The following is a 112,385-nucleotide window of genomic DNA, read 5'->3' as shown; positions in this document are numbered from 1 at the left end:
CTTTTGTGTTGCGGGTGGCAAGGCTTGCGCCATGGCCTAGGCAAATGGCGGCGATCATGGCATCCTGCACGCCCATCGGCCGGCCGATGGCATCGCGGCGGGCGTGGATCTGGCCGGTTCTCTCTGCATCGGCAATCGTCCACTCCAGGATCCGGTTGTCGAATCTCTCTTCGATCAGCCGTTCGAGAACCCGATGATAGCGATCCGATCCGGACTGCCGCAAAATGCGATCCGCCCCGTAGATCTGCTCCATGATTACCACGCTGCAGAGGTAAAGGGACCCGAAATCACTCGCCTCAAACCAGCGAAGGACATTGGCATTCATCCTGGGCCGGGAGAACTCCGAGACGATATTGGTGTCGAGCACGATCACTCGAGGTCTTCGGGTGGCCTGCCGAACTCCCGCTTTCGCTCCGCTTCCACCTCATCCATGATTCTGGAAAATTCCTCATCGAGGGCGCCTTCCTCGACAAGATCGAGCGGATCGCATCGAAGGCCGTCTGTGCAGGAGGGTCGGCGTCAGGCTCCGTCAGTTGCAGACTTTTCCGCAGCAGGTCTTCTGCCTCTTCGCACGAGGTGCGCCCAGCTCGGCTCGCCCGTGCCGCGATCTGGTGTGCGAGTTTTTCATCCAGATTTCTGATCAACAGGTCACCCAAGGGCCACCCTCCCTGATGTCAATCTCATCATAGGAAGACGGCGGCTGGGCTTCAAGCAGTCAGATGGCCTTGGGTTTTGACTTGGCGGCCTTGGTGAAGCGCTTGATCACCATCTCGCGCTTCAGGCGGGAAATATGGTCGATGAACAGCACGCCGTTCAGATGGTCGATCTCGTGCTGCAGGCAGGTGGCCAGAAGCCCGTCGGCCTCCAGCAGGTGCTCCTTGCCGTCGCGGCCGACGTGGCGCACGGTGACGGCCGCCGGGCGCTCCACCTCGGCATAATATTCCGGAATCGACAGGCAGCCTTCCTCGTAGACCGAACGCTCGTCGGAGGACGCAACGATCTCCGGGTTGATGATCACCAGCGGCTGCTTCTCCTCGCCCTCGCGCGAGACATCCACCACCAGGATGCGACGCGGCACACCGATCTGGATGCCGGCAAGGCCGATGCCCGGGGCGTCATACATGGTTTCCAGCATGTCGTCGGCCAGTTGCAGCACGTCGGCATTGACCTGCTCGATCGGCTGGGACACCTGACGCAGAAGGGGATCGGGAAGAATGATAAGAGGCTTGATCGTCATGCGCCTCCCATACTCCATCTTTTCCGAGGAGGAAACTGGCCGAAAGGCGGGTTTTGCGTGGCAAAACGCATTTGTTCCCGTTTTGATCTTTCGTCCTCACCCAAACTCCGCTACCGTTTGACGATGCAGAACGACAGCCTTCGCCTCTTCGACCAGATCCTCGCCCTCCTTGCCGGCCCGGGCGGCCTGTTTCTCCTTGGCGGCCTTGCCATCGGGCTTGTGCTGTCGCTGCTTTTGCGGCGCGGCGGACAGGCAGACAAGGCCGGGCTGGACCTTCGTCTGGCGGAACTGATGCAGGCCCAGGTGGAAATGCAGGGCCGCGTCGCGGCGATGACGGATGCGCTCGGCAGCCGGCAGGCGGAACTCAACCGCGCCATCAACCAGCGCCTCGACGGCATGTCGCATCGGCTGGGCTCCACGATTGCCGAACAGACGCGCACCACACACGACAACCTGCGCCGGCTGCAGGAGCGGCTTGCCGTCATCGACGCAGCCCAGAGCAATATCCAGACGCTCGCCCGCGACGTCGTCGGGCTGCAGGCGATCCTCTCCAACAAGCAGACGCGCGGCGCCTTCGGCCAGGGCCGCATGGAGGCGATCATAGCGGATGCCCTTCCACAAGGAGCCTACAGTTTCCAGGCGACACTTTCCAACGGCTTGCGGCCGGATTGCCTCGTGCCCATGCCGAACGGGGCGCCGCCGCTCGTCATCGATGCCAAGTTTCCGCTGGAAGCCTGGCATGCCTTTCGCGAGGCCACCCAGCCGGAGGCGCGCAAGGCCGCCGGCCAGCAATTCCGCCGGGATCTCGAAACCCATATCCGCGACGTTTCGGAAAAATACCTGATCGCCGGCGAAACGCAGGAGACGGCCTTCCTCTTCGTGCCATCCGAATCCATCTTCGCGGAGATCCACGAGCATTTCGAGGGCGTGGTGCAGAAGGCGCAGCGTGCCCGCATCGTCATCGTCTCCCCCTCGCTGCTGATGCTGTCGATCCAGGTCATCCAGGCTGTGCTGAAGGATCAGCGCATGCGCGAACAGGCGCATCTGATCCAGGGCGAAGTGGCGTTGCTGATGGAAGATCTGCTGCGGCTGGACGAGCGCACCCGCAAGCTGCAGGCGCATTTCCAGGCCGCGACGCGCGATGTGGAGCAGATCCTCACCTCATCCGACAAGCTGACCCGCCGCGGCGCCCGTATCGGCGCGCTCGAACTGGAACAGCCGGTGGCAAAACCGTCCGCACCGTCCGAGCCCCCGGTGGAGCGTGCCGTCGAAAGCCGGACGGGACTTCTGAAGCTGAGGGTGGTTGACGAGGATTGACCCGCTCGGGCAGTGTCCGCCGCACAGGAAACACCAGCACGCAGGGCTTCACACCTCATGATCACTGTCTTCGGTTCTGTCAACATGGACCTCATCGCCACCACGGCGCGCCTGCCGCAGCCGGGAGAAACGGTGGCAGGCGACAGCTTCTCCACCGCCGCCGGCGGCAAGGGCGCCAACCAGGCGCTGGCGGCCCAGCGCGCCGGAAGCCCCGTGCGCATGGTGGCCGCCGTCGGCAATGACGGCTTCGCCACACCGGCACTCGCCCTGCTGGACGCCGCCGGCGCCGATCTGTCCGCCGTGCGCCGCGTCGGCGAACCCACCGGCACGGCGCTGATTCTGGTCGGCGGCGATGGCGAGAACATGATCGCCGTCGTGCCCGGCGCCAACGGCATCTTCCTGCCGGAAGACGGCACGGCCGCCGTCTCAGGCATGGCCGATGGCGATACGCTGATGCTGCAGATGGAAGTGCCGGCCGCGGCCGTCGAAGCAGCCATGCAGGCGGCGAAGGCGCGCGGCATCCGCACCCTGTTCAACACCGCGCCGCTGACGACGGATGCCATCCGGCTGGCCGGTCTTGCCTCCATCGTGGTCGCCAACGAAACCGAATTCGAGCTGCTGATCGGCAAGCATGATCTCGACGATGCGGCGCGGCTTGCCGAAATGCAGCAGTTGCATGCGAAGACGGGCCAGACGCTGGTGGTGACGCTTGGCGGCGACGGAGTCGTGGCGCTGCATGCCGGCGAGGTACTGAGGGCCAAGGGCCTTGTCATCGAACCGGTCGATACCGTCGGCGCCGGCGACACCTTCTGCGGCTATCTCGCGGCAAGCCTCGACCAGGGGCTGGATTTTGCCACAGCGCTACGTCGGGCGGCGGTGGCAGGCTCGCTCGCCTGCCTGAAGCCCGGCGCCCAGCCGGCCATTCCCACAGCTGGCGAGGTGGCGGCGCGGCTCTGAACGCTGCGGCGCCGACAGGACAAACCTGCGGAACGGTCGCTTGCGAAAACTTGCACTGGCCGTTCCGGCACACCATATTGCTCGTCATCCGGCGCATGCCACACGGGTGCGCCAGCCCATAAAGTCGCTTGCTATCAAGGACTGCGCGATGAGCCGCATCACCCCCTTCACCAGCCCTCTGCTGCTGGGTTTCGACACCATGGAAAAGACCCTCGAGCGCCTGGCCAAGGCGAATGACGGCTATCCGCCCTACAACATCGAGAGGATGCGGCCGGATGCCGCGGGCGAGCCGGAAAGGCTGCGCATCACGCTCGCGGTCGCCGGTTTTTCCGAGGACGATCTCGATGTCAGCGTCGAGGAAAACCAGCTGACGATCCGCGGCCGGCAGGTGGAAACGGGAGAGCGCGACTATCTCTACCGCGGCATTGCGGCGCGCCAGTTCCAGCGGGTTTTCGTGCTGGCGGATGGCATGCAGGTGTCCGGGGCGAAACTCTCCAACGGGCTTCTCTCGGTCGATCTCATTCGTCCCGAGCCTGAACGCATGGTGCGAAAAATTAACATTTCGGTTTCAAAGTAAGAGGCCTGGCAGAAATGCCCGTACCCCTCATACGGAGGCTGGAATGCTCCTCAAGAACGCCACCGCGCGACTGACGCAATCGGAACTTGCCCATCTCGGCTCCGGCGAGGTCGGCTACATCCGCAAGATGCGCTCCGAAGATGTCACCCGCTGCTTTCCCGAAGCGCCGCAGATCGATCCGGCACTGGATCTCTGGGCCCTGTTCGGTGCCGATGGCACGCCGATTCTGTTGACCGACAACCGCTCCAGCACCTTCTTCAAGGCCGCCGAAGACGACCTCAAGACCGTCAGCCTCCACTGACGGTCCCGCACCTGCGGCATCGGGCTTTTCGCCTGCCGCCTCAATCCCTCACAAATGTCAGATAGGCAGAGGAACGGCCTTCACGCCGGGCCTTGGCCTCATAGCGCGTGCCGGGCCAGGTCGGGAACGGCGTCAGCCAGTCCGCCGGCTCCTCGGCCGTCCAGCGGAAGCCGCCATGGGCCGCGCAATGCTGCAGCGTCCAGTTCACATAGGTGTCGATGTCGGAGGCGAAGCAGAACAGGCCGCCAGGCTTCAGCACGCGATGGAAGCGGGCGAGATTGACCTGCGAGACGAACCGCCGCTTCCAGTGCTTCTTCTTCGGCCACGGATCGGGATAGAGCAGGTCGATACGGTCGATCGAGCCCTCCGGCAGCCAGTCCAGCAGCACGGTGGCATCGTCGTCATAGACGCGGATGTTCTGGAGGGCGAGGTCTTCGACCCGGGCAAGCAGCTTCGCCATGGAATTGACGAAGGGTTCGACGCCGATGAAGCCGGTCTGCGGCTGTTCACCGGCGCGGTGCACCAGATGTTCGCCGCCGCCGAAGCCGATTTCCAGCCGGATCGCGGTAACGGGGACAGGAAATAGCGTGGCAAGGTCATCCGGCCGGGGTCCGGCCGGATCGATGCGCAGGGACGGAAGGACGGCCGACATCAGGTCCGACTGGCGGTCCCTCAACGGTTTTCCCTTGCGCCGGCCAAAGAATGCCTCGGTGGCTCGCGACCGGCGCTCGGTATCCATTTCGGTTCGTCCTTCAGTTCTTCAGGGCTTCCTTCAGCGGCTTCACGAGATCAAGCTTCTCCCAGGAGAAGGACCCGTCGCGGCCTGCCTTGCGGCCGAAATGACCGTAGGAAGACGTCTTGGCATAGATCGGCTTGTTGAGATCGAGGTGACGACGGATGCCGCTCGGAGAGAGGTCCATCACCTTGCGGATCGCGGCCTCGACCTGGTCTTCGGTTACCTTGCCAGTGCCATGCAGGTCAACATAGATCGACAGCGGCTGGGCAATACCGATCGCATAGGAAATCTGGATCGTGCACTTGTCGGCAAGGCCGGCGGCGACGACGTTCTTGGCGAGATAGCGCGCGGCATAGGCGGCGGAGCGGTCGACCTTGGTGGTGTCCTTGCCGGAGAAGGCACCGCCGCCGTGCGGCGCGGCCCCGCCATAGGTGTCCACGATGATCTTGCGGCCGGTGAGGCCGGCATCGCCATCCGGGCCGCCGATCACGAATTTGCCGGTCGGGTTGATGTACCAGGCGCAGTCGTCGGCAATCTTCAGATCGGACAGTGCCTCGCGGATATAGGGCTCGACGACCTCACGCACCTTCTTCGAATCCCAGCTCTCGTCCAGGTGCTGGGTCGAGAGAACGATAGAGGCCACTTCCGATGGCTTGCCGTCGACATAGCGCACCGTCACCTGACTCTTGGCATCAGGACCGAGCTTGCCGACATCGCCCTCGCCCTTCTTGCGGGCGGCAGACAGCAGCTGAAGAATGCGGTGCGAGTAATAGATCGGCGCCGGCATCAGTTCCGGCGTCTCGTTGCAGGCGTAACCGAACATGATGCCCTGGTCGCCGGCGCCCTCATTACCCTGCTGGTCAGCGGCATTGTCCACGCCCTGGGCGATGTGGGCCGACTGGGAATGCAGGAGCACGTCGATCTTGGCGGTCTTCCAGTGGAAGCCGTCCTGTTCGTAGCCGATGTCCTTGATGGCGCGACGGGCTGCCGTCTTGAACTTCGCGGGGTTGATCACCTCGTTGCCGTTCTTGTCGGTCTTCATCAGGCTCGGCGGCAGGCGCACTTCGCCGGCAATCACCACGCGATTGGTCGTGGCGAGCGTCTCGCAGGCAATGCGAACCGTCCACGGGTCAACGCCGGTCTTCGCCGCCTCCCGGTAAACCAGATCGACGATTTCATCGGAAATGCGATCGCACACCTTGTCAGGATGACCTTCGGCGACGGATTCGCTGGTAAACAGGTAGTTGGCGCGCATGCTGGGATTCCCCTCAAGAACAAACCGCTGTCTGTGGTAGTGAGTTCGTCGCTCAAAAACAAGGACAGAACCACATAAATATATCTTTATACGACAACGGAAGGTTTACGCCGCGCCCGAAGGTGACATTTTTGCCAAAAAAAAGCGGCCACTGGGGCCGCTTTCTCGGGGATGCCTGTCGAACGGGCTCAGTCGACGTCGGCTTCGGCGGCCAGTGCCTTGACGAGATCGACCAGCTTGCGACGAACCTTGGGGTCGGTGATCTTCACGAAGGCGCGGTTGAGCTGCAGACCTTCGGACGAGGACAGGAAATCGACGACGTAGTTCGAGCTGGACGCTTCGGCGAGGCCCGGGCCGCCGGCGGACTGTTCGCCAGGCGCATCTTCGAAGAAGAAGGAGACGGGTACGTTGAGAATGCTGGAAATGTTCTGCAGGCGGCTGGCGCCAACGCGGTTGGTGCCCTTTTCATACTTCTGGATCTGCTGGAAGGTGATCCCAAGGCTTTCGCCCAGTTTTTCCTGGCTCATGCCAAGCATGGTGCGGCGAAGCCGGATACGGCTCCCGACATGAATATCGATCGGGTTCGGCTTCTTCTTGTTCTCAGTCATCGTAAACGTCCTAGGTTGATCTTCAATCCCCATAACTCGCAATACGTGTACCCATATACTTCCGCATACTTGCGTGCTGCCCAGGCACCGCATGAAAGCACAGGTTCCAACGAACGCGGTTGCACTATGCAATTTTAGGGTTTTCCGGTCAATTGAGGCGGATTTTTAAACCCATGCGCGAAACGCCTGCAATCAAGAACATAGTAATGATCAACAACCAGAAGTGCGTTTCACGCGCGTATATGTCCCACGACGGGACGACGTCACCACCCAAAGTCGAGTCGATCACGCCTTTTTGATCGAAGTCAAGGCCTTCTTTGATTTGGCCATGCCCGTCGATGACCGCCGAAACCCCGCTGTTTGCGCCGCGAATCAGTGTCAAGCCCGTCTCGACAGCCCGGAGACGGGCCTGCAGGAAGTGCTGGTATGGCCCGGGCGTCCTGCCGAACCAGGCATCATTGGTGATGTTGAGGAGAGCCGCCGCGCGACCCGCATCCGCCGTCAACTCATTGGGAAAGATCGCTTCATAGCAGATGAGCGGATAAAATGACGCACCCGACGGCAGCGTGATCAGCGCAGGGCGCGTGCCGGCAGTGAAACCGCCCGGCATGTCAACGATGTTGGAAATGCCCAGCCGGTTCCAGAAGCGTTCGAATGGTAAATATTCCCCAAACGGGGTCAGATGCACCTTGTCGGTTGCAGCAATGATCTGGCCCTGGCTGTCGATCGCATAGATTGAATTGTAGTAAAGCGGCTCCTGACCCGCCCCGCGCGCTTCCATGCGCACCACACCGGCAATCAGGATCTGGCCATCCTCCAGCACATCCGCGATGCGGGCGAGCGCGCCCGGAGTTTCCGTAAGGATGAAGGGAACCGAGGTTTCCGGCCAGATGACGATGTCCGGACGCCGGGTGCCCGGCTTCGGCGGCAGCGCGGTAAGCGCCAGATGTTCCTCGAACACGGCCCGCCGGTCGTCGCCCGTATCCATCTTGCGGGCCTGATCGATAACCGGCTGCACCACGCGCACCGTGACGGGCGGATCCAAACGGTGAGCCGTCGGCCTTTCGCTGAGCCGATAGGCACCATAGCCGAAATGGGCAGCAATCATCAGCCCCGCCAGCGCCAGGCCGATCGGCGCCCCCTTGCGCGTGCCGATGAGGGCGGGAGCGGAAAGAACAAAGACGGCAAGCGTCGAAACGCCGAAGATGCCGATCGCAGCGGTCGACTGCATCATGATCGGCACCGGCATCACGCCGTAGCCGATGGCATTCCATGGAAAGCCCGTGAACAACAGGCCCCGCAGCCATTCGATCAGGCCGAAGCTGGCGGCAAGCGCGGCGATCCGTCCAAATCCGTCCGACCACAAGAGACCGGCCAGCCAGGTGGCAAGGCCATAATAGAGCGCCAGGAAGGCCGGCAGGCCGAGGATGGCCAGCGGCAACGCCCAGGCGAACTCATCCGCCTCCACCAGAAGTGCATTGCCGAGCCACCAGAGACCGGCCACGAAATAGCCGAAACCGAACAGCCAACCGAGAAGGAAGGTGGAGCGCCAGCGCGCCATTCTCCCGCTTCCCGGCGCTTCCGCGCAGCCATCCATCAGCCACACGAGCAGCGTGAAGGACACGAACAGGGCGGCCAGAAAGGAAAAGGGCGGCAGCGCCAGCGCACCGATGGCTCCGGCCAGAATGGCAAGCCCTGCGCGGCGTATGCCCCACAGAAGCATCACCCGGTTCGCCAGTCTTTCCATCACCACCCCTTCACCTCGGCCCGATTCGTGTTGCCCTGGCGGCATAGCGCCCGAGCCTTTCCCGTTCCTGCCCAAACTAAGACCCGAAAATCTGTCCGATTTTCGGGTCCTGGTGAATGTCGTGCAATCCGGCCATCAAAGGGGCCGAGTGTCGTGCGTGCGCAGCGATCACTCCGGACGGGCTGCGGTCGACGCGCTGTCGGCTCCCTGCCCTTCCGCAGATGCCGGCAGGAGATCGGCCGGGTGTCCCTCGCCCTCCCCCTTGATCTGGCGACGACGGGCAGCGGCGGCGCGCTTGCGCATGATGCGAACGCGCTTGATGCGGCGCGGGTCTGCGTCGAGAATCTGGAACTCGAAGCCGGGAACGGCCTGCACGAGTTCACCCCGCACCGGAATGCGGCCAAGCGCCGAGAAGATCAGGCCGCCCAGCGTGTCGACATCCTCCAGACGGTCGCGAATGTCGAAATCCGGGCCGATCGCCTCGGCGATCTCCTCCAGTTCGATGCGCGCATCGGCGATGAACACATCCTCGCTGGTGCGGGAGAACATGACCTCGTCATCGTCATGCTCGTCCTCAACGTCGCCGATCACCATTTCCACGATGTCCTCGTGGCTGACAAGGCCGTCGGTGCCGCCATATTCATCGATCACAAGCGCCATCTGTGTGCGCGCCGCCTGCATGCTCTGCAACAGGTCGGACGCCAGCATCGAGGGTGGCACGAACAGGATCTTGCGGATCAGGCCGGCATCGGCCACCGTCTTCGTCAGATCGACGCGACCGAGATCGAAGGCCGGGCGCGGCGTCCGCACCACCTTTTCCTTCAGCACGGCCTCACCGTCTGCCACGGTTGCAGGCTTCGCTGCCGCCGTACCGCGACGCTTGTTGCGGGCCTGCTTGGCGAGATAGGACAGGAGATCGCGGATGTGCACGAAGCCGCGCGGATCATCCAGCGTGTCGCAATAGACGGGCATGCGCGAGCGACCGGTTTCCTCGAAATGGATCAGCAGGTCGCCGAGCGTCATCGTCATGTCGACCGCTTCGATATCGGCGCGCGGAACCATGATGTCCTCGACACGCACCTCGCGGAAGCGGAGGATATTGTGCAGCATGGCCCGTTCTTCAGGCGAAAAGGCATTGCTGACGGCCGTATCGGTGAGAAGGGCATCGGCGAGATCCTCGCGGAGGCGTTCTCCCTGTGAGGGCCTCAGCAGGCGGATCGCCCGTGCCCAGAAGGAATTGGACGAGCGCGCATGCGCATCCCGCCTTAACGGACTGCCACCCTCGTCAGAGGATGACTGTTCCGATGCATTGCCGTCGCGAACGGCGTTTGTCGAAATCTCGTTCATCGTTCCAGTGTCAAACCAGCGGGTCTTGTCCCGCATAGGGATCAGATAGGCCAAGCCTGGCCAAAATACGAGTCTCCAGGGCTTCCATTTTCTCGGCCTCGTCGGTTTCGATGTGATCATAACCGAAAAGATGCAGGAAGCCGTGCACCATCAGATGGGTCAGATGGTCATCGAAGGACTTCTCAAGGTCAAGCGCCTCGCGCTCCACCGTCTCGCGGGCAATCACGATATCGCCCAGCATCGGCCCCGGCGTCTTGCCGGGCGTGACCGGGAAAGCCGGGAAGGACAGGACATTGGTCGGCTTGTCCTTGCCGCGCCATTCGGCATTGATCTCGCGGATCGCCGCATCGTCGGTGAAGACCAGCGACACCTCGCACGGGTGCGGCGGGAAGGGCTGCTTCTCCTCGGTGGCGATGAAGCCGGCTGCAGCGCCGAGCACACGTTCACTGAGGGCAGAAAGCTGCTCCTCGTCTGGCCAGCGCTCGTCTTCGACGCTGATCTGTATGTCCAGTTCAGGCATGGGATCTCGAACCGCTCAGCGGTCCGCTTCCTCGCTTTCCTCATGTACGGCATATTGCGCGTCATAGGCCTGCACGATGCGGCCGACCAGCGGGTGACGCACCACGTCGGTGTCCTTGAAGCGCACGACCGAGATGCCCTCGACGCCTTTCAGCACCTGCAAAGCCTCGACCAGCCCGGACTTGACGCCGCGCGGCAGGTCCACCTGGCTTGGGTCGCCGGTGATGATCATCCGGGCATTTTCGCCAAGGCGGGTGAGAAACATCTTCATCTGCATGGATGTCGTGTTCTGCGCCTCGTCCAGAATGACGGCGGCATTGGCAAGCGTGCGACCGCGCATGAAGGCAAGCGGCGCGATCTCGATGACGCCGGCGGTGATGGCCCGCTCCACCTTGTCGCCGGGAATCATGTCGTAGAGCGCGTCGTAGAGCGGCCTGAGATAGGGATCGACCTTTTCCTTCATGTCGCCCGGCAGGAAGCCGAGCCGCTCGCCCGCCTCGACGGCCGGACGCGACAGGATGATGCGATCGACCGCGCCGCGCTCCAGAAGCTGGGCGGCGTGGGCGACGGCCAGATAGGTCTTGCCGGTGCCGGCGGGGCCGACGCCGAACACCAGTTCCGACCGTTCCAGCGCCCGCATATAGGCATCCTGGGTCGGCGTGCGGGCCTGAATGGTCTTCTTGCGGGTGGAAATCTGCGCCATGGAGAGCTTTGCCTTCCGCTCCAGTGTCGGCAGCGTCAGCTGGTCGTCGGCGGCAACCGCCATGCGGATCGCTCCTTCCACATCGGATGTTTCCACCGAGCCGCCCTTCTGCAGGCGCTCGTAGAGAAAATCGAGGGCGCGGCGCGCCTGATTGGTGGCGAGCACGTCGCCGGAAATGCTGACGGAATTGCCCCGTGCGCGCGCATCGATATGCAGGCGTTCTTCCAGGAGCTTCAGGTTCTGGTCGAACTGTCCGAAGAGTTCGCTGGCCAGCCGGTTGTTCTCGAACGTCAAGACGAAGTGATTGGCGTCAATCGCGGCGGATCTGGGGTGGCGCGAGGGGGAAGAGACCAATTCACGACCGTTCAAGCAGGCACGCTCCTATAAGGTTGCTCGGGCCATTTAACGCTCGATCCTCTCGGCAAACAAGCTGTTCGGTCCCGTGCCAATGATTCGTACAGAGATAATGTCACCGATTTGCGATGATTTTGCATCAACATTCACAGACTGAAGCCACGGCGACCGGCCGATAAGCTGGCCGGCATTGCGGCCGAGCTTTTCGAGCAGGATATCGATGACCTTGCCGACGCATCCTTCGGCAAACTCCTGCTGCTGCTTCAGAAGCAGGGCCTGCAGCCGCTCCAGGCGCTCGGCCTTCACCTCTTCGGCGACCTGTGAACCAAGCTCCGCACCCGGCGTTCCGGGGCGCGTCGAATATTTGAAGGAGAAGGCCTGCGCGTAACGCACCCTCTCCACCAGCCGCAGCGTGTCCTCGAACTCGGCCTCGGTCTCGCCGGGGAAGCCGACGATGAAATCGCCCGACAGCGCAATATCCGGACGCACAGAACGGATACGCTCGATGAGGCGGACATATTCCTCTGCCGTGTGGCGGCGGTTCATCGCCTTCAGCACCCGGTCGGACCCGGCCTGCACCGGCAGATGCAGATAGGGCATCAGCGTGCGCAGATCGCGATGCGCCTCGATCAGGCGGTCATCCATGTCGCGCGGGTGGCTGGTCGTATAGCGCAGGCGGGCAAGACCCGGGATCTCCGAGAGGCGATAGAGCAGATCGCCAAGCCCCCAGGCGTCGCCCTTCGGCCCCTCGCCGTGCCAGGCATTGACGTTCTGGCCGAGCAGGGTGATTTCGCGCACGCCGGCATCGACCAGGCGCTGCGCCTCCTCGAGGATCTGCGCGAGCGGGCGCGACACTTCCGAGCCGCGCGTATAGGGCACCACGCAGAAGGTGCAGAACTTGTCGCAGCCCTCCTGCACCGTCAGGAAGGACGTGACGCCGCGGGAGCGGATGACCGCCTTTTCCGTCTTCGGCAGATGCTCGAACTTGTCCTCGACCGCGTAGTCCGTCTCGATGACGCGCTCGCCCCGGCGCGCCCGCTGCAGCGCCTGCGGCAGGCGATGATAGGTCTGCGGGCCGATCACCACATCGACCGCCGGCGCACGGCGAAGAATTTCCTCGCCCTCCGCCTGGGCCACGCAGCCGGCCACGCCGATCATCATCTCGCGGCCGTTGGCGGCACGCTCCTTCTTCATCTCGCGCAGCCGGCCGAGCGCCGAATAGACCTTTTCGGCAGCCTTTTCGCGGATGTGACAGGTGTTGAGGAGAACGAGATCCGCCTCTTCCATCGCCTCGGTCGTAACATAACCCTCGCTCGCCAGCGCATCCCCCATGCGCACCGAGTCATAGACGTTCATCTGGCACCCATAGGTCTTGATGAACACTTTTCGCGTGTTGGGGTTTGTGACGGGCACAGGCGCTGCCGCCTCTGCGGTCGCCGGAAGGGGGATGATCTGGTCGCTCATGGCGGGTTCTTTACTGCAAGACGCCCGCAAATAGAAGGGATCTTTCAGCCGGCACGCGGATAGAGCCGCTGTCGCAACTGGGTGCGCAGGCGCTCCACCACGGTCGCCCCCGCCAGCTTGCGATTGGTCTCGGCGCGGAATTCCACGGCCTCGCCGAAATCGACATCCACTTCCAGCGCACCGGTTTTCAGAATGCCCATCAGATGCGGCACCAGTTCCACATCGCCCGGCCAGGCGGCGATCGGCCGGTGATAGCGCCCCATCGGCATGCCGTAGATGCCGGTATAGGCAATCGAGACCGGCTGCACATAGACGACGCCCTCCGGCGAGGCAGGAACTGCGGCGGAAGCCGCGCCGAACAGCGAGGTCTTGACCTCCAGCAGCCGGTTGCCGTCCGATGTCGTGCCCTCGGGAAACAGCACGATGATCTCGCGCGCCGCCAACCGCTCGGCCACCTCGTTCACCTGTTCGCCGGTGCGGCGTTTCTGTTCGCGCACCACGAAGACAGATTTCTGCCACTTGGCGAGCAGGCCGAAGATCGGCCAGTCCGCCACCTCGGCCTTGGCGATGAAGGCGACATCGGCGATGGCACCGAGCACCAGAATATCCTTCCAGGAGGCATGGTTGGCGGCCAGCATCAGCGGGCGACGGCTTTCCAGGCGGCCATGGATGCGGATGCGGATCCCGAGCACGGAACAGGCGATGCGGTGCCACCAGCGCGGCAGGCGACGCCTGAGCGGCCAGTCATAGCGCAGCGCCAGAAGCTGAAACGGCAGGAGAACGAGCGTCACCACCGTCAGGATGGCAAAGATGAGCCCGATCCGGATCCAGGTGATCACGCGTCGTCCTTGTCCAGCGGAATGCCGTAAAGTTCCAGCCGATGGCCGACGAGGCGGAAGCCGTGCTCGCGGGCGATCCGCTCCTGCAGCGCCTCGATCTCGGCGGAGTGGAACTCGATCACCTCACCCGTCTTCACATCGATCATGTGGTCGTGGTGCTCTTCCGGCACGGTTTCGTAGCGGGAGCGGCCGTCGCGGAAATCATGCTTCTCGATGATGCCGGCATCCTCGAACAGCTTGACGGTGCGGTAAACGGTGGAGATCGAGATGCGGCCATCCACCTTGGTGGAGCGGCGGTACAGCTCCTCCACATCCGGATGATCGTCGGACTCCTGCAGAATCCGGGCAATGACGCGGCGCTGCTCGGTCATGCGCATGCCCCGCTCGGCGCACAGCTCCTCCAGGGATTTGGAAAGGTCTGTCATGTCGTCCCGGCCTTGCATTGCAGTCTATAAAGAGAACGGACTAGCGAAGATCGCGCCGCATGACAAGCGCCGCGGTTCGCGTTCCATCTGCTGCCGCATAATAGGCCGGACGCCTTGCCACCTGCTCAAAGCCCAGCCGGCGGTAGAGGCCGACCGCCGGCTGGTTGACCTCGTCCACCTCGAGAAACATCGATTCGGCGCCGCGATCCTGCGCCTCGCGCAGGGCTGCCTGCATCAGCCGCCAGCCGAGGCCGGAGCGCGCCACCTTTTCAGATACCGCGATGGTGAGGATTTCCGCCTCGCCGGCCGCCTCGCGCGACAGCACGAAGCCGCCGAGCGGCCGGCTGAAGAAGGCATTGGACTGCAGGGCGGAAAAGCCGAACACGCCGTTCTGGTGCAGCAGGCTCGCCACCTCTTCGGCGCTCCACTGGCGCGAAAAACGCTGGCCGTGCAGTTCGGAGGCCGGCGGGCAGTCTCCATCCTGCATGGGCACGATATCGAAGAAGGGCTTCCAGGTCAGGTAATCGTCGAACATTCCGAATCGTCAGGCACGTGCAAGGGCAAAACCGTCCTGCGGTTTAGCATCCGGACCGCGCAGGTAAAGCGGTTTCGGGCGCGACATTTCAGCTTTTGCTTTTGCACCGATCCGCGCCACCGTGATGATATCGAAACGATCCGGTTCGCCGGAGGCTGGCAGCCCGCTGACCAAGGCGGCCGCAGTGCCGATTACGGCAGCGCAATGACGGGCGGCGAGTTCGCTCAGTCTCTCAAGCGTCAGGATTGCGGGTTCGCCAAGCGGCTCCCCCTGCCCGTCAAAGGCCTGCGCATAGATCTCGTCGCGCTTGGCATCCATGGCGGCGATCACCGGCTCTCCCGGATGCGCGGCAAGATGCGATTGCGCCAGAGCCTCCAGCGTTGTGACCCCCACCGAGGGAATGCCAAGCGCAAGCGCCAGGCCGCGGGCAGCGGCGACACCGACGCGGATGCCGGTAAACGAGCCGGGGCCGATCGTCACGGCCACGCGGTCGAGATCATGAAGCGAGAGGCCGGCTGTCGCCAGCACCTCCTCGATCATCGCCATCAGCCGCTCCGCATGGCCCTTGCCGATGCGTTCAGTCACGCTCGCCAGCAGCACATCTGTCGAAGCGTCGAGGACCGCGGCGGAACAATCCACCCCGGCCGTATCGATGGCGAGGATCTTCATCGTGAAATCAGAGCGCCTCGACTGCCAGCACTTCCGGCACGAAATGCTTGAGCAGGTTCTGCACGCCATGCTTCAGCGTGGCCGTCGACGACGGGCAGCCCGAGCAGGCGCCCTTCATGTTGAGATAGACAGTGCCGTCACGGAAACCCTTGAAGGTGATATCGCCGCCATCCTGGGCAACGGCCGGGCGCACGCGGGTTTCCAGCAGTTCCTTGATGGTCGCGACGATCGTCTCGTCCTGATCCTCGAAGAACTCACCTTCCTCGTCGGTCATCTCGGCAAGGCTTGCGCTGCCGCCCATGACCGGCTGGCCGGACATGAAATGCTCCATGATCGAACCGAGGATCGCCGGCTTCAGGTGCTGCCACTCCTGCGCTTCCTTGGTGACCGTCACGAAATCATAGCCGAAATAGACGGCCGTGACGCCCGGAATGGAAAACAGGCGGGCGGCGAGCGGCGAAGCCTGCGCTTCGTCGGCATTGCGGAAATCGGCCGTTCCCTTGTCCATCACCACCTTGCCGGGCAGGAACTTCAGGGTTGCCGGGTTCGGCGTGGCTTCTGTCTGAATGAACATCGTCGGGCTCCTGGGCGCCGTGATGGCACCACTTTAGAATTCTTCCAAAGAAGATAGTCCGGATCAGGTTTGCATTCAAGTGCGCTCTTGGCAGCGCAAGGTCAAGGGCACTCAGCAGAGTGCGTCGATTTCGTCATTGGTCAACGTATCCGGCAACACGGTGACGGGTATCGGAAAGGCGCTGCCGCGGCCGGCAATCGAGGTGACGAGCGGCCCGGGGCCATCCTTGGTGGAGCCGGCGGCCAGAACGAGAATGGCGATATCGCGGTCTTCCTCGATGGCGGCATTGATCTCGTCGCTCGCGGTACCCTCGCGGATCACCACTTCCGGATCGATGCCGATCGTCTCGCGCACCTTCTGCGCGGCCTTGGCCATCACGGCCTCCGCCTCCTCGCGCGCTTCGGCCCGCATGATCTGCTCGACACCCAGCCATTGCTGGAAATCGCCTTCAGGAATGACGAAGAGCAGGACGAGGCCGCCATTGGAGTTTTGCGCGCGGCGGCCGGCATAATGCACGGCCTTCTCGCATTCCGGCGTGCCATCGATAACGGCCATGAACTTGCGCCGGTGCCCCTCCAGCCGTGAAAGCCGTCTTGAAACCATGATCGCTCCCCTGTCTCGAAACGCCTTGGCGCGAACTTATACGAAAGCCGCAAAATGAAAACCCGCCGATCCCTGCGGGGATCGACGGGCAGAGATTTGGGTGGCGTTGCAATCAGCGCAGAAAGCCGACGATGTCGAACACGTCCTTCATCACGGCTTCGGCGCGGGCACCGGCCCGCTCGCCACCATCGCGCAGGATGGCGTCGATATGGCTGGTGTCGCCCAAGAGGCGCTGCATTTCCGCGCTGATCGGGGAGAGCACATGCACGGCCAGATCGGCAAGCGCCGGCTTGAAGACCGAGAACTGCTGGCCTCCGAATTCGCCAAGCACTTCGGCCTTCGTCTTGTCGGCAAGGGCTGCATAGATGCCGACCAGGTTGTCCGCCTCGGGACGTCCCTGCAGGCCATCCACCTCCGACGGCAGGCCGTCCGGATCGGTCTTTGCCTTGCGGATCTTCTTCAGGATCTCGTCGGCATCGTCCGTCAGGTTGATGCGCGACAGATCCGACGGATCGGACTTCGACATCTTCTTGGTGCCGTCGCGGAGCGACATCACGCGCGGCGCCGGACCATCGATCAGCGGCTCGACCAGCGGGAAGTAACCGTGGATCGGCTCCTCGCCAACGACCATGTCCACACCCTTGCCGGTAGCGCGGATCTTGTCCTGGAAGTCGATGTTGAACTTCTGGGCGATGTCGCGCGCCAGTTCCAGATGCTGCTTCTGGTCGTCACCAACAGGCACATGGGTCGCGCGGTAGACCAGAATGTCGGCGGCCATCAGGCTTGGATAGGCGAGCAGGCCGAGCGAGGCATTCTCGCGGTCCTTGCCGGCCTTGTCCTTGAATTGCGTCATGCGGTTCATCCAGCCGATGCGGGCGACGCAATTGAACACCCAGGCGAGTTCCGCATGCTGCGGCACGGCCGCCTGATTGAAGACGATATGCTTCACCGGATCGATGCCGGACGCTATGAAGGCGGCGGCAATCGATCGGATCTGGCCGCGCAGGTCCTCATGGACCAGTTGCGCCGTGATGGCGTGCAGATCGACGACGCAATAGATGCAGTCGTTGTTTTCCTGCAGCGCCACGAACTTGCGGATCGCGCCGAGATAATTGCCGAGATGGAGATTGCCGGTGGGCTGGACGCCCGAAAAGACGAGCGGGGAGAAGGTGTTCATCGCATCCTCGATAGGCTGGTGGAGGGCCACAGGCGTTCGGAAACGAGGCATCGGAAAGGGTGACGATCTTCCCGCGTCCCGCCCCTTAAGGCCAGGGTTTTTACGCGGCGCATCAAGCATGGCAGAGCGCGTTCGATCAAGTGACTTGCGGACAACAGGACAGGATTAAATCCAGTACAAGACTTCCGCCGGTCTCCGCGGTGCTCAGGCGGCAGCGTGCTGGATCAGATCCCACAGATTGCCATAGAGATCGGCGAAGACGGCAACCGTGCCATAGGGCTCATGACGCGGCGCTTCGAGAAAGCGCACGCCTTTGGCGAGATAGGCGGCGTGGTCGCGGGAAAAATCATCCGTCTTCAGAAAGAAGCTGACGCGACCGGCCGTCTGGTTGCCGATCGCCGCCCGTTCCATGTCGCCATCGGCACGGGCGAGCAGAAGGCTGGCCCCCTCCGCCCCCTTCGGCTTCACCACCACCCAGCGCTTGCCTTCTTCCGGCAGGGGACTGTCGAACACGCAGTCGAAGCCCAGGATGCCGCAATAGAAATCCTTGGCGCGATCATAGTCGTCAACGACCAGGGTGACGAGAAACAGCGATTGGGCAGACATGGCAGGTCTCCGGGTTGACGGTCAAAGAGTGCATGGCGAACCGGATCATGCAACATCCTCCACGAAAAACGCCCGGCTCCGTATGCCGGAACCGGGCGCTTACATGCCTCAAGGGAGACCTGCGGTCAGTGCGTGAAGGCAGCCGCGATCAAAGCCTTGGTATAATCCTGCGCCGGGCTTTCGAAGATGTCCTCCGTCGGCCCCTCCTCCACGATCCTGCCGCTCTTCATGACGATCACATGGTCCGAGATCGCCCGGATGACCGACAGGTCGTGGCTGATGAAGACATAGGAGAGATCGTGCTTCTGCTGCAGGTCGCGCAGAAGTTCGATCACCTGCCGCTGCACGGAGCGGTCGAGCGCGGAGGTCGGCTCGTCGAGGATCACCACCTTCGGCTTGAGGATCATCGAACGGGCAATCGCGATGCGCTGCCGCTGGCCGCCGGAAAACTCGTGCGGATAGCGGTTGCGGGCCGCCGGATCGAGGCCGACTTCCTTCAGCGCCTCGATCGCCCGCTTGTCGCGGTCGGCCTTGGTCAGGTTCGGCTCGTGCACGTAGAGCCCTTCGGTGATGATCTCGCCCACCGTCTGGCGCGGCGACAGCGATCCGTAGGGGTCCTGGAACACCAGCTGCATCTGGCGGCGGAAGGGACGCATGGCCTTGCGGTCGAGCAGCGAGATATCGCTGGTGTCGAAGCGGTAGCGGCCATCCGATTCGAGAAGCCGGAGCAGCGCACGCCCGAGCGTCGACTTGCCTGACCCCGATTCACCGACGATGCCGATGGTCTGGCCCTGGCGCAGCGTAACATTGACGCTGTCGACGGCGCGGAACTTGCGGCTCGTCTTGAACAGGATGCCGGAGCCGATCTCGAAATCGACGGTCACGTTGCGGCCTTCAAGAATGACCGGCGCATTGGCGGGCGGTGTCACCTTCCACCCGCTCGGCTCCGAGGCGAGCAGCATCTTCGTATAGTCATGCTGCGCATGCTCGAAGATCGCGTCGCGCGTACCCTGCTCGACAATCTCGCCGCGCCGCATCACCACCACGCGGTCCGCGACGTGCTTGACCACGCCGAGATCGTGGGTGATCAGCACGATCGCCATGCCGAAGCGCTTCTGCAGATCGGCGAGCAGATCGAGGATCTGCGCCTGGATCGTCACGTCGAGCGCCGTGGTCGGCTCGTCGGCGATCAGCAGGTCCGGTTCGTTGGCGAGCGCCATGGCGATCATCACGCGCTGGCGCTGGCCGCCCGACATTTCATGCGGATAGCTGTCGATACGGCGCTCCGGCTCGGGAATGCCGACCAGCTTCAGAAGCTCCAGCACGCGGACACGGGCCTGGCGCTTGCCCATGCCGCGATGGTGCACCAGCGGCTCGGCGATCTGCTTGCCGATCGTGTACAGCGGATCGAGCGAGGTCATCGGCTCCTGGAAGATCATGGTGATCTTCGAGCCGCGTACGGCGTTCAGCCGCGAGAGATCGGCACCGATCATTTCCGTATTGCCGTAGCGGGCGGAGCCGGACACCTTACCGTTGGCGGCGAGCAGACCCATGATCGCCATCATGGTCTGGCTCTTGCCGGAACCGGATTCGCCGACGATGGCCAGTGTCTCGCCCTTCTTGACGGAAAAGCTGGTGCCCTTGACGGCCTGAACCTCGCCATCCGGCGTCGAAAAATTGACCTTGAGGTCCTTGACCGTCAGTACGGTGCTGTTTGCGTCGTTCATGTCAGCCATTGTCAGCGATCCTTCGGGTCGAGCGCATCGCGCAGGCCGTCGCCGACGAAATTCAGCGAAAACAGCGTGATGACGAAGAAGGTCGCGGGGAAGATGAGAAGCCAGGGCGCGTTCTGCATGTTGGCGGCACCCTCGGAAATCAGCGTGCCCCAGCTGGCCAGCGGCGCCTGGACGCCGAGGCCGAGGAAGGACAGGAAGCTTTCCGTCAGGATCACATGCGGCACCACGACGGTGACGAACACGATGACCGGGCCGATGGTGTTCGGGATGATGTGGCGGCGGATGATCTGCCAGTCGGTCAGCCCCAGTGCCTGGGCGGCGCCCACGAATTCGCGCCGCTTCAGGGACAGCGTCTGGCCGCGCACGATGCGGGCCATTTCCAGCCATTGCACCGCCCCGATGACGACGAAGATCAGCACCACGGAACGGCCGAAGAACACCACCATCACCACGACGAGGAAGACGAAGGGCAGCGAATAGAGGATCTCGACCACGCGCATCATGACGTTGTCGATGCGCCCGCCGAGATAGCCGGAGGTCGCGCCATAGACGACGCCGATGCCGAGCGAGACGAGCGAAGCCGCAAGGCCGACGGCAATCGAGATCTGGCCGCCGAGCATCACGCGCACGAGGAGGTCGCGGCCATTGCTGTCGGTGCCGAAGGGGAAATATTCCTGCGCGACGCGGCCGGTCAGAACCATGGACAGCTGGTCCGGCGCGGTTTCCTTGACCTGCGTGTCCTTGAACTCGTTGACGCGGTCGAAATAGCGGACGGTACGCGGATCGATCGGGCTTGCCGAGGACACCTTGACCATGAAGGTGCCGTTGCTCACCTCGAAACTGTCCAGCGTCAGGCGCGCGCGCTTGGCCGTTGCATCCGCCACGTCCTTCAGCGTCGCGGTTTCCGGAAGAGGCTTCAGGCTGGGCGGCACCGAAACATAGGACGGGAAGACCTCGTCATACTGGTGCGACACCACGAAGGGACCGCCGAAGGAAAAGAGCGCGATCAAGAACAGCATGAACAGGCCGCCCATCGCCGCCTTGTTGCGACGGAAGCGGAGCCAGGCGAGCTGGCCGAGGCTGCGGCCCTCGACCGCCTTTGCGGTTGTCTTGGAGGTATCAGTCATGGCGGACCCTCGGGTCGAGGAGGCCATAGGCGATGTCGACCAGCAGGTTGAAGACGATCACGAACACCGCGACGATGACGACGGTGGCCATGACCAGGGGATAGTCGCGGTTCAGCGCGCCGAGCACGAAGAAACGACCAATGCCCGGAATGGTGAAGATGCTTTCCACCACGGCCGAGCCGGTCAGCAGCGCGGCGGCCGCCGGCGCCAGATAGGAGACGACCGGCAGCATCGCACCGCGCAGCGCGTGCGTGATGACGACGACGCGCGACGGCAGGCCATAGGCCTTGGCGGTGCGGATATGGTCGGTGTGCAGCGCCTCGATCATCGAGCCGCGCGTCAGGCGCGCGATGATGGCGATCTGCGGCAGCGCCAGAACCGTGATTGGCAGCGCCAGCTGGCGGAACGAGCCATCCCCCCAGCCCCCGGCCGGCAGCCAGCCCAGAATGAGCGCGAAGATCAAGGTGAGAACCGGGCCCATCACGAAGGTCGGTACCGTGATCCCGACGGTCGAGACAGACATCAGGGCGATGTCGATGATGCCGTTCTGGCGAAGGGCAGCGGTGGTGCCAAGAATAACGCCGCCGACAAGCGCGATCAGAAGTGCCGTCGAGCCGATCTGCACGGAATAGGGCAGCGCCTGCGCGATCAACTGCGCAACGGTATTGTCCTTGTAGATGAAGCTCGGACCGAAATCGCCGCGGACGGCATTGCCGAGATAGTGGATGTACTGGATCCACAGCGGCTGGTCGAGCTGGTAGGTCTTCATGATGTTCGCCATGGTTTCCGGCGGCAGCGGGCGTTCGAGATCGAACGGGCCGCCCGGTGCAAAGCGCATCAGGAAGAAGGAAATCGTGATGACGAGGAACACCGTGGGCACGGCGCTCGCCAGTCGTCGCAGAACGAAGTTGATCATGGTCAAATAACAGACGCGCGCCGAACATTTCCGTTCGACGCGCGCCATTCTCCAGAGAACGTTACTTGGAAACGCTGAGGAACTTGGACAGGTGGTTGTTGGTGGCGTTGTCGACCCAGCCCTGAACCTTGTCCGAGACGAGCCACAGATCGGCAGTGCCCATCAGCGGCGCCAGCGGCTGGTCGTTGACGAGCAGGGTTTCGGCCTGGCGCAGCAGTTCCATGCGCTTGGCCACATCACGCTCCTCGTACGACTGCTTGATCAGCGCATCGTATTGCGGGTTGTTGTAGTGCGGATAGTTAAACGTCTTGTTGGTGCTGACGTTCAGCGCCAGGAAGTTTTCCGGATCCGCATAGTCGGCAGCCCAGCCGGCACGCGCCACGTTGAACTTGCCGCCTTCCTTCAGGTAGGAATAGTGCGAGGCCACATCGAGGTTGACCAGCGACACATTGGCGCCGAGCGCCGTCTTCCACATGTTGGCAACCGCGGTTGCGACGCGCTCGTGGTTGGTGTTGGTGTTGTAGCGGATCTCGATGTTGAGCGGCTTGCCGCCCTTGCCGTAACCGGCTTCCTTCAGAAGCTCGACGGCCTTGTCCTCGCGGTCGATCTGCGACATCGCGGCGAAGTCGGGCTGCGGCGGCTTGCCATAGCCTTCCATGCCATCGGGAACGAGCGAATAGGCCGGCAGCTGCGCGCCCTTGTAGATTTCGCTCGACAGGAAGTCGCGATCGATCGCCATGGAGAGCGCGCGACGGACGCGGATGTCGTCATAGGGCGGCTGGCGCATGTCGAAGGCATAGTAATAGGTCGACAGCGACGGCGTGACATGAACCTGGGCGCCGTAGGATGCGCGCAGGCGCTTGATCTGGTCGGCGGAGAAGTTGTAGGTGACGTCGAGTTCCTTGGCTTCGAAACGACGGACGGCAGCAGCCGCGTCTTCGATCGGGTAGAAGATTACCTTGTCGATCTTGACGTTGGCCGCATCCCAGTAGCTCTCGTTCTTGACGACGGTCAGCGAGTCATTCGGTACATGGGCCTGCAGCTTGAACGCGCCGTTCGAGACCATGTTGCCAGGCTTGACGAACTGGTCGCCGAACTTCTCGTAATTGGCCTTGCTGATCGGCAGCGCGGTATAGTGCGACAGAAGCTGCAGGAAGTAGGGCGTCGGGCGCTCCAGCGTGATTTCCAGCGTCTTGGCGTCGATGACCTTCACGCCCAGATCTTCAACCGGGGCCTTGCCCTTGTTGACGGCTTCGGCATTCTTGATCGGGTAAAGCAGGTTCGCGTACTCGGCGGCCGTCTTCGGGTTCTCGATGCGGCGCATGGCGAACTGGAAGTCTTCCGCCGTTACCGGCGAGCCATCCGACCACTTGGCATTGTCGCGGATCTTGAAGGTGTAGACGGTCCCGTCATCGGAAACCTTCCAGCTTTCGGCGGCGCCCGGTGCGATCGCGCCCTTGGCGTCATGAATGACCAGACCCTCGAACAGGTCGTAGATCACAAAGCCCTCGATGTTGATCGAGATGTGCGCATAGTCGAGCGACTTCGGTTCGCCCGAATTGCCGCGATGCAGCACCACTTCGGCGAGCGCCTGGCTGGAGCCAAGGAGCAGTGAGCCAAGCAAGATTGTCGTTGCCAGTTTCGTCTTCATGAGAACCATTTTTCTTTTATCCTTCCCCCAGTGGATGGGTACGGAGACCGCACAAACGCCAAAAGCGCCCGCAAGACAATAGGAGCGTAAACGGTTTCGACAATATGCTGGCATTTTTGCGGCATCAAACTGGCGCATTTGGACATGTTGTCGCAACCATCCTGGATTTTCCACATCTCCCACAATCAGGAGCAGCAGCGATATCGAGGGCGGGACGGAAAGACGTATTGGTTAACAGATCTTAGGATTCAAGGCGCATTAATCATATTTTTGAGCAAATTTGCCCCTACTGAGGTCACTTTCAGAAACGAAATGCTCCCTTCATCAGAAGTCGCCCGCACCGTCGGGTGAGAAGGAAGGAGCATTGCATGCGCTTGGTGTTCTGCGTCGCGCTGGCTGGCGTCTTGAGTGTCTCGTCCGTCCTGGCGGACGACGCGACAAATGTGAAAAAACGTCGCGCCAACCTGTTCAAGCATGATTACAGCGCCGCCTACACGGTGCAGCGGGTCAGCGTGAAGACGGAGTGCTTTCCCGAGAAGCTGGAGGCGATCCTCGCCCATATCGGCGAGAAGACCGGCCACAAGCCTGTCGTCACCTCCGGGCACCGGCCGCGCGCCGGGGGCTCCCAGCACAGCGATTGCCTGGCGGCCGACATCCGCGTGCCCGGCGTTTCCGACCGGGCGATCATCGCAGCCGCCGAGACAGCCCCCGGCATCGGCGGGATCGGCCGCTACTGCAACGGCATCATCCATGTCGATGTCGGCCCGAAACGCCGCTGGGCCTATTGCGGACGCGCTGGACGGGAAGGCTGATCAGCCTTTCGGCTTGCGCTTCAGGTTGCGACGGATCATGCCGAGATCGGCACCGCCGATCGCAAAGGCCGCGACGAAATAGACGATCATGGCAATGCCGATCAGCACAAACAGGGCCGTGACCTTGTACAGCAGCGGCGTACCCGGCACCAGCCAGGGGCTGGCATGGCCAAGCGCATAGGTAAGCGCCGCGCACATCACCCCGGTTGCCACGAGCAGCAGGGCGGCGCGTTTCGCCAGCGCCCATTCCCATACGAGATCGCCACGACGCAGCAGCGTGGTGAACAGCAGCACGGTGTTGATCAGCCCGGCCGCGGCCTCCGCAGTGGCAATGCCCCGCTCGGCAATCAGCGGAAAGAGCGTGATTGCCAGCCCTGAATTGATGACGACGGAGATCATCGTGAAGCGCATCGGGGTCCTGGTGTCCTCGCGCGCATAAAAGCCGGGCTGCAGCGCCTTGATCATCACGAAGCCCGGCAGGCCGAGGCCGTAGATGGCGAGGATCGAAGCCACCACCGTGGTGTTGTCCGCCGTGAAGGCGCCGCGCTCGTAGAGCACGCGAATGATGGCATCCGACAGGATCCACAATCCGCCGGCCGCCGGCAGCGTCAGGAACAGCACGAATTCCAGCGAGCGGTTCTGGATGCTTGCCGCCTCCTTCATGTGGCCGGATTTCAGCGCGCGCGCCAGTTCCGGCAGAAGCACCACGCCGACCGCCACGCCGACGACGCCGAGCGGCAACTGGTAGATGCGGTCGGCATATTGCAGGGCGGCAATCGCGCCCTCCTTCGAGGAGGCAATCGCCTGGCCGATGATCTGGTTGATCTGTGTAACGCCGCCGGTCATGGCGGCCGGAATGGCCAGCACCAGCAGGCGCTTCACGTTGGGCGTCATGCGCGGCATGCGGAAACGGATGCTGATACCGGCCCTCAGGACACCGACATAGACCACGGCAAGCTGCAGGATGCCCGCAACAAGAACGCTCCAGGCGAGATACCAGGCCGTCGTCAGCGGATCGGTCCCGGTCCACAGCGCATAGAACAGCGCGCTGATCATCACCAGATTGAGGAAGACCGGGGCGATGGCGGCGGCGAAGAAATGATGCAGCGAATTCAGCATGCCGCTCATCATCGCCGTCAGCGACATGCACATGAGATAGGGAAACATCACCGCCGCAAGGCGGATGGTGAGCGATGTCTTGTCCGCATCGTCGGCGAAGCCGGGCGCGATGATGAAGCGCACCAGGAGCGGCATGGAAAGTTCCATGACGATGGTGATCACCAGCAGCGCGGAGAAGAGAACGCCAAACACCTCTTCCGAGAACCGCTTGGCGCCTTCCACCCCGTTTGCCTCGATCTCCTTCGAAAAGAGCGGCACGAAGGCGGCATTGAAGGCGCCTTCGGCAAACAGGCGGCGAAACAGGTTGGGAAAGCGGAAGGCGGCGTAGAACACGTCTGCCATCGGCCCCGTGCCAAGGGCCGCCGCCATCAGCGTTTCACGGGCGAAGCCGAACACACGGCTGCCCAGCGTGGCACCGCCAACGGTGGCGAATTTCTTGACGAGGCTCATGCTTCGGCTCGCGACTTCTTCGGCTGCGACCGGGAGACGGCCACGGGATCGGGCGCGATGATGCCGGAGGGCATGCCGCGGCGCAATTCATCTTCCTGTTCCGTGATCACCGTCTTCAATCGCTGCACGATGGTGCCCTGACGGTTCTCGTTGGTGACCTTCTGGCCGACCAGATCCGTCACATAGAAGGTATCGATCACCTTCTCGCCGAAGGTGGTGATGCGGGCCGAATGGATGTCGAGCGACAGATCGGCCAGCACCACGGTCATGTCGGCGAGCAGACCGGTGCGGTCCAGCCCCTCCACCTCGATGACGGTGAACTTGTTGGAGAGCGTGTTGGAGATGGTGACCGAGGGGTGGACGGTAAACGTCTTGTTCTTCTTCTTAGAACGCGCCCGGGTGGCGATCACCTCCGGCAGGCGCTTCTTGCCGGCCAGCACGTCCTCGATCATGCGGCAAACGGTGCCGGCGCGCCGCAACTCGTCCTCGTCGTCCTGGAATTCGCGGCTGATCAGGATCGTGTCCAGAGCGCGCCCATCGGTCGTCGTATAGATCTGTGCATCGGCAATGTTGGCGCCGGCTGCGGCACAGGCGCCCGCGATGATCGACAGGAGGCGCGGATGGTCCGGCGCCAGCACGGTGATCTCGGTGATGGCGCGGAAGCTGTCGGTGCGCACCATGGTGGCGAGCGCGTGGCCTGCCTTGTCCGCCTCGCGGATGAAGCCCGCATGCCGCACCTGATCCTCCAGGGCGACCGAAAGCAGATAGGGCTGGTAATGCAGCCGCGAATAGGTCTTGCGGTCCTTCTGGCTCCAGTCGGAAAGCGCCAGCGAAAGCGCCTCCTCCGCCGCCTTGGCCCGCTCCTTGCGGGAGACTTCCGAAAAACCGCCGGAGAGCAGCAGTTCGGTCTCGTAGTAAAGCGTGCGCAGCAGCTGACCCTTCCAGCCGTTCCACACGCCAGGACCGACGGCGCGGATATCGCAGATCGTCAGAATCAGCAGGGCCTTCAGCCGGTCGAGCGACTGCACCTTCTCGGCAAAGTCGGTGATGGTCTTGCGGTCGTGCAGATCGCGGGTCTGGGCGACCATGGACATCAGCAGATGCTGGTCGATCAGCCAGGCCACAAGTTCCGTCTGCTTCGGCTTCAGGCCGAAGCGCGGGCACAGCTTGCGGGCCACGCGCGCGCCGGCGATCGAGTGATCCTCCTGCCGGCCCTTGGCGATGTCGTGCAGCAGCACCGCGACATAGAGCGCCTCGCGCTCCTCGACATGGGGCATCAGCTTGTTGGCGAGCGGATGTTCCTCGGCGCAACGCCCCTTGTCGACTTCCGACAGAGCCTCGACGGCACGGATCAGATGCTCGTCCACTGTATAGTGGTGGTACATGCTGAACTGCATCATCGCGACGATCTTGCCGAATTCGGGAATGAAGCGGCCGAGCACGCCCGCCTCGTTCATGCGTCGCAGCGTCAGCGCCGGTTCGAGCCGCGACGTCAGGATCGACAAGAACAGCCGGTTCGCTTCCGCATTCTCGCGCAGCTCGTCATTGATGAGGGTTAGGCTGCGGGTGACGGCTTTCAGCGCATCAGGGTGATATTCCAGCCCGTGCAGATCCGCGACGTGGAAGAGGCGGATGATACTGACGGGATCGCGGCGAAAAACCTCGGGATCGGAGAGCGCGATGCGGCCCTGGTCCTCGACGAATTCGGCGCTGCCGGGGATCTTGCGCACGCGCTTGCGGAACCGGGTGATGACGCCTGTCAGTCCCGGTGCTGGCTTTGCCTGTTCCTCTTCCAGTGCGGCACAGAGAATCCGGGTCAGGTCGCCCACATCCTTGGTGACCAGGAAATAGTGCTTCATGAAGCGCTCGACAGCCGAGAGGTTCGGCCGGTTGTGATAGCCGAGGCTTTCGGAGATCTCGCGCTGAATATCGAAGGACAGGCGCTCCTCGGCCTTGCCGGTCAGGAAATGCATCTGGCAGCGCACCGCCCAGAGAAAATCCTCGGCCTTCTGGAACAGCCGCCACTCCTGGCGCGACAGCACGCCAAGCTTCACCAGCTGGGCAGCATCGCGCACGTGGTAATGATACTTGGCAATCCAGAACAGGGTCTGGATGTCGCGCAAGCCGCCCTTGCCTTCCTTGACATTGGGTTCGACCAGATAGCGCGTATCGCCCGCCTTCTGGTGGCGCAGGTCACGCTCGGCTAGCTTGGCGGCAATGAAATCGGGGCCGCTGTTGCGCACCACCTCCGCCTCGAAGCGGGACTGCAGCTCGTTCGCCAGGGCCGCCTCGCCGCAGATGAGGCGCATTTCGAGGATCGCCGTGCGGATCGTCATGTCCTGCTTGGAGAGCGTGATGCATTCATCGACGGAACGGGTGGCATGTCCCACCTTGAAGCCGAGATCCCAGAGCACATAGAGCAGGAATTCCACGGCCTTGCGCACGTCCTCGGCATTGCGCGGCGGCATCAGAAACAGAAGATCGATGTCGGAGCCCGGCGCCAGCGTGCCGCGCCCATAGCCGCCGACTGCCGTGACCGCCATGCGCGGGCCGGCCTTCGGATAGATGTGGCGCACCACGACGGCATGGATGATCTTGATCAGATGATCCTGCACCCAGGAAATCCGCTCGGCGCAATTCAGGCCGCTGCCCTCCTCGGCCAGAAGTGCACGCGCCTTGTCGCGTGCCTCGGCATTGGCGCGCTTCAGGACCGGCAGGAGGGCTGCCCGCACCTCCAGAAGGCGGGCAGCGCCGCCGGCGGCAATCGCATCGCATTCGCGGCCGAGCGCCTCCACGTCCAGAAGTTCGGAAAAATCGATCTCGTGTCTTGCCATGTCGTCCTGCCGCTCACCCGCCGAGGGCGGCTATAGCCTGTTCTCAACGATCTTGCCCAGTCAAATCCGCTGGAGGATCGTGGAGTGAAAGACTGCCGCCAATCCCTTTACAGGCCCTTTCGATCCGGCTGCCAAGTCCTTTTGCGGCAAACCAGCCTCCCTTTTTCGCAAGGTGCCGCTGACCATCGTGAAAAGGGTCACACCTTGCGGCGCGCGGCGCGCCACTGCGACGGGCTGGTGCCGGTGACACGCCGAAACTCGCGATTGAAATTGGACTTGGTGGCAAAGCCGCAATCGAACATCACGGCAGTCAACGGGCGCTCCGTCTCCTCCAGCAGACGACAAGCCTCGGCAATGCGGCGGTTGTTGACATACTGCGAAACGTTGAGGCCACTGACCCGGTTGATGATGGCAGAGACATCGCGCGCCGGCATGCCGGCCTTTCGCGCCAGCCTAGCCAGGCTGAGATTCTCCTGCGCATAGAGAGCCTCCGCCTCCAGCGCCTCGCCAATCCGCCGCAGGGCCGCCTCGTCCTCAGGCGTGGTGACGCTGCCCTGCTCCACCGGGGCGTCGGCAGGCGCGTCCTCCCGCTCCGGCCAGAGATAATAGGCCCCGACGATGAGGATCGCGCCGATATTCATGCCCGTCACCGCCATCGGCACATAGGCATTGCCGTAGACAAGCGTGAAGGCCGAGAGAAGCGCATCCGTGAGCGCGAAAAAGGCGAGCAGCAGTGCGGTCACCCGCGCAGCGCGCAGCGTTGCCGTCGTCTTCTGCAGCGCCGCTTCCGTGATATCCTCCCGCCGGGTCAGCTGCCAGATCGCAAGGCCATAGCCGAGAAAGATCACCAGCAGCAGAGGATCCACGAACCAGGGCGCGAAGGCCACACCGAGCGCCAGCAGAAGCGGCGGCAGCGCATGCAGAAAGGGCCGTGCCACCGGTGCCGACGACAGCGCCCGGAATGTGAGATAGGCAAGCGGCGGCATGATCGCCGCCGTCACCGGCTGCACCAGCATCAGCGGTCTGACGTCATAGCCGAAGCGCAGGCCGATGATCATGCCCTGCAGGGCATACAGGCAGAGGAAGGCGTTGAGATAGCGCCGCGACCCCGGCGCCTCCACACCCTTCAGATTCCGGTAGAGGATCAGCGCAACGACGAGACCGGCAATGAATGGCAGGGGAACGGAAAGCAAATGCGCCGCCTTGAGATCTCAACCATGGTCGCAGAAGCAATTATCATGTTCCGGGCGCCTGCACAGGGGTGAAAAGCATCTCCGATTTTGTCGCCGCTCGGACGGAGCCCGCTGCAGGCAAACGCTGATCGGACGGTCGCTTCTGCTCGAAAGCAGCCAGAGGGGGGACTTACGCCTTGTCCAACTGCTTCTTCAACGCATAGAGCGCATCAAGCGCCTCGCGCGGCGTCATGTCATCGGGGTTGATCGCCTTCAGCGCCTCCTCCACCTTCGACGGACCACGCTTTTCCTGCTCCTTGCGCACCGCGACCTGGAACAGCGGCAGGTCGTCGATCAGCTGGCTTGCCGGGTTCTTGCGGTCGGCGTCCTCCAGCTTGTTCAGAACGTCGCGTGCGCGCGACACGACCGCTTCCGGCAGGCCGGCGAGCTTTGCCACCTGGATACCGTAGGAGCGATCCGCCGCTCCGGGACCGACTTCGTGCAGGAAGATGACGTCGCCATCCCATTCCTTGACGCGCATGGTGGCGTTGGAGAGCCGCTTCAGCTTTTCCGACAGCGCGGTCAGTTCGTGAAAATGGGTGGCGAACAGGCCGCGGCAGCGATTGGCCTCGTGCAGGTGCTCCACGGCCGCCCAGGCGATCGACAGGCCGTCAAAAGTCGCCGTGCCACGGCCGATCTCGTCGAGGATCACCAGCGAGCGGTCGGTCGCCTGATTGAGGATTGCTGCCGTCTCGACCATTTCCACCATGAAGGTGGAGCGGCCCCGCGCCAGATCGTCGGAGGCGCCGACGCGGGAGAACAGGCGATCCACCACGCCGATCTGCGCGAGGCTTGCCGGCACGAAGGAGCCCATCTGCGCGAGAATGGCAATCAACGCATTCTGTCTCAGGAAGGTGGATTTACCGCCCATGTTCGGGCCGGTCAGCAGCCAGAGGGCGCCGAAACCGCCATCGGTGTTGGGCGAGAGGTCACAGTCATTGGCGATGAAGGTGCCGGAGGACTGGCGCCGCAGTGCCTGCTCCACCACCGGGTGCCGCCCGCCCTCGATGCGGAACTGACGCGAGGCATCCACCGCCGGACGGCAGTAGTTCCATTCGTCGGCAAGCAGGGCGAGACCGGCGGCGACATCGATGACGGCGAGCGCTTTGGCACCGGCCTTGATCGCGTCACCCGCCGCCAGCACGGCAGACGTCATCCTGTCGAAGGCATCGAGTTCGATGGTGAGCGCCTGGTCGGCGGCGTTGGCGATGCGGCTTTCGAGATCGGCCAGTTCGGTCGTCGTGAAGCGCATGGCATTCGCCATGGTCTGGCGGTGGATGAAGCGCGCCTTGGCGTCCGCCGTGTCGGTCATCGGCCCGGCATTGCCGGCGGTCACCTCGATGAAATAGCCAAGCACATTGTTATGCTTGATCTTCAGCGAACGGATACCGGTTTCCTCGGCATATTGCAGCTGCAGCCCGGCAATCACCCGGCGCGACTGGTCGCGCAGCGCCCGCACCTCGTCCAGCTCGGCAAAGGCGCCGTCCCGCACGAAGCCGCCGTCCCGCTTCAGAAGCGGCATCTCGTCGGAAAGGGTCTCCGCCAGCAGTTGCTCCACCGCAAACGGCAGCGCCTGAAGATCGTTCGCCGCCTCCGCCAGTTCCTGGGGCAGCAGCGCGGACGACAAAAGTGCGGCCACCTGCCGGGCGGCGGCAAGCCCCTGACGGATGCAATCGAGGTCGCGCGGGCCGCCACGATCGAGCGCAAGCCGCGACAACGCGCGCGGCATGTCCGGCACATGTTTCAGCGCGGCCCTCAGATCGCCGGAGAGCGACGGCTCATCGAGCAGGAAGGCGACGCTGTCGAGACGGCGATTGATCGTCTCCGGATCGGTGAGCGGCGACATCAGCCGCTCGGAGAGCAGGCGCGCCCCGCCGCCGGTGACGGTGCGGTCGATCGCCTTCAGGAGCGAGCCGTCGCGATCGCCGGAAAGCGTGCGGGTCAGTTCCAGGTTGGCGCGCGTGGCGGGATCGATGAAGAGGGTGGAGGCACCGCTTTCACGCTCCGGGGCACTCAGCGGCGGGCGCTCGGCAATCTGCGTCTTTTCCACATAGGCAACGGCTGCGGCGGCAGCCGCCAGTTCGGCGCGGGAAAAGGTGCCGAAGCCATCCAGCGTGCCGACACCGAAATAGCGGGTGATGCGGCTTTCGGCCGTCGCGCTGTCGAACAGCACGCCGGGCTGCGGCACGGCGATGCGGCCCAGCACATCGAAGGTGGCCTTCAGGTCCGGATCATGGAACACCGTATCCGGCACGATCAGTTCGCGCGGCTCGATGCGCAGGATATCGGCCAGCAGCCGAAGCGGCGTGGTTTCCGCCAGCCGGAACACGCCGGTGGAAATGTCGATCCAGGCCAGCGCCATCTGGGCCTCTGCCCCGCCACGGATGCGGGCCAGCGCCATCAGGTAATTGGATTCCGACGGCGACAGCAGCTTCTCTTCGGTCAGTGTGCCGGGGGTGACGAGGCGCACCACATCGCGCTTGACGACGGATTTGGAGCCGCGCTTCTTGGCTTCCGCCGGATCTTCCACCTGCTCGCAGACGGCAACCCGGTAACCCAGCGAAATCAGCTTCTGCAGATAATCGTCCGCCGCATGGATCGGCACGCCGCACATGGGAATGTCGAAACCCATGTGCTGGCCACGCTTGGTGAGCGTGATGCCAAGCGCCCGGGCGGCCTCCACGGCATCCTCGAAGAACAGCTCGTAGAAATCGCCCATGCGATAGAAGAGCAGCGAATCGGGATTGTTCGCCTTGATCTCGATATACTGTTCCATCATCGGCGTGGCCGAGGCGCGGCTTTCGGCCGAGATCAGTTCGGCAGTATTCAAGGCATCTGATGTAAGGCGTTCCAAGTGCGTTCCGGCCATTTTCTGTTGCACGGTCTGGCCGGCGACTCTATCGATTATTCCCCCGATAACACAACAGAGCGTGTCCGTGCCTGGCCGGATGCCCACAACATGCTGGAGGAGACATGGTGAAGGACAGCCGCACCCCCGAGGGAGCACCGCGCAAGCGCGCGTCGGTGACGGAACAGGAAGCACTCGATTTTCACAGCACCGGACGCCCGGGCAAGCTGGAAATCATGCCGACCAAGCCGATGGCCACCCAGCGCGACCTGTCGCTTGCCTATTCCCCGGGCGTTGCCGTGCCGGTCAAGGCGATCGCGGCCGATCCGGCCACCGCCTATGACTATACCACGCGCGGCAACATGGTGGCGGTTATCTCGAATGGCACGGCCATTCTCGGCCTTGGCAATCTCGGGGCGCTGGCCTCAAAGCCGGTGATGGAGGGCAAGTCCGTCCTCTTCAAGCGCTTCGCCGACGTCGATTCCATCGACCTCGAGGTCGATACGGAAAATGTCGACGAGTTCATCAACTGCGTGCGCTATCTCGGCCCCTCCTTCGGCGGCATCAACCTGGAAGACATCAAGGCGCCGGAATGCTTCATCATCGAAAGCCGGCTGCGCGAACTGATGGACATCCCGGTCTTTCATGACGACCAGCACGGCACCGCAATCATCGCCGCCGCCGGCCTGATCAACGCGCTGGAACTGACCGGCCGCGACCTGAAGACGACGAAGCTCGTATGCAATGGCGCAGGCGCTGCCGCCATCGCCTGCATCGAGCTGATCAAGGCCATGGGCTTCAACCCGGAGAACATCATTCTCTGCGACACCAAGGGCGTGATCTACCAGGGTCGCACCGAGGGCATGAACCAGTGGAAGAGCGCGCATGCGGTCAAGACCGACCGCCGCACGCTGGAAGAAGCGATGAAGGGTGCCGACGTGGTGTTCGGCCTGTCGCAGAAGGGCGCCTTCACCGAAGAGATGATCCGCTCGATGGCGGAACGGCCGATCATCTTCGCCATGGCCAATCCCGACCCGGAAATCACGCCGGAGGAAGTGGCGCGCATCCGTGACGACGCGATCATGGCGACCGGCCGCTCGGACTATCCGAACCAGGTCAACAACGTGCTCGGCTTCCCCTATATCTTCCGCGGCGCACTCGACGTGCGGGCCCGCCAGATCAACGACGCGATGAAGATCGCCGCCGCCGAGGCGCTGGCGAATCTCGCGCGCGAGGACGTGCCGGATGACGTGGCGGCCGCCTATCAGGGCGTTCGCCCGCGCTTCGGGCCGCAATACATCATTCCGGTGCCCTTCGATCCGCGCCTCATCTCGGCCATTCCGGTGGCCGTGGCACGGGCGGCAATCGAAAGCGGCGCGGCACGCCGGGTGATCGCCGATCTCGATGCTTATGGCCGCGAGCTTTCCGCCCGCCGCGACCCGATTGCCGCGACGACGCAAGGGATCTACGAGCAGGTGCGCCGCCGGCCGAAGCGCGTGGTGTTCGCCGAAGCGGAAGAAGAGCAGGTGATGCGCGCCGCCGTGTCCTTCATCGGCCAGGGCCTCGGCACCGCCATCCTGCTTGGCCGCGACGACGTGATCCGCTCCACGGCCGAACGGGCCGGCATCGAACTCGACCGTCCGGGCATCGAGATCGTCAATGCGCGCCTGTCCACCCGCGTCGAAGCCTATGTGGATTATCTCTATGCAAGGCTGCAGCGGGAGGGCTATCTGCAGCGTGACGTACAGCGCCTGATCCACAACGACCGCAACCATTTTGCCGCCTGCATGGTGGCGCTTGGCGATGCCGATGCCATGGTGACGGGCACGACCCGAAACTATGCGACCGCGCTGTCGGATGTGCGCCGCTGTATCGATGCCAAGCCCGGCCACAAGGTGATCGGCGTGTCGATCATCGTCTCGCGTGCCCGCACCGTCTTCGTGGCGGATACGGCCGTGCACGACATGCCGAGCGCCGAGGAACTGGCCGACATCGCCGGCGAGGCCGCGCGTCTGGCGCGCCGCATGGGCTATGAGCCGCGCGTGGCCATGCTCGCCTATTCCACCTTCGGCCAGCCGCGCGGCGAACGGTCGGAGCGGGTACGCGAGGCGGTCAAGATCCTCGACCAGCGCCGCGTGGACTTCGAATATGACGGCGAAATGGGAGCCGACATCGCGCTGAACGCCGCGCGGATGGAGCAGTATCCCTTCTGCCGCCTGTCCGGCACCGCCAATGTGCTGGTGATGCCGGCCACCCATTCGGCGGCAATCTCCACCCGCATGCTGGAGGAACTCGGCGGCACGACGCTGATCGGCCCGCTGCTGGTCGGCCTCGACAAGTCGGTGCAGATCACCTCGATGGGCGCCAAGGATACCGACATCGTCAACATGGCGGCCATCGCCGCCTACAATGCCGGCATGTGATCATCCTCGCTGACTTTCTACGGGTGGGCTAAACTTCGCGTGACAGCCCACCCGGGGAGAGCCCATGAAGAGGGTCAGCCTGCAGGAAGCCCATGCGCAACTGTCCCGCCTCGTCGACGAGGCGGCAAACGGCGATGGCTTTGTCATTGCGAAGGACGGCAAGCCGCTGAAGGTGGTTGCCGTCGAAGACGCCCAGAAGCCGAAGCGACGCGTTGGCTTTCTGGACGGCAAATTCCCTCGTCCGGATGATTTTGACAGCCTTCACGCCCTCACACGGACCTCGCCCCCCAATCTCAAGGATCCGTTCGACCGGATCCTGATTGCCCGGGGCATCCGGGAGGAGATGATCTGCGCACGGCAGATCGCACGGTCGCGCCGCATGGCGCACCGGGTCTGACGTCTCTTCGAATCAGCTGGCGAAGCGGCCGGCGTCTGCGCCGTAGTAATTGATGTAGCGACCGGAGATCGATTCGGTCGGCAGCACCACAAGCACGTCGGTGGTATTGAAGGCCTGATCTACCACAGCGCCGTTGCCGATCATGGCGCCGAGACGCAGATACCCCTTGATCAGCGGCGGCATCGCCATCAGCGCCCGCTTCGGGTTGACGGCCTCCAGCGGCATCAGGTCCATTTCGCGGTAAAGATCGGGACGGGCGCTCGCCGCCCATTCGTCCTTGGCCAGAACCGTGTGATGCAGAAAGGACAGCGCCAGCGCATGCTGTTCGGGGCTGACGCCGGGGAAGGAGGCACAGCCGATCATCGCGTGAATGCCGTGGCGTAGCGCATAGGCCCAGTTGCCCTGCCACAGCAGTTCAACAGTGCGCTTGGTGCGATAGTGCGGCAGCACGCAGGACCGGCCAAGCTCCATGAAACGCTTGCCGGCATGGCGTGCGAGAAGCGGCTCGATATCGAATTCGCAGGCCGTGTAGAAGCCGCCATGCGCCATGGCCACGTCCTGGCGCAGCAGGCGGTAGGTCCCGACGATCTGGTCTTCCGGATCACCGTCGAGCGCCGTATCGACCACAAGAAGATGGTCGCAGATGTCATCGAAGGCATCCACATCGCGCTTGCGGCGCATGGCATCCGGCGGCAGCTGGGCGTGCATTTCCTCAACGAAAACGCGATAGCGCAGCGCCTGGGCGGCATCCACTTCGCGGCCGTTGCGGGCCAATCTGGTCTCTAGCGTGCCGATCCGGCCGAACACATCGCTGCGTACCGGAGCCTGCACGGCAGGTTGTTCGACGCTCAGCGACACATCGCGTTCCAGCAGTTCAAGGGTCATCACATCTCATCCGTCCCAGGAAGTTGATCCCATAGATCACCAAACTGCAACAGGAAAGTGACAAAACATCTACATCACCCCGAAAGCCTTGCCCAGAGGGGATTTGATGCGTGCCAATCACCCCGCCCGGCAGCGGGAGATGACAGCGTCCAGCTCGGCCAGCAGGACCTGCGGATCGACAGGCTTCTGCAACACGCAGCAGGCCCCGCGCGCCAGCATGTCCTGCTGCAGCGCTTCGTTCATATCGCCGCTGAGCACAAGCACTGGGGCTGAGCGTCCCTTGCCGGCGGTGCCGCGTCCGCGCAGGGCTGACAGAACCTCGCCCAGATCCCCGCCCGGCATGTGAATGTCCGAGATGATCACGTCGGGATGGCGCTCGGCCTCGGTTGCACGCTGCAGCGCCGCAAGATCGCTGACATGCTCGACCAGATGGCCTGCCTTGCGCAGAGCGGCACTGACCATCATGGCGCTGACCGGGTCGTCTTCCGCCAGAAGAACCGAGAGGCGCTTCGCCTCCGGCACGACGGGCTGCGGGCGCATCTCGATGCGCATGTCCTGCGGCAACCGGCCGGCAAGACCGCCCAGCCGTCCGCGCAGCACGTCCACCAGAGACTGTTCGCGCAAGGGCCGGATCAGCCAGGCATCGAAACTGTCCCAGGGCTGGGCCGCGCGCTCCTCGGGACTGACCAGAAGGATGCGGCGCATGGACTGCATGGCGACCGACGAGGCCAACATGCCGCCGACGCGGTGATCGATGATCACATCGGTAAAGGCCATGCCCTGCCGGGCCAGTTGCGCGATCGTGAATTCGGCCTCCTCCAGCGAGCGGACATGCCGGCACCGGCCGCCAAGCGTCTCGATGGTGGCGCTGGTGGCCGCAGCGGCGGGTCCGGCCGGCGCAATGAGCAGCACCCGCGAGGAGCGCAGCAGCAGCATACGGTCATTGCCCTCCTTGCCGGAATCCACGAAGCTGGCCGGAAAGCGGATGGTGAAGGTGGTGCCGCGGCCCTTTTCGCTGGCAACAGACAGCGAACCGCCGAATTCGCGCAGGATACGGGTCGCAATCGACAGGCCAAGGCCGGTGCCGCCACTGCGCTCGCTGGCAGATCCCGCCTGCTCGAACTCGGCAAACACGCGCTGCTGCTCCTCACGCGTCATGCCGGGGCCGGTATCGGCAACGGTAATCACCACGTCACGGCCATCCATGGCCACGCGGGTCAACACCCCGCCCATGCGGGTGAACTTGACGGCATTGCCGATGACATTGAAAAGAACCTGACGCAGCCGCGCCGGATCGAAGTCCATGAGGGTCGGCACATCGAAGGCAACCGTCGCGCCGATCTCGATCGATTTCTCGTGGGCGCGCGGCGCCAGCATCTCCACCACGCTTTCCAGCAGCTGGCGCAGGTTTTCCGCGCGGCTGTTTAGACGGAAGCGACCCGCCTGCAGCGTGGCATAATCCAGGAGGTCATCGACCAGCTGGGCCATGGCAAGGCCCGCCTGATGGACACCGTTGATGTAGTTCTTCTGCTCAAGCGTCAGGCTGGTCTGCTCCAGCAGGTGGCTCATGCCGAGAATGCCGGTCAGCGGCGTGCGCAGTTCGTGCACGACCGTTGCCATGTGCCGGGTCTTGGCAAGGCTCTCCTCTTCGGCATGCAGCCGGGCTTCCTCGCGCTGCTGGCCCGCGGCGCGTTCGACGGTCACGTCGCGCGCCACGCTGAACACCCAGACATCGCGGGAAGTCTCGCTCTCCACGACCCGGTCCTGCCACCAGAGAACGAGCATGCCCTGCGGTGTCAGCACCTCGATATCCTTGGGCTGCACCAGCGGTTCGTGTGGCAGGCCGATCCCAACTTCCTCGGGCATGCAGCCCTCGGCAATGGCGGGGGCAATCATGCGGGCCAGCGTTCGGTTTGCCAGGAGAATGCGGCCATTGAGCGCGCGCACCAGCGCCGGTGCGGAAAACAGATCCTGGCTCTCAAGGAAGCTGCGGGCAAGCGCCTCCATCGCCACGGCACGCTGACCGGAGGAGGGCAAGTCCGCCTTCGGGATCGCTTCGCCGGCTGTCACCAGATGTTCCATGGCCCCCCAAGGCTCCGCAATGCATGCCCAGACAATGACTCGCCACCTCAGCCGCGCCACGGCCTCGCCGGTCTGACCTCCACCGCGCCCGCCCAGGCCCGGCTCCATTCAACGGCAGGATGAAGAAGGTCCGCCTTGCAGATCGGCATTGGCACAGTCGCACGGCTCTCCTTAGCACGTGTTTCCTTCCCAATGCTTTACGCCTCAAGGGTAGAATTTACGCCTGCCTGCGTCCAGACCCTAGAATTTCGTCCAGTATCACGCAACCCGCGCCAATCGTAATGAAAGAATCGGCAAGGTTGAAGACAGCGAAAGACCAAGTCTGTGTATAGAAAAGCAGATAATCAATGACGTGACCGTAGATGAAACGGTCCAGAATGTTCCCAAGCGCGCCAGCAATGATGAGAGCAAAGCCCGTATGCGCGAAGGTCCGGTCCTTGGGCGTGCGCTGCCACAGCCACAGCACGAAGGCGACGATGACGAGGCGCATCGTCACGATGAACCAGCCCTCCATGTCGGACAGCATCGAGAAGGCAACGCCGAGATTGTAGGTGCGGTAGAGCGCGAAAAAGGGCAGCACATGCACCGCCTCCTGCAGCGGTAGCAACGCCTCCACCGCGATCTTGATGACCTGGTCGAGCAGGACGGCGGCACACACGAAGGCAAGGATCGGCACCGGACGTGACAGAAGCGTCGGCTTGGTCTCAACGGTCTCGGGCATCAGGCCTCCAGGCTCAGGAGATGGCGGCGCGCCTCGAACAGCATGACCGCTGTTGCGACCGCGAGATTGAGCGAATCCGCCAGGCCCTGCTGCGGAATGCGGGCGAGACGGTCGGCGGCATTGGCCAGTTGCTCCGGCAGGCCCGATTGCTCGTTGCCCATCAGCAGGATGGTGGGCTTCGCCCTGTAATCGATGGTGCGATAGTCCACGGCACCCGCCAGATGCGTTGCCACCACCTGCGCGCCGGACTGGCGGCTGAAGGCAAGGAAATCCGTCACCGGCACCCGGTAGAGCGGCATGGCAAAGATGGAGCCCATGGTGGCCCGCACCGTTTCCAGCGAAAACGGATCGGTGCACTCGCCGACCAGGATCACGCCGGACGCTCCCGCCGCATCGGCGGTGCGGATGATGGTGCCGAGATTGCCGGGATCGCGCACCCGGTCGAGCGCCACGAAAGTCTGGTTCTTCTCCGGCACAAGATGATCGAGGCGCTGCCATTGCTGCTCGAAGATGCCGACCACCATCTGCGGATTGTCGCGCCGGGTGACGGAGGAAAGCACTTTCTCGCTGACTTCCAGCACCAGCCCGCCGCGCGCCACGGTCTTTGCCGCCACCTGCTCCACCAGCGGCTTGCCTTTGGCGGCCTTGGCATAAACCAGCGTGCGGATGCTCCAGCCAAGTTCCAGTGCATCGATGACGAGCTTCAGTCCCTCGGCCATGAAGGTACCGCTTTCCTCGCGGTCCTTCTTGTTGGTCAGCGCCTTGATATCCTTGATGATCGGGTTGGACAGGCTGGTGACTTCCTTCACCTGCCCGACGCGGCCCGATCCGAAGCGGGCGCCCGTCTTGAAATCGTCGTCTCTCATGCGCGCACCCATCGGCTGAACAGGGAAGTGGAAAGCGCCCGGCCATGGCTCTTGCCATCGAGCCCCGCCTCGCGAATGACCAGCTCGCCGGATTCGACCACGCCACCGGCACCACGCATCGTCTCGCGCATCAGCTCATGGATCGAATAGAAGCTGGCCCGGATGGAATAGGCGGTCAGAACCAGGCCGATCGCATCAGGCGACAGGATTTCGCGGCAGACATCCAGCATCAGCGGCAGCTGCTCGAACAGGTGGAAGACCTCGCCATTCGGACCACGCCCGAATTTCGGCGGGTCGGCCAGAATGATGTCGTAGCGGTTGCCACGGCGCTCCTCGCGCAGGATGAACTTCATCGCGTCCTCACAGATCCAGCGGATCGGCGCACGCTCCAGCCGCGACAGCGCCTGGTTTTCCCTGGCCCAGCCGATCGCCTTCTTGGAGGCATCGACATGCGTCACTTCTGCGCCGGCAGCGGCGGCCACCAGCGAGGCAACCCCGGTATAGCCGAACAGGTTCAGCACCCGGATCGGGCGGCCGGCGCGTTCAGCTTGGGCTTTGACCCAGGACCAGTGGACAATCTGCTCCGGAAACACACCGACATGGCGAAAGGCGGTGAAGCGACCGAGAAAATCGATGTCGAGCAGCGACAGCGGCCAGGTTTCGCCAAGGGCGACCTTCGGAAACCGCCAGCGGCCCATGCCATCCTCGTCCGTATCGCCGGTGAAGACGGCATCCGCCCCCTCCCAGACATGCGGGGCAAGTGACGGCTGCCACAGCGCCTGCGCTTCCGGCCGCACGATTCTGTAGGGACCGTATTGTTCGAGTTTCAGCCCCTGGCCGCTGTCGATCAGGTGAAAGTCGCCCGCGCCCGTCGATTCGAGAATCACCGGAACGCGCTCAGCGGGCCGTTCGCCGCTGCGGCGGATCAGCGGACGCGTTTCGGCAGCGGGCGCGGCTGCGGCATCCTGGCGCGCAGCCTTGGCCGGCGTCTCGCTCCTCGCCGGCTTCTCGGCTCTCACCGGCTTTCCACGCGGGCGCTCGTCGTGGCGCTCGCGGCGCGGCCCCTCGCCCTTGGTCTTCTGGGAGCGCGGCTCGCGCCGCTCAAATGTCTTCTTCAAAGCGTCTTGTCCGCTGCTGGCAGGTCTTGCCGAGCAAATAGCACTGGTCTGCCCCTTGGCAAAGCGCTTTCCCCTCTGCGATACAGGGAGTTGAAGGGTCTTGATGGGAGCAGACCCCGGGAGGACAAGATGGATATCAATGGAGAAGAGCGCATCGCCGCGCCAAGGTCGGTCGTCTGGGCAGCCCTGAACGATCCGGAGATCCTGCGCCAGTGCATTCCGGGCTGTCAGTCGCTGGAACAGCGATCGCCCACAGAACTGGCCGCGACGGTGAAGGTGAAGATCGGCCCGGTATCGGCCAGCTTCAGCGGCGAGGTCACCCTCTCGGATATGATACCTCCGGAAAGCTATCGCATCGCCGGCGAGGGGAAGGGCGGCATTGCCGGCTTCGCCAAGGGCTTTGCCGATGTCGCCCTGACAGAGGATGGCAACGAGACGATCCTGCGCTACAACGTGGATGCACAGGTCGGCGGCAAGCTCGCACAGCTCGGATCACGGCTGATCGGTTCGACCTCGCAGAAGCTCGCCCAGCAGTTTTTCGCCAGTTTCAATGCGGTCGTCGGTGCCGGCAACGCCACGAAAGATGCCTGAGCATCATCCCTTGGCGGGCGGCAGCATGGATGCGCCCGTCAACGGCGGCTGCGGCTTTGCAGAAGCCGGAGCATCCCGAAGTTTCATCGCCGCGCGGGCTTCCTGACGCGCCAGACGGCGATGTTTGCCCTGGGCAATCCAGGTCACCAGCGAGCCGAGGAGCATTCCGAACAGAACAGCGAGGAACAGGAACAGAAAGAAGGGGGCGCTCACCGACAGGACCGAATCATCCGGCTGAAAGGGATTCAGCGCCAACGTTACCGTCTGACGGTTGGTTACGCACAGCACGATCAGAATGATCGCGATCGGCACGAAAACCACCAGACTGACGATCTTCTTCACCCGGTTCATCGGCGGCTCCCGGCTCTTGTCTCATCCAATGCGCCGCGTAGGCAGCGCGCGTTGTCAGGCGATGATAGGGCCTGTCGCGGCGCTTTCAAGGCAGGCGCGACAGAGGCAAAGAAGGACGAGCCGCTCAGTCGGCGTCTTCGTCACTATCGTCATCGGCAAGGTCAGGGTTCAGCCGCTCGCGCAGTTCCTTGCCCGTCTTGAAGAAGGGCACCCACTTTTCCTCCACGAACACGGTTTCCCCGGTGCGGGGGTTGCGGCCCGAGCGTGAGGGACGGTTCTTCACGGAAAAAGCGCCAAAGCCGCGCAGCTCGACCCGGTTGCCGGCGGCCAGTGCATCGGTGATTTCGTCCAGAACGGCGTTGACGATGTTTTCCACGTCGCGATGATAAAGGTGCGGGTTACGCGCCGCGACGATCTGCACCAGTTCCGACTTGATCACGACTTCCCCCTGAAAGGATTAGGTTTTCACTCGCCGCCAACCTGCCAAACCGAGACCAGACCGTCAAGGAACAACTTGGAAACACCGGTCGCGCCGAGCGTTTCCTGCGCCGCACCGACATCGAGACCCATCAGGCGGGCCACATGCAGCGCCGAGGCGAGCGACAGAAGGCCGCGATCATCCTTGCGCTTCCAGTCGACGATGGGAAGGTTCTCTGCAACGCCGCGTCCGGCGAGATAATGGCGGATCTGCGGAAGGCCGCCCAGTTCGTCGACGAGCTTGAGCTTCACAGCCTGCCGCCCGGTATAGATGCGTCCGTCAGCCAGCTTCAGCGCCTCTTCGCGCGAAAGCTTGCGGCGATCGGCAACGAGATCGACGAACCAGTCATAGCTGTCCATCACCATGGCGCGAATCACGGCTTTCGCCTCGTCGCTGGCCGGATGGAAGGGCGAAGGCTCGGCCTTCAGAGGGGCGGACTTGATCTCTTCCAGCGATACGCCGAGCTTTTCCAGAAGCGGCTGCAGCTGCGGATACTGGAAGATGACGCCGATCGATCCCGTGATGGAGCTTTCGCCCGCCACGATGGTATCGCCGGCAGAGGCGATCATGTAGCCGGCGGAGGCCGCAAGCGTGCGGATGTCGGAGACGACGGGCTTCTTCTCCGCCACCGCGCGCAGTGCCTTGAAGATGCGCTCGCCGCCATAGGTCGTGCCGCCGGGGGAGGAAATCGAGACGATCAGCGCCTTCACCTGGCTGTTCTTGGCAATCCTGTCCAGCCGGTCGATCAGTTCGTCGTCGTCGGTGATCATGCCGGAAATCTCGATGCGCGCCACGTGCGGCGTTGCCGCGCCATCCGGCGCCACGTAGCGATACAGCGAAAAGCCGATGGCGATCACGAGCAGCACGGCCGCCACACGCCAGAAGGTCAGCTTGCGCCGCAACTGGCGCCGGTCTGCGATTGCCTGTGTATCCATCGATGTCCTCACCTTCTGTCCCCTTCGGGACCTCGCTTCCCCTTGCGGGGTCGATTCGCTGGCCGTGATCCTGCCATGTCAGAACAGGGGGTTTACACGAAATTGTGTCGGTCGTTATTGTTTGTTGATGGATTAAAGCCATATTGGAGGTGGAGGAAGCCTGCCCGCAGGCTCCCGTCAGGCTTGCGCGAGATGTTTTGCGCAAGGATTCAAAAGGTTTCAATGCTTCAGACCACCACACACGTGCAGGATATCGCGCTCAACGAGCGACGCGCCGCCGCCTATCGGTCGGCGCTTGCCCACTCGCGCCGTGTTCAGCGCCTGCGCGTCCTGCTTCCGGTCGCCGCCGCCGTGATTTCGGCGGCCTTCATCGGGGTTTCCTTCGTGCGCGCCTATCTGCCGGAAAACCTGACGATCCAGAGCGCCACGATCGAGGACGGCAAGATCGTCATGGAAAGCCCCGCCATGGCCGGGCGCAATGCAAAGGGCATCAGCTATTCACTCACCGCCACGCGCGCCCTCCAGGACGTCGCCAAGCCCGACATGATCGAGCTTGAGAACGTCAAGGCCGCCGTGCCGCTAAATGCCGACGTGATTGCCCGCGTGGTGGCGAGCGCGGGCCTGTTCGACCGTTCGGCCGACAGGCTGAACATGACCCATCCCTTCACCGTCAATCTCAGCAACGGCATCAGCGCCGAATTCCAGTCTGCCTTCATCGACGTGCCGCAGAGCATGATGGAATCGAACACGCCGGTGCGGATTACAACCGACAAGGCGTCGATTGTTGCACAGTCGATGAAGATGTCGGATAAGGGACATACCATTACCTTCGCGGGTCAGGTCCAGGTCAATCTGGCGGGCGCCGCACTCCGCAACCAAGGCAAACCGAGCCCGGCCCCATGACCCTTCGCCGCCCCACCGCACGTCTCTCCGCAACCCGGCTGATCACCGGCCTCGCGCTTGTCTGTCTCGCCACCGGCGCCGCAGCCCAGAGCACCACGAAAAAGATGGATGGCATGAAGCTGTCCAACGACCAGCCCATCCAGATCCAGAGCGATCAGCTGCAGATCAAGGACGAGGAAAAGAAGGCCTATTTCACCGGCAATGTGCAGGTGGTGCAGGGCGGGACGACCATGCATTCCGGCACCATGACGGTGCTCTACAAGGGTGAAGGCACCACGGTTTCGAGCGGCCAGACCGATATCGACAAGATCTTCATGGATGACAAGGTCGTGCTGACCTCCGGTACCCAGCAGGCCAGCGCCGACAATGGCGTCTTCGATATGGCAAGCCAGACCTTCGTGCTGACCGGCAAGCAGGTGGTGCTGTCCGATGGTCCCAACGTCTTCCGCGGCTGCAAGCTGACGGTGCACATGGAGACCGGCGAAGCCAAGCTGGATGCCTGCGGTGGCCGCGTCGAGATCATGCTCGATCCGAAGTCGCGCCCGCAGCAGCCGAAGCAGTAGAAACGAGACCGAACGGCCCGATGTCCCTGTTTTCCCGGCGTCCCAAGAAGGACGCATCCGACGTCTTCGATCCCAGCGACAAGGCGCGCTATGAAGGCACGCTGATCGCCCACAACCTGTCGAAGACATACGACACGCGTCGTGTCGTCAACGGCGTGTCGATGGTCGTCCGCCGTGGCGAAGCCGTCGGCCTGCTGGGGCCGAACGGCGCCGGCAAGACCACCTGTTTCTACATGATCACAGGCCTTGTAGGCGTTGACGAGGGCATGATCGCCATCGACGGCAATGACGTGACCCGCATGCCGATGTATCGCCGTGCCCGCCTTGGCGTCGGCTACCTGCCGCAGGAAGCCTCGATCTTTCGCGGACTGACGGTCGAACAGAACATCCGCGCCGTGCTGGAAGTGCATGAACGCGATACCGCAAAGAGGGAACGCAAGCTCGACGAGCTTCTGGAGGAATTCCACATCAGCCGGCTGCGCAAGTCGCCGGCGGTGGCGCTGTCCGGCGGCGAACGCCGTCGTCTGGAAATCGCCCGCGCACTCGCCACCGATCCGGCCTTCATGCTGCTCGACGAGCCCTTTGCCGGCGTCGACCCGATCTCGGTATCCGACATTCAAAACCTTGTGCGTCACTTGACGGCGCGCGGCATTGGCGTTCTGATTACGGACCATAACGTGCGTGAAACGCTTGGCCTCATCGATCGCGCCTACATTATCCATGCGGGCGAGGTTCTGACGCATGGCCGGGCTGACGACATCGTCAACAATGCCGATGTCCGCCGCCTGTATCTCGGTGACAAGTTCAGTCTCTGACACAAACCTGACAAGAAATTCTCCCGCAGCCCGCCGGGGCGCTTGACCAAAACTCCTAAAAAAGCAATTTTTGGGCCAAGTGCTCCTCGCGGCACCCGTTCCCAGCAAAAGAAGGGTGCGCGACGGAGGATCTGTAGGGAGTTCAGCGTCCATCATGGCATTGTCAGCCAGCCTCGTCCTGCGCCAGAGCCAATCCCTTGTGATGACGCCGCAGCTGATGCAGTCCATCCAGCTGCTGCAGATGACCCATCTTGAGCTCAACACCTTCCTGGCCCAGGAAGTGGAAAAGAATCCGCTGCTGGAATTTGCGTCAAATGACGGCGAAACAGGCAGCGACGGCACCGATTCCGGCGAAGCCTATGGCGATGGGCCGGCAGGCGCCGAAGGCCCGGACCAGACCGGCGACGGCGGCGACTGGTTCGACAACGGCTCGGCCCAGCCCGACCAGCTCAACGAGCGGCTGGGCGCCGATTTCGAGAACGTCTTCCAGGATGATGGCGCGGAGCGCCGGCCCGATGCGCCGGAGCTGATGAGCCAGTGGAAGTCGATGCCCGGCGGCGAGGCCGGTGAAAGCTTCGATCTCGATGATTTTGTCGCGGGCGAAGTGACGCTGAAGGACCACCTGACACGCCAGGCGCCCTTTGTGCTCACCGGCGCGGTTGCACAGCTGATTGGCCAGCATCTGATCGACCAGCTGGACGAGAACGGCTACCTGCAGGGCGATCTCGACGAGACGGCCGAGCGGCTCGGAACCGATCGCGCCACGGTGGAAGCGACGCTCTCGGCGCTCCAGACGCTCGATCCCCCCGGCGTCTTCGCCCGCTCGCTCAGCGAATGCCTGGCGATCCAGCTTGCCCAGAAGGATCGCCTCGATCCGGCCATGCAGGCGCTGCTCTCCCATCTCGAGCTGCTGGCCAAGCGGGATTTCGCCAGCCTGCGCAAGATCTGCGGCGTGGATGACGAGGATCTGCTCGACATGATGGGCGAGATCCGGGCCCTCAATCCGCGCCCGGGCAGCGGCTTCCAGACCGGCGTTTCCGAGGCGATCCTGCCGGACATCGTGGTGCGGGAAGGCAGCGATGGGGGCTGGCTGGTGGAGCTGAACCCCGACGCACTGCCACGCGTGCTTGTCAACCAGACCTATTTCCAGGCGGTGTCGAAGGCAGCCCCGCGCGGCAGCGAGGACCAGGCCTTCCTCTCCGAATGCCTGCAGACCGCCAACTGGCTGACGCGCAGCCTTGACCAGCGCGCCCGCACCATCCTCAAGGTCGCGACCGAAATCGTACGCCAGCAGGACGCCTTCCTGCGCCACGGCGTCGATCATTTGCGTCCGCTCAACCTGAAAACTGTGGCCGATGCGATCAAGATGCACGAATCGACCGTCAGTCGCGTCACCTCGAACAAGTACATGCTGACCCCGCGGGGCCTGTTCGAGCTGAAATACTTCTTCACGGTGTCCATCAGCTCGGCCGAGGGCGGCGACAGCCATTCGGCGGAAGCGGTGCGCCATCGCATCCGCATGCTGATCGAGAAGGAATCGCCCGATGCGGTGCTCTCCGACGACGATATCGTGCTCAGCCTCAAGAACGGCGGCGTGGAACTGGCGCGGCGCACCGTCGCCAAGTATCGCGAGGCGATGAACATCCCCTCCTCTGTCCAGCGGCGGCGCGAAAAGCGGGCGCTGGCCAAGCTCGCCGCCTGCTGAGGGCGCAACGAATCACCCCAGACTTTGGTTGCATGGACAGCGCGTCATCGATGCATTTGCGCCCGTCGGGCGATTCGCCTGCGATCACGTTCCGCAGCGAAACCCCGATCATCGTTGACTTTGGCGGCCCCTGCGGCTAGAAGCGCGCCGCACCGGCAATCAGGAAGGGCCACCGACGGTAACGCCCGGTAAAGGGCATTCGAAATTCAATTCGGCTAAGCCTCGCGAGAGACGCTTGGATGAGTGGGCCGCTTGACGTAGACTGACACCCGTAAGTCACGACAAGAAGGAAAAAATTCCATGAGTGTGCGTGTATCCGGAAAACATATGGAAATCGGCGATGCGTTCAGAACGCGCATTGAGGACCATATCAGGGAGGCGGTTACAAAGTACTTTGACGGGGGCTATGCGGGGCAGGTGATTGTCGAGAAGGCGAGTTCACGCTTCACGACGGATTGCAGGCTTCATCTCGACACCGGCGTCGTGCTGCACGCGACGGGCGAGGCGACCGACCCGCAGCTGAGCTATGACGCGGCTGCGGAGCGCATCGAGAAGCGCCTGCGCCGCTATAAGCGCAAGCTGCGCGATCACCATGCTGGCGCAACCCAGAACGGCTATGCGGAAATCGCCTATACGGTGGTGGACAGCGTACCGGATGAGACAGACGAGGTGCCGGACGATTTTGCGCCGACGATCGTGGCGGAAAGCTCCAAGCCTCTGAGGACCATGACGGTCGCAACCGCCGTGATGGCGCTCGACATGACTGATGAACCGGTGCTGTTCTTCCGCAATCCGGGCCAGCAGTTGAACATCGTTTACCGCCGCAATGACGGCAATATTGGCTGGATCGACGCCGCCAGTATCAAGGGATAAGCCTGACGGGAGTGCCTGCGGGCACTCCCATACCCCCTCCATAGGGGGCAGAAGGATGGAAAGAATGGCGTTGGCAGACCTGCTGCAGCAAGATGCGATAATCCCCGCCCTCAAGGTGAACTCCAAGAAGCAGTTGCTGCAGGACCTGGCAGCCCGGGCCTCCAAGCTGACGGGTGTGCCGGAGCGGGAAATCTTCGATGTCATTCTCCAGCGCGAGCGGCTTGGTTCCACCGGGGTCGGCCACGGGATTGCCATCCCGCATGGCAAGCTCGGCAGCATCGGCGCCATCCAGGGCCTGTTTGCCCGCCTGGAAACACCCGTCGATTTCGAGGCACTGGATGACGAGCCGGTGGATCTCGTCTTCCTGCTTCTCGCCCCGGAAGGGGCTGGCGCCGATCACCTGAAGGCATTGTCGCGCATTGCGCGCGTGCTGCGCGATCAGGACCTGGTCGCCAAGCTGCGCGCCACCGATTCGGCTTCCGCCATCTATGCCTTCCTGACGGAAGAGCAGGCCTCCAACGCGGCCTGATCGACAACAGAATATCCCAGACGACAGAAGGCCCCGCCTCCAGTCCGGAGGCGGGGCCTTCTCTTGTGAATCAGGGCTTTCGGGCCATCAGCCCTTGTCGGCCTCGGCTTCGGCGGCCGGCGCATCCGCCTTCGGGCCGCCCTTGGAAACGCCCACCATGGCTGGCCGCAGCACGCGCTCGCCGATGACATAGCCGGCCTGCACCACCTGCAGCACCGTGTTGTTCGGCACCGTGGTATTGGGAATTTCGAACATCGCCTGATGGAAGTTCGGATCGAACTTCTGGCCTTCCGGTTCCAGCTTGCGCACGCCGTGACGCTCCAGCGCCGACAGCATGGCGCGCTCGGTCATGTCGACGCCTTCGATCAGCGCCGTCAGGCCAGCATTGCCGCTTTCCGTCGCTTCGGCGGGAATGGACTCCAGCGCGCGGCGCAGATTGTCGGATACGGCCAGCATGTCGCGGGCAAACGCGGTCACGGCATAGGACTTGGCATCCTTCACGTCGCGCTCGGTGCGGCGACGCAGATTGTCCATTTCTGCGGCAAGCCTCAGGAAGCGGTCGCGCAGTTCCAGGTTTTCCGCCTTCAGCGCCTCGATCGGATCGGGGGCCGGCGCCTCGGCGGCATCTGCCGCATGCTCATCCTGGGCAGCGGATACGGCCTCGGCCGCAAGATCCTGTTCTGCCGCGTCAGGTCCGTTCTTGTTGGTTTCGTCGGTCATGACGGTCTCCGGTAGAGGGTTGAAATTTGAGCCCGATATCGAGGTTTGCACCCGAAAAATCAAGGCTGAAGCCGATCAAAGGCGACAGCCTCGAACCGGCGGTCGATGGGACTAGAGCGGTTTGCGGGTCAGGCGCGCGAGAAGCTGGGCGGTATAGTCCACCATCGGCACGATGCGCGCATAGTTCAGCCGCGTCGGACCGATGACGCCGACGGCGCCGACGATGCGGTCCTCCTCGTCGCGATAGGGTGCAACGATCAGCGAGGAGCCGGAAAGCGAGAAAAGCTTGTTTTCCGAACCGATGAAAATGCGCACGCCCGGCCCGCTTTCGGCGAGATCGAGGATCTCGATCAGGCTGTCCTTCTTCTCGAGATCGTCGAACAGCAGGCGCAGGCGGTCGATGTCCTGACCGTCCGCCACGCCTTCGAGCAGGTTGGCGCGGCCGCGCACGATGAGGCGGGCGGGCTTGCCCTCCTCGCTGTCACCGGCCCAGATGGCAAGGCCCCGCTCAACGAGATCACGCGACAGGGTGTCGAGCTCCGACTGCACCTGATGCTTCAAGCTCTGCAACTGGCTGCGCAGTTCCGGCAGCGTCTGGCCGGCCAGATGCGCATTGAGGAAATTGGCCGCTTCCGTCAGCTGCGAGGAGGTGACGCCGGCCGGCAGGTCGATGATGCGGTTTTCCACCTGGTTGTGGTCGCCGACCAGAATGGCGAGCGCCTTGGTCGGCTCCAGACGGATGAATTCCACATGCTTCAGCACCGTATCGCTCTTGGCGGTGATGACGATGCCGGCTCCGCGCGACACGCCGGAGAGCATCCGGCTCGCCTCCGTCATCAGGCTTTCCATCGGCTGGGTGCGGTCGAGCGGGCGGATCTGCCGCTCGATGCTTTCCTGCTCGGCAACCGAAAGATCGCCCACCTGCATGAAGGCATCGACGAAGAAGCGCAGCCCGCTCTGGGTCGGCAGCCGGCCGGCGCTCACATGCGGAGAATAGATGAGGCCAAGCTCTTCCAGATCGCTCATCACGTTGCGCACGGAGGCTGGCGACAGCGACATGGGCAAGAGGCGCGAGAGATTGCGCGAGCCGAGCGGCTCTCCGGTTTCCAGATAGCTCTCGACGATGCGGCGGAAGATCTCGCGCGAGCGCTCATCGAGCATGGAAGTACCGTCCCTTCCTCCCGATGTATGAAGACCCATCTGACGCATTTCACCTTATCTTTGTCCTGGATGACACGAATATAGTGTGTCTTGCCGCATTGGCAAAAGGGAAATCGAAGCCCGTCGCATGCTGCCCGATCGTCGCCCGGTTTTTCTTTGCAAAAGCGCCCCCATCGCCGTAAGACGCCATCACGGAACCGTCAGGAGAACGAGATGCGACCCTCAGGCAGAAAAACCGACCAGATGCGCAAAGTCAGCTTCGAACGCAATGTTTCGAAGCATGCCGAGGGCTCCTGTCTGGTGAAGTTCGGCGACACCCATGTGCTGGTGACCGCAAGCCTTGAGGACAAGACGCCGCCGTGGCTGCGCAATTCCGGCAAGGGCTGGGTGACGGCCGAATACGGCATGCTGCCGCGCGCCACCGGCGAGCGCATGAAGCGCGAGGCCGCCTCCGGCAAGCAGGGCGGCCGCACCCAGGAAATCCAGCGTCTGATCGGTCGTTCGTTGCGCGCCGTCGTCGATCTGGAAGCACTTGGCGAACGCCAGATCACCGTGGATTGCGACGTCATCCAGGCCGATGGCGGCACCCGCACGGCCTCCATCACCGGTGCCTGGATTGCGCTGCATGACTGCCTGAAGTGGATGGAAGCCCGCAACATGGTGAAGGTGGAGCGCGTGCTGAAGGATCACATCGCAGCCATTTCCTGCGGCATCTTCGCCGGCCAGCCGGTAATCGACCTCGATTATCTCGAGGATTCCGCCGCCGAAACCGATGCCAACTTCGTCATGACGGGGGCCGGCGGCATCGTGGAAGTCCAGGGCACGGCCGAAGGCAAGCCCTTTTCGCGCGACGAACTTCTGACCCTGCTCGATCTCGCCGCCGCCGGGACGGCTGAACTGGTCGAGATGCAGAAGCAGGCGATTGCCTGACGGGAGGCGACGATGATCGAAGGCGTGCTGGAAACAGCCCTCTATGTCGACGACCTCGACAAGGCCGAAGCCTTTTATAGCGGCGTGCTGGGGCTTGCCCCCATCCGGCGCAATGGCGACCGGCACATCTTCTATCGTTGCGGCTCCGGCATATTGCTGATCTTCAATGCCGTGGAAACCCTGAAGCCCTTGCCATCAGGCTCCCTGGACGTTCCGCGACACGGCACGACGGGGCCGGGCCATGCCTGCTTCCGCGTCACCGGCAATGATCTCGATGCCATGGCCGATACGCTGAAGCAGGCCGGCATTGCCCTGGAATCAACCGTCACCTGGCCGAACGGCGCCCGATCCATCTATTTCCGCGATCCTGCCGGAAACAGCCTGGAATGCGCCGAGCCACGTCTGTGGGATCTCGAATAGGACAAGCCTATGCGCAAGCTCGATAGCCGCACCATCATCGTTGCCAGCCACAATGCCGGCAAGATCCGCGAAATCGCCGACCTGATCGGCCCCTTCGGCTTTTCGGCAAAGTCGGCCGCAGAGCTGAACTTCGTGGAACCCGACGAGACCGGAACCACCTTCGAAGAAAACGCCGCGATCAAGGCGCTCGCCTCGGCGAAAGCCGCCGGCCTTCCCGCGCTGTCGGACGATTCCGGTCTGGTGATCGACGCACTCGATGGCGCACCCGGCGTCTATACCGCCAACTGGGCCGAGACGGCGGACGGCACGCGCGATTTCGCCATGGCCATGGCCAAGGTGGAGCAGGCACTGGCCGACAAGGGTGCACTGACGCCTGAAACCCGCACCGCCCGCTTCGTCAGCGTGCTCTGCCTGGCCTGGCCGGATGGCCACACCGAAATGTTCCGCGGCGAAGTGGAAGGCGTCATCGCCCCTGCCCCGCGCGGCATGGCCGGTTTCGGCTACGACCCGATCTTCCAGCCGAAGGGCTATGACACCACCTTCGGCGAAATGAGCGCCGAGGAAAAGCATGGCTGGAAGCGTGGCGATGCGGAAGCGCTGTCGCACCGTGCCCGCGCCTTCAAGATCTTTGTCGAAACCTGCCTGGAAGGCTGACCCTTGCTGACCGACGCCCCTCTCTTGCAAGATACCGGCGAACCGGGCTTCGGTCTTTACGTTCACTGGCCGTTCTGCGCGGCCAAGTGTCCCTATTGCGACTTTAACAGCCATGTGCGCCACCAGCCGGTGGATCAGGCCCGCTTTGCGGCGGCCTTTCTCCGGGAAATGGATGCAATGCGGGCGCTGTCTGGCCCGCGCACCGTCACCAGTATCTTCATGGGCGGCGGCACGCCCTCGCTGATGGAGCCGGCGACCGTCGAGGCGATCCTCGACGGCATTGCCGCGCGCTGGCACGTGCCGGCCGGCATCGAGGTGACGATGGAGGCCAATCCCTCCAGCGTCGAGGCCGAGCGTTTTCGGGGCTACCGGGCCGCCGGCGTCAACCGGGTGTCGCTCGGCGTGCAGGCGCTGAACGACCGCGACCTGAAATTCCTCGGCCGACTGCATGACGTGGCGGACGCGCTGAAGGCGATCCGGCTGGCGCGCGAGATCTTTCCGCGCATGAGCTTCGACCTGATCTATGCCCGGCCGGGCCAGACGGTAGAGGCCTGGGAAGCGGAGCTTCGGGAGGCGGTGTCCTATGCCGTCGATCATCTCTCGCTCTATCAGCTGACCATCGAGGAGGGCACGCCCTTCTTCGGCCTGCACAAGGCCGGCAAGCTGGTGGTGCCGGATGGCGACCAGTCGGCAGAGCTCTACGAGGCGACGCAGGCAATCACCGAAGGCTTCGGCATGCCCGCCTACGAGGTTTCCAACCACGCAAAGCCCGGCGCCGAAAGCCGGCACAACCTGACCTACTGGCGCTATGGCGATTATGCCGGCATCGGCCCCGGCGCGCATGGCCGGCTGACACGCGGCGGCATGAAGCTTGCGACCGCGACGGAGCGCAAGCCCGAGGCCTGGCTGGAACAGGTGGAGCAGACCGGTCACGGCATGGTGGACGAGGAAATGCTCGACCGCAGCGAACAGGCCGACGAACTGCTGCTGATGGGCCTTCGCCTGCGCGAGGGCATCGATCTCATCCGCTGGCGGGAACTGTCGGGCCGCGATCTCGATCCGGACCGCGAAGCCTTTTTACTGGAACACGGTTTTCTGGAGCGCCTCGGCAATTCGCGCATCCGCTGCACACCCGCCGGCATGCTGATCCTCGATGCCGTGGTGGCGGACCTCGCCAGCTGAGAACGGGCCGGAAAGGAGCTACGACATGTGCGTGGATGATGCCTTTGCCCGTCACGACATGGCGATCCTCTACGATGCCTTCAACGCCCATGGCGAGGATGGCCCCTTCTATCTGAAGCTTTCGAAGGAACCCTGCCGCATTCTCGATGTCGGCTGCGGCACCGGCCTGATCACCATACCGCTTGCCTCCCAAGGCCACCGCGTCACCGGCGTCGAGCCGGGCGCCGGCATGCTGGCCGTCGCGCGCGCCAAGCCGGGGGCCGAACAGGTCGACTGGATTGCCGCGACGGCGGCGACGTTCCGCAGCGACGAGCGCTTCGACCTTGCCATCATGACCGCACATGTCTTCCAGGTGTTTCTCGATGATGCGGCGACGCTGGCGGCCCTTGCCAATATTCGCCGGCACCTTGCCCCCGGCGGCCGCCTCGTCTTCGAAAGCCGCAATCCGCTGATGCGGGCCTGGGAGGGCTGGACCGCCGACAAGACCCGCCGGGCGGCCGTGGTCGATGGCATCGGCTCCGTCGTGGTCTCCTACCAGTGGCGCAAGGTCGATGGTGACCGCGTCACCTTCGATGCGGTCTTCACGCTGGAGGTCACCGGCGAGCAGCGGGCAAGCGAAAGCACGCTGCGCTTTCCCGCCCGCGAGACGATCGAACGTCTGGTGCGGCAGGCGGGCTTTTCCGGGGTCGACTGCCGCGGCTGGTGGGACGGCTTACCCTATCGCGACGACAGCCCCGAAATCATCGTCACCGCCATCGCCTGAGAACATCAGGAGGTGGTGCGCGGGGTGAGCAGCCGCCGCCACAGCCGTCCATCGATGGCGGCAAGCCCAATACCGATCAGCACGAGGCCGACGAGATGGCGCAGCGCCAGCTGTTCGCCGAGCACCACGGCACTCAGCAGGATGGCGCTCGGCGGGATCAGAATGGTCACCAGCATCAGATTGGTGGCGCCGGCGGTCGCCAGAATGCGGAAGAACAGGATATAGGCGACCGCCGTCGAGAGCAGCGCAAGGGCGAGCAAGGCCGCCCATGTCTCGGCACCACCGGCCGGCAGCGTCCACGGCCGCTCGACGACAAGCGTCACCGGCAGAAGCAGGATCGCCGAGGCCGTGACCTGTCCCGCCGCCGGCAGGATGGGCGCAAGCCCCATGCGGCGAAAGCGCCGGCCGAAAATGCCGGCAAAGGCGTAGGAGACGGCGGCCGCCAGCGCGGCAAGTTCTCCCCACAGCGCCCCGCCCACATGGCCGAACACCGAGGGACCGATCATCCAGACGACCCCGGCAATGCCGATCACCACGCCCGCCAGCCGGTTGACCGTCAGCTTTTCGTCCGTCGTCAGAAAATGCGCGACGATGACGCCGAACAGCGGCGTCGTGGCGTTCAGAATGGCGGCCAGGCCGCTCGCAATATGGGTCTGGCCCCAGACGATCAGGGTAAAGGGCAGCGCATTGTTCAGAAGGCCCATGCCGAAGAAGGCGAGCCAGACATCACGCCGCCGTGGAACCGCGATGCCGGAAAAACGCACGAAGAGCCAGAGCGCCGCCGCGGCCAGGATCACGCGGGCCGTCACGATGGTCAGCGGGGGCCAGGTCTGTACCAGAATGCCGTTGAACAGGAAGGAGCCGCCCCACAAGAGCGACAGGCCGCCCATCATGCCCCATTCGGCAAGTCCCATTTCCTTGGTGGCCATCCCCGTCTCCTCTTGCTGTGCGGCCATGATGCGGGATTATCCGCTCGCACGCCACCCGTTTCCTGCGACACCCATCGACGAGGAAATTTCGCTCCTCCGATGACACGCTCCCCTTGACCAGAGCCCAGAGCGCCCTGTTAGATGGTCTTAGGCGACCATCGTGGCCGGATCAAACGAGCAAATTTCGGTTTATGATCGAGTTTTTCTAAAGCATGTCGGAACAGCTTCCCTCCCTGTCCTCGCTCCGCGCCTTCGAGGCGGCCGCGCGTCATCTCAGCATGACGCGGGCGGGCGAAGAACTGCATGTGACGGCCGGCGCCGTCAGCCTGCAGGTGCGCGAACTGGAAGCCAATCTGGGGCTTGCCCTCTTCGAACGCCATCCGCGGCGCCTGGAACTGACCGCGGCCGGGCAGGATTATGCCACCGCGTTGCGTTCAGCGTTTCGCCTGATCCGTCAGGCGACCGACACGGTGCGGGCCCATGCCCGCCCCGACATCGTGACGCTGAGCTGCACCACGGGCTTTGCGGTGCACTGGCTGATGCCGCGGCTGGACGCGTTTCAGGCGGCACATCCCGCCATCGACCTGCGCTTCGGCACCACGGCGCGCCTCGTCGATTTCCGCGCAGATAGCGTGGCGCTGGCCGTTCGCCACGGGCTCGGCGCCTATCCGGGCCTGATCTCGGAAAAGCTGGTGAAGGACGATCTGGTCGTCGTCGCAAGCCCGGAGCGGGCGGCACGCCTCGGCCCCGAGCCCGCGGCGCGGCAACTCTCGGACGAGACGCTGATCCATGACGCAGGCCGCAACGACTGGCGCCTGTGGCTGGAGGCAGAAGGCGCGCTGGACGTGGACTGGCGGCGCGGGCCGGTAATCGCCCCGGACAGCAATGGCGCAATTGAAACCGCACGCGCCGGGCTCGGTTTCGCGCTGGTCCGCGAAAGCTTCGCGGCGGCCGATCTCGCAGCGGGGCGTCTGGTGGCGCCCTTCCGGCGCAGCATCGCCAGCCGCTTTGCCTATTACCTCGTCTATCCGCCGGACGCGCTGGATCGCGCCTCGGTGCGCACGGTGCGCGACTGGCTGCGCGCGGAAGCGGACCACGTCTGATACGACGTCATGAGGGCCTCCGGACTCACGTTCGGGAAATGGTCTTTACGGCCGACCGAGTTCACGCCTCAGCGAAAACGTGCAGCCACGGCGTGGGCACGCCATCGTAACCGGAGCCGTCTGCCGCCTCGATCGCGACATCCGTCCAGCCCACCCCATAGGTCGTGCGCAAAAAGGCTTCGTCGGGATAGTTGAAATAGCGCCCGAAGCGATCGACGCCCTCGCCATGCCCTGCCTTGTAGCTCGCATAGAACAGACCGCCGGGCTTCATCGCCCGCCGGATGCGCCCGAGAATGTCGGGAAGGTCCGTCCGCGGCACATGCAGCAGGCAGGCATTGGCCCAGACCCCGTCATAGACCGCCACCGCCTCGATCGCGTCGAAGGGCAGGACGGAGACGGGAATGCCGAGCCGTGCCGCAGCTTCCGCCGCCATTTCGGCAATGCCGTCGGTTGGATGCACATCGAGCCCTTGCGAAATCATCCAGGCGCTCTCGCGCCCGCTGCCGCAGCCAAGCTCCAGCACGCACCCGCCAGCCGGAAGACGGTCGGCGAAGCGCTGCAGGTTGGGAGAGGCCGGATAGACGCCGGTATCGGCGGCATAGGTCGCCGCCTGATCGGCATAGAAGGCGGCGGTCGTTCCGCTTGTTTCAGTCATCCCGCCCCCTTCCTGCAATCCGGCTGTCCGATCAGGCGTTGTTTTCGTTGATCAGGCGCTTCAGCAGCTCGATCTCATGGCTCAGCTTGGTATCGCCCGAGATCAGCTCCTCGATCTTGCGCACGGCATGCAGCACCGTCGTATGGTCACGCCCGCCGAACCGACGGCCGATTTCCGGGAAGGAGCGCGGCGTCAGCGTCTTCGACAGATACATGGCGATCTGGCGCGGCTTGACGATGACGCGCGTGCGGCGGTTCGACACCAGTTCCTGGCGCGACACGTTGTAGTGACGGGCGACGATGCGCTGGATGTCCTCGATGCGCACGCGCTTGGCTTCGCCGGCCCCGACCAGATGCGCCAGAAGCTCGTCGACACGCTCGAGCGACAGTTCCGGCTCGAAGGAGCGGCGGAAGATCAGCTGGTTGAAGGCGCCTTCCAGCTCGCGGCCGGAATTGGCGACATTGCGCGCAACATGGCTCAGGATCTCGTCCGGGATATCGAGCGCCGGGTCGTCCTGACGGGCGATCTCCAGACGGCGCTTCAGCATTTCGAAGCGCATTTCGTAATCCGGAACTTCCATTTCGATGGCAACGCCGCCCTGCAGGCGTGAGCGCACGCGCGGGTCGAGCGATTCCAGCTCCCAGGGCGCGCGATCTGCGGCAACCACCACCTGCTTGGCGCTGTCGAGCAGCATGTTGAGCAGATGGCAGAACTCGTTCTGGATCATCTTGCCCTGCAGGAACTGCATGTCGTCGATGATCAGGAGATCAATGTTGCGCAGCGATTCCTTCAGCGTCAGCGCGTCATTGTCGCGGATGGCGGTGGCAAAGCGCCACATGAAGTATTCGGCGGTCAGATAGACAACGCGCGGCATGCGCGAGGAGCCGACGGCGGCATTGGCGATCGCCTGCAGAAGATGCGTCTTGCCGAGGCCGACATTCGAATGAATGAACAGCGGGTTGAAGCGCACGGCGCTGGCGCCGGCTTCGGCAATCGTCTTGGCAGCGGCAAGCGCTACGCGGTTCGACGGGCCTTCCACATAGGTGTCAAAGGTATAGCGGCTGTCGAGCGGCGAACCAAACAGCGGGCCGGCAGCGGTGCTGCGCGGTGCCGAAGAGGGCTGTGCCGGCTGGGGCGCGCTCTGGAAGGCGGCAATCTGGCCGATCTCGCGCGGCTGGCTTGGCCGGCGCACCGGCTGAGCAGGAGCCGTTTCGACCACCGGCGCGGCACGCTCTTCCGTCGCGGGACGGGCGGCGGCGCGGCTTGCGGTGCGCACGAGGATCTCGACCTTGAGGATCTCGGCGTCTTCCGCCTGGAAGATGGTGGTGATGAGGTCCAGGTAACGGTTGTTGATCCAGGACTTCAGAAAGGTGGTGGGAACGCTGAGGCGTACCACGCTCTTGGAAACGGAATGAAGCTTGAGGCGACCAAACCAGCTGGCATAGACCTCCGGACCTACTTGAGCCTTCAGACGTGCACTGAACCGCTCAAATAGAGCATCCTGCTTCATTTCGGATTTTTCCCCTGCCGTCTGGGAGCAAACTGAACCGAAAGTCTCAGACGCCTGGGTCCCACTCTCCAGCGCCCGGGCCGATACCGTATTCATCTGCATTCTGTGCCGCCTTCTCATGTTTCGTCCAGCGGTCGACCTCGGGTCGCCCGCCAGGTAAGTTTTTTGTTCTGGTGCAGCCGCTTGCGGTTCTCCTCGTAAGAACCGGGCACGACCACAAGTGTTTCTCCTCCCGCTCGCTGGCGGGACTGACGAACCGGACAGGCCGATCCGTCAGACGGCGCTTCCCCATGCGCCTCTCAGGTTCGTTTCCCCCGAAAAGGATTGCGAACCCGCATTCACCCATCACTCCTCTTCCACTGCGGCGCCCCCGCAAGTGGCACAAAGAGGCCTGCCCGGAATCGCCACGATTACCGGCACACAACCTCAAGTTACGTGAAAGAACGGGAAGTCACCTTGACCCGTCGCAAGTGCCGAAAGGCGGATGAGCCCGTTTCCGGTCCGTCATCTGCGGCTTTCAGGGAGTGTCCCGCGCCCCTTGCTGAGGTTCATTAAGGCAGGATCGGGGGGGGAGATCAACGATGAATTTTACGCAAAATTAATGGCCGAGCGTTGACTCTGAGGGCCCGATTTGACTCAAAAACAGGCTCTGGAGAAGAATCTCAATCGAATCAAAGAGATTCAAAAATGCCACAGTCGAGCATGCTCTATGAAGGGTCGAAAATAAAAATTCGCTTGACTCACGGGGCGGGGGGACAGGTCCGTCACAATCGGATGCCCCTTGAGGCATCCTCGGCCAAGTAATTGAAATTAAATAATTTTTTCTGTCACGCCAATGTCATTGGACGGTCAAAATGACCCGACCCCAAGTTCTGACGGATGAGAATCACGAAAAGCCCGGTCAGAGACCGGGCTTCAAATGTGACAGTCAATTGTGACGGGTTTTAGGCCGAAAGGGCCTTCACGCGCTGCGCGAGGCGAGACACCTTGCGGGAGGCGGTGTTGCGATGCAGAACACCCTTGGTGGCCGCACGCTGGATTTCCGGCTGGGCGGCGCGGAGAGCTTCCGCAGCCTGTGCCACATCACCCGATGCAATGGCTTCTTCAACCTTACGGATGAAGGTACGAACGCGCGAGCGGCGCGCCTTGTTGATGTCGGTGCGGCGTGCGATCTTGCGGGTCGCCTTTTTCGCCGAAGTTGTATTGGCCATTTCTGCCTCTCTTCGAATTCGAACAAAAACTCCGCCGTCGCCGCGCCGGGTCCCTTGCGACCTGTCATCCAGCAATTCGGGAGCAATGGAGGAAGCCGTTCAATGGCTTTCCCAACTGTGGGCGGCGATATAGCTGGAATGCGGGGTCCAGTCAACGCGCATTTTGCACCCTTTTGCCCCGGCCTGACCCGCAAGACGCTGATTTGCGATTCATTTCTGGCAGGCGCCACAGTGGAAGGTGGAGCGTCCGGCCTGGGTCACCCGCAAAACGGTGCCGCCGCAGCCCGGCCGCGTGCATGGCGCCCCTTCCCGGTCATAGACGGCGAAGGTGTGCTGAAAATAGCCGAGCGAGCCATCTGTCTGGATATGATCGCGCAACGAGGAGCCGCCGGCGAGGATCGCGTCGGCGATCACGGCGCGGATGGCTTCCGTCAGCGCGACAAGCTCCGCCTTCGGCCGGCCGGTCGGGGTAACAAGCGTTCCCGCCTTGCGAAGCGGAGAGAGACCGGCGCGCCACAGCGCCTCGCACACATAGATATTGCCAAGCCCGGCAATCACCGTCTGGTCGAGCAGCAGCGTCTTCAGCGGCTGCACGCGATCGCGAAAGCGCGCGGCGAGATAGCCGGCATCCAGGCTGTTGCCGGTCGGCTCCGGCCCAAGGCCGGCAAAGGCAGGATAGAGATCGAGTTGCGTGCGCGACCACAGGTGCATGAAGCCGAAGCGGCGCGGATCGTTGTAGATGACGCTCAACCGCTCGCCCTCACGCTCCAGATGAAAGAGTACGTGGTCGTGCTTTTCATCCTTCGAACGTGCGTGGTGGAACTCGCCCGGCATGTCGGACGCTCCTCCCGCCAGAATGCGGAAGGAGCCGGACATGCCGAGATGGGAAATCACGCTCATACCGTCATCGAGATCGATCAGCAGGTACTTGGCGCGGCGGCCGAGACCGACAATCCGGCGACCGGAAACGCGTTCGGCAAAATTCTCCGGAAAGGGAAAACGCAGGTCCGCCCGGCGTGTCTCCAGCCGCACGATGCGGGCCTTCTCCATCGACGGCGCAAGGCCCCGCCGCACCGTTTCCACCTCTGGCAATTCCGGCATGAGTTCCTAAGTTCCTGTTTCCAACGGCCTGCACAGTCTCTATAGACCAGCGCCATAGTGCCGCAAGCGCGACAAGAGATAGTATCGCCTCGGGGCTTTCGCTATGGTCGCGCCGTGCCAGGAACGAAACGAAGGATGACATGCCATGGCTGACAGCCGGACCTCCGCTGAAGGTGGAATGGAAACCTCCTACGGCTTTCGCGAGGTGGGCGAAGGCGAAAAGCAGGGCCTCGTCAACGAAGTCTTCCACAAGGTGGCCAAGCGCTACGACATCATGAACGACGTGATGTCGGCCGGCCTCCACCGGCTGTGGAAGGATGCGATGGTGGCAAGCCTCAACCCGCGCAAGGACCCCTCCTACAAGGTTCTGGACGTGGCCGGCGGCACCGGCGACATCGCATTCCGCATCGTGGAGGCATCAGGCCGACAGGCACATGCGACCGTGCTCGACATCAACGGCTCGATGCTCGGCGTCGGCGCCGAGCGCGCCGCCAAGCGCAAGCTTTCCGATAATCTCACCTTCGTGGAGGCCAATGCCGAGGAACTGCCCTTCGAGGCGGCCAGCTTCGATGCCTATACGATCGCCTTCGGCATCCGCAACGTGCCGCGCATCGATGTGGCGCTGACGGAAGCCTACCGCGTGCTGAAGCGCGGCGGCCGGCTGCTGGTGCTCGAATTTTCCGAGGTGGAGATGCCGCTTCTCGACCGCATCTATGACGAATGGTCCTTCAGGGCCATTCCGCAGTTCGGCAAGATGATCACCGGCGATGCGGAGCCCTACCAGTACCTGGTGGAATCGATCCGCAAATTCCCCAATCAGGAGGATTTTGCCAAGATGATCCGCAGCGCTGGTTTTTCCCGTGTCAGCTATACGAATTACACCGGCGGCATCGCGGCGCTGCATTCGGGCTGGAAGCTGTAAGAGTGCCTGGCACAGGACCAAACGCGGCGTAGCGGGAAAGGCTGACGGCAGGATGAGGTTTTTCGCATGAGCACGATCGGTGCCTATTTCCGGCTGGCCCGCGTGGGCTGGGTGCTTGTGCGCGAGGGCGTGGTGTCGGCATTGCCGACGCAGGGCCTGCCGCCCGTGGTCGGCCTCGTCAAATCGCTCGCGCAGATCTTTACCCGCCCGGCCTCGATCCAGGAAAGCCGCAGCGTCCGTCTCACCAATGCGGTGGACCGGCTCGGCCCCTCCTATGTGAAGATCGGCCAGTTTCTCGCCACCCGGCCGGATGTGGTGGGTGTGGACTGGGCGCTCGATCTCTCCATGCTGCAGGACCGCATGGCCTTCTTCCCGACGGAGACGGCCAAGGGCGCCATCGAAGCCTCCCTCGGCCGGTCGATCGAGGACCTTTACACCCGCTTCGACGAACCGCTGGCGGCCGCCTCCATCGCCCAGGTGCACCCGGCGGCGGTTGCCTCTGCGGAAGGCGAGCGCAAGGTGGCCGTCAAGGTGGTGCGCCCCGGCGTGCGCCAGCGCTTCGCCCACGACATCGAAAGCATGTACCTGATGTCGCGCATGCAGGAACGCCTGCTGCCGTCCACGCGGCGTCTGAGGCCGGTCGAGGTCACCCGCACGCTGGAACAGACCACCAAGCTGGAGATGGACCTGCGGCTGGAAGCGGCGGCACTCTCGGAAATCGGCGAGAACACCAAAGACGATCCGGGATTCCGCGTGCCGAAGGTGGACTGGGAGCGCACCGGCCGCGACGTCATCACCATGGAGTGGATCGACGGCATCAAGATGTCGAACATCGAGGGCCTGCGCGCCGCCGGCTACGATCTCGAAAAGCTTGCGGAAACGCTGATCCAGTCCTTCCTGCGTCACACGCTGCGCGACGGCTTCTTCCATGCCGACATGCATCCCGGTAATCTGTTCGTCGATCCGGACGGCATCATCGTCGCCGTCGACATGGGCATTGTCGGTCGCCTTGGCAAGAAGGAACGCCGCTTCCTCGCGGAAATCCTCTACGGCTTCATCACCCGCGACTATCTGCGCGTGGCGGAAGTGCATTTCGAGGCCGGCTATGTGCCGTCCCATCATGACGTGGCAAGCTTTGCCCAGGCGATCCGCGCCATCGGCGAGCCGATCCACGGGCAGCCGGCCGAAACCATCTCGATGGCGCGCCTGCTGGCGCTGCTCTTCGAGGTGACCGACCTGTTCGAAATGCAGACACGGCCGGAACTCATCCTGCTGCAGAAGACCATGGTGGTGGTGGAAGGCGTGTCGCGCATGCTCGATCCGCGATTCAACATGTGGCGTGCGGCAGAACCCGTGGTCGGTGGCTGGATCCGTGACAATCTCGGGCCGAAGCGGATCGCGACCGACCTGCGCGATGGCCTGAAGGCCGCCGTCAAGCTGGCGGAAGCGGCACCCGAAATTGCCGCCAAGACCGAAAAATTCCACCAGCAGCTGCTGCACATGACCGAGCACGGCATCCGTTTCGACGGTGAGACGGCCGAAGCGATCGGCAAAGCGGAGGCCAAGCATAGCCGCGGCGGTCGCGCCGCACTCTGGGTGATTGCCGCAACCTTGGTCTACATCGCCTTCCAGCTCAGCTGAGCCGATTGCATGCGGCGCATCAGGTGCTTAGGCTCCGGGACAAGATTGCGGATGACGGGTTTCTGACGGGCGTCGCCCCCTCATCCACACTCCGGGAAGAACACAGGGAGAGGCCCATGGAGCTTCAGGGCAAGCGCATTCTGCTGATCATTTCGGGGGGCATCGCCGCCTACAAGAGCCTGGATCTCATCCGGCGCCTGCGCGAGCGGGGAGCGACCGTCAGGCCGGTGATGAGCCGCGCGGCGCAGGAATTCGTCACGCCCCTTGCGGTCGGCGCGCTGTCGGCAAGTCACGTCTATACGGATCTGTTCTCCCGCGAGGATGAACAGGATGTCGGCCATATCCGGCTGGCCCGCGACTGCGACCTCATCGTCGTTGCCCCCGCCACGGCCGACCTGATGGCAAAGATGGCGCATGGACTGGCGGACGACCTGCCGAGCGCGGTGCTGCTCGCCACCGACCGCCCGGTGCTGGTTGCCCCCGCCATGAACCCGGTGATGTGGAACGCAGCCCCAACGCGCCGCAACGTGGAGACGCTGAAGACGGACGGCATCCACCTGATCGGGCCGATGAAGGGTGAAATGGCCGAAAGCGGCGAAGCCGGCACCGGCCGGATGGCCGAGCCGCTGGAGATCGTTGCGACCGTCGTCGCGCTCCTGTCCCCGCAGCACAAGCCGCTTGCGGGCAAGCGCGCCATCGTCACCTCCGGCCCGACCCACGAGCCGATCGATCCGGTGCGCTACATCGCCAACCGCTCCTCCGGCAAGCAGGGCCATGCGATTGCCGCAGCACTGGCAAGGCTCGGCGCCGAGGTAACGCTCGTCTCCGGTCCCGTCACGATTGCCGATCCGCGCGGGGTAACGGTGCGCCACGTGGAAACCGCCGAAGAAATGCGGGCCGCCGTGCTCTCCTGCCTGCCGGCCGATATTGCCGTGATGGTGGCTGCCGTGGCCGACTGGCGCGTCGTCGGCACGGCCGGCCAGAAGATCAAGAAGCAGTCCGGCGAACCGCCGGCGCCGCTGGTCCTGACCGAAAACCCCGACATCCTGAAGACCATCGGCCATCATGAACAGCGTCCGACGCTCGTGATCGGCTTTGCGGCCGAGACGGAGAATGTCGAGGCGAACGGCCGCAAGAAGCTTGCGGCCAAGGGCGCCGACCTGATCGTCGCCAATGACGTTTCGCCGGACACCGGCATCATGGGCGGCGACCGCAACCGGGTCCGGCTGATCTCCCACGGCGGCGTCGAGGACTGGCCGGAGCTTGGCAAGGATGCGGTGGCAGAGCGTCTGGCCGCGCTGATTGCCGAGCGCCTGAACCAGGGCAAGAGCGACTGAAGCCTAGAAAAAGCTGATGGCGAGTCCGCCAACCGCCCCGAGCGCCAGCACGGCCACCGGATGCGCGCGGGTGAAGACGGAAAGGGCCGCCGTCACGCCGGTCAGGCCCGCCAGCCACCAGCTGGTGGCGGAGGCAGCGGTGATCACCACGGCGCTCGATGCCACAAGCCCCGCCGTCACCGGCAGCAGGCCGGCCTGCACCACCGCGCGCCAGGGGCGGTCACGAAACCGTTCCCAGGCGGAAACGGCCATGCAGGTGATCAGCGAGGAGGGCAGGAACTTGGCCAGCGAACTGACGAGCAGGCCCGGTAGCCCCGCCACGTGCCAGCCGATCAGCGGCACGATCATCATGTTCGGGCCGGGCGCAGCCTGTGCCAGCGCAAAAAGCGCGCTGAATTCCGCCGGCGTCACCCAATGCTGCACCTCCACCACCCGCCGCTGAATTTCCGGCAGCACCGCATAACCGCCGCCGAAGGCCATCAGCGACAATTCGGTAAAGATCAGCGCCAGTGCGATCAGCGTTGCGGTCATTGGCCGAACCTCCAGGCAAGCAGGATCGAGACCGGCGCCAGCACCAGCATGGCCACGATCAGCGGTACGCGCAGCATGGCCACGGCAAAAAACAGCATCAGCACCACCAGAAGCGCCACCGGACGCTTAAGGAGAGGTTTCAGCATCTTCCAGGCCATGCCGATCAGAAGGCCCGCAGAGGCCGCCGCAAGCCCGGCAAACAGGTGCTGCACATGCGCATCGGTGCTGTAGCGGTCGTAGAGCACGCCGAGCACGATGACGAAGGCCGTCGGCACCGCCGTCAGGCCGAGAATGCCGGCCAGGGCGCCGCGCCAGCCGCGAAACTTCATACCGACGGCCACGCTCATGTTGATCACATTGCCGCCCGGCAGGAACTGACAGAGGCCCAGCAGATCGGCGAATTCCTGCGGGCTCAGCCAAGCCTTGTCATCCACCAGCATGCGGCGCGCCAGCGGCAGCACACCGCCAAAGCCAATGAGACCGATACCGAGAAAGCCGGTGAACAGCTGGCGCGTGGTGGGGGCGGAGACGCCGTCCTGCCCCGCTTCTGCAATGGTGGTCATGGTCGAGATTCCTTCAGAGGATGGATTGACGCAGTAGCGCTGCCGGCACCATAAGTCCAATATATCGTTTCAGTCTTTTCCATACGCAAAGGATATGGCAATGATCGAGATGCGCCATCTGCGCTATGCCGTCGCCATTGCCGACGAGGGCCACATGACGCGCGCCGCCGAACGGCTCGGTATTCAGCAGCCGCCGCTCAGCCAGCAGATCCGCGCGCTGGAAACCATGCTGGGCACGCCGCTCTTTCATCGGCTGCCGCGCGGCGTGGTGCCGACGGATGCCGGTACCGTGTTCATCGCACGGGCCCGCCAGATCCTCGCCGACCTGCAGACGGCCGTTGCCGAGACGCACCGCGCCGCACGCGGCGAAACCGGCACGCTGTCCATCGGGTTTACCAGTTCGGCCGCCTTTCATCCGCTGGTCTCGTCTGCCGTACGCGCGCTGCGCCTCTCCTGGCCGGACCTGTCGCTGCGGCTGGAAGAAGGCGCGACCGACGAACTGACCGCGGATCTTCTGGCCGGTCGGCTCGATGTCGCCTTCCTGCGCGGCACGACGCTGGAGGCCGCGGCCCTTTCCATCGCGCCGGTACACCGGGAAGACATGCTGCTGGCGCTGCCGGACGACCATCCGCTGGCGCACCCTCCGGGCATCGATCCGCCGGAGCCGGTCGATCTCGCGGATCTTTCGGCCGAAACCTTCATTCTCTACCGGCGGCAGAGCGGCCAGGGTCTCTACGACCGCATCATCGCCGCCTGCCAGCGGGCAGGCTTCAGCCCCAGAGTGGCGCAGGAGGCCCCGAAACTCGCCTCCACGCTCAGCCTTGTCGCCGCCGGGCTCGGCCTGTCGATCATTCCGGAATCCATGGCACGGCTGGAAACCTCGGGGATCGCCTATCGCCGCTTTTCCGCAAGCGCCGGCCTCGTCGCGCCTCTCTATCTCGCATGGCGCAGGGAGCCTGCCCGCGCCGCGCTCGATCATCTCGTGCGGGAGGTGAAGGCCCGTGCCGTCGTTGACGGCCAGCCCCTCCCCCCGGACTGATGGTGGATCAGGCAGCCTCAGCCAGCGCCACCGGCGCAAATGGCGCGATCGTCATGCCGGCATCGCTCACCATCACCGCGCTGCCGTCCGGAATTTCCGTCCAGGCATCCACATCGTCGTTCAGCGGTTCGGAGACGAGGCAATAGCCGCCACCCATGGGTGCCGCATACAGCGTCGGCGGACGATGATCGGTCGCGTAACGGATGGCATAGAGCGCGTTCCCGTCGGAAAAGGCAGCGGTGAAGCGCACCAGCGTGCTCACCTCATGCTCGGCCGCCAGGTGTTCGATCGTACCGATGGCCCGCGACACCGCGCCGAGCGGGTCGCTTGCCATGCCGAATTCCTGGGCGAGCAGGAACAGCATCTCGGAATCGGTGGTGCCGGTGCGGGCGTGGAACAGATCGTCCGACAGATGCCCTTCCATGCGCCGGCGAATGCGGTCGAAGCCGGCGATCTGGCCGTTGTGCATGAAGGACCAGCGGCCATGCACGAAGGGATGGCAATTGTCGCGGCGCGTGCTGCCATTGGTGGCGGCGCGCACATGGGCGAGAAACAGCGGCGAGCGGATCTGGTGGGCAAGGCTGCGCAGATTGCAGTCGGACCAGGCCGGCAGGATATCGCGATAGCGCCCGGGTTCGGGATGATCGCCGTACCAGGCGATGCCGAAACCATCGCCATTGGTGGCCGTCTTGGCGCGGCTGGCGCAGTGGCTCTGCTCGATGAGCGAGTGGGCGGGCGAGGAGACGAGTTCCTCGAGATAAAGCGGATTGCCGCGATAGGCGGCCCAGCGACACATGGTTTCCAGCTCCAAATCGCGCCGCGCGATGCGGCGAATACCTTGAAAAGGATCGACCCAAAATCTTAAGCGAGGGTTAGCAGGCAAACGCCTGCGATGAAGGGCGATCCGGCAGCAAGATGTCGATTTCGTGACAGATTCCGCAACCCGGTTCCCAAACCCCTGCCCTTGCCATCCCGAGCGGCCGGCCTAGATCACACCTCATGCGACCAACCGATGCATTCCGCAAAGCCGAAGCCAGACCGTTGCAACCGCAGGAACAGATGCTGGATATTCTCCGCACCGAACCACAGGCACATGCGCTGTTTCTCGATATCGACGGCACGCTGATCGATCTGGCCGAACGGCCGGAGGCGATCGTCGTGCCGCCGGATCTTGCCGGCCATCTCGACACCCTTTGCGGCCGGCTGGGTGGCGCCCTGGCGCTCGTCACCGGCCGGGCGCTGCCTTTTGCCGACCGGCTGTTTGCCCCGCTCACGCTGCCGATTGCCGGCCTGCACGGTGCCGAACGCCGACGCGCCGATGGTGTCGTCGACCGCGTGGAGCCCGACCCTGCCTTCCTTGCGCTGAAGCGCTCGCTGGAGCGGCTGACGGCGGACTGGCCGGGCGTACTGATCGAGGACAAGGGCGCAGCCGTTGCGGCGCATTACCGGCAGGCGCCGGAGAGGCAGGCAGACCTCCAGGCTCTCATGCGCCAGGCGCTGTCGGAGGCCGGGCCGGATTATGCCCTGCAGCGCGGCAAGATGGTGATCGAAATCCGCCCTGCCCGCGCCAGCAAGGGCGCGGCGCTGCGCGCCTTTCTTGCCGAACCGCCCTTTGCCGGACGCAGACCGATCGCCATCGGCGATGATCTCACCGACGAAGCCATGTTCAAGGTCGCCAATCAGCTCGGCGGCCTGTCGATCCGCATCGGCGAGCCCGGCGAAGACACCGCCGCCCACACCACACTTGCCTCCGCCGCCGCCTTGCGTGCGATCCTGAAGGATCTCGCCACGCGCTGAGCCTGCCGGAGCAGACAGAAGGAGCCCACCGCTTGAGCCGTCTCATCGTCATATCCAACCGCGTTCCCATGCCGGAAAAGAACGGCACGGCCCCCGCCGGCGGCCTTGCCGTGGCGCTGCAGGCCGCCCTTGAGGAGCGCGGCGGCGTGTGGATGGGCTGGTCCGGCAAGTCGAGCGGCACAAAGGAGCCGGAGCCGCTGGCGCTGACGGAGCGCGGCAACATCACCTATGCGCTGACCGACCTCACCAAGACGGATGTGGAGGAGTATTATCACGGCTTCGCCAACCGGGTACTCTGGCCGATCTGCCATTACCGGCTGGACCTTGCCGAATATGCCCGCAAGGAAATGGCCGGCTATTTCCGCGTCAACCGCTTCTTCGCCCATCGGCTGGCCCCGCTGCTGAAGCCGGACGACATCATCTGGGTGCATGACTACCACCTGATCCCGCTTGCGGCGGAACTGCGGCAGATGGGCGTGAAGAACCGCATCGGCTTCTTCCTGCACATTCCCTGGCCGCCGGCCGACGTGCTGTTTGCCATGCCGGTGCATGAGGAGATCATGCGCGGTCTCACCCATTACGATCTCGTCGGCTTCCAGACGGACCACGATCTCGAAAACTTCCGCGGCTGTCTGGTGCGCGAAGGTTTTGGCAATGCGATCGGCGAAGGGCTCTACCTGTCGCACGGCCGCACCTTCAAGGGCGGCTTCTACTCGATCGGCATCGAGACGGCCGCCTTTGCCGAATTCGCCCGCAAGGCGGCCGCAAGCGTGATGGTGCGCAAGGCCCGCCAGAGCCTTGAAGGCCGCGATCTCATCATCGGGGTCGACCGGCTGGATTATTCCAAGGGCATCACCCAGCGCATCGATGCCTATGAAAGCTTCGTCTCGCGCAATCCCGCGCATCAGGGCAAGGTCAGCTATCTCCAGATCACGCCGAAATCCCGCTCGGAAGTGCCGGAATACGAGGCCATGCAGCGCACCGTGGCCGAGCAGGCCGGCCGGGTGAACGGCGCGCTCGGCACCGTGGACTGGGTGCCGATCCGCTACATCAACCGCTCCATCGGGCGTCCGGTGCTGGCGGGGCTCTACCGGCTGGCAAAGGTCGGGCTGGTCACGCCGCTGCGCGATGGCATGAACCTCGTGGCCAAGGAATTCGTCGCCGCACAGGACCCGGAGGATCCGGGCGTGCTGGTGCTCTCCCGCTTCGCCGGCGCCGCGCGCGAGCTGAAAGGCGCGCTGCTGGTCAATCCTTACGACATCGAGGGCACCGCCAACGCGATTGCCCGGGCCCTCACCATGGGCCGCGAGGAGCGTATCCAGCGCTGGCAGGGCATGATGACCCATCTGCTGGAGCATGACGTGAAGCGCTGGTGCGATGATTTTCTCGCCGACCTGACGGCGGAGGCGGAAAACCCGGCGCCCGCCACGAGCGACGGGCAGGGCTGATGTCGAATGTCACGCCGCCTTGGCGACGTGATATTCCTTGATGGCCACCATCTTGATCGCCGGATAACGTTCCGACTCGTAGCGCAGGGAGAACGAATCCTGCGCCAGGAACACCGGATCGCCGTCGAGGTCGCGGGCAATGTCGCCGCGCTTGACGGTGAGGAATTTCTCCATCTCCGCCTTGTTGTCGCAGGAGATCCAGCGGCAGACGGAGAAGCGCGACATTTCGAAGGAAACAGGCAGGCTGTATTCCGCAGACAGCCGCTCCTTCAACACGTCGAGCTGCAGGGCGCCGACCACGCCGACGATGGCGGGCGAGCCGTCTTCCGGCGAAAACAGCTGCACCACGCCTTCTTCCGCCATCTGCTGCAGGGCTTCCTTCAGCTTCTTCGCCTTCATGGCATCCTCCAGCCGCACGCGACGCAGGATTTCCGGCGAGAAGTTCGGCACGCCCTGGAAGACGAGTGCTTCGCCTTCCGTCAGCGTATCGCCGATGCGCAGCGTGCCGTGGTTCGGAATGCCCACCACGTCCCCCGCATAGGCCGTATCGGCCAGCTGGCGCTGCGAGGCGAAGAAGAACTGCGGTGCCGTCAGCCCCATCTGCTTGCCGGTGCGCGCCAGACGCGCCTTCATGCCGCGCTCCAGCTTGCCGGAGCAGATGCGGGCAAAGGCGATGCGGTCTCGGTGGTTCGGGTCCATGTTGGCCTGGATCTTGAAGACGAAGGCCGTCATCTTGTCTTCGGCCGCATGCACCGTGCGGATATCGGCCACCTGGTCGCGCGGCGGCGGTGCAAAGTCCCCCAGCGCATTGATCAGGTCGCGCACACCAAAATTCCGGAGCGCCGAGCCGAAGAAGACCGGCGTCATATGACCTTCGAGAAAGGCCTGGCGGTCGAAGGGACGGCAGGCCTCGCGCGCCAGTTCCAACTCGTCAATGAAGGCATCGCGCTCGTTTTCCGGCAGGTTTTCCGCGACGCTCTGCGGACCATTGACCGCCATCGGCTCCACCTGCGTGTCGGACCCGCGATAGGTGTTGTTGGCCAGATTGTAGGAGCCGCAGAAATTCCGGGAACGGCCGACCGGCCAGGTGATCGGCGCGGTGTCGAGCGCCAGCTTCTCCTCCACCTCGTCGAGGATCTCGAAGGTGTCGCGCGCCTCGCGGTCCATCTTGTTGACGAAGGTGATGATCGGAATGTCGCGCATGCGGCAGACTTCGAACAGTTTCAGCGTGCGCGGCTCGATGCCCTTGGCGCCATCGATCACCATCACCGCCGCATCCACCGCCGTCAGCGTGCGGTAGGTGTCGTCGGCAAAGTCCTCGTGACCGGGCGTATCGAGAATGTTGAAGATATTGCCTTCGTATTCGAAGGTCATCACCGAGGTGACGACCGAGATGCCGCGTTCGCGTTCGATCTTCATCCAGTCCGAGCGGGTCTGGATGCGGTCCTTCTTCGCCTTCACCTCGCCGGCCAGCTGGATGGCGCCGCCGAACAGCAGCAGCTTTTCCGTCAGGGTCGTCTTGCCCGCGTCCGGGTGCGCGATGATCGCGAAGGTTCGGCGGCGGGAAACCGCCTCGGCAATGCTTTCAGCCATGTCGTGCAAATCCTTTGAGTTGCCGCGTATCTAGCGATTTTGGGCGCTTTATGCAATTGACCGGCAAACACAGGAAGGAAACCGCCCCATGCGCGATGTCATCGGCCCCGCCCTCAAGCTCATTCGCCTGCCGCACGGCGAAGGGATCGACCTGCCCGCCTACGAGACCCGCGGCGCCGCCGGCATGGATGTGCGCGCCGCCCTGACCGAGCCGATGACGCTTGTACCCGGGCAAAGAGCACTGGTGCCAACGGGCTTTGTCTTCGAGATTCCGGAAGGCTTCGAGGTGCAGGTCCGCCCCCGCTCCGGCCTTGCCTTCAAGAACGGCATTACCTGCCTCAACACGCCCGGCACCATCGACAGCGACTATCGCGGCGAAGTGAAGGTGCTGCTCGTCAATCTCGGCGACCAGGATTTTGTCATCGAGCGCGGCATGCGCATCGCGCAGCTGGTTGTTTCCCCTGTGGTGCAGGCGCAGGTGCAGGAAGCCGATGGCTTCAGCGAGACCGCGCGCGGCGCCGGCGGATTCGGTTCGACGGGGGTATGACGCAGCCACGCGACACCGCTGGAGCAGGGCCTACTTTGCCTTGTCCGTCCAGGACGGCGGGGCGCCGACCGCGCTTGCCACGAAGCCGCCGACACCCGGTGCCCGCCCGAAGGCCTCGCAGGCCTCATATTTCGGTGCTCCGCCCAGTTGCGACTTCAGCTTCTGGCCGGAGGGCAGGTCGAGATGGACGCCCGACTGTGTCTCGCCCTTGACCAGGATCTGCGCGAAGGTGCCTGCAAAGGTGTTTGCCAGCCCGTAGGCATCGCCGATTTCGGAGACGCGCGGGCTGTTGGTGACGGAATTGGCCCCGCTCGCGCGGGGCCAATTCCGTGCGACCAGAGGATGGCGGCGCGCTGCGCCCCACCGGCATCCACCGCCTCCGCCTCGACGGCAAGACCGCCCAGTCCGATCGGCAGGCGTGGCAAGCCAACCGGCAGCACGGCGGAGGTGCCGAGCGTTGCCACCTTGGAAACCCCGGCGGCCCATGTGCCGGTCGGTACGATGTCGGTGATGGTGCTGCGCACGGTCAGATCCGCCCGCTCGCCCGGCCCGACGACCCGGAAGCGGTCGGAGAGGCCGATGCACAGCGCGCGGTCGAGCGCGTTGGACACCAGCCGCTCCTGTTCGGCATCGTGAACCCTTGCGGCAGCCGCCGGCCCAAGCCTTGCCGGCTGGATGGAGACGGTGGTGGCGGAAAGCAGCGCGGACCGGTCGGCAAAGCTGCGGGATTTCGCCACCCGCCCCTCTTCCGGGCCGAGGCGACTATAGGAACTGAGCGAGCCAGCCTCCCGGAGCGGAACCGAACTGCAGCCGGAAGCGGCAAGCGCCATGCCGATTGAAAGGAACGAGGCTACGGGCAGCGACCACCCTTGCCACTCTGCTGGCGCATGCTTGTTTCTCGTTCCGGACATCACGTTCTGCTGCACCGCGCCCTCCCAATAGGTACCGCCAAGTACCCAAATTCTATCCGTGTAAACGGACGCACTTGGTCTTTTTTCAGGCGGCGACGCGCACGCCATACTCTCCGAGACAGCGGCAGCGATTGCCCGACGGCGCATGATCTGGCATCAGACGCGCTGAGGCAGGAGGAAACGGGATGACACTGACGACACTTATCACCTATTCGCTGGCGCTGTTCATTGCCGCCGCCATTCCAGGCCCCGGCATGACGGCGATCGTGGCGCGGGCGCTGGGCTCCGGCTTCCGGCCCACCTTCTTCATGGGGCTCGGCCTCATCCTCGGCGATCTCGTCTATCTCACCGCCGTGGTGCTCGGCCTTGCCATCGTGGCGCAGAATTTTACGACGCCCTTCCTAATCATCAAATATCTCGGCGTCATCTATCTCTGCTACATCGCCTGGAAGCTCTGGACGGCGGGGCTGCTGCGGCAGGATATCGAGGCGAGCCGCGGCGGCGCCACCGGCGGCATGGCCTTTCTCTCCGGCCTGCTGGTCACGCTCGGCAATCCGAAGACCATGCTGTTCTACGTGGCACTGGCGCCCACGCTTCTGCCGCTCAAGGAGATCGGCCCGGCCGATTATTTGGCCCTGGTGGCAATCACCTTCGTGGTGCTGATGGCGGTCCTGCTGCCCTATATCCTGCTGGCCTCCAAGGCGCGCGAGCTTCTGAAGAAGCCGACCGCGCTGCAGGTCCTCAACCGTTCGGCCGCCGGCATCCTCGCGGGCACCGCCGCCTATATCGCCGCCCGCTGAGGGAAGGCGCCCAAGCGGATGAACGGCAAAGATTTTTCCGCCGGCGAGGGCTTTGCGCAAAGAGACCCCCTCGCCGTCGGTGCCGTTCGGTCCTAATGTCGCGCCCAACGACAGCCTTGGGAGAAACACCATGTCCGACACCGCCAAGCCCGGCCGCGGCAAGATCTACGCCTCCATTCTCGACACCATCGGCAATACCCCGATCGTGCGCCTCGACAAACTGGCGAAGGAAAAGGGCGCGAAGGCCAATCTTCTGGCCAAGCTCGAATTCTTCAACCCGATCGCCTCCGTGAAGGACCGCATCGGGCTCGCCATGATCGAAAGCCTGGAAGCGCAGGGCCGGATCACGCCCGGCAAGACCACGCTGATCGAGCCGACTTCCGGCAATACCGGCATTGCGCTGGCCTTCGCCGCCGCCGCCAAGGGCTACCGGCTGATCCTCACCATGCCGGAAACCATGTCGGTGGAGCGGCGCAAGATGCTCGCTTTGCTCGGCGCCGAACTGGTGCTGACGGAAGGGCCGAAGGGCATGAAGGGTGCGATCGCCCGGGCGGAGGAACTGGCCGCCAGCCTGCCGGACGCCATCATTCCCCAGCAGTTCGAGAACCCCGCCAACCCGGACATCCATCGCCAGACGACGGCCGAGGAAATCTGGAACGACACCGACGGACAGATCGATCTCTTCGTGGCCGGCATCGGCACCGGCGGCACGATCACCGGCGTCGGCCAGGTGCTGAAGGCTCGCAAGCCGGATGTCAAGGTATTTGCGGTGGAACCGGCGGAATCGCCCGTGCTGTCCGGCGGCGAACCCGGCCCGCACAAGATCCAGGGCATCGGCGCCGGCTTTGCCCCGAAAATTCTCGACACCACAATCTATGATGAAGTGGTGACCGTTTCGAGCGCGGACGCGCTGGAGACCGCACGCCTCGTGGCCCGCCTCGAGGGTGTTCCCGTCGGCATCTCCTCAGGCGCGGCGCTGACGGCCGCCATCCGCATCGGTTCGCGCCCGGAAAACGCCGGCAAGAACCTCGTCGTCATCATCCCCTCCTTCGCGGAGCGCTATCTTTCGACCGCGCTGTTCGATGGCCTGGGCGGGTGAGCGAATAGCGAATAGCGAATAGCGAAATTCTACCGGCGGTGTTTTGGCAAGAGGGATGTGCCGCCGGAGGCCTCCGATGAGGGCTTTGATCACGGCCCCGTCTGGTCGGCGGTGGCGCTGACCAGACGCCGGATGCGCGCCTTTTCTGTCGCATGGCCTCAGGTCATCATCAGGGCGGGAAAGTGCAGGATGCCCTGCGGCAGGACCGGGCCGCGCCAGAACATGCAGGCCTCCGGCCACGGGGTCCGGCGCAAACCGCTGAGCAGGGAGACGTCGCCGGGCACGAAACCCAACGCGACCCGGCCGCCCTGCGGGCCGGCCAGTAACTCTATGAGGCTGAAATCAGGCTGCCCGTCACGGGAAAGCCAGTCGCAGAGCATCAGTCCGTCCTCTGTCCGCTCCACAAAGGCAAGCCCCCCGCCCTCAGGCAACTCATGGGCCGTCACATCCGTGTTCATCAGATGCCAGAGCAGAACAGAGGCATCCGGCCGTGCCGAAAGCACGCCACCATGCACCAGCGCCCGGTCGCACCAGGTTGCCAGCAGGGCCCGGTCCTGCGGCGTCTCCGGATCGAGCCGGCGCCCGATGGCCCCTTGTGCCTTTCCGCCCGGCTGAAGATCCAGAGACAGGTGGTCCGGGATCAGGCGGCGAAACCCGAAACGCGGATAGAAATCCACCACCGAGGGATTGGCGAACAGCAGAACCGGAGTGCCTTCGCGATCCGCCTCCACCAGCACATGCTCCAGCAACCGCCGCGCCAGCCCGCGGCCACGATCCTGCGGGCGCGTGGCAACGGCGCCCAGTTGGCGCAGGGGGATCGGCTGGCGCTTATCCTGCCACCCCTCCATCCGGGTGACCCCGATGGTGGCGCAGATCTCCTCGCCTTCAGTCAGGGCAAGAACGTCGTAGCGATCGCTCCAGCCACCCAAGCGTTCCCAGCCGGCAAAATTGCCGAGCCCGAAGATCGCCTTGAGGTGACCGAAAAAGCGGTCGTGCCAGTCCCGATCATGCCTTCCGATGCGTCGCAATTCCATGGCAGCGTCCCCTCTATGAGAAGACGGTGCTGGCGCCTCATGCCGCCGCCGTCAAGCGTTCGCCGGCAATCCGGTAGGAAATCGCCTCGGCGAGGTGGATGCGGCCAACCCTCTCCTCCCCGTCAAGATCGGCCAGCGTACGGGCAACCTTCAGGATGCGGTGATAGCCGCGGGCAGAAAACTTGAGCTTCTCGGCAGCGTCCCGCAAAAGCTGCGCTCCTGCCGCATCCGGCGCAGCGAAATCCTCGATGAGGGCGGTTGAGCAGCGGGCATTGGTGGAAATCTCCGGCAGGCCGGCGTCCGCAAAGCGGCGACGCTGCCGCTCGCGCGCATCCGCTACCCGTGCCGCGACCGTCGCGCTGCTTTCCGCCGGTCTCGGACGGATGAGATCGGCGGCGGAAACGGCAGGAACGTCGATGCGGATATCGATCCGGTCCATCAGTGGCCCGGAAATGCGGCTCTGGTAATCGCTGACGCAGCGCGGGCCGCGCGCGCAGCTGTGGCCCGGTTCGCCCGCCATGCCGCAACGGCAGGGGTTCATCGCTGCCACCAACTGGATGCTGGCGGGATAGGAAACCCGGTGATTGGCGCGCGCGATCACGCATTCGCCCGTCTCCAGCGGCTGGCGCAGTGCATCCAGCACCTGCGGTGAAAATTCGGGAAATTCGTCGAGAAACAGCACGCCGTGATGGGCCAGCGATGCCTCGCCCGGCTTTGCCCGCAATCCTCCGCCCACCAGCGCCGCCATCGTGGCCGAATGATGCGGCGTGCGGAACGGCCGGCGATCGGACAGCTTGCCGCCAGAGAGCTGCCCGGCGATCGAATGGATCATCGACACCTCGAGGAGTTCGGCGGCCGAGAGCGGGGGCAGGATGGAAGGCAACCGCGCCGCAAGCATGGACTTGCCCGATCCGGGCGGACCGACCATCAGGAGGTTGTGACCGCCGGCGGCCGCCACCTCCAGCGCCCGCTTGGCGCTTTCCTGCCCCTTGATGTCGGCAAGGTCCGGCAGGTTGGCGGCGGGCGCGCGGATCGCAGGCTGCGGGCGCGTGAGAACCTGGGTGCCACGGAAATGGTTGGCAAGCGCAATGAGACTGCGCGGCGCGAGAATGTCGATATCGGAACCGGCCCAGGCTGCCTCGGCGCCGCTATCGGCCGGGCAGATCAGCCCCTTGCCGAGCGCATTGGCGCCGATCGCCGCCGGCAGCGCGCCCGCGACAGCCGCCAGCGTTCCGTCGAGGTTCAGTTCGCCCAGCACCACATAGCTCGCCAGCGCCTCGGCCGGAATGGCGCCGAGCACCGCCATCAGGCCAAGCGCAATCGGCAGATCGAAATGCGATCCCTCCTTCGGAAGATCGGCAGGCGCGAGATTGACCGTCACCTTCTTCGGTGGCAGCGCCAGACCGGAGGCGTGCAGCGCAGCCTGCACCCGCTCGCGGCTTTCGGCCACAGCCTTGTCCGGCAGGCCGACGATCTGAATGCCGAGCTTGCCCGGCCCCACCATCACCTGAACGTCGACGGGCACGCCTTCAATGCCCTGGAATGCCACCGTGCTGACGCGCGCCACCATGCCCCACCTCGCCCCTTGGCGGGCGTCGATGTTCCGCAGATTTCGGTTGTCCGGACGCCCTTTCTGCAATCAAGCACAAGCGCAGGTCTAAAACAAGAACATTCGCGGAACAATTTCGCGCATTGAATGTATTAGCGTTTTCTGTATTCGCCTAAAAGGAACAAACATGCACCAGAACAGAAACGCTCTGGTGCATGCTAACAATTTGAATTTCAATCAGCTTCTCTTGACTTCCATCGCATCCCACAGGAGCGCCGCGACATCGGCGCCGCCGAATTTCTTCACTTCCCGGATGCCGGTCGGCGAGGTCACGTTGATCTCGGTCATGAAGTCGCCGATCACGTCGATGCCGACGAAGAGGAAGCCGCGGGCCCGCAGCGCCGGGCCGATGCGTTCGCAGATCTCCTTCTCGCGCGCCGTCAGTTCGGTCGCTTCCGCACGGCCGCCCACATGCATGTTGGAGCGGGCGTCATGCTCGGCCGGCACGCGGTTGATCGCCCCCACCGCCTCGCCGTTGACGAGCAGGATGCGCTTGTCGCCCTTGCGCACTGCCGGCAGGTATCCTTGCGCGATGAAGGGCTCGCGATACATCTGGCCAAACATTTCGAGCAGCGAGGAGAAGTTGCGATCGTCACGCGCGGAGTGGAACACGCCGGCACCGCCATTGCCGTAGAGCGGCTTCAGGATGATGTCGCCCAGTTCCTCGCGGAACCGCGCAATTTCGCCGAGGTCGCGGGTGATCAGCGTCGGCGGCATCAGATCGGCAAATTCGGTGACGAAAATCTTTTCCGGCGAGTTGCGCACCCAGGCCGGGTCGTTGACCACCAGCGTCTTCGGATGCAGGCGCTCCAGCAGATGGGTGGATGTGATGTAGGCCATGTCGAAGGGCGGGTCCTGGCGCAGCATCACCACGTCCATGGTCGAGAGGTCGACCCGCTCGCGTTCGCCGAGCGTGAAGTGACTGCCCTTCTCGTCGCGCACCGCCAGCGGCTCGACGGCCGCGAAGATGCGGCCGTCACGCATGGTCAGCCGGTCCGGCGTGTAGTGAAATAGTTCGTAGCCTCGCGCCTGCGCCTCCAGCGCCATGGCGAACGTGGAATCGCCTGCGATGTTGATGCCGGACACATGGTCCATCTGGAACGCGACTTTGCGGATCTTGGCCATACCCTGTCCCTCTTGAATTGCCCGCCAGATGTAGGACGCCGGGCGGGCAATGGCAACGGCCGGAAAAGCCTTGGTGGCTCCGTGCCGGGCGTCATCCCTGCCGCCCGGCAGCCCCCTCTCAGACGGGTTGAACGACCGGTGCTGCGACACCGGCCGGAACCGAGCCCTTGCCGATGCGCTTGCCGCCATCGACGGCGAAGAAGTGCAGCCGGGCCGGATCGATGGCCAGTGACAGCTGTTCGCCGATGGCGATCTCCGGCGACAGCGCCACCGTCAGCATCTGGTCGCCCACCTGGCCATGCACGAGGCGCTGGGCGCCCAGTTCCTCGACATAATCCACCGCAAACGGCAGAACGGCTTCGCCCTCGCGTGCCGGATGCAGGTCCTCGGCGCGGATGCCGACTGTCACCGGGCCGGAAGCGGGCGCCTCGGCACCCAGTTCGATCACCGCCGGGCCGATCGCCAGACGGTTGCCGTGCAGTTCGCCGGAGACGAGGTTCATCGCCGGCGAGCCGATGAAACTGGCAACGAAGGTGGAGGCGGGCGCGTGATAGACCTCGAGCGGCGAGCCGATCTGCTCGATGCGGCCGCCGTTCAGCACCACCAGCCGGTCAGCGAGCGTCATCGCCTCCAGCTGGTCGTGGGTGACGTAGATCGAGGTGGTGCCGAGACGCCGTTGCAGGCGCTTGATCTCGCCGCGCATGGAGACGCGCAGCTTGGCGTCGAGGTTCGACAGCGGCTCGTCGAACAGGAAAGCCGCCGGCTTGCGCACGATGGCGCGGCCCATGGCGACGCGCTGGCGCTGGCCGCCGGACAGCGCGCGCGGCTTGCGCTCCAGATACTGGGTGATCTCCAGCATGCGGGCGGCTTCCGCCACGCGCGCATCGATCTCCGCCTTCGGCGTGCCGCGGTTCTTCAGGCCATAGGCGAGGTTCTGGTAGACCGTCATGTGCGGATAAAGCGCATAGTTCTGGAACACCATGGCAATGTCGCGCTCGGCCGGCTCCATGCGGTTGACCACGCGCCCGCCGATCGACACCTCGCCGTCGGAAATCGCCTCCAGGCCGGCCACCATGCGCAGCAGTGTGGATTTGCCGCAGCCGGACGGTCCGACCAGTACGATGAATTCGCCATCCGCGATGTCGATCGAGACGGAATTGACGGCCTTCACGCCGCCGGCATAGACCTTCGACACACCGGCTATCTTGATGCCAGCCATCTTACTTCTCCGTTTCTGTCAGGCCGCGGATGAACAGCCGTTGCATGAAAATGACGATCAGGATGGGGGGCAGCATGGCCAGCACCGAGCCCGCCATCACCAGCTGCCACTGGATGACGCCGTCCTGCACGGTAACCATGCGCTTCATGCCCATCATCAGCGTGTAGTAGCCGGGATCGGTGGTCACCAGCAGCGGCCACAGATACTGCACCCAGCCATAGATGAAGAGGATGACGCAGAGCGCGCCGATATTGGTGCGCGACAATGGCAGCAGGATATCGCGGAAGAACTTCATCGGGCCGGCGCCATCCACGCGCGCAGCTTCCAGCATCTCGTCCGGGATCGTCATGAAGAACTGGCGGAACAGGAAGGTTGCCGTCGCCGAGGCGATCAGCGGAATGGTAAGCCCCGCCCAGGAATTCAGCATGCCGAGATCGGCAACGATCTTGTAGGTCGGCATGATGCGCACTTCCACCGGCAGCATCAGCGTCACGAAGATGATCCAGAAGGCAAGCTGGCGGAAGGGAAAGCGGAAATAGACGATCGCAAAGGCCGAGAGGATGGAGATCGAGATCTTTCCGATGGTGATCACCACCGCCATGATCAGCGAATTCAACGCCATGTGCGAATAGTTCGGCAGGCCGTTGGCGGCCGAGGCGCTGGTGAGGATCATGCTGTAGTTTTCGATGAGGTGCGAGCCCGGCCACAAGGGCACCGGCCCGCTCATCAGCGTTGCGATATCGTGCGTGGAGGCGATGATCGCCACATAGACCGGCAGTGCCACGACGGCAAAGCCGAGGATCAGGAAGGCGTGGGTGAGGAAGGTCAGGAAGGGACGGTTTTCAACCATGGTCTTACCCTCAATACTGCACGCGGCGTTCGACATAGCGGAACTGCACGAAGGTCAGCACCATCACGATCATCATCAGAAGCACGGACTGTGCCGAGGAGGAGCCGAGGTTCAGGCCCAGATAGCCGTCCTGGTAGACCTTGTAGACGAGCGTCGTCGTCGCCTGCGCCGGACCGCCCACCGTCGTTGCATCGACGATCGGGAAGGTGTCGAACATCGTATAGTTCACGTTGATGATGAACAGGAAGAAGGTGGTGGGCGACAGAAGCGGCAGCGAGATCGTGAAAAAGCGCTTCACCGGGCCGGAGCCATCGATGGCGGCCGCCTCCATCAGCGACTGCGGCACCGATTGCAGCCCGGCGAGGAAGAACAGGAAATTGTAGGAGACCTGCTTCCACGCGGCGGCAATGATGATCAGGATCATCGCCTGCGTGCCGTTGAGATCATGATCCCAGCGGATGCCGGCCTTCTGCAGGAGGAAAGGCATCAGACCCGTGGTGCTGTTGAACAGGAACCACCAGAGTACGCCGGCCACCACGGGCGCCACCGCATAGGGCCAGACCAGCAGCGTGGTATAGACGCGGCCGGTGCGGGTCAGCCGGTCGACGGCCGCGGCAAAGGCAAGCCCCAGCACCATGGACAGCGCCGTGACCGAAACGGCAAAGACCGCCGTGCGGATGAGCGCATCGATGTAGTTGGGATCCTCGAACAGCCGCTGGTAATGCAGCAACCCGACAAAGGTGGTGGACAGGCCGAACGGGTCCTCACGCTCGAAAGAGGATTTTACCGCCTGCGCGGCCGGCCAGATGAAGAAGACCAGCGTGATGAAGAGCTGGGGTGCCAGCAGCAGATAGGGCAGCAGCCGGCTGTCGAAAGTTGTTTTCTTGGTGTCCATGGAAGCCTCCGGCCCGGAGCGGACAAACGGAAGGAGGACCGGCAAAAGCCGGCCCTCCCGCAGGGATCAGATGCAATCAGTTGGCGGCTTCGAATTCGCGAAGCAGCTTGTTGCCACGCTCGACGGCGCTGTCGAGCGCCTGCTTGGCGTCCTTCTTGCCGGCCAGCAGGGCCTGGAACTCTTCGTCCACGATGGTGCGGACCTGCGTGAAGTTGCCGAAGCGAACGCCCTTGGAGTTCGGGCTCGGCGTGCCGCGCATGATCTGCTTGATGCCGACGTCGGAACCCGGGTTCTTGTCGTAGTAGCCCTGGCTCTTGCCGAGGTCATAGGCGGCGTTGGTGATCGGCAGATAGCCCGTGTACTGGTGCCAGTCGGCCTGCACGTCCGGCCTGGAGAGGTAGGTGAAGAACTTGGCGACACCCTTGTAGGTGGCCTTGTCCTTGCCGTTCAGCACCCACAGCGTCGCGCCACCGATGATGGAGTTCTTCGGCTCCTTGGTGACGTCGTCATAGTAGGGCAGCGGTGCGAAGCCCGGCGTGAAGGTCTTGGCGTTGTTGATGACGCCGGCGCGACCGGCCGACGAGTTCATCGTCATCGCGCATTCCTGGGCGTAGAACATGGTCGCGGCATTGTCCCCGCCGACCGGACCGCCATACTTGAACAGGCCTTCATCCTGCCACTTCTTCAGGTTGGCCCAGTGCTTGACCTGAACCGGACCATTGAAGGTGAACTGGGTCTTCAGGCCGCCAAAGCCGTTCTCCAGCGTGCCGAAAGGCTGGTCGTGCAGGGCCGAGAGGTTTTCCGTCTGGACCCAGGTGATCCAGGCCGAGGTGAAGCCGCACTTGGCAGCGCCGGAGGAGACGATCTTCTTCGAATAGTCCTCGACGTCCTTCCAGGTCTTCGGCGCGACTTCGGGGTCGAGGCCGGCCTTCTTGAACACGTCCTTGTTGTAATAGAGGATCGGCGTGGAGGAGTTGAAGGGAAGCGACAGGATGTTGCCCTGCGTGTCGGAATAGTAACCGACGACCGGCGCCAGGAACGACTTCGGATCGAAGCTTTCGCCCTCGTCCTTCATCAGCTTGTAGACCGGATAGACGGCGCCCTTGGCGGCCATCATGGTGCCGGTACCGACTTCGAAGACCTGCACGATGGCCGGCTGCTGGTTGGCGCGGAACGCGGCGATCGCGGCCGTCAGCGTTTCCGGATAGGAGCCCTTGTAGACGGGTACGACCTTGTACTCGCTCTGGCTCTCGTTGAACTTCGTGGCGATCTCCTCGAGCTTCTTGCCGAGCTCACCACCCATGGCGTGCCACCAGGTGATTTCGGTTGCAGCCAGCGAGGTGGTGGCCGACAGCGCAAGCGCTGCAGCAGCCAAAGTAAGCTTCTTGAACATGTTCGCTCCCTCATATCCGTTTGGTCGGGTCCGGGTGCCTTAGCTGCCTTTTATGACAGTTCATTAATGGTTTTGTGACCGGACTGTTACAGCAATGACTTAAATTGCACAGCTTTGCAATATTGTCAGAATGCATCCGGAAGATGCAGCGGAAAACGCAATCCTTGCACTGCGATGATGTCGTATCGCTGCGAGAGCCGGTGGGCGTCCGGCCGGCGCGCCAGCCACAGGTCGCTGGCCGCGCGGATGCGCCGTTGCGCGGCAAGGCCGACGGCATCGACAGCGTCGGACGTCCTGCGGCGCGCCTTCACCTCCACAAAGACGACAAGGTCTTTCCGGCGGGCAATGATGTCGATTTCGCCCTGCGGCGTGCGATGGCGCAGCGCCAGGATGCGGTATCCCTTGAGGATGAGGAAAAGGGCGGCAAACAGTTCGGCGAAGCGCCCGCGGCGCTCCGCTTTCCGACGCTTGCCGCGATCCCGCTCAGCCGCCATCGCCGTCCTTCAGTTCGATCAGCCGCTGGTAGAGATCCTTGCGCGACAGGCCGGTGAGGCGGGCCGCTTCCGCCGCCGCCTTGGTCGCCGGCATGCTGGAGGCCAGTTCGCGCAGCATCACATCCACATCGACGGCGGCCGGCACGTCGTCATCGGCGGGCGGGCCGATCACCAGAACCACCTCGCCCTTGACCGTCTGGTCAACATACTGCGCGGCCAGTTCGCCGAGCGGCCCGCGGCGAAACTCCTCGAAGGTCTTGGTCAGTTCGCGGCACACGCAGGCCGCCCGGGTAGCTCCCAGCACATCGGCGGCGATCACCAGCGTATCGGCAATGCGGTGCGGCGATTCAAAGAAGATCAGCGTCGCCGGGATCTTGGAAAGCTCCGCCAGCCGGTCGCGCCGCCCCTTTTCCTTGACCGGCAGGAAACCGGCAAACAGGAAGGCATCGGAGGGAAGGCCCGAGCCGACAAGGGCCGCAAGCGGCGCGGACGGACCGGGGATCGGAACCACCTTGTGCCCCGCCTCCAGCGCGAGCTGGCCAAGCCGGTAGCCGGGATCGGAGACGAGCGGCGTGCCGGCATCGGAAACCAGCGCCACCGAACGTCCGCCGTCGAGCGCCGCGATCAGCCGCGGGCCCGCCTCGTCGGCATTGTGTTCGTGATAGGCGAGCGGCCGGCCGGCAATGCCGTAGCGATCCAGCAGCACGCGGGTGACGCGGGTATCCTCGCAGGCCAGCACATCGGCGCCCGCCAGCGTTTCCAGCGCGCGCAGCGTGATGTCGCCGAGATTGCCGATGGGGGTTGCCACCAGATAGAGCGCCGGCTCCAGCGGCCTCGCCGGTATCGCCACATTGCCCACCCGGTAGGTGCGCTGCGCACCCCTGTCGTCTTCCGTCACGTTCAACCTTGCCTCTTGCCTGCGGCCGGCTGGCCGCCATCAGGGGCCCGCCCTCGCCCCGAACGGGCGCCGGGCGGCTCCCAACCTGCAGCTATCCCTCAGACAGGCTGCTCGGCAAGATCGAAAATCTCGGCGCCGGCCCGGATTTCGTGGCTGGAGCCCTCCAGATCGTCGCCGAAGGGCTCGAAGGCGCCGCCGAGATGCTGCGCGAAGAAGGCCTCCGCCATGGCAATATAGGCGATGCGGTTGCCGGGCTTGTGAAAACCGTGGCCCTCGTCGGGATAGACGACATAGGTCACCGGAATGCCCTTGGCCTGCATGGCGGCGACGATCGTGTCGCTTTCCGCCACCTTGCAGCGCACATCGTTGGCGCCGTGGAAGATCAGCATCGGCCTGGTGATGCGGTCCACCTTGTGGATCGGCGAGCGTTCGGCGAGCAAGGCCCGCCCCTCTTCCGTGCGCGGATCGCCATAGCTGCGATACATGAACTCGGCAAAGCCCGCCCAATAGGGCGGCATGGATTCGAGCAGGGTCTGCAGGTTGGTGATGCCGACCACCGGCACGCTGCAGCAGAACACATCCGGGGTAAACGTTGCCCCGACGAAGGAGGCATAGCCGCCATAGGAGCCGCCATGGATGGCGATCCTTGCGGGATCTGCAATGCCCTCACGGATTGCCCAGTGCACCATGTCGATCAGGTCGTCATGCATCTTGGCCGCGTGCTGCTTTTCGCTCGCCGCCACGAAGGCTTTGCCGAAGCCTGTCGAACCGCGGTAATTCACCGACAGCACCGCATAGCCGCGATCGGCCAGCCACTGGTGATCGCCGCGATAGCTGTAGACGTCGCGCCCCCAGGGACCGCCATGTACAAGGAGCACCATCGGCAGCGGTTTTTCCGGACGCTCGCCCTCCACGGAAGCCGGAAGCGTCAGATAGGAAAGAAGATCAAGACCATCCCGCGATTTGGTCTCGACCGCCTGCATCGGCGCCAGGCTGTAGGCATCAAGCTCCGGGCGGGCGCGAAACAGTTCGGTGATCGTGCCTGTGTCGCGATCATAGAGGAAGCTGGTGGCGGCCTGCTCCGCCTTGTGGGCGGTGATGATCCAGCGGCGGTCATCGTCCGAACGGCTGGCGATCCCGAATTCGAAACCCGGCAGGGTCCGCTCGATCCGGGCAAAATCCGCCTCCACCTGCGGCGTGATATGGCTCCACGCCATGCGCGGACCGGCAACGCTGACAGCCTCCACATCGAACGAGATCGGATGCACCAGCGCCGACTGGATGTCGAAACGCGGATGCTCGGCTACCACGGTTTCCGCACCGCTTTCCAGGTCGATCCAGCTGAAGGCTGCGGTGTTGCGGCCGACACAGCTTTTCATCAGCAGCCGCCTGTTGTCGGAATGAAACAGAAGCGGCCAGGTCAGCCAGCCGTCGATATGGTCGACATCCATCCAGTGATGAACCTCCTGGCCCTCGATCCGCCAGAACCGTGTCCCGCCATCCGCCGCCGTGGACCGCGCATGGCGCGGCCGCATCTGCCAGTCGAGGCCGATCGAGGCGAACGCCTGGGTGTTCTGCCACAGCAGGTCACGCTCACCCGTTTCGAGATCGATGGTGTGGAGATCATGCCAGCGGGCATCGCGGTCATTGAGACCGACGACGATCTTGCCGGGAACCTGCCTCGACAGCATCTCGATCTGCGCACTGATCCCCTTGATGGGCGTCAGGTCACGGGTTGACCCGGTCCGGGGATCGACGGCAAAGACGTGATGGTTCTCGTCGCCGTTTTCATCGTTGACGAACAGCACGAAGCGGCCGTCCTTCGTCCAGTCCTGCCAGGTGATGGGCCGGCCGGTGGTGCGCGTCAGCGGCTCGGCGGCACGCGGATCATCGGTCGGGGCGATCCAGATATTGATCACGCCATCGACCGGCGCAAGCCAGGTCAGCCACTGCCCATCGGGCGAAAGCTCCGCGCCGTAGGCATGCGGATTGCCGAACAGAAGCTTGCGGGGAATGAGAGACGAACGGGCCAAGGGAACCTCCGGCAGGGGATGGAAAGCCATGCATTTCCGTCAAACTCTCACCTTTCGATGTCGCCTTGACAACACCAGCCGATGCACGAAACCGTTATGCGCCGGCCTGCGGCGCCGCCTCCGGCTTTGCCCCTGCTCGCTTTGCCCGCGAAAACCTGTGCGAAGTGTCAGGTGCACTGCGGAAATCCTGCGGCGACCGGGCACCACCCCTTGCCTTTTCGTTAAAAACTCTGCCATTTTGCGCGTCCACATCGTCCGACCAGCTGACGGACAGGCATAACATTCGGTCCCCTCGCGGACCGGTACGGTCGAAAGCGGTAGCGTCATGCGTATTACTCTTGAGCGGTCCAACCTCCTGAAATCGCTGAACCACGTCCACAGGGTCGTGGAGCGCCGCAACACGATCCCCATTCTGTCGAACGTGCTGCTGCGCGCGTCGGGCAATGATCTGGCGCTGAAGGCGACGGACCTCGACCTGGAAATCACCGAGGAAGTGCCCGCCATGGTGGAACAGGCCGGCGCCACCACGGTGCCTGCCCACCTTCTCTATGAAATCGTGCGCAAGCTGCCGGATGGCGCCGAAGTGCGGCTTGCCACCAATCCGGATGGCGGCAGCATGGTCGTGCAGTCAGGCCGCTCGAAGTTCTCGTTGCAGTGCCTGCCGGAATCCGATTTCCCGGATCTGACCGCCGGCACCTTCAGCCACACCTTCAAGATCAAGGCGACCGATCTGAAGATGCTGATCGACCGCACCCAGTTCGCCATCTCGACGGAAGAGACCCGCTACTACCTGAACGGCATCTTCTTCCACACGATCGAGGCTGGCGGCGAACTGAAGCTGCGCGCGGTGGCCACCGATGGCCATCGCCTCGCCCGCGCCGACATCATCGCGCCCTCGGGCTCGGAAGGCATGCCGGGCATCATCATTCCGCGCAAGACGGTCGGCGAGCTGCAGAAGCTGGTCGACGACCCGGAGGCCCTCGTCACCGTCGAGGTGTCGGATGCCAAGATCCGCCTGACGATCGGCGGCATCGTCATCACATCGAAGCTGATCGACGGCACCTTCCCGGATTACCAGCGCGTCATCCCGACCGGCAACGACAAGGAAATGCGCGTCGATTGCCAGAGCTTTACCCGCGCCGTCGACCGCGTCTCGACCATTTCGTCGGAGCGCGGCCGCGCCGTGAAGCTGGCGCTCAGCGACGGCCAGCTGCTGCTCACCGTCAACAACCCGGATTCGGGCAGCGCGACGGAAGAAGTAGCGGTCGGCTACGAGAGCGACCCGATGGAGATCGGCTTCAACGCCAAATATCTACTCGACATCACCGCCCAGCTTTCGGGCGAGGATGCCATCTTCCTGCTGGCCGATGCCGGATCCCCCACCCTGGTGAAGGATACGGCCGGCGATGACGCACTTTACGTGCTGATGCCGATGCGGGTCTGAAAATCAAAAGGGATCGGTTCGCCGGTCCCTTTTTTTGCCGCATTTTTCATTGCGACATTTTCTCTTGTTTTTGCGCCATGAAGCGCCACCTGAAAACCAAAGAGGGGCGCACCGGGAGACCATGATGGAATTGCGTTTGAAGCAGCGGCTGGGCCGCAAGTTCGATGAGGAAATCCGCTTCTTCAAGGGATGGATGGACGGACCGAAGCGGGTCGGCGCCATCCTGCCCACCTCCGGCATCACCGCCCGCCGCATGGCCAGCGTCATCAACCCGCAGTCCGGCCTGCCGGTGCTCGAACTCGGTCCCGGCACCGGCATCATCACCAAGGCCATCCTGGAACGCGGCATCGCGCCGGAGAAGCTGGTCTCCATCGAATTTTCCACCGACTTTTACCAGCACCTGATCCGCACCTTTCCGGGCGTGCAGTTCATCAACGGCGACGCCTTCGATCTCGGTCGCACACTCGGCGAACGCAATGGCGAGATGTTCGATGCCGTCATCTCGGCCATCCCCATGCTGAGCTTCCCGATGGAGCGCCGCATCGCGCTGCTGGAAGACCTGCTGGACCGCATGCCGCGCGGCCGCCCGGTGATCCAGATCACCTATGGCGCCGTCTCGCCGATCGTCGCGCGGCCGGAGCGCTATCAGATCCGCCACTTCGATTTTGTCGTGCGCAACATTCCCCCGGCGCAGCTCTGGCTCTATACCCGTCCCTGACGACAGGTTCTGCAAGAGGGAGCTGGCCATGTTCGGCCTCTACATCACGCATCCGCAGGTGACGATCGATCCGGCGGTGCCGGTGCCGGACTGGGGGCTTTCGGAGACGGGTCTTGCCCGCACACGGCAGGCGGCAAGCCTGCCCTGGGTCACGCGCCTGTCGCGCATCGTCTCCAGCCGGGAGCGCAAGGCGGTGGAGACGGCGGCGATCCTCGCCGAGGCCGCCGGCATTTCGCCGGAGGCCGATGCCGCCATGCACGAGAACGACCGCTCCGCCACCGGCTTCCTGCCGCCGCCGGCCTTCGAGGCGGCCGCCGACTGGTTCTTTGCCCATCCGACCGAAAGCTACAAGGGCTGGGAACGCGCCGTGGATGCGCAGGCGCGCATCGTCGCCGCCCTTGCCGGCGCGCTCCACGGTCACGATCCGAGCCGACCGATTGCCTTTGTCGGCCATGGCGGCGTCGGCACGCTGCTGAAATGCCATCTGGCGGGACGCCCGATTGCCCGCGACGGCGACCAGCCGGGTGGTGGCGGCAATCTTTTCGCCTTCCGCCTGGGTGCCACTCTTGCCGATTGCCGGCTTGCATGCGACTGGACGCCGATGGAATTCTGGCAAGGAGACATGGCATGACCGCAGGCATGACCGCACGCGACCGTCTGATCGTCGGGCTCGACCTTCCCACGGTGGCCGAAGCGGAAACGCTGGTCGGGCGGCTCGGCGATACGGTTTCGTTCTACAAGATCGGTTACCAGCTGGCCTTTGCCGGCGGGTTGGAATTTGCCCGCGATCTCGTGGCCGAGGGCAAGCAGGTCTTTCTCGACATGAAGCTGCTCGACATCGACAACACGGTGGCAAACGGCGTCGAGAACATCGTGAAGATGGGCGTCACCATGCTGACTCTGCATGCCTATCCGAAGGCGATGCGCGCCGCCGTCGAGGCCGCAAAGGGCTCCAGCCTCTGCCTGCTCGGCGTGACGGTGCTGACCTCGATGGACGACCAGGACCTGCGCGACGCCGGCTACGAATACGATCCGCACACGCTGGTGCTGACGCGCGCCGAACAGGCGCGGGCCGCCGGCATGGGCGGCATCGTCTGCTCGGCCGAGGAATCGGCGGCCGTGCGCAAGATCATCGGGCCGGACATGGCGCTCGTCACACCGGGCATCCGCCCCAGGGGCGCCGACGCCGGAGACCAGAAGCGGGTGGTCACCCCTTTCGATGCGATCAAGGCCGGCTCCAGCCATCTGGTCGTCGCCCGCCCCATCGTGAAGGCAGAGGATCCGCTGGCCGCGGCGAAGGCGATTCTCGCGGAGATGCAGTCGGCGCTCTGAGCCGCTCGACACGACCCAAGCAGAAAAGGGAGAGAAACATGCCGAAGGGATACTGGATTGCCCGCGTCGATGTCCGCGACGCCGAGCGCTACAAGGATTATGTCGCGGCCGCCAAGCCCGCCTTCGAAAAGTATGGCGCAAATTTTCTTGCCCGCGGCGGTGCCGTGACGACGCTGGAAGGCGTGTCGCGGGCGCGCAATGTGGTGATCGAATTTCCTTCCCTGCAGCACGCCGTCGATTGCTACAATTCGCCGGAATATCAGGTCGCCGCCAAGATCCGCCAGGAAGTTGCAGATGCGGAGATGCTGGTGGTGGAAGGCGTCTGACGCCGCCGTTCCGGCATGGTGTCAAAGGCGAAACCCTTTTTGCCGCAGTGCGGGGGTGAGGCGCAGCTTGACACTTCACCTCGTGCACGCTTTGGGCTAGAGAAAAGCCATTGATCCCTTTGGCTTTCGGAGCAGTCCCATGACCACGTCCAATCTTCCGCCGCTCGTCACCGTCTTCGGGGGCTCGGGCTTTGTCGGCAGGCATGTGGTTCGCGCGCTTGCCAAGCGCGGCTACCGGATTCGGGTTGCCGTGCGCCGTCCCGATCTCGCCGGCTTCCTGCGCCCGCTCGGCTATGCCGGCCAGATCCAGCTGGTGCAGGCCAACCTGCGCTACCGCGCCTCCGTCGATCAGGCCGTTGCCGGCTCCGCCCATGTGGTGAACTGCGTCGGCATCCTGTTCGAGAGCGGCAAGAACAATTTCGACGCCGTGCAGGAGTTCGGCGCCAAGGCCGTGGCGGAAGCCGCACGTGCCGCCGGCGCGACGCTGACCCATATCTCGGCGATCGGCGCCGATGCGCAGTCGCCCTCCGCCTATGCGCGTTCCAAGGGCCGCGCCGAACAGGCGATCCGTGAGACGCTGCCGGGCGCCGTCATCCTGCGCCCCTCCATCGTGTTCGGCCAGGAAGACAACTTCTTCAACAAGTTCGCCGACATGGCGCGCACCCTGCCCTTCCTGCCGCTGATCGGCGGTGGCCACACCAAGTTCCAGCCGGTCTTCGTGGAAGATGTGGCAGAGGTCGTGGCCCGCTCGGTGGATGGCACGCTTGCGGCCGGCACCACCTATGAACTCGGCGGCGCCGAGGTGCTGACCTTCAAGCAGTGTCTCGAGGAAGTGCTGCGCGTCACCTTCCGCAAGCGCGGCTTCGTGTCCATTCCCTTCGGCATCGCCTCGCTGATGGGCAGCATCGCATCCGCCGTGCCGCTGATCGCTCCGCCGCTGACGGCCGATCAGGTCACGCTCCTCAAGAAGGACAATGTGGTCTCCGCCGACGCGGAACGCGAAGGCCGCACGCTGAAGGGTCTCGGCATCGCGCCGACGCTGCTCTCCAGCATCCTCCCGAGCTATCTGGTGCGCTTCCGCGTGCACGGCCAGTACACCAATGCCGGCAAGGCGGCCTGAGCCGCTTTCCACGAGAATGTCGCGACATCTGAAGGCAGGCGCCCAACGCCTGCCTTATTTTCGTCTGGTCGCAGTGACACAAAAGCCGCAGGCGCAAACGGGCTCACGTTAACGTCCAATTCATCAAGATGTTCTATTGAATTCTGGGGTTGCGCCTCGTAAATCCCGCTCTCCCTTTGCAGAAACGACTCGTAAGGCCGTGACACCGATCTCCTCCTCCGAAAGGCAATCCTCCATGGGCAAGTCCATCGCACTGTTTTTTGCGTGTGCGGCACTCGTCATCCTCGCCGGCTCCTTCCTGGCCCCCGGCACTGTTGCGGCCAACAAGAGCGCCTGCGCCCCGGCCTATGGCGTCGATCCCTGCAGCACGAGCTCCATTCGTCGCTGATCCGCAAGAACCCGGCAGCGCCTGGCGCCGCGCCGGTCGGTCATCTTCCTGCCGAGACGAGACATGAAAAAGCCGGGGTGCTGTCGCGACCCGGCTTTTCCTTTTCTCCCATACTGGTCCGTCTCGATCAGTGAATCATGCCGAACGAGGCAAAGCCCAGCAGAATGGCACCGAGAATGATGCGGTAGACCGCAAACACGGTGAAGCGGTTGGTCTGGATGTAGGAGAGCAGCCACTTGACCGCGATGAAGGCGACGATCGTCGAGGTGACGAAGGCAACGCCGAGCGAGGTCCAGTCTTCGCCGGCCACGCCCTGATCCTTCAGCGTCTTCAGAAGCTGATAGGCGCTGGCGGCATACATGGTGGGAATGCCGACCAGGAAGGCGAATTCGGTGGCGGCGGCACGGTTGCCGGTGCCGGCCAGCATGGCAACAAAGATCGTCGCCCCGGAACGGGAGGTTCCCGGGAAGACACCGGCCACCACCTGGGCAATCCCGACGAGGATGGCGACCGGCCAGGTTATCGTCGTGCTTTGCGGGCGCTTGGCAGCCGCCCATTCGGCAAAGATCATCCAGACACCGCCGATGATGAGCGCCCAGGCGATCGGGCTTGCATCTTCCGGCAGTTCGAAGCCCAGCTTCTTCACGGTCAGGCCGAGCACGGCGGTGATCAGGAAGGCGACGATGAGCTTCAGGGCATAGTCACGGTTTTCCGGTTCACGCCAGCCCAGCACGAGGTTGAGAAGACGACGCCAGTAAATGATGGTGACGGCAATGATCGCCCCGGCCTGGATCACGATGTTGAAGGTGTCGGAGCGGGCGCCCAGCCACTGTTCGGCGATGATCAGGTGGCCGGTGCTGGAAATCGGCAAAAATTCGGTGATCCCTTCGATCACCCCAAGAATGAACGCGCTGAGGATGCTCTGGTCCGCCATTCTTAATCCTTTATTGAGTAGATGACGACAGTTTGAGGGAGTTGGGTCGGCATTGCTTGTGCTGGGCTTATCAAACCCATATAGCTGCCATACGTCAGGCCGGCACAAGATGCGAGCCATTCTCCCTGTCGAATTAGCATAAAGTTCACGTGTCCATGCCCACCCTCTATCATCACCCGATGTCTTCGGCCTCGCGTTTCGTGCGCCTTATCCTGGCGGAATATGGCTTTCAGACGGATCTGGTCGAAGAACAGCCCTGGGAAAAGCGCAGGGAATTCCTGGCCCTCAACCCTGCGGCCAGCCTGCCGGTCTATGTCGATGACAGTATGCGCGTGCTGTGCGGGCCGACCGTTCTCCTGGAATTTCTCGACGAGACGCATGGCGTGCTGAAGCGGGACCGGCGGCTTCTCGCCGAAGATCCGTTCCAGCGGGCCGAGATCCGCCGGCTGACCGAGTGGTTCCTGCAGAAGATGGAGCAGGACGTGACCCGGCCGCTGACCCGCGAGCGGGTCTACAAGCTGCAGATGACGCCGGCCCAGGGCGGCGGCGCGCCGGATTCCAAGGTGCTGCGCACGGCGCGCACCAATATCCGCCAGCACATGAAGTATCTCGCCTGGCTCGCAGGCTCGCGCACCTGGCTTGCGGGCGAACGGCTGAGCTATGCCGATCTTGCCGCCGCCGCCTCGATCTCCGTCCTCGATTATCTCGGCGAGATCGATTGGCAGGAGACTCCGATCGCCAAGGAATGGTATCAAAGGCTGAAATCGCGGCCCTCCTTCCGCCCCCTGCTGGCGGAACGCATCCGCGGCATCACGCCGGTATCTCATTATGCGGACCTCGACTTCTGATCAGGACAGGCCATCCGCTGCCGAGGCGCAGAAGGCGGCGGAACGCCGGCGCAAGCTGACCGGCTTCCTGCATGCCGAGGCAGCCGCCCAGGGCTTCGATCTCTGTCGCATCACCCGCCCCGATGCCATTCCGGACGCCAAAGCGAGGCTCGATGCCTTTCTCGCCGCCGGACGTCACGGCACCATGGCCTGGATGGAGGAGACCCGCGAACGGCGCGCCGATCCGAAGGTGCTGTGGGGCGCGGTGCGCTCCATCGTGATGTTCGGGCTGAACTACGGCCCGGATGAGGACCCGCGCGGCATCCTCGACAGGCCGGATCGCGCCGCCATTTCCGTCTATGCCCGCAATCGCGACTATCACGATGTCATCAAGGGCCGGCTCAAGGAGATCGCCACCCGTTTTGCAGCGCGCGCCGGCGAGGATGTAAAGGTCTTCGTCGACACCGCTCCGGTGATGGAAAAGCCGCTCGCCGCCGCCGCCGGCCTCGGCTGGCAGGGCAAGCACACCAATCTCGTCTCGCGCAGCCATGGCTCCTGGCTGTTTCTCGGCAGCCTGTTCACCACGGCGGATCTGGAGATCGACGCGGCCGAGCGCGATCACTGCGGCTCATGCCGGGCCTGCCTCGATGCCTGCCCGACCGCGGCCTTTCCCGCCCCCTACCAGATCGATGCGCGCCGCTGCATTTCCTATCTCACGATCGAGCACAAGGGCCCGATCGATCCGGACCTGCGGCCGCTGATCGGCAACCGCATCTATGGCTGCGACGACTGTCTGGCGGCCTGTCCCTGGAACAAGTTCGCGGCAAGCGCCTCGGAGATGAAGTTCCGGGCCCGCGAGGACCTGAAGGAACCGGAGATCGCCGCGCTGCTGACGCTGGACGATGCGGCCTTCCGGGCCCTGTTCAGCGGCTCGCCGGTGAAACGCATCGGCCGCGACCGCTTCGTGCGCAATGTCCTGATCGCCGCCGGAAATTCCGGCCGCGCTGATCTGATCGCGCCCTGCCTGCGTCTTCTTACCGACGGCTCGGACATCGTGCGGGCGATGGCGGTGTGGGCGCTGTCGCGCCTGATGCCGGCAGACGCCTTCGAGACGCTGAAGGCCGAGCCGCGCAGCGAGGCCAGCGCTGAGGTCGAGACGGAATGGCAGAATGCGGGAGTGCAGACATGCGGATGATGATTTTCGGCGCGGGCTATTCGGGCCAGGCGATTGCAGGGGAGGCCCTTGCCGCCGGCATGCACGTCTCCGGCACCAGCCGCAGCATGGAAAAATGCGCCGCGCTCTCGGCTGTCGGCATCGAACCCTTCCTGTTTGACGGAGCAACACTCTCGGCGCCGCTGCGGGATGCGATGGCGCAGACGACCCATCTCGTCCAGTCGATCGCGCCGGGCGCCGCCGGCGATCCGCTGCTACAACTGACGGAAGGCGATCTCGCGCATCACTTTCCGCGCCTGCAATGGACCACCTATCTGTCGACCGTCGGCGTCTATGGCGATCACGGCGGCGCCTGGGTGACGGAAGAGACCGAATGCCGCCCGGTATCGCAGCGCTCCGTGGAGCGCGTGGCGGCCGAACAGGGCTGGCTGGAGGCGGGCGCCCGCGCCGGCGTGCCGGTCGCCGTGCTGCGGCTGTCCGGCATCTATGGACCCGGCCGCAACGGCTTCGTCAATCTCGCCCAAGGCACGGCCCGCCGGCTGGTAAAACCCGGTCAGGTGTTCAACCGGATTCGGGTGGAGGATATCGGCCGCGCGACGCTGTTCCTCGCGGAGCGTCATCTCGGCGGCCTCTTCAATGTTACCGATGACGAGCCTGCCCCGCCGCAGGACGTGGTGACGGAGGCCGCGCGCCTGATGGGCGTGGAGCCACCACCGGAACAGGCCTTCGAGACGGCCGAACTCAGCCCCATGGCGCGCTCCTTCTACGGGGAGAACAAGCGGGTCTCCAATGCGAAGATCTGCAACCTTGGATTTTCGTTCCGCTTTCCGGATTACCGGATCTCGCTGGCCGATCTCTGGACCAGTGGTCGCTGGAAGCCCTGATCTGCAAGGGCCTGAATCCCGGATTGAAACACCCGCCGAAAAGGTGAAAATTCCTACTGACGCCCTCTTTCTGGTCATTCTTTCTTAACCTTGGCGGCAGCGTGCCACAAAATTTGTCCGATTAAGGCGGAAACCTCCTTCGGACGACAAAAAAATTTCGCCGATTTTCGTGACCGCGAGTCATGTGGCGATGAGGCAGGAACACTTTTCCGCTTATTGCCTGAAAAGGCACTGTTTTTTCCAGCTCCATCGCCAGCGATGTTTAGCCGGCTTGCGTTCACGAATGTTACGCTCGTTAACATTGCGTGATAACAAACCCCACGTTTTCGCCTTTTTTGACCCTGCCTAAGCCTGCCCCACGCAAATTTCAGCACTCTTTGCAGGGGATAATCCGGTTTGAGACTGACAAAACGCACGAGCTTCGCCGCGGCCGCCATCGCATCCATGTCACTTCTGGCGTCCGCTCCAGCCCATGCAGCAGCAGGTTGTGGCCACGCCTCATGGTATGCCCTCGGATCCCGGACGGCGTCGGGCGAGAAGATGAGCGCGTCGCAGCTCACAGCCGCTCACAAGTCGCTCGGCTTCGGCACCAAGCTGAAGGTCACCAACAAGCGCAACGGCAAGAGTGTCATCGTGCGGGTCAATGATCGCGGTCCCTTCATCAAGGGTCGCGTGCTGGATCTCTCCAAGGCTGCCGCCCAGAATATCGGCATGGTCGCCGCCGGCACGGCACAGGTCTGTTACGAGGTGGTCGGCTGAGACCCCGCGCCTTAACCCCGTCACCCGGCTCTGGCCCCGGACTTGCCCTTGCGGCGGATCGCGGCTACACGCCCTCTGACACAAGGAGAGCGATCATGCGACTGGGCGGGCGAATGGCGGCAGCCATCGAGGTTTTGGCCGATATCGAGGCGCGCAAGCGTCCCGTGGCCGATGCGCTCAAGGATTGGGGTCTGGCGCATCGTTTCGCCGGCTCCGGCGATCGCTCCGCGATCGGCAATCTCGTCTATGACGCACTGCGCATGCGCCTCTCGCATGCCTATCTGATGCAGGACGACAGCGAGACGGCTCTCATCTATGCGGTTCTGCTGCGCCAGTGGGGTTTTACGCCCGACACGCTGGCCGCCGAGCTGGCGGATGACAAATTCGCGCCGGCCGCACCCGATCTTTCCGGTCTTTCGACGCGGGATCTGGCCGAGGCCGAACCGCATGTGCAGGGCGACATTCCGGACTGGCTGGTGCCCTCATTCCAGTCCGCCTTCGGCGACGACTGGCTCTTTGAAGCCCGCGCCATGGCCGAGCGCCCGACGCTCGATCTGCGCGCCAATACGCTGAAGGCCGGCCGTGACAAGGTCGTGAAGGCGCTGGAGCGCGCCGGCGCCACCCCCACCCGCATTGCCCGCAACGGCATCCGCATTCCCGCCGGCGATGGCGCGGCACGCCTGCCCAACGTCACGGCAGAACTTTCCTTCCAGAAAGGCTGGTTCGAGGTGCAGGACGAGGGCTCGCAGATCGTTGCCGATCTGGTGCTGCCGCAGGAAGGCCAGCAGGTGCTGGATTACTGCGCTGGCGGCGGCGGCAAGACGCTGGCCATGGCGGCGGCGATGAACAACAGGGGCCAGGTGCATGCCTATGACGCGGACCGCAAGCGGCTCGCCCCGATCATCGAGCGCCTGCGCCGCGCCGGCACCCGCAATGTGCAGGTGCATGACGACGTGCGTGGCCTGAAGGCACTGGAAGGCAAGCTGGATACGGTGCTGGTGGATGCCCCCTGCACCGGCACCGGCACCTGGCGTCGCCGGCCGGACACCAAGTGGAAGCTCACTCTCCGCAACATCGAGGAAAGGCTGGAGCAGCAGCGCGATGCTCTGTCCTCTGCCGCCGCCTATGTACGGCCGGGCGGCACGCTGGTCTATGTCACCTGTTCCGTGCTGCCGGAGGAGAACGACCGGCAGATCGCCCGCTTCACCGCCGAACATCCGGATTTTGCCGCGACGACCTCGCTTGACGCCTGGGACAGGCTGTTTGCCGGCGCGCCGAAGCCCTACAGCGGCGACGGCAAGGGCCTGACTCTGACGCCGGCCCGCACCGGCACCGATGGCTTCTTCTTCTGCCGGCTGGAACGCCGGGCCTGACGGCGGCCCAAAGGTGACAAACATCAAGCCGGAAGCAGGAACCGCGTCAATTCTAATCTAGATTGTTTGACACAGGTTTTTATTTGCGCGATGACACGGACCCGTGATCAGCCGATGCAGGAGGGACCATGATCCGCACAACGATCCTCAAAGCGGGCTTCGGCCTGCTGGCGGCCTCCGCCGCCTTTGTCGTCACCCCGGCGGGCGCTGCCGAACCGGCTGCGGTTCTGGCGCATTACGCCGATCTCGCCCATGCCAAGTACGAGGACGCGCTGAATACGGCCAAGACGCTCGACAAGGCCATCGACGCGCTGATTGCCAAGCCCTCCGACGAAACGCTGAAGGCGGCCCGTCAGGCCTGGATCGCCGCCCGCGTGCCCTATCTGCAGTCGGAAGTCTATCGCTTCGGCAATCCGGTCGTCGATGCCTGGGAAGGCAAGGTCAATTCCTGGCCGCTCGATGAGGGCCTGATCGACTATGTCGATGCCTCCTACGGCACCGAAAGCGATTCCAACGCCTACTACACGGCCAACATCATCGCCCATCCGAAGCTGACGGTGAACGGCGAGGAGATCGACGCGACCAAGATCACCCCGGACCTGCTCGAAAGCCTGCATCAGGCCGGCGAAGTGGAGGCCAATGTCGCCACCGGCTATCACGCCATCGAGTTCCTGCTCTGGGGGCAGGATCTGCACGGCACCGGCCCGGGCGCCGGCGAGCGTCCCGCAACCGATTACGACAAGGCCAATTGCACGCATGGCAATTGCGACCGCCGCGCCGATTATCTGAAGGCCGCCTCCACCCTGCTGGTCAACGACCTGCAGGAGATGGTGACTGCCTGGGCGCCGGATGGCGAAGCCACGCAGACCGTGACCGCCGATCCGAAGGCCGGCATCACCGCCATCCTGACCGGCATGGGTTCGCTCTCCTACGGCGAACTGGCCGGCGAGCGCATGAAGCTCGGCCTGCTGCTGCACGATCCGGAAGAGGAGCAGGATTGCTTCTCCGACAACACCTACAATTCGCATCTCAACGATGCGATCGGCATCGCCTCCGCCTATAACGGCACCTACACCCGCGTCGACGGCACCAAGATGACCGGCCCGTCGCTCTCGGAACTGGTGAAGGCCAAGGACCCGGCCCTCGACGCGGAAATGACCGCCAAGCTCGACAAGACGCTGGCCGCCATGAACGCCATGGCCGAGCGCGGCCGCACCGTCGAAGCCTATGACCAGATGATCGGTGAGGGCAATGCAGCGGGCAATGCCGTTGTGCAGACCGCCATCGACGGCCTGATCGACCAGACAAAGACCGTCGAGCGCATCATCGCGGCGCTTGATCTCGGCACCGTCAAGCTCGAAGGCTCGGCCAGCCTCGACAACCCGAACGCCGTCTTCAAGTAATCATGACGGGGGCAGGCCGCCCGCCCTCGGGCGGCCTGGACAGACCTATGCAGACGCGCCGGTTCCTGATTGTTGCCCTGTCGGCCCTGGCCGGCGCCCTTTTTCTGCTGCCGGCCCTGGTGCTCGGCGGTTCCGATCTCTTGCCCGGCCTGCCCGCCGCGCGGCAGGATCTGACGGCCGGCGACGCAGAGCGCGTGAGGACCGTCACACGGCCCACCGGCGATTTTTCCCGGGCCGAACCCTTCGAGGCCATGCCCGGCGGTGCCGCCACCTCGGTTGCGCGCCCCGATGCCGATGCCTTTTCGCATTTTTCGCCCAATATCAGCTTTGCCGAGCAGGAACGGTTCAAGCTTGGCAATGCGCTGTTTTCGAAGCTGTGGGTCGCCGCCCCCTCCTCCACCCAGGCCTCCGACGGGCTGGGGCCGCTCTACAATGCCCGCTCGTGCCTCAGCTGCCATATCCGCGACGGTCGCGGCCATCCGCCGGAAGGGGATGCGGACCGCACCTCGATGTTCCTGCGTCTGGCCCGCCCGCCACAGACGGACGAGGAGAAGGCGCTCGTGGCCCGCCACGCGATCCTCACCCTGCCGGACCCGACCTATGGCGAGCAGCTGCAGGATCTGGCGGTGCCCGGGCTTGCCGCAGAAGGCGAGATGGAGATCGCCTACGAGGAGGTTCCGGTCACGCTTGCCGACGGCACGGTGATTGCGCTGCGCAAGCCGACCTATTCGGTCTCCAAGCTCGCCTACGGCCCGCTCGATCCGGCCACCACGCTGTCGCCGCGCATCGCCCCGCCGATGATCGGCATGGGGCTGATCGAGGCCATTCCGGCCGAAGACATCCTCGCCCATGCCGATCCCGAGGACCGCGATGGCGACGGCATTGCCGGCAAGGCCGCCATCACCCGCGATCACCGGACGGGCGCGCTCGTGCTCGGCCGTTTCGGCTGGAAGGCGCAGAATGCCAGCGTGCGCGACCAGTCCGCCGCCGCCTTTTCCGGCGACATGGGGCTTTCGACGCCGGACCGGCCGGACCCCTATGGCGATTGCACTCCGCACGAAACCGCCTGCCGGGCGCTGCCGACCGGCGAGCAGCCGCGGCTCGGCGCCACCGAAGCGCCGGATCCGGTTCTCGATCTCGTCACCTTCTATTCGAAAAACCTTGCCGTGCCGACGCGCCGCAATGTGGACCGGCCGGATGTGCTTGCCGGCAAGCAGTTGTTCTACCGCATCGGCTGCGCCGATTGTCATGTGCCGAAATTCGTCACCCGCCGCGATGCCGAACATCCGGCCCAGGCCTTCCAGCTGATCTGGCCCTATTCCGACTTCCTGCTGCACGACATGGGCGACGGCCTCGCCGATAACCAGCCTGTCGGCGTTGCAAGCGGGCGGCAGTGGCGGACGCCGCCGCTCTGGGGTATAGGCCTGACGGGGACCGTGAATGGCCCCGGCTTCTTCCTGCATGACGGGCGCGCCCGCACCCTCACCGAAGCCATTCTGTGGCACGGCGGAGAGGGAACGAAAGCCCGCAATGCCTTTGCCGCCCTTGCCCGGCAGGACCGGGATCGCTTGATCGCCTTTCTGGAGTCGCTCTGATGTCGAGATGGATTGCCGCCCTTACGCTTGCCCTCCTGTCGGCAATGCCCGGCCTTGCGCAGGATGCCAATCCCTCGCCTCCGCCGGTTCTGACCCAGGAGAGCGCCCGCCATCTGATGGACCGCGTGGTCGATGGCTTCATCCGCCCCGGCTATCGCGGCTTTGCCGGCAAGAGCGGCGAACTCACCACCGCCATGGCCAATCTCTGCGCCACCCCTTCCGTGGAAACGCAGGCAAGCGCGCGCAAGGCCTTTGCCGCCGCCGCCACCGCCTGGGGCACCATCGAGATCGTCCGTGTCGGCCCCGTGCTCGACAAGAACCGCTTCGAACGCATCCTCTTCTACCCGGACCGCAAGGGCACGGGCCTTCGCCAGGTGCAGGCGCTGCTGGCCCAGCCGGACGAGAGCGCCACCTCGCCGGAGGGACTGCGCGACAAGAGTGTCGCGATGCAGGGGCTCGGCGCACTGGAATTCGTCCTCTACGGCGCTGGTGCCGAGGTGCTGACCGGCGAGCGCAACAGCTTCCGCTGCCGCTACGGTCTGGCGGTGGCCGGCAGCGTGGAGCGGGTGGCAAACGAACTGGTAGCGGTCTGGGACGATCCCGCCGGCGTGCAGAAGGACTGGAAAAACCCGGGTCCCGACAGCGCCACCTTCCGCACCGGAAACGAAGCCATCACCGAAGCGCTCGGCATTCTCGTCCATGCGGCGGAAGCGGTGCGCGACCAGCGCATCGAAAGCTTCTACAAGGGCGAGTCCAACAATACCTTTCCGAAACAGGCGCTGTTCTGGCGCTCGGGGCTTACCTTCCCGATGCTGGTCGCCAATCTGCAAGGCATCCGCAGCCTGCTCGACACATCCGGTTTCCGCGATCTCCTGAACGAGGACCAGCGCTCGGTGGTCAGTTCCATCGATTTCGTGCTGAAGCAGCTGGTGCGCGTCGGCGGCGGAGTGAATGCCGATGTCGAGGTGGCCGTCAGCGATCCGAAGGAACGTCAGAAGCTGGATTTCCTGTTGCTCAACAGCCGCGACCTGATCCTGCGCCTCAGCGACAATCTCGGCGGCGGCCTCGGCCTTGGCGCCGGCTTCTCCTTCGCGGATGGCGACTGACATGGTCCGCACCGGCGCAATCGACAGACGCCAGTTCCTACGGGCTGCCGGCATCGGCTTCGTCGCCGCGCTTTCGCCGCAGAAGCTTTATGCGCTGGAACGCAGCGAGGCCGTCTATGCCTCCGGTTTCCGCGCGCCTGACGGCACCTATGGGATCGCAACCGCCAGCATCCGCGGCGAGGTGATCGACCGCATCCTGCTGCCGGCCCGCGCGCATGGCCTGGCCTATTGCCCGGTCAGCGGCCGCGGCGTTGCCTTTGCCCGCCGTCCCGGCACCTTTGCGATGATCTTCGACCCGGCAGGCCGGCAGGAACCCGTGGTGATCCATACGCCGGAGGGCCGTCACTACTACGGCCACGGACACTTTTCACCGGACGGCCGCCTGCTCTATGCCAGCGAGAACGATTTCGACGGCAATCGTGGCATGATCGGCCTCTATGACGCCACGGACGGCTTTCGCCGCATCGGCGAGTTCGAGGCGCAGGGCATCGGTACGCATGACATGACCGTTTCCGATGACGGGCGGTTTCTGGTCATCGCCAATGGCGGCATCGAGACGCATCCGGATTTCGGCCGCACCAAGCTGAACCTCGACCATATGCAGCCCTCGCTGGTGCTTCTCGATGCGAAGACGGGCAGCGTGGTGCAGCGCCACACCCTGCCGGACAATCTCAGCCAGCTCTCCACCCGCCATCTCGACATCGATGCCAATGGCCGCATCTGGTTTGCCTGCCAGTATGAGGGGCCGCGCCAGGATCTGCCGCCGCTTGCCGGCAGTTTCGCGCCGGGCGAGGACCTGCGCTTCCTGTCGCTGCCGGAGGAGACGACGGTGCGGCTTGCCAATTATGTCGGCGCGATCGCCATCAATCGCCGGGATCGTCTGGTGGGGCTCACCTCGCCAAAGGGCGGCACCGCCGTGATCCTCAATGCCGATACCGGCGCGGTGCTCGCCGAAGAGACGGTGCCGGATGCCGCGGGCGTTTCCGCCGCCCCGGATGGCATTGCCGTCACCTCCTATGACGGGACGCTTGCCGGCACCCGCTCGCGCCTTGCCTGGGACCAGCATCTGGTGCGCCTTGCCTGAGCCGATGGGACGCTGCCCCGGCAACGCGTGCAGTGTGAAGACCTGCCGGGTTTCGATCCGTGCCGGGATGCTGTAGCCTGCGGCGCATGAAAAAGATCCTCATCCATCTGCTCTTCATTCTCCTGGTTGTCGGCCTCGGGGCGCTGATCGGCGTCTCCAACGTGCCGGGCACATGGTACCAGTCCCTTGCAAAGCCGCCCTTCAACCCGCCGAACTGGATCTTCGGGCCGGTCTGGACGGCGCTCTACGTGCTGATCGGGGTTGCGGGTGCCCGCGCCTGGCTTTCGGCGCCGGCTTCCGGCCGCACGCAGCTGTGGTTCGGCCAGATGGCGCTCAACTTTCTCTGGACGCCCGCCTTTTTCGGCGCGCAGAGCATGCTGCTCGGCCTTGTCGTCATCGTACCGCTGCTGCTTGCCATCCTCGCCTTCATCCGCATGAGCTGGACGGCAGACCGCGTCAGTGCGCTGCTCTTCGTGCCCTACGCGCTGTGGGTCGGCTTTGCCACGCTGCTGAACCTCTCGCTCTTCCTGCTGAATTAACCGCAAGGAACGCTGCCGGCTTGCGGGCTCTGCCCGGCCATGCCAGTTTCGCAGCCGCGAAAGGATGGGGCGATGAACGAGGGCGAAGACGTGGATTTCCGCGACCGGGTGCGGCAGAGTTTCGAGCGGCAGCAGGCCATGCGCACGCTTAGCGCGGAACTGACCCGCGTCGAGCAGGCCATGGTCGAGATCGAGATGCCCTTCGACGTGAAGCTGACCCAGCAGCACGGCATCCTGCACGCAGGCGTGATCGCGGCCGGACTCGACACCGCCTGCGGCTATGCGGCCTATACGGTGATTGCGCCGGAGGCCTCCATCCTCACCATCGAATTCAAGGTCAACCTCATGTCGCCGGGGCGCGGGGAGCGTTTCCTGTTCCGCGGCGAAATCACCAAGCCAGGCTCCACCATCATCGTCGCCGACGGGCGCGCCTATGCGCTCGGCGACGGCCCGGCCAAGCTGATCGCCTCGATGAGCGGCAGCATGATGGTGATCCGCGGCAGACAGGAATTTATCGGATGAATTTCGACATCAGGCAGGTCGGCAGCACCGCCATCCTCTTCGTGATGGCGGTCGAGGCCGAATATGGACCGCATCTGAAGGCGCGCTTTCGCCCGCTGATGACCGGCGTCGGCCCCATCGAGGCAGCGATCACTGTCACGCGCGCACTGAGCGTGCTGGAGGCGGAGGATCGCCTGCCGGATCTGATCGTCTGCCTGGGCTCGGCCGGCTCGCGCCAGCTCGAACAGACGGAGGTCTATCAGGCCGCCTCGCTTGCCTGGCGCGACATCGACGCCTCGCCGCTCGGCTTCGAGAAGGGCCGCACGCCCTTTCTCGACCTGCCGGCAACCATTGCGCTTCCCCACCGCATTCCGGGCCTTGCCGCCGCATCGCTCTCGACCGGCGGCAACATCGTTTCCGGCGCCGCCTATGACGCGATCGAGGCCGAGATGGTCGACATGGAGACCTTCGCCGTTTACCGCGCCGCCCAGATGTTCGGCATACCGCTGATCGGCCTGCGCGGCATTTCCGACGGCAAGGCGGACCTGCGGCATGTGGGCGACTGGACCGAATATCTGCATGTGATCGACGAGAAGCTGGCGACAGCCGTCGATCGGCTGACGGATGCCCTGCACAGCGGCGATTTGCGGCTCTGAGAGAGTTGCAAAAATGGCCGTTCTTCATTAAAGGCTCGCCATGACCCAGACACCCCATCACGACCGCCTCCTCATCATCGATTTCGGCTCACAGGTCACGCAGCTGATTGCGCGCCGCCTGCGCGAATTGAGCGTCTACTGCGAAATCCACCCCTACCAGAACGTCACGGATGCCTTCCTCGCCGCCTTCAGGCCGAAGGCCGTGATCTTCTCCGGCGGACCGGATTCGGTGACGCGCGAAGGCTCTCCCCGTCCGCCGCAGTCTGTCTATTCGTTGGGTATTCCAGTGCTCGGCATCTGCTACGGCCAGCAGGTGATGATGCAGGATCTCGGCGGTCAGGTGGAAGGCGGCAAGATTTCCGGCGGCGGCGGCACGGCGGAATTCGGCCGCGCCTATGTGACGCCGGCGGACCGGACCGATCCTTTCCTGTCCGGCTGGTTCGCGGAAGGCCGCGAGCAGGTCTGGATGAGCCATGGCGACCATGTCAGCCGCATCGCGCCGGGCTTCGAGGTATACGGCACATCGCCGAATGCGCCGTTTGCGATCACTGCTGACCCCAAGCGGCATTTCTACGCGGTGCAGTTCCACCCGGAAGTACACCATACGCCGAACGGCAAGACGCTCTACGAAAACTTCGTGCGACTGGCCGGCTTCAAGGGCGACTGGACCATGGGCGCCTACCGCGCCGAGGCGATCGCCAAGATCCGCGCCCAGGTCGGCGACAAGAAGGTGATCTGCGGCCTCTCCGGCGGTGTCGACAGCTCGGTGGCTGCGGTCCTCATCCATGAGGCGATCGGCGAACAGCTGACCTGCGTCTTCGTGGACCACGGGTTGCTGCGCCAGGGTGAGGCCGAAGAGGTCGTCACCATGTTCCGCGACCATTACAACATCCCGCTGATCCATGCGGACGAGCAGGACCTGTTCCTGGGCGAGCTGGAAGGCGTGACCGACCCCGAAGTCAAGCGCAAGACGATCGGCAGGCTCTTCATCGACGTGTTCCAGAAGCACGCCAACACGATCGACGGCGCCGAATTCCTGGCGCAGGGCACGCTCTATCCGGACGTGATCGAAAGCGTCTCCTTCTCGGGCGGCCCCTCCGTCACCATCAAAAGCCATCACAATGTCGGCGGCCTGCCGGAAAAGATGGGTCTGAAGCTGGTCGAACCCTTGCGCGAACTGTTCAAGGATGAGGTGCGCGCGCTGGGTCGCGAACTCGGCCTGCCGGACAAGTTCATCGGCCGTCACCCCTTCCCCGGCCCCGGCCTTGCCATCCGCTGCCCCGGCGAGATCACCCGCGCCAAGCTGGAAATCCTGCGCAAGGCGGATGCGGTCTATATCGACCAGATCCGCAAGCATGGTCTCTATGACGAGATCTGGCAGGCCTTCGTGGCAATCCTTCCCGTGCGCACTGTCGGCGTGATGGGCGATGGCCGCACCTACGACTACGCCTGCGCGCTGCGCGCCGTCACCTCCGTCGATGGCATGACTGCGGATTATTATCCCTTCACCCACGAATTCCTCGGCGAAACGGCAACCCGCATCATCAACGAGGTCGAAGGCATCAACCGCGTGACCTACGACATCACCTCCAAGCCGCCCGGCACGATCGAGTGGGAATGATTCTGGTTGTGATGGTAGGCTGATCTCTACCATCACCAACCGCCGTGTGATAGCTTCCAGAAACACTGTCAGGTTGAACGGCGCCGCCGTTTAAGCAATGATGTCTGGGAGGAACGTGCATGGCATACCTCAGTGGAAAAACGCTTACACAGTTGACGCTTCTGGCCAAAGGCCTCTCGGCGACACGGCCGAAATCCTTGTTCCAGATGATTTCCGGAATGGGTGCACCGCTTCCGGATATTTCAGCGGTCACCAATGAGTTTGGTTCGTTTACCGGGCTGCGCAACGACTACCTGTTCCAGTCCATAGGGGAAAAGGGCATCAACGAGGCGCATTTCCGTGATCTCGCCCGGGTGCTGATCGAACCGGACTGGAATGTCCTCGATCTCGGCGCCAACCTTGGCAGCCACTCCGTGCTGATGGCAAAGCTTGTGCCCGGCGGCCAGGTCTTTTCGTTCGAACCGCAATCCCTCACATTTTCGCTGTTGCAGAACAATCTGTTGCTGAACGGCTGCGGCAATGTTCACCCCTATCGCTTCGCCATATCCGACGGCGACCTGCAGGTTCTGACCATGGAAGCCTTCAGCTACGCGGGCGATAGCATCAACAATGGTGCCTTGCGCGTCAGCGCCCGCCGCTCCGCCGGGGACCTTACCATCAGCAAGCGGCTGGACGACCTGTCACTGCCACCGATCGGTTTCATCAAGATGGACATCCAGGGTTCGGAACTGAAAGCCCTGAAGGGCGGCGCAAACCTGATTGCCCGCGACAGGCCCTTCATGTTCATCGAAATCGAGGAGCAGCATCTGCAGTCGCTGGGCACCAGTTCGAAGGAGCTCATCGAGCACATTCTTGGCTTGGACTACATCCTCTTCCGGATCATGACCCACTACCCTTGCGACCATATCTGCGTGCCCGCGGAAAAAATCGACGCATTCCTCGCAGCTCTGGGCACGTCCTATTCCTATCCTCTGGAACGGATCGAAGGACGGCGGGTCCTGCTGACATTTGCGCGTCCGCGGGATCAGAATTACCAGCGCCTTGACGTCATCGGGTAAGCCGCAAGCCGACCATGCCCCTGCCTTCATCCGGAGGCAGGACGATGCTTCCGTGGATCAACGGAAGCTGTCAGCCATGTTTGACAGAGCGCTCGATCGCGTCAACCCAGACATCGATAGGCCCCAGCAGGCAGCCGATTTCCATGGCGTCGATCAGTTCTTCCGGACCGGTGAGTTCGAGGATCAGACGCGTGGCATCGGCCTGACGGACAGTCTGCTCAAGGCCGAGCTTACGGGCATGACGCTCGACCCAGGGCAACAGGGCAGCACTGTCCAGCGCGCCGTCAATGACCATCCGTTCGCAACGTTGCGTCATGCCTGCTCCGATAGAAGTAAGGTCGCCCGACACGTTGATCCTGCGACGGGTCCCGTCACACGAAAGGGAAACCGGACATCCGCGACCTTGCACGTGGCAAGACAGCGGGTCAAGCCGTTGCCCGCATCTGTTCCGAACCGGGTGCCACTCCGTAAAGCGGCATGGCCGAGAGAAGCCCTCTCACCCATTTTTGCGCCAGGGAATGATCCGTGCGCTCGTGCCAGGCCATCGTCAGCTGACTGCGCGGATAGGGAAAGGGGCATTTGATCACGCTGAGCGGCAGCAGACCGGCATGGTGGGTGGCAAAACCATATCCCGCCGTCAGCACGAGGTCGGTGCCCGGCAGAAGATGAGGTGCCATCAGATAGTCGCAGAGCACGATCCGCTGGTCACGGGCCGTGCGCTGGAGGCCTGCCGCAGTTTCCAGAACACTCGGCAGCCAGGCCGAGCCACCGGGCGCCATCAAATGACGCGCCCCGGACAGATCCTCAAGGCTGGGCGAACTGTGCGCAAACCGATGATTGCAGTCCACAAGCCAGACCACCTCCTCTTCCGCGAGAATGGTTCGCTTCAGCCCCACCGGCATCTGCAGCCAGTGACCGATCGCCACATCAACCGCACCATTGGCCATCGCCCCCTCGAGATCGAAATCCGCGGGCAATCGCTGCAGCACGAACCGTGCGGCCGGCGCCTGCAATGAGGCCTGCCGCAACACAGTCCCGAGCAGGCCGGGGGACACCGTCTCGGCAACTCCGATCGTCATGGTCTGGTCGAGGGTCTGCGGCTCGAACTCCTCCGGCCGCAGGATCAGTTCGTTGAGTTCGGACAGAACATGCTGCGCGGTGCGATAAAGGGCCTGCGCATGATCTGTCGGCACCATGCGACCACCACTGCGCACCAGAAGCTCATCCCGGAAAATGTCACGCAACTGCTTGAGGATCAGGCTCGTCGCAGGCTGGGAGAGGTTCAGTCTGCGTGCGGCATTGGTGACATTGCCCTCCTCGATCAGTGTACACAAGACCCTCAGATTGAACGCCGTCAGCGGATTATCCAGTACGCGCAACCTCTCGCCCCCTTGTGGTCGCATGGCATGCAAGTCCAATGATGGAAACCCGCTGAAATTGCAGCTGATCGCCCGACCGAACGATCTGCCCGGAAGCTCCCGACAACTATCCGCACCCACAGCGCCATCAACGCATAGAATTAATACATAAATGGAAAATGTCGATGTTTTTCCGTAAAATTTGAATACTTTTTGCAAATCAAATTGCGAAATATAGGATAAAACGGATTATTTTATTTCAGTTATTTAATATATAAAAATCATACATTGTCGCATTCATTTTTCACATAGCGACAATTAAAATAATCCATCTCAATAATTCATTTTATCACCCTAAAGAAAAACAACAATTCAACACCCGAATCCGAACACAACACCACTCTCTCGACATCCACAACAATTCCGGCAAGATAATCTGGTGTTCTCCACGCGGGGACGAAACGCATGTTGATCATCGGACATTGCAACCGATGCTGGTTGGCGTGGGAAAATCTCAAAAGGTCGACGTCACCGAAAAAAAGGAACCTGGGACCATCCACAGCCTGCGTGTTCGAGTTCGGATCGATTGGCCAGGCAACGGAGAGCTCGCCACTCAGATACCCGCCACTCTCAAAATCAAGGCCAAAACCGCCATCCTCATACGTCATCAGCGGCTGACCTTTGACATAATCATTGAAGGCAACACCGGCGTCGAGAAAAATGCGCAATCCAGAGGAGAACAGCATTGCCAATGCCGCTGCATACTGGCGTTCCCCGCCTCGGGGGCGGAGTTGAGCGGTACAATAGAGACCGCTGTCACTCGAGATTGACGACATCTCGTAGCCGGTAGCGTATTCGATCCGCCCAGGCACCAGAGCTCACCTGACGGCAGCCGCTTGTCCGGCATATACTGTCCACCGGACCGCGCCAGCAGACTGAAGCCATTGCCGAGGGACTGGGAGAGGCCGAGCAGCCTCCCCTGTACTGCATGCCGCGAGACAGGTGGCATGGTGACCACACGCTCTTGGGATCAGCCCTTCGACTGGGCACTCATCCGTGTATTTTCCTTGACCATCTCGTCATAGGCCTTGGAGAAGCCCGCAGCCGAAAAGCCGATGCCCACCTTTTGGCCCGTGCGCGAAACGATGACAACGCGACCACCATCCTTGGAGCCCTGCAGCGCCTTGATGAAGGCGTCATCGGTCGTTCCCTCGACAAAGCAGCCCTGGACGGAGCAACGGTTGACGCCAGCGGTGCTCTGGTAGCTGCCCACTTCGACGGAAACGCCGGGGGTCAGCAGGAAGTCCAGCGGCAGCACATACTGGATGACATTGCTCTTGGCCTTCGGATCGAAGGCAATGCTCATCACCAGGATGTTGCGGTCGGTGTCCTTCTGGGCGATGCGCTGCTTGATCTGGCAGTTCACGTTGTTGATGGCCGGGTCATAGCACTCCAGCAGCCAGTCGCCATGCTGCTGAACGGTCACCTTCGGACCGCTCTGCACCGTGCCCGGCGCAGCCCCGTCCTTGCCCTTCTGGGCCGCATCGGCGGGCTGGGAGGGCGTGGAGGTCGGCGCAGCCGCCTGGGATGCCGCGGCGGGTGCCGCAGTATCGGCTGCCTTCGGTTTATCACCCGTGCCGGCAGCATGCGCCATCAACGGTATGGCAACACCCAGTGTCACGGAGACAGCAAAGGCAGTGGTCAGGGACTTCAAACGGAATGCATTCTTGGACACGACATCCTCACTTCTTGGAATCAACTTCATGTTGGCTGTGGCACAAAGGCCATTTCTGTGAAAGGGCAAGGTTCGGCTTCCGTGACCATTGCCCCTCCCTTGATCGTCAGTTCTGGAGGCCCAGAACAATTGTCCCGCCGTCGATGCGGTCGACCGCAATGGCGTTGCTGCCATACATCCAGTTCACGACAGCCTGCTGATCATTGCGCAGGGCAAGTAGAGCTGCCATGTAAAGGCTTGAATCCGGCACTTCCGGAACGGACGGACTGGTTGTGCCGGAATTGCGCATGCCGGTTTCGAGCATGCTGCGATTGCCATCCCCACCATCATCAATCGTATTGCCGGCCGTCGCAATGATGCGCAGCGGCGACGGGTTTTGCGAGCGGACCTTGCGCAGCGTGACGTTGCGCGCGCCATGAATGCGCACCCTGCCAAGCCCGCCGTCAATCCATCCCCCCATCATCTGCGTCACACTTCCATCAAGGCTGTCAATGATGACATCCCCGATGCCGGCTGCCGTGATATCCGATGCTGCGCCAATCGAGATATCATGCTGCGCCAGAATGTTGATGTTGCCGTCAGCCGTATCGAGATCATCCTCAAGGACAATGTTGCCAGTTCGGCTGAAGATGCCGAGATCGCCCGTGCCACCCGTCTTCACGTGACCGATCGTGGCATCCGTACCCGCCGACAAGGTCACGCTGCCCGTGCCACCATCGATCAGCGAACCAGAGGCCTGCGTCAGGCTGCCCGTCGTTGCCGTCAGGGATACGCCAGTCGCACCCGCAACCGAGCCCGTCGCGGCAACCACGACATTCCCGTC

At 63.7% G+C, this 112,385-nt stretch carries 112 protein-coding genes (1 of these 112 running past the window's edge); 50 read left to right on the top strand and 62 right to left on the bottom strand.

Annotated elements, in window-relative coordinates:
- On the bottom strand, positions 1-373 hold the 5' portion of the coding sequence (locus F3H95_RS22510; protein WP_149747638.1) for a type II toxin-antitoxin system VapC family toxin. It extends 50 nt beyond the left edge of the window; 373 of the gene's 423 nt are visible here — the first part of the coding sequence; the start codon lies at positions 371-373; its stop codon lies off the left edge, out of view.
- 342 nt (positions 374-715) lie between these two features.
- Positions 716-1,237: a peptide deformylase gene (def, locus tag F3H95_RS22505; RefSeq protein ID WP_210245850.1), complete on the bottom strand. Its 522-nt coding sequence runs from the start codon at positions 1,235-1,237 to the stop codon at positions 716-718.
- A gap of 117 nt (positions 1,238-1,354) precedes the next feature.
- Between def and rmuC the strand changes: the two genes are divergently transcribed.
- From rmuC to F3H95_RS22485, 4 genes are all read left to right on the top strand, one after another.
- Positions 1,355-2,554 carry a DNA recombination protein RmuC gene (gene rmuC, locus F3H95_RS22500; protein WP_149747671.1) on the top strand — a complete coding sequence of 400 codons (1,200 nt, stop codon included), beginning with the start codon at positions 1,355-1,357 and terminating at the stop codon, positions 2,552-2,554.
- A gap of 57 nt (positions 2,555-2,611) precedes the next feature.
- The gene (locus tag F3H95_RS22495) at positions 2,612-3,511 is read left to right on the top strand and encodes a ribokinase (protein WP_149747637.1); all 900 of its coding nucleotides are present in this window, start codon (positions 2,612-2,614) and stop codon (positions 3,509-3,511) included.
- A gap of 148 nt (positions 3,512-3,659) precedes the next feature.
- A complete protein-coding gene (locus tag F3H95_RS22490; protein ID WP_142880788.1) occupies positions 3,660-4,088 on the top strand; it encodes an Hsp20 family protein in 429 nt (142 codons plus the stop codon).
- A gap of 43 nt (positions 4,089-4,131) precedes the next feature.
- Positions 4,132-4,389, top strand: a complete 258-nt coding sequence (locus tag F3H95_RS22485; protein ID WP_142880789.1) for a DUF1150 family protein — start codon at positions 4,132-4,134, stop codon at positions 4,387-4,389.
- A 40-nt stretch (positions 4,390-4,429) separates the two neighbouring features.
- Here the strand turns inward: F3H95_RS22485 and trmB are convergent, their stop codons facing one another.
- From trmB to F3H95_RS22385, 20 genes are all read right to left on the bottom strand, one after another.
- Complete coding sequence (gene trmB, locus F3H95_RS22480) at positions 4,430-5,128, bottom strand: tRNA (guanosine(46)-N7)-methyltransferase TrmB (RefSeq protein ID WP_149747636.1); 699 nt, start codon at positions 5,126-5,128, stop codon at positions 4,430-4,432.
- A 13-nt stretch (positions 5,129-5,141) separates the two neighbouring features.
- Positions 5,142-6,380, bottom strand: coding sequence for a methionine adenosyltransferase (gene metK, locus F3H95_RS22475; RefSeq protein ID WP_142880791.1), 1,239 nt, complete (start codon positions 6,378-6,380; stop codon positions 5,142-5,144).
- 188 nt (positions 6,381-6,568) lie between these two features.
- A complete protein-coding gene (locus F3H95_RS22470; protein ID WP_142880792.1) occupies positions 6,569-6,988 on the bottom strand; it encodes a helix-turn-helix domain-containing protein in 420 nt (139 codons plus the stop codon).
- Between the two features lie 148 nt (positions 6,989-7,136).
- Entirely contained in the window at positions 7,137-8,735 is a 1,599-nt protein-coding gene (lnt, locus tag F3H95_RS22465) for an apolipoprotein N-acyltransferase (RefSeq protein WP_142880793.1), read from the bottom strand.
- 168 nt (positions 8,736-8,903) lie between these two features.
- Positions 8,904-10,082 carry a hemolysin family protein gene (locus F3H95_RS22460; RefSeq protein ID WP_149747635.1) on the bottom strand — a complete coding sequence of 393 codons (1,179 nt, stop codon included), beginning with the start codon at positions 10,080-10,082 and terminating at the stop codon, positions 8,904-8,906.
- Between the two features lie 10 nt (positions 10,083-10,092).
- Complete coding sequence (gene ybeY, locus F3H95_RS22455; RefSeq protein WP_142880795.1) at positions 10,093-10,602, bottom strand: rRNA maturation RNase YbeY; 510 nt, start codon at positions 10,600-10,602, stop codon at positions 10,093-10,095.
- A 15-nt stretch (positions 10,603-10,617) separates the two neighbouring features.
- Positions 10,618-11,673, bottom strand: a complete 1,056-nt coding sequence (locus F3H95_RS22450) for a PhoH family protein (RefSeq protein WP_142880796.1) — start codon at positions 11,671-11,673, stop codon at positions 10,618-10,620.
- 33 nt (positions 11,674-11,706) lie between these two features.
- Positions 11,707-13,122, bottom strand: coding sequence for a tRNA (N6-isopentenyl adenosine(37)-C2)-methylthiotransferase MiaB (gene miaB / locus F3H95_RS22445; RefSeq protein WP_149747634.1), 1,416 nt, complete (start codon positions 13,120-13,122; stop codon positions 11,707-11,709).
- Positions 13,123-13,166: 44 nt separating this feature from the next.
- Positions 13,167-13,961 carry a lysophospholipid acyltransferase family protein gene (locus F3H95_RS22440; protein WP_149747633.1) on the bottom strand — a complete coding sequence of 265 codons (795 nt, stop codon included), beginning with the start codon at positions 13,959-13,961 and terminating at the stop codon, positions 13,167-13,169.
- Entirely contained in the window at positions 13,958-14,386 is a 429-nt protein-coding gene (locus F3H95_RS22435; RefSeq protein WP_142880799.1) for a Fur family transcriptional regulator, read from the bottom strand. Before F3H95_RS22435 ends, F3H95_RS22440 begins: the two co-directional genes overlap by 4 nt.
- A gap of 40 nt (positions 14,387-14,426) precedes the next feature.
- Positions 14,427-14,921: an N-acetyltransferase gene (locus F3H95_RS22430; RefSeq protein ID WP_142880800.1), complete on the bottom strand. Its 495-nt coding sequence runs from the start codon at positions 14,919-14,921 to the stop codon at positions 14,427-14,429.
- A gap of 9 nt (positions 14,922-14,930) precedes the next feature.
- Complete coding sequence (tsaB, locus tag F3H95_RS22425) at positions 14,931-15,590, bottom strand: tRNA (adenosine(37)-N6)-threonylcarbamoyltransferase complex dimerization subunit type 1 TsaB (protein WP_149747632.1); 660 nt, start codon at positions 15,588-15,590, stop codon at positions 14,931-14,933.
- 7 nt (positions 15,591-15,597) lie between these two features.
- Complete coding sequence (locus F3H95_RS22420) at positions 15,598-16,164, bottom strand: NifU family protein (protein WP_149747631.1); 567 nt, start codon at positions 16,162-16,164, stop codon at positions 15,598-15,600.
- A 111-nt stretch (positions 16,165-16,275) separates the two neighbouring features.
- Positions 16,276-16,767, bottom strand: a complete 492-nt coding sequence (locus F3H95_RS22415; RefSeq protein ID WP_149747630.1) for a universal stress protein — start codon at positions 16,765-16,767, stop codon at positions 16,276-16,278.
- Positions 16,768-16,879: 112 nt separating this feature from the next.
- On the bottom strand, positions 16,880-17,944 hold the full coding sequence (gene trpS, locus F3H95_RS22410; protein WP_149747629.1) for a tryptophan--tRNA ligase: 1,065 nt from the start codon (positions 17,942-17,944) through the stop codon (positions 16,880-16,882).
- A 204-nt stretch (positions 17,945-18,148) separates the two neighbouring features.
- On the bottom strand, positions 18,149-18,550 hold the full coding sequence (locus F3H95_RS22405) for a VOC family protein (RefSeq protein ID WP_149747628.1): 402 nt from the start codon (positions 18,548-18,550) through the stop codon (positions 18,149-18,151).
- A 125-nt stretch (positions 18,551-18,675) separates the two neighbouring features.
- Positions 18,676-20,277 carry an ABC transporter ATP-binding protein gene (locus tag F3H95_RS22400; protein ID WP_149747670.1) on the bottom strand — a complete coding sequence of 534 codons (1,602 nt, stop codon included), beginning with the start codon at positions 20,275-20,277 and terminating at the stop codon, positions 18,676-18,678.
- An 11-nt stretch (positions 20,278-20,288) separates the two neighbouring features.
- On the bottom strand, positions 20,289-21,413 hold the full coding sequence (locus tag F3H95_RS22395) for an ABC transporter permease subunit (protein ID WP_149747627.1): 1,125 nt from the start codon (positions 21,411-21,413) through the stop codon (positions 20,289-20,291).
- Positions 21,406-22,329 (bottom strand): ABC transporter permease subunit, encoded by a 924-nt coding sequence (locus F3H95_RS22390; RefSeq protein ID WP_142880807.1) that lies wholly within the window; start codon positions 22,327-22,329, stop codon positions 21,406-21,408. Before F3H95_RS22390 ends, F3H95_RS22395 begins: the two co-directional genes overlap by 8 nt.
- A gap of 61 nt (positions 22,330-22,390) precedes the next feature.
- Complete coding sequence (locus F3H95_RS22385) at positions 22,391-23,989, bottom strand: peptide ABC transporter substrate-binding protein (protein WP_142880808.1); 1,599 nt, start codon at positions 23,987-23,989, stop codon at positions 22,391-22,393.
- Between the two features lie 359 nt (positions 23,990-24,348).
- Between F3H95_RS22385 and F3H95_RS22380 the strand changes: the two genes are divergently transcribed.
- Positions 24,349-24,792, top strand: a complete 444-nt coding sequence (locus tag F3H95_RS22380; protein WP_149747626.1) for a D-Ala-D-Ala carboxypeptidase family metallohydrolase — start codon at positions 24,349-24,351, stop codon at positions 24,790-24,792.
- Here the strand turns inward: F3H95_RS22380 and murJ are convergent, their stop codons facing one another.
- The 4 genes from murJ to mutS all read right to left on the bottom strand — a co-directional run bounded on the left by murJ (position 24,793) and on the right by mutS (position 33,296).
- Entirely contained in the window at positions 24,793-26,361 is a 1,569-nt protein-coding gene (gene murJ, locus F3H95_RS22375; protein WP_142880810.1) for a murein biosynthesis integral membrane protein MurJ, read from the bottom strand.
- Positions 26,358-29,195 carry a [protein-PII] uridylyltransferase gene (locus tag F3H95_RS22370; RefSeq protein WP_149747625.1) on the bottom strand — a complete coding sequence of 946 codons (2,838 nt, stop codon included), beginning with the start codon at positions 29,193-29,195 and terminating at the stop codon, positions 26,358-26,360. Before F3H95_RS22370 ends, murJ begins: the two co-directional genes overlap by 4 nt.
- Positions 29,196-29,392: 197 nt before the next feature.
- On the bottom strand, positions 29,393-30,388 hold the full coding sequence (locus F3H95_RS22365) for an AraC family transcriptional regulator (RefSeq protein ID WP_149747624.1): 996 nt from the start codon (positions 30,386-30,388) through the stop codon (positions 29,393-29,395).
- A gap of 169 nt (positions 30,389-30,557) precedes the next feature.
- Positions 30,558-33,296: a DNA mismatch repair protein MutS gene (gene mutS, locus F3H95_RS22360; protein WP_149747623.1), complete on the bottom strand. Its 2,739-nt coding sequence runs from the start codon at positions 33,294-33,296 to the stop codon at positions 30,558-30,560.
- A 104-nt stretch (positions 33,297-33,400) separates the two neighbouring features.
- Between mutS and F3H95_RS22355 the strand changes: the two genes are divergently transcribed.
- Together F3H95_RS22355 and F3H95_RS27715 are read left to right on the top strand one after the other, a co-directional pair.
- On the top strand, positions 33,401-35,698 hold the full coding sequence (locus F3H95_RS22355) for an NADP-dependent malic enzyme (RefSeq protein ID WP_149747622.1): 2,298 nt from the start codon (positions 33,401-33,403) through the stop codon (positions 35,696-35,698).
- 64 nt (positions 35,699-35,762) lie between these two features.
- A complete protein-coding gene (locus tag F3H95_RS27715) occupies positions 35,763-36,095 on the top strand; it encodes a hypothetical protein (protein ID WP_149747621.1) in 333 nt (110 codons plus the stop codon).
- Between the two features lie 12 nt (positions 36,096-36,107).
- Here the strand turns inward: F3H95_RS27715 and F3H95_RS22345 are convergent, their stop codons facing one another.
- The 5 genes from F3H95_RS22345 to F3H95_RS22325 all read right to left on the bottom strand — a co-directional run bounded on the left by F3H95_RS22345 (position 36,108) and on the right by F3H95_RS22325 (position 41,767).
- Positions 36,108-36,980, bottom strand: coding sequence for a GNAT family N-acetyltransferase (locus tag F3H95_RS22345; RefSeq protein ID WP_149747620.1), 873 nt, complete (start codon positions 36,978-36,980; stop codon positions 36,108-36,110).
- A 117-nt stretch (positions 36,981-37,097) separates the two neighbouring features.
- A complete protein-coding gene (locus F3H95_RS22340) occupies positions 37,098-39,062 on the bottom strand; it encodes a hybrid sensor histidine kinase/response regulator (RefSeq protein WP_188134455.1) in 1,965 nt (654 codons plus the stop codon).
- Between the two features lie 217 nt (positions 39,063-39,279).
- Positions 39,280-39,783, bottom strand: a complete 504-nt coding sequence (gene lspA / locus F3H95_RS22335) for a signal peptidase II (RefSeq protein WP_149747618.1) — start codon at positions 39,781-39,783, stop codon at positions 39,280-39,282.
- Positions 39,783-40,649: an RNA methyltransferase gene (locus F3H95_RS22330; RefSeq protein WP_143127915.1), complete on the bottom strand. Its 867-nt coding sequence runs from the start codon at positions 40,647-40,649 to the stop codon at positions 39,783-39,785. Before F3H95_RS22330 ends, lspA begins: the two co-directional genes overlap by 1 nt.
- Positions 40,646-41,767: a class I SAM-dependent methyltransferase gene (locus F3H95_RS22325; RefSeq protein ID WP_149747617.1), complete on the bottom strand. Its 1,122-nt coding sequence runs from the start codon at positions 41,765-41,767 to the stop codon at positions 40,646-40,648. Before F3H95_RS22325 ends, F3H95_RS22330 begins: the two co-directional genes overlap by 4 nt.
- Before the next feature lie 129 nt (positions 41,768-41,896).
- Here F3H95_RS22325 and F3H95_RS22320 point away from each other — a divergent pair, with 129 nt between their 5' ends.
- A complete protein-coding gene (locus F3H95_RS22320) occupies positions 41,897-42,358 on the top strand; it encodes a carbon monoxide dehydrogenase subunit G (protein WP_149747616.1) in 462 nt (153 codons plus the stop codon).
- Between the two features lie 3 nt (positions 42,359-42,361).
- Here F3H95_RS22320 and F3H95_RS22315 read toward each other — a convergent pair whose 3' ends face one another.
- The 3 genes from F3H95_RS22315 to sppA all read right to left on the bottom strand — a co-directional run bounded on the left by F3H95_RS22315 (position 42,362) and on the right by sppA (position 44,122).
- Positions 42,362-42,709 carry a lipopolysaccharide assembly protein LapA domain-containing protein gene (locus F3H95_RS22315; protein ID WP_143127918.1) on the bottom strand — a complete coding sequence of 116 codons (348 nt, stop codon included), beginning with the start codon at positions 42,707-42,709 and terminating at the stop codon, positions 42,362-42,364.
- 124 nt (positions 42,710-42,833) lie between these two features.
- Positions 42,834-43,148: an integration host factor subunit beta gene (locus F3H95_RS22310; RefSeq protein WP_143127919.1), complete on the bottom strand. Its 315-nt coding sequence runs from the start codon at positions 43,146-43,148 to the stop codon at positions 42,834-42,836.
- A gap of 26 nt (positions 43,149-43,174) precedes the next feature.
- Positions 43,175-44,122, bottom strand: a complete 948-nt coding sequence (gene sppA, locus F3H95_RS22305; protein WP_143127920.1) for a signal peptide peptidase SppA — start codon at positions 44,120-44,122, stop codon at positions 43,175-43,177.
- A gap of 222 nt (positions 44,123-44,344) precedes the next feature.
- Between sppA and lptC the strand changes: the two genes are divergently transcribed.
- The 6 genes from lptC (at position 44,345) to ptsN (ending at position 49,510) form a co-directional block, all read left to right on the top strand.
- On the top strand, positions 44,345-45,025 hold the full coding sequence (gene lptC, locus F3H95_RS22300) for an LPS export ABC transporter periplasmic protein LptC (protein WP_149747615.1): 681 nt from the start codon (positions 44,345-44,347) through the stop codon (positions 45,023-45,025).
- Positions 45,022-45,588, top strand: coding sequence for an LptA/OstA family protein (locus F3H95_RS22295; protein WP_149747614.1), 567 nt, complete (start codon positions 45,022-45,024; stop codon positions 45,586-45,588). The genes lptC and F3H95_RS22295 overlap by 4 nt, the downstream gene beginning before the upstream one ends.
- A gap of 20 nt (positions 45,589-45,608) precedes the next feature.
- Entirely contained in the window at positions 45,609-46,403 is a 795-nt protein-coding gene (gene lptB / locus F3H95_RS22290) for an LPS export ABC transporter ATP-binding protein (RefSeq protein ID WP_143127923.1), read from the top strand.
- Positions 46,404-46,557: 154 nt separating this feature from the next.
- Positions 46,558-48,108 (top strand): RNA polymerase factor sigma-54, encoded by a 1,551-nt coding sequence (gene rpoN, locus F3H95_RS22285; RefSeq protein WP_143127924.1) that lies wholly within the window; start codon positions 46,558-46,560, stop codon positions 48,106-48,108.
- A 300-nt stretch (positions 48,109-48,408) separates the two neighbouring features.
- Positions 48,409-48,981, top strand: coding sequence for a ribosome-associated translation inhibitor RaiA (raiA, locus tag F3H95_RS22280; protein WP_149747613.1), 573 nt, complete (start codon positions 48,409-48,411; stop codon positions 48,979-48,981).
- A 64-nt stretch (positions 48,982-49,045) separates the two neighbouring features.
- A complete protein-coding gene (gene ptsN, locus F3H95_RS22275) occupies positions 49,046-49,510 on the top strand; it encodes a PTS IIA-like nitrogen regulatory protein PtsN (protein ID WP_149747612.1) in 465 nt (154 codons plus the stop codon).
- A gap of 87 nt (positions 49,511-49,597) precedes the next feature.
- On the opposite strand, the gene grpE is transcribed toward ptsN, so the two are convergent.
- Both grpE and hrcA read right to left on the bottom strand, forming a co-directional pair.
- Positions 49,598-50,230 carry a nucleotide exchange factor GrpE gene (grpE, locus tag F3H95_RS22270; RefSeq protein WP_149747611.1) on the bottom strand — a complete coding sequence of 211 codons (633 nt, stop codon included), beginning with the start codon at positions 50,228-50,230 and terminating at the stop codon, positions 49,598-49,600.
- 111 nt (positions 50,231-50,341) lie between these two features.
- Positions 50,342-51,430 (bottom strand): heat-inducible transcriptional repressor HrcA, encoded by a 1,089-nt coding sequence (hrcA, locus tag F3H95_RS22265; RefSeq protein ID WP_149747610.1) that lies wholly within the window; start codon positions 51,428-51,430, stop codon positions 50,342-50,344.
- Positions 51,431-51,604: 174 nt separating this feature from the next.
- On the opposite strand from hrcA, the gene rph reads away from it, so the two are divergent.
- From rph to F3H95_RS22240, 5 genes are read left to right on the top strand one after another with little or no spacing between them, the layout of a single operon-like run.
- Positions 51,605-52,321 carry a ribonuclease PH gene (gene rph, locus F3H95_RS22260; protein ID WP_149747609.1) on the top strand — a complete coding sequence of 239 codons (717 nt, stop codon included), beginning with the start codon at positions 51,605-51,607 and terminating at the stop codon, positions 52,319-52,321.
- Between the two features lie 12 nt (positions 52,322-52,333).
- Complete coding sequence (locus F3H95_RS22255) at positions 52,334-52,741, top strand: VOC family protein (RefSeq protein ID WP_149747608.1); 408 nt, start codon at positions 52,334-52,336, stop codon at positions 52,739-52,741.
- A gap of 9 nt (positions 52,742-52,750) precedes the next feature.
- Positions 52,751-53,395 (top strand): RdgB/HAM1 family non-canonical purine NTP pyrophosphatase, encoded by a 645-nt coding sequence (rdgB, locus tag F3H95_RS22250; RefSeq protein WP_149747607.1) that lies wholly within the window; start codon positions 52,751-52,753, stop codon positions 53,393-53,395.
- Between the two features lie 3 nt (positions 53,396-53,398).
- The gene (hemW, locus tag F3H95_RS22245) at positions 53,399-54,577 is read left to right on the top strand and encodes a radical SAM family heme chaperone HemW (RefSeq protein ID WP_149747606.1); all 1,179 of its coding nucleotides are present in this window, start codon (positions 53,399-53,401) and stop codon (positions 54,575-54,577) included.
- Positions 54,578-54,602: 25 nt separating this feature from the next.
- Positions 54,603-55,340, top strand: coding sequence for a class I SAM-dependent methyltransferase (locus F3H95_RS22240; protein WP_149747605.1), 738 nt, complete (start codon positions 54,603-54,605; stop codon positions 55,338-55,340).
- A 5-nt stretch (positions 55,341-55,345) separates the two neighbouring features.
- Here the strand turns inward: F3H95_RS22240 and F3H95_RS22235 are convergent, their stop codons facing one another.
- A complete protein-coding gene (locus F3H95_RS22235) occupies positions 55,346-56,269 on the bottom strand; it encodes a DMT family transporter (protein ID WP_149747604.1) in 924 nt (307 codons plus the stop codon).
- A 212-nt stretch (positions 56,270-56,481) separates the two neighbouring features.
- Here F3H95_RS22235 and gcvA point away from each other — a divergent pair, with 212 nt between their 5' ends.
- Positions 56,482-57,372: a transcriptional regulator GcvA gene (gene gcvA / locus F3H95_RS22230; RefSeq protein ID WP_149747603.1), complete on the top strand. Its 891-nt coding sequence runs from the start codon at positions 56,482-56,484 to the stop codon at positions 57,370-57,372.
- 61 nt (positions 57,373-57,433) lie between these two features.
- Here gcvA and F3H95_RS22225 read toward each other — a convergent pair whose 3' ends face one another.
- From F3H95_RS22225 to mutM, 4 genes are all read right to left on the bottom strand, one after another.
- Complete coding sequence (locus F3H95_RS22225; protein WP_149747602.1) at positions 57,434-58,027, bottom strand: methyltransferase domain-containing protein; 594 nt, start codon at positions 58,025-58,027, stop codon at positions 57,434-57,436.
- 31 nt (positions 58,028-58,058) lie between these two features.
- Positions 58,059-59,639: a chromosomal replication initiator protein DnaA gene (gene dnaA, locus F3H95_RS22220; protein WP_149747601.1), complete on the bottom strand. Its 1,581-nt coding sequence runs from the start codon at positions 59,637-59,639 to the stop codon at positions 58,059-58,061.
- A gap of 842 nt (positions 59,640-60,481) precedes the next feature.
- Positions 60,482-60,748: a 30S ribosomal protein S20 gene (gene rpsT / locus F3H95_RS22215; RefSeq protein ID WP_143125823.1), complete on the bottom strand. Its 267-nt coding sequence runs from the start codon at positions 60,746-60,748 to the stop codon at positions 60,482-60,484.
- 210 nt (positions 60,749-60,958) lie between these two features.
- Entirely contained in the window at positions 60,959-61,849 is an 891-nt protein-coding gene (gene mutM / locus F3H95_RS22210; RefSeq protein ID WP_149747600.1) for a bifunctional DNA-formamidopyrimidine glycosylase/DNA-(apurinic or apyrimidinic site) lyase, read from the bottom strand.
- 145 nt (positions 61,850-61,994) lie between these two features.
- On the opposite strand from mutM, the gene ubiE reads away from it, so the two are divergent.
- The 3 genes from ubiE to coaBC all read left to right on the top strand — a co-directional run bounded on the left by ubiE (position 61,995) and on the right by coaBC (position 65,749).
- Positions 61,995-62,771 (top strand): bifunctional demethylmenaquinone methyltransferase/2-methoxy-6-polyprenyl-1,4-benzoquinol methylase UbiE, encoded by a 777-nt coding sequence (ubiE, locus tag F3H95_RS22205; RefSeq protein ID WP_149747599.1) that lies wholly within the window; start codon positions 61,995-61,997, stop codon positions 62,769-62,771.
- A 66-nt stretch (positions 62,772-62,837) separates the two neighbouring features.
- Entirely contained in the window at positions 62,838-64,412 is a 1,575-nt protein-coding gene (gene ubiB, locus F3H95_RS22200) for a 2-polyprenylphenol 6-hydroxylase (protein ID WP_149747598.1), read from the top strand.
- Between the two features lie 116 nt (positions 64,413-64,528).
- On the top strand, positions 64,529-65,749 hold the full coding sequence (gene coaBC, locus F3H95_RS22195; protein ID WP_149747597.1) for a bifunctional phosphopantothenoylcysteine decarboxylase/phosphopantothenate--cysteine ligase CoaBC: 1,221 nt from the start codon (positions 64,529-64,531) through the stop codon (positions 65,747-65,749).
- A gap of 3 nt (positions 65,750-65,752) precedes the next feature.
- Here the strand turns inward: coaBC and F3H95_RS22190 are convergent, their stop codons facing one another.
- The gene (locus tag F3H95_RS22190) at positions 65,753-66,280 is read right to left on the bottom strand and encodes a chromate transporter (protein ID WP_143125828.1); all 528 of its coding nucleotides are present in this window, start codon (positions 66,278-66,280) and stop codon (positions 65,753-65,755) included.
- Positions 66,277-66,843, bottom strand: a complete 567-nt coding sequence (locus F3H95_RS22185; RefSeq protein ID WP_149747596.1) for a chromate transporter — start codon at positions 66,841-66,843, stop codon at positions 66,277-66,279. Before F3H95_RS22185 ends, F3H95_RS22190 begins: the two co-directional genes overlap by 4 nt.
- A 100-nt stretch (positions 66,844-66,943) precedes the next feature.
- On the opposite strand from F3H95_RS22185, the gene F3H95_RS22180 reads away from it, so the two are divergent.
- The gene (locus F3H95_RS22180) at positions 66,944-67,882 is read left to right on the top strand and encodes a LysR family transcriptional regulator (protein ID WP_149747595.1); all 939 of its coding nucleotides are present in this window, start codon (positions 66,944-66,946) and stop codon (positions 67,880-67,882) included.
- A gap of 7 nt (positions 67,883-67,889) precedes the next feature.
- Here the strand turns inward: F3H95_RS22180 and F3H95_RS22175 are convergent, their stop codons facing one another.
- Positions 67,890-68,678 (bottom strand): class II glutamine amidotransferase, encoded by a 789-nt coding sequence (locus F3H95_RS22175; protein ID WP_149747594.1) that lies wholly within the window; start codon positions 68,676-68,678, stop codon positions 67,890-67,892.
- A gap of 263 nt (positions 68,679-68,941) precedes the next feature.
- On the opposite strand from F3H95_RS22175, the gene otsB reads away from it, so the two are divergent.
- Positions 68,942-69,679, top strand: a complete 738-nt coding sequence (otsB, locus tag F3H95_RS22170) for a trehalose-phosphatase (protein WP_149747593.1) — start codon at positions 68,942-68,944, stop codon at positions 69,677-69,679.
- A gap of 32 nt (positions 69,680-69,711) precedes the next feature.
- Complete coding sequence (otsA, locus tag F3H95_RS22165) at positions 69,712-71,127, top strand: alpha,alpha-trehalose-phosphate synthase (UDP-forming) (protein ID WP_149747592.1); 1,416 nt, start codon at positions 69,712-69,714, stop codon at positions 71,125-71,127.
- A gap of 9 nt (positions 71,128-71,136) precedes the next feature.
- Here otsA and F3H95_RS22160 read toward each other — a convergent pair whose 3' ends face one another.
- Entirely contained in the window at positions 71,137-72,720 is a 1,584-nt protein-coding gene (locus F3H95_RS22160) for a peptide chain release factor 3 (RefSeq protein ID WP_143125834.1), read from the bottom strand.
- An 88-nt stretch (positions 72,721-72,808) separates the two neighbouring features.
- Between F3H95_RS22160 and dut the strand changes: the two genes are divergently transcribed.
- A complete protein-coding gene (dut, locus tag F3H95_RS22155; protein WP_149747591.1) occupies positions 72,809-73,267 on the top strand; it encodes a dUTP diphosphatase in 459 nt (152 codons plus the stop codon).
- A 155-nt stretch (positions 73,268-73,422) separates the two neighbouring features.
- Here the strand turns inward: dut and F3H95_RS22150 are convergent, their stop codons facing one another.
- On the bottom strand, positions 73,423-74,178 hold the full coding sequence (locus F3H95_RS22150; RefSeq protein WP_348530079.1) for a DUF3313 domain-containing protein: 756 nt from the start codon (positions 74,176-74,178) through the stop codon (positions 73,423-73,425).
- A 185-nt stretch (positions 74,179-74,363) separates the two neighbouring features.
- Here F3H95_RS22150 and F3H95_RS22145 point away from each other — a divergent pair, with 185 nt between their 5' ends.
- Positions 74,364-74,978: a LysE family translocator gene (locus F3H95_RS22145; protein ID WP_149747590.1), complete on the top strand. Its 615-nt coding sequence runs from the start codon at positions 74,364-74,366 to the stop codon at positions 74,976-74,978.
- A 130-nt stretch (positions 74,979-75,108) separates the two neighbouring features.
- On the top strand, positions 75,109-76,077 hold the full coding sequence (gene cysK, locus F3H95_RS22140) for a cysteine synthase A (protein ID WP_149747589.1): 969 nt from the start codon (positions 75,109-75,111) through the stop codon (positions 76,075-76,077).
- A gap of 158 nt (positions 76,078-76,235) precedes the next feature.
- Here the strand turns inward: cysK and F3H95_RS22135 are convergent, their stop codons facing one another.
- From F3H95_RS22135 to F3H95_RS22090, 10 genes are all read right to left on the bottom strand, one after another.
- On the bottom strand, positions 76,236-77,111 hold the full coding sequence (locus F3H95_RS22135) for a GNAT family N-acetyltransferase (RefSeq protein ID WP_149747588.1): 876 nt from the start codon (positions 77,109-77,111) through the stop codon (positions 76,236-76,238).
- Positions 77,112-77,148: 37 nt separating this feature from the next.
- The gene (locus F3H95_RS22130; RefSeq protein WP_149747587.1) at positions 77,149-78,681 is read right to left on the bottom strand and encodes a YifB family Mg chelatase-like AAA ATPase; all 1,533 of its coding nucleotides are present in this window, start codon (positions 78,679-78,681) and stop codon (positions 77,149-77,151) included.
- Between the two features lie 216 nt (positions 78,682-78,897).
- Positions 78,898-79,845 carry a glutathione synthase gene (gshB, locus tag F3H95_RS22125; RefSeq protein ID WP_149747586.1) on the bottom strand — a complete coding sequence of 316 codons (948 nt, stop codon included), beginning with the start codon at positions 79,843-79,845 and terminating at the stop codon, positions 78,898-78,900.
- Positions 79,846-79,963: 118 nt separating this feature from the next.
- Positions 79,964-81,064, bottom strand: a complete 1,101-nt coding sequence (locus F3H95_RS22120; RefSeq protein WP_143125842.1) for a sn-glycerol-3-phosphate import ATP-binding protein UgpC — start codon at positions 81,062-81,064, stop codon at positions 79,964-79,966.
- 1 nt (position 81,065) lies between these two features.
- Complete coding sequence (ugpE, locus tag F3H95_RS22115; protein ID WP_143125843.1) at positions 81,066-81,914, bottom strand: sn-glycerol-3-phosphate ABC transporter permease UgpE; 849 nt, start codon at positions 81,912-81,914, stop codon at positions 81,066-81,068.
- Positions 81,915-81,924: 10 nt separating this feature from the next.
- Positions 81,925-82,809 (bottom strand): sn-glycerol-3-phosphate ABC transporter permease UgpA, encoded by an 885-nt coding sequence (ugpA, locus tag F3H95_RS22110; RefSeq protein ID WP_143125844.1) that lies wholly within the window; start codon positions 82,807-82,809, stop codon positions 81,925-81,927.
- A 76-nt stretch (positions 82,810-82,885) separates the two neighbouring features.
- Positions 82,886-84,202, bottom strand: a complete 1,317-nt coding sequence (gene ugpB / locus F3H95_RS22105; RefSeq protein WP_149747585.1) for a sn-glycerol-3-phosphate ABC transporter substrate-binding protein UgpB — start codon at positions 84,200-84,202, stop codon at positions 82,886-82,888.
- A 125-nt stretch (positions 84,203-84,327) separates the two neighbouring features.
- Positions 84,328-84,696 (bottom strand): YraN family protein, encoded by a 369-nt coding sequence (locus F3H95_RS22100; RefSeq protein WP_149747584.1) that lies wholly within the window; start codon positions 84,694-84,696, stop codon positions 84,328-84,330.
- Positions 84,686-85,594, bottom strand: coding sequence for a 16S rRNA (cytidine(1402)-2'-O)-methyltransferase (gene rsmI, locus F3H95_RS22095; protein WP_149747669.1), 909 nt, complete (start codon positions 85,592-85,594; stop codon positions 84,686-84,688). Before rsmI ends, F3H95_RS22100 begins: the two co-directional genes overlap by 11 nt.
- 98 nt (positions 85,595-85,692) lie before the next feature.
- Positions 85,693-87,657: a S9 family peptidase gene (locus F3H95_RS22090; RefSeq protein ID WP_149747583.1), complete on the bottom strand. Its 1,965-nt coding sequence runs from the start codon at positions 87,655-87,657 to the stop codon at positions 85,693-85,695.
- 295 nt (positions 87,658-87,952) lie between these two features.
- Here F3H95_RS22090 and dnaN point away from each other — a divergent pair, with 295 nt between their 5' ends.
- The 7 genes from dnaN to F3H95_RS22055 all read left to right on the top strand — a co-directional run bounded on the left by dnaN (position 87,953) and on the right by F3H95_RS22055 (position 92,955).
- The gene (gene dnaN / locus F3H95_RS22085; RefSeq protein ID WP_143125848.1) at positions 87,953-89,071 is read left to right on the top strand and encodes a DNA polymerase III subunit beta; all 1,119 of its coding nucleotides are present in this window, start codon (positions 87,953-87,955) and stop codon (positions 89,069-89,071) included.
- 124 nt (positions 89,072-89,195) lie between these two features.
- Positions 89,196-89,789 (top strand): phospholipid N-methyltransferase PmtA, encoded by a 594-nt coding sequence (gene pmtA, locus F3H95_RS22080; protein WP_143125849.1) that lies wholly within the window; start codon positions 89,196-89,198, stop codon positions 89,787-89,789.
- Between the two features lie 28 nt (positions 89,790-89,817).
- Positions 89,818-90,420 (top strand): histidine phosphatase family protein, encoded by a 603-nt coding sequence (locus F3H95_RS22075; protein WP_149747582.1) that lies wholly within the window; start codon positions 89,818-89,820, stop codon positions 90,418-90,420.
- A gap of 8 nt (positions 90,421-90,428) precedes the next feature.
- Positions 90,429-91,121, top strand: coding sequence for an orotidine-5'-phosphate decarboxylase (gene pyrF / locus F3H95_RS22070; RefSeq protein ID WP_143125873.1), 693 nt, complete (start codon positions 90,429-90,431; stop codon positions 91,119-91,121).
- A 38-nt stretch (positions 91,122-91,159) separates the two neighbouring features.
- Positions 91,160-91,447: a DUF1330 domain-containing protein gene (locus F3H95_RS22065; protein ID WP_143125851.1), complete on the top strand. Its 288-nt coding sequence runs from the start codon at positions 91,160-91,162 to the stop codon at positions 91,445-91,447.
- A 139-nt stretch (positions 91,448-91,586) separates the two neighbouring features.
- Positions 91,587-92,567, top strand: coding sequence for a complex I NDUFA9 subunit family protein (locus tag F3H95_RS22060; protein WP_143125852.1), 981 nt, complete (start codon positions 91,587-91,589; stop codon positions 92,565-92,567).
- A 235-nt stretch (positions 92,568-92,802) separates the two neighbouring features.
- Positions 92,803-92,955: a hypothetical protein gene (locus F3H95_RS22055; protein ID WP_143125853.1), complete on the top strand. Its 153-nt coding sequence runs from the start codon at positions 92,803-92,805 to the stop codon at positions 92,953-92,955.
- 127 nt (positions 92,956-93,082) lie between these two features.
- Here F3H95_RS22055 and F3H95_RS22050 read toward each other — a convergent pair whose 3' ends face one another.
- Entirely contained in the window at positions 93,083-93,889 is an 807-nt protein-coding gene (locus F3H95_RS22050) for an undecaprenyl-diphosphate phosphatase (protein WP_143125854.1), read from the bottom strand.
- A 155-nt stretch (positions 93,890-94,044) separates the two neighbouring features.
- On the opposite strand from F3H95_RS22050, the gene F3H95_RS22045 reads away from it, so the two are divergent.
- The 14 genes from F3H95_RS22045 (at position 94,045) to F3H95_RS21980 (ending at position 108,469) form a co-directional block, all read left to right on the top strand.
- Positions 94,045-94,737, top strand: coding sequence for a glutathione S-transferase family protein (locus F3H95_RS22045; protein ID WP_143125874.1), 693 nt, complete (start codon positions 94,045-94,047; stop codon positions 94,735-94,737).
- The gene (queG, locus tag F3H95_RS22040) at positions 94,718-95,911 is read left to right on the top strand and encodes a tRNA epoxyqueuosine(34) reductase QueG (RefSeq protein WP_149747581.1); all 1,194 of its coding nucleotides are present in this window, start codon (positions 94,718-94,720) and stop codon (positions 95,909-95,911) included. Before F3H95_RS22045 ends, queG begins: the two co-directional genes overlap by 20 nt.
- Positions 95,902-96,774 (top strand): SDR family oxidoreductase, encoded by an 873-nt coding sequence (locus F3H95_RS22035; RefSeq protein ID WP_149747580.1) that lies wholly within the window; start codon positions 95,902-95,904, stop codon positions 96,772-96,774. Before queG ends, F3H95_RS22035 begins: the two co-directional genes overlap by 10 nt.
- A gap of 396 nt (positions 96,775-97,170) precedes the next feature.
- Positions 97,171-97,533, top strand: coding sequence for a septal ring lytic transglycosylase RlpA family protein (locus tag F3H95_RS22030; protein WP_143125857.1), 363 nt, complete (start codon positions 97,171-97,173; stop codon positions 97,531-97,533).
- Positions 97,534-97,628: 95 nt separating this feature from the next.
- The gene (locus tag F3H95_RS22025; protein ID WP_149747579.1) at positions 97,629-98,906 is read left to right on the top strand and encodes an RsmB/NOP family class I SAM-dependent RNA methyltransferase; all 1,278 of its coding nucleotides are present in this window, start codon (positions 97,629-97,631) and stop codon (positions 98,904-98,906) included.
- 128 nt (positions 98,907-99,034) lie between these two features.
- Positions 99,035-100,309 carry an imelysin family protein gene (locus tag F3H95_RS22020; protein ID WP_143125859.1) on the top strand — a complete coding sequence of 425 codons (1,275 nt, stop codon included), beginning with the start codon at positions 99,035-99,037 and terminating at the stop codon, positions 100,307-100,309.
- A 47-nt stretch (positions 100,310-100,356) separates the two neighbouring features.
- On the top strand, positions 100,357-101,904 hold the full coding sequence (locus tag F3H95_RS22015; RefSeq protein ID WP_149747578.1) for a di-heme oxidoredictase family protein: 1,548 nt from the start codon (positions 100,357-100,359) through the stop codon (positions 101,902-101,904).
- Positions 101,904-103,010, top strand: a complete 1,107-nt coding sequence (locus F3H95_RS22010) for an imelysin family protein (protein ID WP_149747577.1) — start codon at positions 101,904-101,906, stop codon at positions 103,008-103,010. Before F3H95_RS22015 ends, F3H95_RS22010 begins: the two co-directional genes overlap by 1 nt.
- Position 103,011: 1 nt before the next feature.
- On the top strand, positions 103,012-104,094 hold the full coding sequence (locus tag F3H95_RS22005) for a DUF1513 domain-containing protein (RefSeq protein WP_143125862.1): 1,083 nt from the start codon (positions 103,012-103,014) through the stop codon (positions 104,092-104,094).
- An 86-nt stretch (positions 104,095-104,180) separates the two neighbouring features.
- A complete protein-coding gene (locus F3H95_RS22000; RefSeq protein ID WP_149747576.1) occupies positions 104,181-104,633 on the top strand; it encodes a TspO/MBR family protein in 453 nt (150 codons plus the stop codon).
- A 72-nt stretch (positions 104,634-104,705) separates the two neighbouring features.
- Positions 104,706-105,155 carry a PaaI family thioesterase gene (locus tag F3H95_RS21995; RefSeq protein ID WP_149747575.1) on the top strand — a complete coding sequence of 150 codons (450 nt, stop codon included), beginning with the start codon at positions 104,706-104,708 and terminating at the stop codon, positions 105,153-105,155.
- Positions 105,152-105,790, top strand: coding sequence for a 5'-methylthioadenosine/S-adenosylhomocysteine nucleosidase (locus tag F3H95_RS21990; protein ID WP_143125865.1), 639 nt, complete (start codon positions 105,152-105,154; stop codon positions 105,788-105,790). The genes F3H95_RS21995 and F3H95_RS21990 overlap by 4 nt, the downstream gene beginning before the upstream one ends.
- A 40-nt stretch (positions 105,791-105,830) precedes the next feature.
- A complete protein-coding gene (gene guaA / locus F3H95_RS21985; protein ID WP_149747574.1) occupies positions 105,831-107,411 on the top strand; it encodes a glutamine-hydrolyzing GMP synthase in 1,581 nt (526 codons plus the stop codon).
- A gap of 119 nt (positions 107,412-107,530) precedes the next feature.
- Positions 107,531-108,469: an FkbM family methyltransferase gene (locus F3H95_RS21980; RefSeq protein WP_149747573.1), complete on the top strand. Its 939-nt coding sequence runs from the start codon at positions 107,531-107,533 to the stop codon at positions 108,467-108,469.
- 70 nt (positions 108,470-108,539) lie between these two features.
- On the opposite strand, the gene F3H95_RS21975 is transcribed toward F3H95_RS21980, so the two are convergent.
- The 5 genes from F3H95_RS21975 to F3H95_RS27240 form a co-directional block, all read right to left on the bottom strand.
- Positions 108,540-108,785: an acylphosphatase gene (locus tag F3H95_RS21975; RefSeq protein WP_149747572.1), complete on the bottom strand. Its 246-nt coding sequence runs from the start codon at positions 108,783-108,785 to the stop codon at positions 108,540-108,542.
- 109 nt (positions 108,786-108,894) lie between these two features.
- The gene (locus F3H95_RS21970; RefSeq protein ID WP_188134454.1) at positions 108,895-109,848 is read right to left on the bottom strand and encodes a LysR family transcriptional regulator; all 954 of its coding nucleotides are present in this window, start codon (positions 109,846-109,848) and stop codon (positions 108,895-108,897) included.
- Positions 109,849-110,168: 320 nt separating this feature from the next.
- Positions 110,169-110,699, bottom strand: coding sequence for a hypothetical protein (locus tag F3H95_RS21965; protein ID WP_149747570.1), 531 nt, complete (start codon positions 110,697-110,699; stop codon positions 110,169-110,171).
- 158 nt (positions 110,700-110,857) lie between these two features.
- Entirely contained in the window at positions 110,858-111,562 is a 705-nt protein-coding gene (locus tag F3H95_RS21960; protein ID WP_188134453.1) for an invasion associated locus B family protein, read from the bottom strand.
- 106 nt (positions 111,563-111,668) lie between these two features.
- A partial coding sequence (locus tag F3H95_RS27240) for a hypothetical protein (protein ID WP_210248579.1) occupies positions 111,669-112,385 on the bottom strand: 717 nt, incomplete at its 5' end.

This window comes from Rhizobium sp. RU35A (genome assembly GCF_900156005.1).
Classification (GTDB): Bacteria; Pseudomonadota; Alphaproteobacteria; order Rhizobiales; family Rhizobiaceae; genus Neorhizobium; species Neorhizobium straminoryzae.
Note: the sequence above shows the minus strand (reverse complement) of the source record. Positions and strands in the feature narration are given on the sequence as shown.

Excerpts from the sequence above, each read along its gene's own strand:
- lnt (WP_142880793.1), bottom strand. The coding sequence starts at position 8,735 with ATGGAAAGACTGGCGAACCGGGTGATGCTTCTGTGGGGCATACGCCGC.
- rdgB (WP_149747607.1), top strand. The coding sequence starts at position 52,751 with ATGCGCAAGCTCGATAGCCGCACCATCATCGTTGCCAGCCACAATGCC.
- lspA (WP_149747618.1), bottom strand. The coding sequence starts at position 39,783 with ATGCCCGAGACCGTTGAGACCAAGCCGACGCTTCTGTCACGTCCGGTG.
- dut (WP_149747591.1), top strand. The coding sequence starts at position 72,809 with ATGCGCGATGTCATCGGCCCCGCCCTCAAGCTCATTCGCCTGCCGCAC.
- F3H95_RS22460 (WP_149747635.1), bottom strand. The coding sequence starts at position 10,082 with ATGAACGAGATTTCGACAAACGCCGTTCGCGACGGCAATGCATCGGAA.
- sppA (WP_143127920.1), bottom strand. The coding sequence starts at position 44,122 with ATGGATACACAGGCAATCGCAGACCGGCGCCAGTTGCGGCGCAAGCTG.
- F3H95_RS22065 (WP_143125851.1), top strand. The coding sequence starts at position 91,160 with ATGCCGAAGGGATACTGGATTGCCCGCGTCGATGTCCGCGACGCCGAG.
- ugpA (WP_143125844.1), bottom strand. The coding sequence starts at position 82,809 with ATGGACACCAAGAAAACAACTTTCGACAGCCGGCTGCTGCCCTATCTG.
- ptsN (WP_149747612.1), top strand. The coding sequence starts at position 49,046 with ATGGCGTTGGCAGACCTGCTGCAGCAAGATGCGATAATCCCCGCCCTC.
- dnaN (WP_143125848.1), top strand. The coding sequence starts at position 87,953 with ATGCGTATTACTCTTGAGCGGTCCAACCTCCTGAAATCGCTGAACCAC.
- mutM (WP_149747600.1), bottom strand. The coding sequence starts at position 61,849 with ATGCCGGAATTGCCAGAGGTGGAAACGGTGCGGCGGGGCCTTGCGCCG.
- murJ (WP_142880810.1), bottom strand. The coding sequence starts at position 26,361 with ATGAGCCTCGTCAAGAAATTCGCCACCGTTGGCGGTGCCACGCTGGGC.
- F3H95_RS22485 (WP_142880789.1), top strand. The coding sequence starts at position 4,132 with ATGCTCCTCAAGAACGCCACCGCGCGACTGACGCAATCGGAACTTGCC.
- F3H95_RS22345 (WP_149747620.1), bottom strand. The coding sequence starts at position 36,980 with ATGACCCTTGAACTGCTGGAACGCGATGTGTCGCTGAGCGTCGAACAA.
- F3H95_RS22495 (WP_149747637.1), top strand. The coding sequence starts at position 2,612 with ATGATCACTGTCTTCGGTTCTGTCAACATGGACCTCATCGCCACCACG.
- F3H95_RS22190 (WP_143125828.1), bottom strand. The coding sequence starts at position 66,280 with ATGACCGCAACGCTGATCGCACTGGCGCTGATCTTTACCGAATTGTCG.
- ubiE (WP_149747599.1), top strand. The coding sequence starts at position 61,995 with ATGGCTGACAGCCGGACCTCCGCTGAAGGTGGAATGGAAACCTCCTAC.
- F3H95_RS22015 (WP_149747578.1), top strand. The coding sequence starts at position 100,357 with ATGCAGACGCGCCGGTTCCTGATTGTTGCCCTGTCGGCCCTGGCCGGC.
- F3H95_RS27715 (WP_149747621.1), top strand. The coding sequence starts at position 35,763 with ATGAAGAGGGTCAGCCTGCAGGAAGCCCATGCGCAACTGTCCCGCCTC.
- miaB (WP_149747634.1), bottom strand. The coding sequence starts at position 13,122 with ATGAGCGACCAGATCATCCCCCTTCCGGCGACCGCAGAGGCGGCAGCG.
- F3H95_RS22005 (WP_143125862.1), top strand. The coding sequence starts at position 103,012 with ATGGTCCGCACCGGCGCAATCGACAGACGCCAGTTCCTACGGGCTGCC.
- F3H95_RS22060 (WP_143125852.1), top strand. The coding sequence starts at position 91,587 with ATGACCACGTCCAATCTTCCGCCGCTCGTCACCGTCTTCGGGGGCTCG.
- F3H95_RS22150 (WP_348530079.1), bottom strand. The coding sequence starts at position 74,178 with ATGTCCGGAACGAGAAACAAGCATGCGCCAGCAGAGTGGCAAGGGTGG.
- F3H95_RS22415 (WP_149747630.1), bottom strand. The coding sequence starts at position 16,767 with ATGGTTTCAAGACGGCTTTCACGGCTGGAGGGGCACCGGCGCAAGTTC.
- rpsT (WP_143125823.1), bottom strand. The coding sequence starts at position 60,748 with ATGGCCAATACAACTTCGGCGAAAAAGGCGACCCGCAAGATCGCACGC.
- coaBC (WP_149747597.1), top strand. The coding sequence starts at position 64,529 with ATGGAGCTTCAGGGCAAGCGCATTCTGCTGATCATTTCGGGGGGCATC.
- F3H95_RS22390 (WP_142880807.1), bottom strand. The coding sequence starts at position 22,329 with ATGATCAACTTCGTTCTGCGACGACTGGCGAGCGCCGTGCCCACGGTG.
- F3H95_RS22055 (WP_143125853.1), top strand. The coding sequence starts at position 92,803 with ATGGGCAAGTCCATCGCACTGTTTTTTGCGTGTGCGGCACTCGTCATC.
- ubiB (WP_149747598.1), top strand. The coding sequence starts at position 62,838 with ATGAGCACGATCGGTGCCTATTTCCGGCTGGCCCGCGTGGGCTGGGTG.
- rph (WP_149747609.1), top strand. The coding sequence starts at position 51,605 with ATGCGACCCTCAGGCAGAAAAACCGACCAGATGCGCAAAGTCAGCTTC.
- cysK (WP_149747589.1), top strand. The coding sequence starts at position 75,109 with ATGTCCGACACCGCCAAGCCCGGCCGCGGCAAGATCTACGCCTCCATT.
- F3H95_RS22000 (WP_149747576.1), top strand. The coding sequence starts at position 104,181 with ATGAAAAAGATCCTCATCCATCTGCTCTTCATTCTCCTGGTTGTCGGC.
- pyrF (WP_143125873.1), top strand. The coding sequence starts at position 90,429 with ATGACCGCACGCGACCGTCTGATCGTCGGGCTCGACCTTCCCACGGTG.
- F3H95_RS22430 (WP_142880800.1), bottom strand. The coding sequence starts at position 14,921 with ATGTTCGACGATTACCTGACCTGGAAGCCCTTCTTCGATATCGTGCCC.
- F3H95_RS22020 (WP_143125859.1), top strand. The coding sequence starts at position 99,035 with ATGATCCGCACAACGATCCTCAAAGCGGGCTTCGGCCTGCTGGCGGCC.
- rpoN (WP_143127924.1), top strand. The coding sequence starts at position 46,558 with ATGGCATTGTCAGCCAGCCTCGTCCTGCGCCAGAGCCAATCCCTTGTG.
- F3H95_RS21975 (WP_149747572.1), bottom strand. The coding sequence starts at position 108,785 with ATGACGCAACGTTGCGAACGGATGGTCATTGACGGCGCGCTGGACAGT.
- F3H95_RS22490 (WP_142880788.1), top strand. The coding sequence starts at position 3,660 with ATGAGCCGCATCACCCCCTTCACCAGCCCTCTGCTGCTGGGTTTCGAC.
- ugpB (WP_149747585.1), bottom strand. The coding sequence starts at position 84,202 with ATGTTCAAGAAGCTTACTTTGGCTGCTGCAGCGCTTGCGCTGTCGGCC.
- F3H95_RS22340 (WP_188134455.1), bottom strand. The coding sequence starts at position 39,062 with ATGGAACATCTGGTGACAGCCGGCGAAGCGATCCCGAAGGCGGACTTG.
- raiA (WP_149747613.1), top strand. The coding sequence starts at position 48,409 with ATGAGTGTGCGTGTATCCGGAAAACATATGGAAATCGGCGATGCGTTC.
- F3H95_RS22025 (WP_149747579.1), top strand. The coding sequence starts at position 97,629 with ATGCGACTGGGCGGGCGAATGGCGGCAGCCATCGAGGTTTTGGCCGAT.
- F3H95_RS22355 (WP_149747622.1), top strand. The coding sequence starts at position 33,401 with ATGGTGAAGGACAGCCGCACCCCCGAGGGAGCACCGCGCAAGCGCGCG.
- F3H95_RS22145 (WP_149747590.1), top strand. The coding sequence starts at position 74,364 with ATGACACTGACGACACTTATCACCTATTCGCTGGCGCTGTTCATTGCC.
- ugpE (WP_143125843.1), bottom strand. The coding sequence starts at position 81,914 with ATGGTTGAAAACCGTCCCTTCCTGACCTTCCTCACCCACGCCTTCCTG.
- F3H95_RS22120 (WP_143125842.1), bottom strand. The coding sequence starts at position 81,064 with ATGGCTGGCATCAAGATAGCCGGTGTGTCGAAGGTCTATGCCGGCGGC.
- F3H95_RS22240 (WP_149747605.1), top strand. The coding sequence starts at position 54,603 with ATGTGCGTGGATGATGCCTTTGCCCGTCACGACATGGCGATCCTCTAC.
- mutS (WP_149747623.1), bottom strand. The coding sequence starts at position 33,296 with ATGGCCGGAACGCACTTGGAACGCCTTACATCAGATGCCTTGAATACT.
- F3H95_RS22380 (WP_149747626.1), top strand. The coding sequence starts at position 24,349 with ATGCGCTTGGTGTTCTGCGTCGCGCTGGCTGGCGTCTTGAGTGTCTCG.
- F3H95_RS22315 (WP_143127918.1), bottom strand. The coding sequence starts at position 42,709 with ATGAACCGGGTGAAGAAGATCGTCAGTCTGGTGGTTTTCGTGCCGATC.
- F3H95_RS22100 (WP_149747584.1), bottom strand. The coding sequence starts at position 84,696 with ATGGCGGCTGAGCGGGATCGCGGCAAGCGTCGGAAAGCGGAGCGCCGC.
- F3H95_RS22235 (WP_149747604.1), bottom strand. The coding sequence starts at position 56,269 with ATGGCCACCAAGGAAATGGGACTTGCCGAATGGGGCATGATGGGCGGC.
- trpS (WP_149747629.1), bottom strand. The coding sequence starts at position 17,944 with ATGAACACCTTCTCCCCGCTCGTCTTTTCGGGCGTCCAGCCCACCGGC.
- F3H95_RS22405 (WP_149747628.1), bottom strand. The coding sequence starts at position 18,550 with ATGTCTGCCCAATCGCTGTTTCTCGTCACCCTGGTCGTTGACGACTAT.
- F3H95_RS22385 (WP_142880808.1), bottom strand. The coding sequence starts at position 23,989 with ATGGTTCTCATGAAGACGAAACTGGCAACGACAATCTTGCTTGGCTCA.
- hrcA (WP_149747610.1), bottom strand. The coding sequence starts at position 51,430 with ATGGGTCTTCATACATCGGGAGGAAGGGACGGTACTTCCATGCTCGAT.
- otsB (WP_149747593.1), top strand. The coding sequence starts at position 68,942 with ATGCTGGATATTCTCCGCACCGAACCACAGGCACATGCGCTGTTTCTC.
- F3H95_RS22075 (WP_149747582.1), top strand. The coding sequence starts at position 89,818 with ATGTTCGGCCTCTACATCACGCATCCGCAGGTGACGATCGATCCGGCG.
- F3H95_RS22090 (WP_149747583.1), bottom strand. The coding sequence starts at position 87,657 with ATGGCTTTCCATCCCCTGCCGGAGGTTCCCTTGGCCCGTTCGTCTCTC.
- grpE (WP_149747611.1), bottom strand. The coding sequence starts at position 50,230 with ATGACCGACGAAACCAACAAGAACGGACCTGACGCGGCAGAACAGGAT.
- F3H95_RS22370 (WP_149747625.1), bottom strand. The coding sequence starts at position 29,195 with ATGGCAAGACACGAGATCGATTTTTCCGAACTTCTGGACGTGGAGGCG.
- gshB (WP_149747586.1), bottom strand. The coding sequence starts at position 79,845 with ATGGCCAAGATCCGCAAAGTCGCGTTCCAGATGGACCATGTGTCCGGC.
- F3H95_RS22225 (WP_149747602.1), bottom strand. The coding sequence starts at position 58,027 with ATGACTGAAACAAGCGGAACGACCGCCGCCTTCTATGCCGATCAGGCG.
- F3H95_RS22160 (WP_143125834.1), bottom strand. The coding sequence starts at position 72,720 with ATGGCTGAAAGCATTGCCGAGGCGGTTTCCCGCCGCCGAACCTTCGCG.
- F3H95_RS22330 (WP_143127915.1), bottom strand. The coding sequence starts at position 40,649 with ATGAGAGACGACGATTTCAAGACGGGCGCCCGCTTCGGATCGGGCCGC.
- tsaB (WP_149747632.1), bottom strand. The coding sequence starts at position 15,590 with ATGAAGATCCTCGCCATCGATACGGCCGGGGTGGATTGTTCCGCCGCG.
- trmB (WP_149747636.1), bottom strand. The coding sequence starts at position 5,128 with ATGGATACCGAGCGCCGGTCGCGAGCCACCGAGGCATTCTTTGGCCGG.
- F3H95_RS22435 (WP_142880799.1), bottom strand. The coding sequence starts at position 14,386 with ATGACAGACCTTTCCAAATCCCTGGAGGAGCTGTGCGCCGAGCGGGGC.
- F3H95_RS22050 (WP_143125854.1), bottom strand. The coding sequence starts at position 93,889 with ATGGCGGACCAGAGCATCCTCAGCGCGTTCATTCTTGGGGTGATCGAA.
- dnaA (WP_149747601.1), bottom strand. The coding sequence starts at position 59,639 with ATGCAGATGAATACGGTATCGGCCCGGGCGCTGGAGAGTGGGACCCAG.
- F3H95_RS22010 (WP_149747577.1), top strand. The coding sequence starts at position 101,904 with ATGTCGAGATGGATTGCCGCCCTTACGCTTGCCCTCCTGTCGGCAATG.
- F3H95_RS22400 (WP_149747670.1), bottom strand. The coding sequence starts at position 20,277 with ATGAACGACGCAAACAGCACCGTACTGACGGTCAAGGACCTCAAGGTC.
- F3H95_RS22420 (WP_149747631.1), bottom strand. The coding sequence starts at position 16,164 with ATGTTCATTCAGACAGAAGCCACGCCGAACCCGGCAACCCTGAAGTTC.
- F3H95_RS21980 (WP_149747573.1), top strand. The coding sequence starts at position 107,531 with ATGGCATACCTCAGTGGAAAAACGCTTACACAGTTGACGCTTCTGGCC.
- F3H95_RS22470 (WP_142880792.1), bottom strand. The coding sequence starts at position 6,988 with ATGACTGAGAACAAGAAGAAGCCGAACCCGATCGATATTCATGTCGGG.
- lptC (WP_149747615.1), top strand. The coding sequence starts at position 44,345 with ATGCTTCAGACCACCACACACGTGCAGGATATCGCGCTCAACGAGCGA.
- F3H95_RS22135 (WP_149747588.1), bottom strand. The coding sequence starts at position 77,111 with ATGGAATTGCGACGCATCGGAAGGCATGATCGGGACTGGCACGACCGC.
- F3H95_RS22175 (WP_149747594.1), bottom strand. The coding sequence starts at position 68,678 with ATGTGTCGCTGGGCCGCCTATCGCGGCAATCCGCTTTATCTCGAGGAA.
- F3H95_RS22045 (WP_143125874.1), top strand. The coding sequence starts at position 94,045 with ATGCCCACCCTCTATCATCACCCGATGTCTTCGGCCTCGCGTTTCGTG.
- F3H95_RS22295 (WP_149747614.1), top strand. The coding sequence starts at position 45,022 with ATGACCCTTCGCCGCCCCACCGCACGTCTCTCCGCAACCCGGCTGATC.
- gcvA (WP_149747603.1), top strand. The coding sequence starts at position 56,482 with ATGTCGGAACAGCTTCCCTCCCTGTCCTCGCTCCGCGCCTTCGAGGCG.
- F3H95_RS22320 (WP_149747616.1), top strand. The coding sequence starts at position 41,897 with ATGGATATCAATGGAGAAGAGCGCATCGCCGCGCCAAGGTCGGTCGTC.
- def (WP_210245850.1), bottom strand. The coding sequence starts at position 1,237 with ATGACGATCAAGCCTCTTATCATTCTTCCCGATCCCCTTCTGCGTCAG.
- metK (WP_142880791.1), bottom strand. The coding sequence starts at position 6,380 with ATGCGCGCCAACTACCTGTTTACCAGCGAATCCGTCGCCGAAGGTCAT.
- F3H95_RS21995 (WP_149747575.1), top strand. The coding sequence starts at position 104,706 with ATGAACGAGGGCGAAGACGTGGATTTCCGCGACCGGGTGCGGCAGAGT.
- F3H95_RS21990 (WP_143125865.1), top strand. The coding sequence starts at position 105,152 with ATGAATTTCGACATCAGGCAGGTCGGCAGCACCGCCATCCTCTTCGTG.
- lptB (WP_143127923.1), top strand. The coding sequence starts at position 45,609 with ATGTCCCTGTTTTCCCGGCGTCCCAAGAAGGACGCATCCGACGTCTTC.
- F3H95_RS22255 (WP_149747608.1), top strand. The coding sequence starts at position 52,334 with ATGATCGAAGGCGTGCTGGAAACAGCCCTCTATGTCGACGACCTCGAC.
- F3H95_RS22180 (WP_149747595.1), top strand. The coding sequence starts at position 66,944 with ATGATCGAGATGCGCCATCTGCGCTATGCCGTCGCCATTGCCGACGAG.
- F3H95_RS22185 (WP_149747596.1), bottom strand. The coding sequence starts at position 66,843 with ATGACCACCATTGCAGAAGCGGGGCAGGACGGCGTCTCCGCCCCCACC.
- queG (WP_149747581.1), top strand. The coding sequence starts at position 94,718 with ATGCGGACCTCGACTTCTGATCAGGACAGGCCATCCGCTGCCGAGGCG.
- F3H95_RS22395 (WP_149747627.1), bottom strand. The coding sequence starts at position 21,413 with ATGACTGATACCTCCAAGACAACCGCAAAGGCGGTCGAGGGCCGCAGC.
- ybeY (WP_142880795.1), bottom strand. The coding sequence starts at position 10,602 with ATGCCTGAACTGGACATACAGATCAGCGTCGAAGACGAGCGCTGGCCA.
- F3H95_RS22130 (WP_149747587.1), bottom strand. The coding sequence starts at position 78,681 with ATGGTGGCGCGCGTCAGCACGGTGGCATTCCAGGGCATTGAAGGCGTG.
- guaA (WP_149747574.1), top strand. The coding sequence starts at position 105,831 with ATGACCCAGACACCCCATCACGACCGCCTCCTCATCATCGATTTCGGC.
- F3H95_RS22035 (WP_149747580.1), top strand. The coding sequence starts at position 95,902 with ATGCGGATGATGATTTTCGGCGCGGGCTATTCGGGCCAGGCGATTGCA.
- pmtA (WP_143125849.1), top strand. The coding sequence starts at position 89,196 with ATGGAATTGCGTTTGAAGCAGCGGCTGGGCCGCAAGTTCGATGAGGAA.